Here is a 115343-nt window from a genome sequence, read left to right as displayed (position 1 = left end):
GCCCCGTTTTTAACCTTTGTACTCATCCACTCCATATATTGGGGATCCTGAGTGTCATATTTCGCCCCAATTACCAGAGTGGGGACTTTAATTAGATGCAAATCTCCGGATCTGTCCCAGTTAATCAGCGTACCTCCGGTTTTAAATTCACTGGGTCCCTGCATGGATACATATATCTTGTCATTCAAATGAGCAAGCATTTGCATGATCGGCTCCGGCCATACTGCCAGGCGGCAAAGGTGCTGTTTATAAAATTCATTGATCAGCAAGGACTGATAGGTACTGTCCTGGTAAAGGCCTTTATCTTCGTAAGCCGTGAGGGAGTCCACGAGCGACTTGCGCATTTGCGACCTAAGTACTGCATTGTACTTAGCATAGGCAGGAACACTGGCCATCATGTTGGAAATAATGAGGCCTTTCAGATTTTGCTGGTATTTTAAGGCATATTCTATGGCGAGGATACCTCCCCAGCTGTGCCCGAGAAGATAAAAATTATCGTGAGTAAGGTTTAATGCCTTTCTTACCTGTTCTACTTCTTCAACAAAATGTTTTGTATTCCACAAGGTGCTGTCATTGGGTTTATCACTGTAATAGGACTCCAGTTGATCATATTCGATAAATTCAATGTTTGTCTGTGGAAAAAAATGTTCGAAAGATTCAAAGATCTCATGAGTGCCGCCCGGGCCGCCATGTAACAGCAATACTTTTATTTTAGGGTTATTGCCAAAACGTTTGGTCCAAACATGGAACTGCCCTTTAGGAGTTTGTATTTCTACCATTTTAACTATTCCTCTCACATGAGCGGTATCCTGATAAGTGATTTTGTGTCGTACCGGTTTCCCGTAGCTTTGACTGAAAAACACGGTTAAGGGTAATAAGAGAATGATCAATAATAATTTCATTGATTAATTTTTAAAAACGTGCGTTAAACTAAAGTCATTACGATGTCAAACCGGTAATGGTTGTTTACTAACAGACTGCCCGGTATTATTTGACATGGCAAATGTACCCTGGTTAAAAAAGGGGCAATTGTAAATATCAAAGCGTTACTTGCGAAATTCAAACCAATATGAATGCGATTCTTTCCGGAAGCCGAAGAGCAATTGCGCAAATCACGGTCCTTGTTTATTCTGGCCAATATTGAAATTGAGCTGCGGAACAAAACATCTTTGAGCTGCCAGCCAAACTACAATATTCATTTCCTGCTGACCTTTGATTTAAATAAAATCAACTAAAATGAAAAAGCCAGTACAATTGATCCTATCAGCGCTTGTGTTAATAATATTAGCCAGTTGCTCAAGTAAATTATCTATCAGTAAGGGGCAGGAAGCCACTTTGACTCCACAGGCGGTGGCGCTTCTGCAAACGTTCAAGGTAGTAAGATTACCATTTATCAATCCCTCAGATAAAATGTTAATCAATGCCAGGAACCAGTTTGCGGTAATTGAAAAAGCACAACTGGAAGAAATGAAGGCAAGGTTCCATCCGCTTATCCAGGATACAACGATTGAAAATGTAAAAGTTGCTATAATCATACCTAAAAATATCAAACCGGGAAACGAAGACAAAATCATGCTTTATATCCATGGTGGTGGTTATATCATGGGGTCGGCTACAGACAGGACAGGTGTGCTGATGGCTAATGAGCTCGGCATAAAAACTTATTCGGTTGACTATCATTTAGCACCGGAAGCTAAATACCCGGTTGCATTAAACGAATGCCTGGCCGTATATAAATACCTGGTGGGCAAATACGATCCCCGGAAAATAATTGGCCTGAGTACTTCTGCGGGAAGCGGCCATATGCTCGGTGCGCTGTTAAAAGCGCAGGAATTGAATTTACCAATGATCAAAGCCATCGCCTTATTATCTCCAGGTGTCGACCTCACTAACAGCGGAGACGCGATTACTGCAAATGACGGCAGGGATCTGATCGGCGCTAAAAACCAGGCAGATAAATTTTTCGCAGCACCGTATGCAGGAAAGGCAAGTCTGACGGATCCGTTTGTTTCACCGATATATGGAAAATACACCAGTGCGTTTCCGCCTACAGTAATCGTTACGGGAACAAGGGATTTGTTTTTGAGCGGGTCTGTACGTTTAAGCTGGAAGCTCAAAGATGCTCATGTACCTACAGAACTGCTGGTATCTGAGGGGATGTGGCACGCGTTTACCAATTACCCCGACCTGCCCGAAGCCATACAATCACGCAATGCCGTGGAGCATTTTCTGACAGCACAATTAAAAAAAGAAAATGTTATTGCGGTAACTGCTGCCGGACTTAAAAATGATACAACAAAAAACATCGCTATTGTCAAAAAATTCATCAATGAGGTTGTCAATGGCGGACACCTGGAGCAGGTAGATCAATTGTGGGCTCCGGATATGACCTGGAAAGGCGGAAGTTTAGGCGAGATTGACGGAATAGACAATTATAAAAAGTTTTTGGCAGCTAATGTGGGCAAGGCGTTTACCCAAATGCACCTGGACGTCAAGGAAGTGATTGCATCCGGAGATAAAGTGATGCTTCGTTTTACCAACAGCGGGCATAATACAGGTTCATTCATGGGAATGAAACCTACCGGCAAAAAAGCGGAATGGACGGGTATGGGTGTTTACCGGATCAGGAATGGAAAAATTGCTGAAGGATGGTTTTCTGAAGACATCTTACAGATGTATCAGCAACTTGGCGTAAGTACGTTAACTAAACAAGGATAATTCAATCAAAAGTCCAAAGTATCATTCAATGTATTTTCATGCGACTTAAGAAGTGAAGGCGATCACCTTCGCTTTTTCCATTAAATTAATCAATATGCCAAATGCTTGCTATTTTCCGCATTACGCAGGCTAAAAACGCTTTAATACCCGCTTTCATTATATTTACGTCCAATAACATGACAAAAGATCAGCAAAACTATAACATACAGGAAATATTTTTTTCCTGTACTGAAACCAAAGCGGCAGTAAGGGAACATTTTATCCCTGTGCATGGGCTGTCACATATCTACTCCGGTGAGATCACCGTGATTGAAGGCGACAACAGGTATACTTTCAGGGAAGGCGAAACCATTTTATTCCGCCGCAATCACCTGGCCAAATTCATGAAACAACCTGTGGGGACCGTGCCCTTTAAATCGGTCAGTATATTCTTCACACAGGAATTTTTACAAAACTATTATACCAAGCTGCCTGATCCATCCGCTTTAGTAAAATCGCATTACAAAGGGCCGCTAAAAACAATCCGCTTTGGGAAGAATCCTTTATTGGAAAGCCTGTTCAGTTCGGTATTACCGTATTATGAATTTTCCGGCCCGTTACCGCAAACATTGATCGATATTAAATTAGCAGAATCGATGACGATCTTAAGGACAATCGACAAAGAAATCGATCAGATCTTATCGGATTTTGCAGAACCGGGTAAAATTGACCTGGCTGACTTTATGCAGAAAAACTATTCGTTCAATGTTTCGATGGAGCGTTTCGGCTATCTGACCGGCAGGAGCCTGGCCTCATTTAAAAGGGATTTTCAGAAAGCATTTAACAGCCCGCCCCAGAAGTGGTTATTAGAAAAGCGTTTAACGCAGGCGCATTACCTGATCACAGAAAAGAAGCAAAAAACATCGGAAGTTTATCTTGAGGTAGGCTTTGAGAACCTCTCCCATTTTTCCGTTTCTTTTAAAAAAATGTTTGGCTATAATCCTTCAAGCCTGTGATTGTCTTTAAAAGCACAAAGCGTTTATCACAGGGCGTTATGCCATTTAAGAAAGTTTGCTCTCCTTATTTAAATGTTCGCAGCAAATTACATCAACCATTGTAAAAGCTTTGCTACCAGAAAATTCCACTGATAAATCCACGTTATGAAGCTTATAATTTAAAAAGCAGCCGGCACTAAATTATCAGATTTTTTATATTTATAACGATGAGCATGGATCAGATCACTAACTACCGGACCATACAGGAAATACTTTATTCGTGTAATGAAAAAAGCTACATGGCCAGTGAATACCTGGTCCCTGAACACGCCCTGACCTATGTCATTTCCGGCGAGTTTGGCATCAACAAGTTTGGCAAAAAATACACATACGGCGCCGGAGAAAGTGTGTTGTTTAAAAGAAATGAATTAGCAAGGTTCACTAAGGATCCCTTAGGCGAAACGCCTTTTAGTTGTGTAACTATTTTTTTCATGCAGCCCTTTCTCCAAAAATACTATACAACAAACGCCCCTGCGCAGGCTTTTTTAAAAGAGGAGCATGAAAGTTACTTGAAAATGATACCTTTCTGTACCGATCCGCTGTTCGAAAGTTTGTTCAATTCCGTATTGCCTTATTATAAATACTCAAATCCGCTTCCACAGGAATTAATTTCCATGAAGCTAATGGAGGCGATGACCATCCTCCGGACAATTAATAAAAAAGGTACTGACAGCATTTTATCTGATTTTGCAGAACCAGGCAAGATCGACCTTGGAGATTTCATGGAAAAGAATTTCACTTATAATGTCAATCTGGAACGCTTCGGTTACCTTACCGGCCGTAGCCTGGCGACTTTCAAAAGAGATTTTCAAAAGACTTTTAATACTACACCACAAAAATGGCTGTTGCAGAAACGGCTGGAGCAGGCACATTTCCTGCTTACCACCAATAAAAAAAAACCATCAGAGGTTTACCTGGAGGTTGGCTTTGAAAATCTTTCTCATTTTTCCGCTTCATTTAAGCAAATGTTCGGCTATAATGCCTCGAGCCTATGATGAGCTGCTGACCAAAATCTATTTGAGCCGCTAACCAAAATCTATTTTTATAATCATCACGATCTTTATATCAACACAATTGAGTATTGATATAAATTTAATGGTCTTTATGGAATTTCTTAAAATAATCGCCTGGTATTATCACAGTGAGGCAAAGCACGGATATATCGGGGCGGCAATAGGTATATTGTTATTGATTGCAGCCTCGCTACTTCTAAAATATGCCAGCCCATTATCCTTACTTAAAGGTCTGGCCCTTCCTCTTTTTTTCGGCGGCCTGATCTTCGGACTTGGCGGTGGGATTGACGGGCACATGACGGAGAAAGCCCGGCCGCAAAAGCTTAGTTTATACCAACAAAACTCCCAGGCCTTTTTTAAAGAAGAGGTAAGTAAGGTTGAAAAAACACATCGGTCCTGGTTTGGCATCCGGTTGTTTTGGAGTGCAATAACGTTAACCGGGATAGCACTGCTTTTTACATTAAAGAAAGATTTCTGGATTGGTGTAGGCCTGGGAACGTTATTTCTTGGCCTCTTAGGGCATGTGGAAGAAGCTATCTCCATGAAGCGAAATGAAAGGTACTGGAAAGAGGTCTTAAAATCAGCTCAGCGGTATCCCCCGGCGGTGACTGTATGCGGCGGCGGAAGTAGAATTGATACTGGTAAAGATCAGGAACCAGGGGTTAATCCACCTCAAAAAAAGCAATCTTCAGCAAATATCTTACCGAATGGCCTTAAGCATAAATCTAATCTTGTTATTGACACTTTAGGCTCAGTAGCCGGGTTAGCAAAACAGGATTCCATACCAAAAGCAAAGGACTTTTCCATATCCGTATCAGCCGATACACTGCTGCCTGAGCCATTAGCACCACAGAAGCAACAAAGTATAGTGATCAGGCCAGATACCATTGTCCAAACTGAATTTATTGAAAAAAGTGATGAATTTAAGCTTAGAAAAAAAAAGAAACTGGTTGATTATTATCATTCTGATCTGATAGGAAAAGACGGCATGTCCCAAAAACATTGTTGGTTCAACAAGAAATATATAAACTGATCAAAGGGCTTGGGTGGTTATTAAAGAATATTCATCCGTTATGGTAAGACGGATCTAATTGCCAGCTTTATACCGGCCCTGCTATTATGATCACTTGATATAAACATACCGGGAAGCCTGAAAAGTAACACGTGAATGTAGCGGATGCCTTAAACTGTAAATGATCTATTCTTTCTCATGAATTATTACTTTTCAAATACGCTCATTTTAAGGATGCCAGTCAAAACGTCAAAAGCGTACCATAGCAATGCCGTTACAGCGATGCTGGCAGACCCGTTTTTTCGGGCCGCCCTGTACATTGCAAGCCCGGTGCTTTACTATAGTCTAAGCCAAAGCGGGTTTAACGGAAATGATCTAAACGAAAAAGAAAAATTCACGATTCTTAAATATTTCAATCGTCTTTGTTTCCGTCCCACACCTTTCGGCCTGTTTTGCAGCGTATCGCTGATCAAATGGGGCAACGAAACAAAACTCGAATTCGATCCGACAAAACAGTTTAATATAGCGATAAAACCCGATCAGGCTTATGCAGCCCGGCTTGGCACGGCATTGTTAGCCACATTACCGGAACAGCGGAATTTTCTTGTGGCCAACCCGACCATTTACCGGGCTATGGATGAATATCGTTTTATCAGAACAGTGGTTGATCAGGATTACATTAACCGGGAGTACCTGCTACAGTCCACAGACTTCAGCCGGTTACTGAAGGATATCCTCTTCTTTTGCCAAACGGGAAAAACGATACAGGAAATTATTGCCATAATCATCAATGGCGCCGGTTGTTCAATTGAAGAGGCGCGGGATTATGTTGAATTCCTGAAAGATTCCCAATTGCTGCTCCAGGTCCAAAGGGCGAATATTGCGGGAAAGGATCACCTGAAAAACCTGATAGCGGCACTGAAAACTTCCGGCCCCGCCCCTTCCGGCACTTCCGCATTGACCGGCGCGCTCAAAATTCCAGACAACTTACCGGAGATCAGCGAAGTACCTTTTAAAGAAATGAATCGAGGTCTGAGGGCATTACTCCCCCGGAATGCCGGTTTAACAAAACAACAGCACTTAAATGTTATTTTGACCCGGCCTGTTAAAAGAGGGAAACTGACTATGGATTTGCAGGCCGGGATTGCCGACGGCCTTTTTGCGCTTGACGCGTTATGCCCGGTCGAAAGAATTCCGGAAATGGAACGTTTCATCAAAGAATTTAAATATCATTTCGAGGGCAGGGAAATCCCCCTGATGACCGCGCTTGACCCTGAACTGGGTATAGGGTATCAACAGGAATCTGAAAAAGGCAACCCTTTACTGGAGACGCTTCACATCCATCCCAGATCCACTGACGAACAAATGATCTCCTGGTCCCCGGCCCATGAATCCTTTTTCAGCTGGCTGTAATCCTGCACTGCCAGGGTGGTGGCTACCTTGTTTGACCGTGCTGTAGCAATAAGACTGTCCATATTATTGAAGTAAATGGTAGGGAACTCATCAAAGATCAGGTTGCATTTCAGCTTATTTTTTTGGTTGACGAGTTTGATCGTCCGGGAGATGTAAAGACTCAACACCGCGCCGTAGACCTGCTGCTTCAAGGGATTGTTACCCATACAAATAATCTTCGGTGCATCCGGGTTATTCAGATCTAATGTAAAATCATTACCGGACAATACATAATATAACGATGGTGAAACCAGGCGCGCCATACTGATCTTGGCGCTGGCAACCTGCCCCTCCAACTGGTCGTAGGCTTCGTTCTGCCAGGCAGAAATAAAGGGATTGATCAGTACCTCTATTTCCGGCTCTGTTTTCAAAAGCGCAAATAGGTATTTATAGTCCACCTGGGCCAGCTCAATGACATGCGGTAAAGTGCAATATCTCCCGCCTTCGTATTTTCGCAGGAACCAGATCAGGGCTGTTACAAAATTGATAGGCGATTCTACAAAGAAATCGCCCTGTTTTTTGATCCATTCACGGTTGAGGCCGAGCATAAATGTCCTGGAAGATTCCATAGCATCGGTAATGTCGTCCATGCAGCCGGGATCAAGCGGATTGCAACGGTGCTTGATACTATCAAAGTCGATAAACCAGATAGTTGGTTTGGTTTTGTAGTTGCCCGCATATTTCAGAAGGGCATTATAGGCAATCACAGAAAGGTCATCGAATTTAAAATCATAAATCAGCATGCCGAACCCTTTCTTAATATGCTGTGTAATGATGTGGCGGATTACGAAATATGATTTCCCACCACCTGGCCGCGAAATTACCAGCGTCGAGGCGAACGGTTGGATCAGGTTGACCCAGCTGCTTCTCGTCTTCCCTTTCAGATTATACTGCGCAGGGAGGTTAATAGAGTATTCGCTTTCCAGCAGCCTTTCTTCCTGCGGGAACGTTTCGTTTTCCTTATTAAAGATATCACCGGCTAAGTTTACATTGAGCAACCTCGACAATAAAGAGCCACCGATGAGCAGGAAACCGTAACCTAATGATGACAAGCCCATATACATGACTGCTATGATCATCGCCGGGCCCGAAAAATCAAATAACCAGTTGCTGGCAAAATAAAGCAGGAGGCCAATCAGCCCATAACCCATAATGGTCTGCCTTCGAATCCGCTCATCTTTTTTGCCTTTACTGCCGATCAGTGAAACGAACAGCAGCACGATCGCACTGACTTTTGCCATGAGCAATGTTTTAAAAACACCCATCCTGGAAATAGGCAACAATACTTTATTAACCACAGGCCAGGTTAAATGCCATTGCATGAATGCAGGATAGCAGCACAGATAAAAGTGGATGGTTAATATAGCAATACTTAACAGCCTTGTGAAATCAATGATCTTTCGCAAAGCCTGTTCATTTTCTCCTGTTTGCATGACGTCATATTTTATAGGTTTAGCCTCTTTCGTTTTTTTCTTTTCTTCTTTTGCATCAGCTGGTCAGGCCCACCAGCTTCTTGTTGTTCCGTATGAAATAAGATCTCGAGCAGTGACGTTACGGTTGAAAGCCCAGAACCATTGTCGGTAGTTTGAATATTGTCGGCGCTTAACGATATCGCTGGTACCATATTTTCAGGCCCTTCGCTGCCAGAGCTGATATTCAGCCGGTTTAAAACGCTTGCCGCACTGTAATTTTTACCGAGGTCACTTCCGTTAAAAACCGCCTTAAGCTGATGATCCACGAAAGTGATCCCGTAAATTCTTCCTTCTTCATTTTGACGGATCACCGCATGCATTCCGGCCTTCACAAGCTGTTTTTGAAATGCAGAACTGGAACCGCTGACAGCGCAAGCACGATCAATCTTTTCACGAAACCGATCTTTGAATGGTCGTCGCAATGCCTCATTCAGTACAAAGCTATTTTCCAATCGCCTTAGTGTAGGTTTACTATAGATGGTACTTGCCTTGATCGGCACACCGGTTTTCTCACCATCACTGCCCAATACGTAATAATTCAACCCCTTCTTCCCGTTTATTACAGAAGCTTTGGTGCCTCTATCTGCCGTTATATTAAATTGATTAAGAACAGCATTGAGTTCTGGTAAGCTGGTGAACTTGTAATTTCGGACCACCTCGTTAACGATATTGGTAATTGCCCGTTTAGTTTCCGTCTTTCCATATTGAACGGAATTGAGCATGATCTTTTCCGGTTTCAAATCTTTGCTTTTTGAACTCGCTTTTACTAAACCGAAGCGTTCTTCTATTTCCTGCCTTGCCCTTTCCGATTGATTTCTTCCGAGATTGTGCAAACTGATCCGGTCTCCATTAGATTCGATATTGGTGGACACGATATGGATGTGCGCATGCCCTGCATCAGTATGCTGGTAAATCAGGTAGGGCTGATCTGCAAAGCCGATCCCTTTCATATAGGCGTCCGCGATAGCTACTAATTTTTCTTTGTCAGGATTTTCAGCGGGGTCAAAGTTCAGCGAAATGTGTACCGTATTGGTTTTTACACGCTGGTTTTTCCCCGCCTGATCCTTCAGTCTGTACAACTTATCATAGAATGAAAGATCCCGGTGATCTTTGAGATAGCCACTGGCCTCCAGCAATGTCGCTTTTCCCTGTTCGATCTTGTGCTCATTATAGTTCAGCGCACCGATCAGGCTTTTTCCGCTTTTAATTTTTGCAACCATAAATTCGCATAATTTGTCATTCTGTCCCTGATCTCGCAGATGGCCGGCTCCAGCTTTCCGTTGATAATTTCGAGTAATGTTATCCAGAGACGGATATCCGGAAACCCATGCGCAGCATTGATGTTCCGGACCGCCTGATTCAAATTATTACCAATTGGATTTAACGCTTTCCGGAGCAGGATCAGTTCCTGCAGTACTTCATCCATAGACTGGTCGCGATTCAAAACGGTTACCGGTTTACCCATCAAAAGCGCTCTATGGTATTCGCTCATCGTTTGAAAAGTCGTGTTACTGAAGCGTGCCTCCAGTACTTTATATTCACCAGGCTTTAACCGTATGTTCAGCCAGCGGCACCTGTTTTCTGATTTTTCCTCCATATCAATCAATCGTTATCAAACCGACTCCGGAGTGTTTGATACTATCCCCGGACTGACTTCGGAAGGAAGGGCAAGATCCGTTTGTGACACAAACGTACATCTTGCTAACCGCAAAAAGACAGCGGTTTAAAAGCCCTCTCCATGTCTGTCGATTATGTTAAAACCATCATTTCGCTATCTGGAATTGGACAAATGCTTCCATTAGAAGAACACCTTTAACCTTCATTCTCCGGCGATTTTGCATCAAGAAAATATGTCAGGGCGAGTATATTAATATCCTTTAAAGACAGGTCCTGATCAACTCCGTACGTTCTCATCCGTTTCAGGAGACGCTTAGGTATCCAGGTGTTGAGTTGCGCTTCTTCTTTATCAACCGGCAGTTCCTTTACCGGATGAACTTCCTGAATAGGGGTTTTAGCCGGTTCATTTCTTAATTTATCAGCGAGGCTGCCCAACTTGTTTTTATAATTTTCCATGCTTCCAATCCGGTGGTATGTAATTGCATAAAGCATGAACCTATGCTGTAATTACATAATTGTATATCCTGTAAATGCATCATTCTATAATTACATAAATGCAAATCCATACAGATGCATATATCTATAATTGCATAAATGCACAAAGCTATATTTACATAATTGTAGACTTATGTACTGATCAGGTTGATTATTTCCTCGGCCAGTAAAATGATCTCTTCTTTGGCTTTAGCATCAGTGCCATGCAACACACCTCCCGTTATTGAAGATCTGGTAATGCTGACCCGGTCATGTACCATAGTGCTCAGTAATGGAGTACCAAGGCTTTTTAACAACGCTGTTACGTCCTTCGTTACGCCGGAGCGCGGCTTGATCATATTTAAAACGATTCCGGCTTTCAACGCTGTGTTTTTAGCCTGCGCAAATTTGATCAATGCCACCGTAGCACGAATCGCCATGACATCAAAGAAGCCCGCTTTAGTTGGAACAAGCACAAAATCCGAAATTGAAAAAAGATCAGCCAGCTTATTGGATAAATAAGGGGGAGTGTCGATAATAACGAGATCATAATTCAGCTCAGGTACAACGCTGACCTGCTCGGCCGACAGAATTTCCAATCCCGGAAAATCGTCCTTAACATGATATATACTGCCTTGTAAATCTGAATCGACCAAAGCAACCTTTAACTGATCCTGAAAACATAAAGCCAGGTTTATGGCCATCGTACTTTTTCCTACTCCACCCTTTTGGTGAGCAATCGTGATAATCTTTCCCATGTTACATAATTCTAAATTGCTGTAAAAACATATTGATGTAATTCTGTATTTGGAGAATTACATAACAAAGGTGAGGGCTCCGAACGTCAGAAAACTCCGAGATGATCCGAGGCGGATAAGGAAATTTTTATTCCATAACTCGCCCCTGAACGGAAGGATATTTTATCCCTGTTTTACCAATCCTGATAAATAAAAATAAAACACGCGGTTTCTAAACTATGGCAATAGAAAATAGCTAAAAAAAAGCATATCCCTTTAATTTAAGCAACAAAACATTAGCGTAGCTCACATATTATATAATACAACTATGATGTTGACTGATTCAAAGCGAATATTTCAGCTTTTTAGCCGGCGTCAATACTTTTACTTGCCTTAATTTAACAATTATCAAATAATTAAGTAATATTGAAGGCTATTACGATTAAATTCAGGATAGTAATAGAAAATAAGGCAAAAGTTATCAATGGCGAACACCATTTACAAACTGATAAATGAGACGGCGCTCTTTGCAGAATTGGCAAAGGGCAACGAATCTGCGTTTGAAACGATTTATCACCATTATAACAAACGGCTTTCCCCATTTGTCGACAAAATGGTTCGCTCACCGGAATTGGCTGAAGAAATCATTCAGGATATTTTTGTCCAGCTTTGGATGAACAGGCACTTGCTGGAAGAGGTCAAACACCCTACATCTTATCTGTTCAATATCGCTACCAACAAAACCTTAGACTATCTAAAAAAGATAGCTAACAATGCGAAGCTGATGGACAAGATTGCCTATCGTTCAACAGAATTAACCAACGATACTGAAGAACGGGTTATTTTCAGGGAAAGCGCAGCCATTATAGAAATGGCAGTTTCTGCCTTACCTGAACAACGCAAACTAATCTATCACCTCAGCAGGAACGAGGGGCTGACCCATGAGCAGATCGCCGAACGACTGAATATTTCCCGCAATACGGTAAAGAATCAATTAGTCACAGCATTAAAATCTATTCGCATGTTTACAGAAAAACGCGCCAGTGTATTTTCGGTTGCAGTTTTTGTGCTTTTGACAAGCAAATAAAAACACAATTCAATTTTTTTCAAAAATCTTTTTTTTCGGATAGTCCACTATTGTCCGGTGATCGTCTCATCTGTATAAACGGAAAACGTACAGGAAAATAACCTATAAAGTTATGAGTAACAATTCTACGCTTATTAAAATATTATTCGAAAAATACACTGGTGGTACTGCTTCACCGGAGGAAGTAAAGCAGTTATTTAAAATGGTTGCAGAGGGAGAACATGATGATGAAATGAAAAACGCCCTGCTTGAAAATTTACAAGCTACAGAGTTACAGGATGACTATGACAATGAACGCTGGGATAAGGTTTTTAATAAAGTAAAGACGGAAAGTGCTATTTGGGAAAAGGAAGAACTACCTCATAAAAACAATTGGTTAAAAAGAATTAGTGTTGCCGCATCAATTGCAGCCACCCTTGGTGTTGGGTTTTATTTTTACCAGCAAGTTAATAAACCAATTGTAAATAATAAGATCGCTCAAAATGATGTGGCTCCCGGAAAAAATACAGCCATGCTGACATTAGCAAACGGGCGCAAGATCTTCTTATCCGACGCGATCAAAGGAGTGCTCGCCAAAGAAGCAGGGGTAAAGATTAGTAAGACGGCCAATGGGCAGATCGTTTATGAGGTACAGGATAATACTGAAAATAGCAATATGATCAATATTTTAACCACCGCAAGGGGGGAAACTTATCAGGTACGGTTGCCGGATGGTACAGATGTTTGGTTAAATGCCGCATCATCACTGAAATATCCGGCATCGTTTGCCTCGGCTTCACAACGCAGGGTAACTTTAACCGGCGAAGCTTATTTTCAGGTGGCGAAAGACAAAACACATCCTTTCATCGTCAAAACAGCTCAACAGGAGGTGCAGGTTTTGGGCACACATTTCAATATTAATTCCTATGCTGATGAACCTACAACAAAAACCACTTTGCTTGAAGGGAGCGTTCAGGTAAAGGGATTGCATAACGAACATAAGATATTGAAACCCGGCGACCAATCGGTGTTAACAGCTACCGGTATTGAAATCCGCAATGCCGATACCGAGGAAGTGGTAGCCTGGAAGAATAATGAGTTCATGTTCGGCAATGATGACTTCCGCACGATTATGCGCAAGATTGCCCGCTGGTATAATATTGAAGTGATTTATGAACCTTCGGCACCTGTTAATTTACAGCTGGGTGGTTTCTCATCAAGATCGAGAAATATCTCGACAGTTCTGAAAATGATGGCAAAAACAGGTGAAGTTCGTTTTAAAGTGGAGGGTCAGAAGGTTTATGTTAGCAAATAGCACATACGCATATCCTAATAACAGAGTGATTAACCTTTTAACAAGAAAAAATGGAAAGACATTTACGACAACAAAGCTAAGGTTTTAAACGAACAAGCCAGAAGTGCGCGAACACTCCTGGCAATCGTATGGCATCAGTTAATAAAATATCAACAAGAACCGCAGTGGCCTGAGCTTCGAAACATAAGGCTTACTGCTAAACCAAACTTAACAAATGTATAAATTTTATACCAGGAAACCGGGTATACCTCACGGCTATATCCATAAAATATGGCTGATTATGCGTTTAACTACCGTTATACTCATCGCTACATTAATGCATGTAAGTGCAGCGGGATTTGCTCAGCATGTGACGCTGAATCAAAAGAAAGTCTCACTTGAAAAGATCTTCAGAGAAATCCACACCCAAATTGGTTATGACTTCATATATAACCGTGAGCTAATCAGCAAAAAGCAACCGATTAATATTTCTGTTAAAGATGAGGCTTTAGAATCTGTTCTGCAAAAATGCCTTGAAGGGCAGTCGTTGGAGTATTCTATCGAGGATAAGATGGTGGTAATAAAGGAGAGGTCGATGATCAATAAGACAGAGGCTTTTTTTGACAAGGCCAACATTTCCGGAAGCGTAGTTGATACGACAGGTGCGCCGTTGGTGGGTGCAACTGTTACGTTGGAAGCCAGTGAACTGTCTATAAATGCGCCTAACAATTACATGAGCCAGACAGATGAATTTGGTGAATTTAAGTTCAGCAACTTGCCGTCAGGTGAATATAAACTTACTGTTACCTATATCGGCTACCGGACACAACAGACTTATGTTATCATAAAAAACAAAGATGCAAGGCAGCGTATAATCATGTCGACAGAAGAAACACGACTCAGTATGGTCACTGTGGTGAACAATGGCTACCAGCAGATTTCCGCAGAAAGGGCGACTGGATCGTTTGATCTGTTAAAGAAAAGCCAGATCGAAAAGCCCAATCAAAGTCTGGCCGAACGTTTAGTCGGTACGGTTGCAGGTATGCAGGTAAAATATGATGTAGACGGCACACCAAATATTCAAATACGCGGACAAACAACGCTTTATGCTAACAATGGCAATAATGAACCGCTGCTTGTAGTAGATGGGTTTGCCATCAGAAACACCAGCTTGAATTATTTCAACTCGATAAATCCTAATGATATAGAAAGCGTTACCGTTTTAAAAGACGCGGCTGCAGCTTCTATCTGGGGCGCCCGCGCCGCAAATGGGGTTATCGTGGTTACTACCAAAAAAGGAGGCCGTAATACAGCGCTTAAAGTAGAATTTTCTGCGTTTACGAGGTTCTCACCCAAATTTAACGTTGGTTATGCTACTGGCCTGGCATCATCTGCCGAAACAGTAGATTACGAGCGCCTATCTTTTAATAAATGGGGTGCCTATCCAAATTCAGGCTCTTTTTATGAGAATTACAGGACTTCGGAAGCTACCGTGGCTTTAAACGAAAACAGGCTTGGTTTTTTAAGTAACGACCAATTAAGTGCCAAACTTGCACAGCTTAAAACGCTGGATAACCGCGGTCAGATCTCCGATTACCTGTTGTCTAATCCCAGCACAACACAATACGACCTTACACTATCAGGTGGGACAAACCGGATGAATAATATCGTTTCCATTCTTGCCGAACAAAACCACACAAACTTTAAGGGAAGCGATAACAGGAAATATTCTGTTAACTACCGAACCACCGCCAATGTATTTAAATGGCTGGATGTGTATGCATCAACCACCTTAAATTACCAAAAAAACAATAACAATGGGATTGGCTTGTATTATCTGAAATCCCTTTCTCCTTATGAAATGCTGAAGAATCCGGATGGTAGTTTAACAGACATCCATCAGTATTATCAGCCGATACTTGACCGTACAGTACCGCTTTCAAAATTCCCCTATTCATTTTCCTATAATCCTATACAGGAGATCGCAAATCAAAGCATCACAGAAAATAATTTAACGGCACGTGTACAGGCAGGCCTCACTTTTAAAATTTTGCCCGGTCTAACGTTTGAATCAAAAGCACAGTACGAAAATTTAAGCCTCGTTGATAAAAGTTACCGAAATGACCAAACCTTTTATGTGCGTAATCTGGTAAATACCACATCTTCCTGGGATCAAACGCTAACAGGAAACGTAACGCCCAACTTACCGCTGGGAGGTATATTAGACCAAAGCCGAACTACTATTGAAACCTATAATATCCGTAACCAGGCTAATTTCACACGCATGTTTGCGGATAAGCACGAAATCAATGTAGTCGCAGGTGTTGAAGTTAACAACGCAGTAACCCAGAGTTATGCTAATCCTACCACCTATGGATATAATGAAAATACACTGAACGTGGGTAATTTTCCAAATGGTCCTACTGGTACGACAGGTTGGTATGGTTATGGTAATTACTTTAGCTATACAAACAGCTTTGGGTATTCTACCCGCCGTTTTTATTCCATGTTTGCCAATGCTTCCTATACTTATTTAAGCAAATACACTCTTTCCGGAAGTTACCGTACCGATGCATCAAATCTTATTGCCAAAGAGCCTAAATACCGCTATTCCCCTTTCTACTCTATGGGATTGGGATATGATATTACAAAGGAATCTTTTCTAAAGAATGTAAACTGGTTGAGCCGTTTAAATCTGCGAGCAACTTATGGATACACCGGTAACGTAGACAATTTTACAAGTCCTTATACGCTTCTGAGCTATAATACCAGGGCCGATAACTATACAAAAGATTACACTGCTACAATTGCTGACAATGGTAACCCTACGCTTACCTGGGAAAAGACAGGCACGTTTAACCTTGGTCTTGATTATGCTTTACTAAGCAATAAACTGTATGGTAAAATTGATTTGTATAATAAAAAGGGTAAAGATCTACTCGCCCAAATTGCGATACCATCGGTAAATGGCGTATCGGTACAGCGTTTCAATAATGCTGGTATGACCAACAAAGGTATTGAGGTTACTTTGGGTGCTGTTATTCCTTTAAGAGGCAAGGATATTGTTTGGAATAGCAGTCTTAATGCTTCTTACAATAAGACCCGTATTACCAAACTGTTTAATCCGAGCAGCCCGGCATATGCGCTTGTCTCTACTGGGCAGGGTTCATACAGAGAGGGGTACGACCCCAATGCTGTATTTGCTTTTGAATACGCAGGCCTTGACAATACCGGCAATCCTACGGTAGTTGGCCCAAATGGTACAAAACTTCAGCTATCCAATTTCCCATCAATGGATGGACTGGGCTTTCTTAAAAATGTAGGCACGCTTAACCCACCTTATATATTAGGGATGACCAACTCTTTCAAGATATATGATTTTAACGTGTCATTTATTCTGGTCGCGAAATTTGGCGGAGTATTTAAAAGCCAATATTTCAATTACCCGCAGTCTGGTTCAGTCAATTTGCCCAATAGCAAACTGTCCAGTGTACTTAATGGTGATCCGTCAAAAATACTGACACTGCCGGCAGACCCCAACACCTACAGCTATGGTAATTGGATAGGCTATTACCCTTACCTAAGTTATAATTACTTAAACGCAAATTTGGCCAGGCTGCAGGAACTAAACTTGAGCTATAATTTGCCTAAACAACTGCTGTCAAAATTAAGTGTGCACGGGGCGCAACTTATCTTGCAAGGTAATAATCTGTACACCGTTTTAGCCAATAAAACAGGTGAAGACCCAGAGTACCCAATTGGCACCATCAAACCAAGTGCACAATACACTTTTGGTATTAAAGTAGAACTATAAATCATAATCATGATGAAAATAAAAAATTCGAGTTTAACGGCTGTATGGATTGTTTTAACATCGCTGCTTGTTTCAGCTACGTCCTGTAATAAATTTCTTGACGTTAAGCCATCAAAGGGCACTACTATCGTAGCAAGCACAACTGATGACCTGAATGCCCTCCTTAACAATTATCAAACCTATAGCAAGGAGAGTGATAATGTAGTGATTTACGGAACAGACGACAACGGTCTATCAACCACTTTATTTGATGCTCAGCCTTTCATTTTTTCTCAGTCCGCAGTTCAGTTTTCGGTTTGGGACACCAATTTCCTGCCTCAAACTGATCAATCCAGCTTTTCAGGGCCTAATTTCTGGAGTAATGAATATGTTAAGGTTTTTAACGCCAATTTTGTTTTGGCTAACGTAGATAAAGTAACCGGCTCAGCAGCGGATAAGGCGGCGCTAACCGCCGATGCACATTTTATCCGTGCATATAGTTATTGGGAACTGGCTAACACGTATTGCCTTCCGTATACCGATGCCAACAAGAATGAGCCTGGTTTACCCATCAAAACGTTACCAGATTATAATCCTGTATCCCGCCATACGCTTGCGGACACCTATCAGCAAATAGAAGCTGATTTAAACGAAGCATTAAAAACGACTGTTCCGTTGGTGCAAAACGGCACAGCCAGGCATTGGCGTGCTAATACTGCAGCTGTAAATGCTTTCGCAGCCAGATATTACCTTAACCGCAACGATTATGTTAACGCAATTAAATATGCCAATGCTTCGCTGGCATTATACAATGTACTGATCGATTATAATTCTGGCATGCATAATGGTACGCCCGCTACGGTTACCATAAACGGAGGAACGAATGTAGTACTTAATTTCCCTTACACGCATGATCGGAATTCCGAATTTGATCCGACTGACGAACTGGATTGGAAAGAGTTTTTATATTATCGCGTATTAAATAACAGCGACAAATGGTATATACCAAGCCAATCGTTAATGAATTTGTATGATAAGAACAATGATTTGCGATATAAATACCACTTTGTACAAAATTATTCTTACAAAAAGGGCTTGAACAATCCCGCGCTAAGTTATCCCGGCTACGTGTTCTTTTATGAGGACAACATGCCCGAAGGACCTACAGTTGCCGAAATGGTTCTGATTAAAGCGGAATGCCAGGCCCGGATTGGCGACATAGGCAGCGCAATGACTACTGTTAATCAATTATACAGTAAACGTACACTTACCGGCACCCCGGCGCTTGCAGCGGCTACACAAGATAAAGCTATTTCGGTAATACTTCAGGAACGTCGTAGGGAAATGCCTTTCAGCGAGCGATGGTTCGATATCCGCAGGTATAACAACAATAATTATCCCGGTGATGATGTTCCGTTGCTTACACGTACATTTTATCCTTACACATTGAATGGCGTTTCCAGCAATGAGCCCGTGAAAATATATTCGTTGCCTTCTAATTCCAGGCGTTATGCTTCTCCACTGCCGCAAAGCGATATTACAAACAGCAACGGAGCCATTATTCAAAACACTTATTGACAGTAACCGCCGTGAGTTGACCTGCCTGCGTTTAAGGAGGCAGGTTTAACCCGGCTTAAAAAAAATAAAATGCAACTCATCAAATTTTCAACAGGCCTGATTTTCTGTTTGTTTTCTATAACAGGCCTGGCGCAGGTCGATAGCACCTACACCTTGCAGGGTAAAGCTGAAAAGCCTGCAACTGTTACCCTTCAATACAGTATAGATGGTAATACTATACAAAATAAGGGCGAGGTAAAAAATGGCGAAATAAAACTAACCGGAACAATCGATACCAAAGTGGAAGCCAGTTTACTGGTTAGCCCGTTAACAAAAGAAAGCGACGGTTCAGGGGCTATGGCAACTATAGTGCACTTATGGCTGGAGCCGGGGCACATTCGGATTAATAGTTTGGATTCGGTACAAAAGGGGAATGCCTTGTTTTCGGGAACTCCTCTTAACGATGAAAGCAACTCGTTAGCCAAAGAAAAACAAAGTGTAACCGGCTTGCCCGATAAGGAACATGACGAAGCAGTAATGGCGATAGTAATTAAATTTATTAAAGCGCACCCTGCATCCTTGGTTAGTCTTACCGAATTGAACATTAGTCTGTCCCGGGGTATCCCTGATCTGCAAGTGGTTGAACCGTTATTTAGCGGACTATCTGCGGATGTGAAGGGTTCACCTCTGGGCCTGGAATATCAAAAAAAACTGATAAAATGGCGTACGGTTGATATAGGCACAATTGCCCCCGATTTTACACAGCCTGACCAGAACGGTAAACTTATTAAACTGTCTGATTATAAAGGCAAATATATATTAGTTGATTTTTGGGCTTCCTGGTGTCATCCCTGCAGGGATGAAAACCCGAATCTTGTGAGACAATATGAGCTTTATAAAGGTAAGAACTTTACTATTCTGAGCATTTCTTTAGATGAAAGACGACAGGACTGGTTGAAAGCGATCAAAGAAGACAGATTACCCTGGAAGCAGGTCTCAGATCTTAAAAAGAACAATCAGGCCCGTGCAAAATATGGCGTTCAATCCATTCCCGACAACTTTTTGATCAGCCCCGAAGGGGAGATTATCGGTAAAAGTCTCCGCGGGGAAAACCTGAATAAAAAATTAAAGGAAGTTATAGAAAAATAATTTTCCGTATCACTATTAACGGCCGGCTTTACGCCGCTCAAAATTAAATCATTTATAAGTTATGCAATTTAAAATATCCATTAAAGGATGTTCTGTGACAGCTATTGTTTTTGCTCTTAGCGTATTATGTTCGTTTGCACAGAATAAAAAAGCCACCACGTTTACAAAAGTATCACCTGCAAGTATGCACCCTGAACACGGTCAACTGCCCCTTGATCCGGCTGTACGTACAGGGAAGCTTGCTAACGGTTTTACCTATTTTATTAAACGGAATATCAATCCAAAAAACAGGGTTATCTTTTACCTCGCCAATAAAATTGGCTCATTGGTGGAAACTGATGATCAGCAAGGTTTAGCCCATTTTATGGAGCACATGAACTTTAACGGAACCACGCATTTCCCCAAAAATGATTTGGTTGACTATTTACAAAAAGTAGGTGTAAGGTTTGGTGCGGATATCAACGCTTATACCAGTTTTGATGAAACTGTCTATCAGCTTCCGTTGCCCACCGATAAGCCTGAAGTACTAAGTAGCGGCCTGCAGATCATGCGCGACTGGGCGCAGGGAGCTTTACTGGATTCGGCGGAGATCGAAAAAGAGCGAGGCGTGGTTTTGGAGGAAAAAAGATTAGGTAAGGGAGCTGCCCAAAGAATGCAGCAAAAATATTTCCCGGTATTGTTCAGCAATTCACGTTATGGGCAGCGATTGCCGATAGGTCTTGACACAATATTGAATAATTTTAAGCCGATGACCCTTAGCCGGTTCTACCACGATTGGTATCGCCCAAACCTGCAAGCATTAATTGTGGTAGGCGATATTAACGTGAACGAGATAGAACAGGCGATAAAACAAAAGTTTGCCGATCTCAAAAACCCGGTCCACGAAAAAATCAGGACGAAATACATTTTCACCCTTACGGGCAGTAATAATTTTGTAAAAGCAACAGATCCCGAGGAAACATCAACACAAGTTCAAGTATTAATAAAGCGCCAGGCTCATCCTGTCAAAAATGCCGGTGACTATCGTGCATTTATCGTCAGAAAATTATTTAATCACATGCTAAGCAATCGCTATCTGGAATTGGCACAGCAAAAACAACCTCCCTTTATTTATGGAGGTGCGAATTTGGGTGGCTTTTTAGGGAATATTGACGCGCTTAACATGCAGGTGGTGGCAAATCCCGGTGAAGTGGAAAAAGGGTTTAAAGCAGTTTGGCGCGAAATGGAAAGGCTTAAGCGATATGGCTTTACTGCGAGCGAATTTGAAAAAGCAAAAAGCGATTATTTAAAAAACAACGAAAATACGTATAAGCAAAGGCATACAGCCTATTCTGAGCAATTTGTTGGTGAATATTTAAGTTATTTCCTAACAGGTACCGCCGCCCCGGGTATTGAAAAAGAGTATTCCTTAACAAAGGCAATAGTGCCGCTCTTGTCATTAAAAGATGTAGATACTATCGCCAGCTATTTCAGCAGCGATAGCAACCGGGATATAATTATTACGGGCCCGGAGCATGCAAAAGCTGACCTGCCGGATGAGGCATCCATTAACAAATGGATAACATCAATTAAGCAGGAAAATATTTCGCGTTATAAGAATAGCTTCACCCAAAAAGCACTTTTAGATACTCAGCCAATTCCTGGTAAAATTATTAAGCAGGTTGACCTAGATGGGATCAACGCTACCGAGCTAATACTAAGTAACGGAGCAAAAGCGATATTAAAGCCGACCAAATTCAGTGATAACGATATTTTAGTTAAAGCGATTGCCCCTGGCGGATCATCGCTTTTCAGCGATGCTGACTATGAATCAGCAAACGTGGCAGCATACCTGGTAACAACATCCGGCTTAGGGGGCTATAGTTATAATAATCTGAACAAATTTCTTGCAGGAACGACTATTGCCTCCGGTGTTTTCCTGGCCGATTATAGCCAGGGGATACAAGCCGCTGCGTCGCCGGGCGAACTGGAAACTTTGTTGCAGATGTTTTATTTATACTTCACAGCTCCAAGGAAAGATTCAGTCGCGTTTGAAAGATACAAAGCTGAAACAAAAGCAAGTTTAACTGATAGAAAAAACAGCCCGGAAAACCGTTTTTATGATACGATTAGCGCAGTGTCGGGCAATTACAGTATCCGCAGGACACCGCCGAGCATAGAAAAATTAAATCAGCTTGATTTTAACAAAAGTTATCAAATTTTCAGAAAGCAATTTTCTGATGCAGCTAATTTTACCTTCACTTTTGTAGGTGACTTTGATATCAACAAAGTAAAACCCTTGATTGAAAAATATCTGGGTTCGTTACCAGCAACCTTCCTGCATGAAAAAGCGAAAGACTTGGGTATCCAGCCGCCTGCAGGTAAAATTACCAAAATTGTAAGGGCCGGCATAGAACCTAAAGCCACCGTATCATTAAAATTCAGCGGTGATTATGATTACTCCTATGCAAATAATTTAGAGATGGATGCCCTGGCGGAAGTGCTGCAAATCAGGCTCATTGAACGCTTAAGGGAAGAAGAGAGCGGCGTGTATTCTCCTGGTGTAAATGCGCGTTATAATAAGATCCCTTCGTCAAGGTATGTTTTCAGCATCTCTTTTGGCTGCGCACCAATCAACGTCGAAAAACTAATTGCTTCGGCCTTGGATGAGGTGGATAAAATGAAGCGCTCCGGTCCAAGCCCAATTAATACCGAAAAATTTAAGGCTGAGAAGTCGAGAACTCATGAAACACAATTACGGGCTAATGATTTTTGGTCTGAGTATCTTAATGATAATGCTTTAAATGAAGGCGACATTTACGCGGTTAATGATTTTAATACCGTTCTGGAAAAAATCACGCCGGAAAGTATTAAGAGAAAGGCAAATAAATATTTAAGTGGCAACAACTTAATACAGATAATTTTGATGCCGCAGAACAGTAACAGTATAAAATAAAGGCGCGGAAAACCTTTTAGAAATCAGCTTAACGTAATTTATTTATTGTTATTGAAGTAATGAGCCATTAGACAACTCGATAAAATAATACTCCGTTCTTTAAGATTAGTAATAGTAATTAAAGTGAAGCGCCGCTTCCCGGGAGCGGGAACGGCGCTTTTTACTACGTAAGCAAGTTGTTGGTTTTCATAATGCAATAGCATGCACGTAATCGGGTAATCGAAGCTTTTAATAAAAGGCGAATAAAATTCATGAGCAATCAGGGAAAACTATTGTTTTTAAACAACAAAAAAGTTGGTTAAACCCAAGATTTAACCGCCTTTTTTACACTAATTGTTATCTAAACCCGCTGCATTGTGCACCTCAGCCGTAAAAGAGCTCGAGTGATCAAGATCGAAGATATTAATGACTAAAGGAGGAGTTGTTAGAATTTATATCCCATCACCCACATCGCAACACGTGACTTGATTTCAACTTGTTAATCTTTTAAAAACAGTTAGGGCATTTACGACACCATAAATTTTATCGACATCCGAGTCGGATTAAATCGGAGAGTACAAAGAAGTCAAGGTTGATCTTTGTGTGAAAATTATCGAATTACTGAACGACAAATTAGCCGGATATCTACAATGTATTTGCCACCGCTATCATACTTTTTTGAAATTGCCGCAAAGGATCCCCGAATATCTGTGACACACGGCGGTCTCTACGCTGCCATCATATATTACTGGCAAAAGCAGGATTGTCCCGGCTCATTTCACGTGTTTGCAAAAGAATTGATGCAACTGGCTAAAATCTCCTCTTGCACGACCTATCATAAGTGCATCAGGGATTTGAACGCCTATGGTTATCTCTGTTACGAAGCTTCCTTTGACCGTCGAATTGGAAGCCTGATCAGTTTTCCATCTATCACCCAAAACCAACGCGATGAATAAGATTACTTTTGAAGAACTTCCGGAAATGGTAGGCAGGCTGTTTGCTAAGTTAGAAAAGATCGAAGCCTTATTAAAGCAGCATAAGGCAGACGACCAAGACGAGGACGAAATGCTAACTGTTGATCAGGCTGCTACCTTTCTTAACCTGGCGGTACCAACGATTTACAGCAAGGTTAGCCGTCGCGAAATTCCGGTATCCAAGCCGGGCAAACGTCTTTATTTCAGCAAATCGGAACTGAATGAATATAAAAAAAGCGGCCACCATCAAACAATATCCCGGATGCTCGATGATTATCAGGCTATACCGAAAGTATTGAAACGACGTTCCAAACGGTTCTCAGGGGGTTACGGACGCTAACTTTTCGTTGATTGCTTTTAGCTCCTTCATCAACAGATCCATGATATTGACTTCGCTCAGCGTCTTATTGCTTAAACTGATCTTGCCGCTCGCTTCCTTTTTAACCTTATCTATCAGATGCAGATAGCGTTGTGTGCTTTTCAGGCTTTTCTGTCCAAGCATTCTCATCACCGTATGAACATCCGTCCCCATGATCAATTGCAAAGTGGCAAAGGTATGCCTCAGGCAATGAAAGGTAAAATTCGTTTTCTGTATCCCGGCACGCGTCAGCCATAAAGTAAGAAAGGGTTTAATTCGTGAATATCTGATCCCCCGGAAGACCCGGCTGTCGGATTCCCCTCTTATCCCTAATTGTTTGTATGCTTCATTAGAAATCGGTAAAGTTTCCGCTCCCTCCGTTTTTTCCTGTCTGAACTGTATATAATAATTGTCTTCGTTACCCCGTACCTCAGACCATAACAACGTCTCAATATCAGAATAACGCAATCCTGTCATAGCGGAAAAAAGTGCAGCTCTGGCCATCTGATCATCGTCATTAGGCGTGGCAGCAAGCTGCTGTAATTCCTCCAGTGTCAGGAACTCCCTGAACACCTCCCGCTCTTTGATTGGCTTCACCTGCTCGTAAAGATTTTCGGTTATTAACTTAGCCTTATAAATAGCTTTAAGCATAGACCTGAATTTCCCGAAATAGGCTACCGCCGTATTTACGGAAATCCCCTTTCCATTTCTTCCGACCGAAGGTCCTGAAAGAATATAGTCGCGGTATTCCTCGCAATAAGCTTCCGTAAGATCACAGAAGCGTATCTGCTTGCCTGCATAGCCTTCAAAATATCGCCAGCCCATTTCCCATCCCCACGCATTTGTCCCTGACTTCTTTGCAGCAACATTTTTAAAATACTCGAGAAATTTGCCTTCTCTTTGTGCTTTTCCCAGAAAACCATAGGATGCGTTCTGTACTTCCAAAGTGCGTTTCGCACAAATGTTTTCCGCCAATAACAAAGTTTCCTTATTGTGCAATTGCTCCAGGTCTGTTTGCGGTCGTGCAAAAATATAAAGGCTCAAAAATTCCCTTCTGGTGAATTGCCTCGTATCGGGGTGTGGAATAGCCGGATAGAAATCAAGGTATAATGACTTCCTTCCCTTTCCTATTGTTTTTTTTCTCAGCGTCACACTCATAACGTTATTTGTTAAATAGTTTATGAATTTCCTTTTTAGGCACATAGACGAACTTACCTTGTTTCATCTTTGGGACATTGTGTTTTTTGATAAGGTCGTAAAATGCCTTGCTTGACATGCCACTTATGTATTCGGCTTCAGCGATCGTATAACAGTCGCTGATCCGCAGCGGCTTTACGGGGATGCTTTCCACCATGGGTCTTACTTTCGGCGGATTGAACAGCTTATCAATATCCGCGCGCAATATGCGGGTCTTCCTGACTCCCAGGTTGGTCGCCGCCAATCTTCCGGAATTGATCATATCATAAACCGCCTGCTCGCTGCTTTGCAGCAAGGCTGCAACATCACCAACGGTCAAGTAAGATTTAGCTTGAATGTCCTTCAAAGGTTTACTTTTGATGACTTTAACCTCTTCTTCGCTTTTCGAGATCTTACCTTTCCGAATTCTTTCTTTATATCCACGCTTTGCACAGTTATCCGAGCAAAATTTGGTAACTGTAGTCTTCGCTTCAAAGTCCTTTCCGCAATATTGACAAACCCGTTGAACCCTAATGTTGGATGCCATCTTCTCTAACATTTATAAATACAAATAAACCAATTTAGGTTTAAATAAGTTTAAATAAGCCAAGTTATTTCTCCTTTAAAATATGACGAGGTACAAATTTCAAAATGAGGTACAACTGAGGTACAAAAATAAACAAAACAACGCAAAAGAAACAAATGATAACGCAAAGAAAAAACCGCTTTAATCATTGATTAAAAGCGGTTTATCATGTTTTATTATGTAATGCTTTGTGGGCTTAAATATGTGTCATTTGCCGATACAAAACTTACTAAATATATTTTCCAGCAAATCATCCGTAGTAACCACGCCGGTAATCTCGCCAAGATAATGAAGCGCCTGTTTAATATCCATCGATAAAAAATCGGATGTTATACTCCCGTCTATCCCGCCAAGTACGCGTACAAGGGCCTCCTCGGTTTTTTGGAGTGCCTCCAGGTGCCGGATGTTGGTTACCATGGTTTCATCGCCGCTTAGCTGATCCTTAATGGATGAGGAATAGATACGTTGTTTCAACTCATCGATATGTTGTTTTTCTTTAGCTGATATGATGGTCAGCTTATCGCCATGCGGCAGGGCTGTTAGCTGGGCATCGGTGAGCAAATCGGCTTTATTGGCTACCAGCAGCATGGAAATCCCTGGCTTTTGCAGGCTTTCAATGTCGCTGTTAAGTTCCTCAGTTGTAATTTCGGCAGCATCAAACACGTAAACCAGCAATGCCGATTGGCTGATTTTTTCCATGGTACGCTGCACCCCTATCTGCTCAATAGCATCGGTGGCCTCGCGGATACCGGCGGTGTCTATCAGCCGGAAATTGATTCCCTGGATATTCAATACTTCTTCAATAGTATCACGGGTGGTGCCCGGGATATGGCTTACGATGGCCCGTTCCTCGTTCAGGAGCGCATTCAACAAGGTCGACTTGCCCGCGTTAGGCCGTCCGGCTATAACAGTATTTACGCCATTTTTAATGGCATTACCCAACTCGAAGGATTGGATGAGCCTGCCTACTATTTTGGTGATTTCATGTATGAGGTTCTTCAGCTGATCGCGGTTGGCAAACTCTACATCCTCTTCGGCAAAGTCAAGTTCCAGTTCAATCAGCGATGCAAAATTTACCAGTTGTTCGCGCAATGCTTGCAGCTGGGTGCTAAAACCGCCCCGCAATTGCTGTAAAGCTACCTGCTGCGACGCTTTAGAATTGGAGGCTATCAAATCGGCAACCGCCTCAGCCTGCGATAAATCGAGCTGCCCGTTCAGGAAAGCCCTAAGGGTAAACTCGCCCGGCTTGGCTGATCGTGCTCCCTTTTTGATGAATAGCTTTATGATTGATTCGATGATATAACCCGAGGCATGGCAACTGATCTCGACTACATTCTCGCGCGTATATGACCGCGGTGCTACAAACAACGACGCCAGTACCTCGTCCAGCACCAGGTCGACGTCAACAATATGGCCGAAGTGGATGGTATGCGAAGCCTGCCTGGTTAAATCCTTGCCCTTCCACACGCTGTTGGCAATAGCGATGGCATCCAGCCCCGAAAGGCGGATAACCGCAATGGCGCCAATCCCGTTTGGGGTGGCAAGGGCAACGATGGTATCTTCTTGGTGAGTAGAGAGTGGTGAGTGGTGAGTGTTCATAATTTTATCTGAACCGGAATTTGTGGAATTAAGCAATTTACAGAATTTTTAAAATTCGATGAATTCCGGTTCAGACACAAAAGTAAAACAAAATCCCTTCAACTATGAACCAAAGGCCATGAACTACTTTTCAATGACTTAATGACGCGCAGCAAATGACCCAATGACTAAAAACCTTAACTTCGCCGTAATTATGGTAACTTTTTTTGAAGCTTCGCTCGATACTATTTCGGTACATCATGTTGGTAATCCTTTGCAGGATGAGTTGTACGCCTTGTCGGATAGTCCGCTGGAATTGAAGGATGAGATTATTCCTAACCTGCTGATGCAGTATTTTTTAAAGCCATTTGAAAAAGTTAACGAAGTTTATCACCTGACACACAGCAGCGGCGACCTGGCGCTTAACGAACTGCATAACTTTGCCACCCAGGTGTTTGAGGATAGGGAGAAATTTCACGAAGCGTCAGAAAAAATTGCAAAACACCTGTTTAAGGTTACCACCCACCCCAACATTAAAGGTGGCGAGCTGTACGTGGTTTATTTTAACAGCGTACAAATTGAGGGCAACCCATTGGATACTATTGGCATTTTTAAATCAGAAAATAAAGAAACCTACCTGAAAGTTTACCCGGATAAAGGCGGTTTCCAGGTTGATTACGAGCAGGACGCTATTAATATTAACAAACTTGATAAAGGTGTGCTTATCTTCAACATCGAGAAAGAAAACGGTTATAAAGTAGTGGTGGTTGATAAAACCAACGGCGGCCAGGATGCAGCCGTGTACTGGAAAGACGATTTTTTACAGCTCAAGATCCGTAATGATAGCTTTAACCAAACCAACAATACCCTGGGCATCTATAAAAATTTTGTTACCCAAAAGCTCGACGACCAGTTTGAAATGAGCAAGGCAGATAAAATAGACCTGCTTAACCGGTCGATGAAGTATTTTAAAGAAAAAGAAACTTTTGATATGGACGAATTTGGCAACGAGGTAATAGGTAACCCTGAAGCCATCGAATCGTTCAAAACCTTCAAAAATCAGTACGAACAGGAATTTGACAGCCCAATTGGGAACTCCTTTGAAATATCAGGCAATGCCGTCAAAAAACAAGCCCGTGATTATAAAAGCGTATTAAAGCTGGATAAAAACTTCCACATTTACATCCACGGCGATAAACAACTTATCGAAAAAGGTTTTGACGATGATAAGGCGATGAACTTTTATAAGGTTTATTTTAAGGAGGAAGCGTAGGTTGGTTGATTAAGTGAGTAATTGATTGGGTGAGTGGTTGACCCATTTAACCTATTCAACCACTCACCCAATCAACTTAATCAACCACTCACCTACACCGGCTCCACCCTTTTCAAATGCAAATTACTTACCGGCTTAACCACCAACGGTATTTTTTCTATCCGGGTTTCGCTGGTATCCAGGCCGAAAGCTTTGGCTTCTGACTGGGCCAGTTTTTTAATGGCGAAGTAGCTGTTCAATATAAATCCTTCGCTCACGCTGAACAGGTTGTTATAGCTCAGGAATTTTTCCATAATTACAAACCTGAAATCGGCAGGGATATTGTATTCTTTAAGCGATGCGTATTTACTGGTAATATCAATTTCCTTACGTTTCACCATATCTTCTACCACGTTACGGAACAGCACATTTACCCGCGGTTGGATCCTGAACCCTAAGCGATACTCGATGCGGATAACCTTGCCCGGTTCAATATGGTCAACACTATACTCCATGGTATAAGGCTCGTCTGTACGCTCAATATGCACAAACCAATAGATATCGGCACGTTTAGGGCGGCGGCTCATGATGGAGTAGATGATCTTTTCTTCTATCTGTTTGCTGTTGTTGGCTTTGGTTAAATAGATCAGATGCGTAGCGTATTTATTTACGGTAGTATCGGCACTAAGTGCGTTTAACAGGGGTAATTTTTCTTTAATATCTACAAAATGCAGGAAACGGTTATTGATCTTCCTCGCCCTGAACCAAACGTACATGGTAAATATCAGGCCAACTTCAAAACCTACAAAGAATAAACGTTTTAATATTTTAACTGCATTAGTTAAGAAAAATGAGAACTCAACCGTTAAAAATACGCACAGGATGATGGTTACCAACCACACCGGCCAATGTTTCACATAGCGCATAAAGTAATACATTAAAATAGTAGTACTAAGCATAGCTATGGTAATACTAAAGCCATAGGCATTGGTCATAGCGGCCGATGTGCGAAAGTAAAGTGACACCAGGATACACCCAACGCAAAGTATCCAGTTAACACTCGGTATATAAATTTGCCCCCTAATGTTTGATGGATATTTGATAGTTATGCGCGGCCAAAAGTTCATGCTTACGGCCTCGCTAATCAATGTAAACGAACCGCTGATGAGGGCCTGACTGGCAATGATGGTAGCAAGTGTAGCCAATGCAATGCTTGGGATAAGGAACTGGTGAGGAACAATCTCAAAGAAAGGGTTTACCCCTGTAAAGTCTTTTCCAGGAGCTTGAGATAATACCCAGGCACCCTGACCAAGATAGTTAAGTACCAATGTAGTTTTTACAAAAATCCAACTGATCTGGATGTTTTTGCGACCGCAATGGCCCAGGTCTGAATATAAGGCTTCGGCACCTGTAGTACACAAAAATACGGCACCTAACAACCAGAAGCCTTTAGGATGGGTCATCAACAAATGCGCGCCATAATACGGGCTCAACGCTTTAAATATGCTGGGGTAGTGCATTACCTGCATAGTACCCAATAAACCCAGCATCATGAACCACATGAGCATCACCGGACCAAATGCTGCGCCAACAACCTTAGTTCCAAACTGCTGAAAAAAGAAAAGCAGTACCATGATCAATATTACAATCAACAAAATAAGGTTATTACCGGGAACAATAATATTTGAAAAATAGGGAACCAGGTTTAATCCTTCGATAGCCGACGTAACCGAGATAGGCGGCGTAATAATACCATCTGCAAGTAATGTTCCGGCGCCAATAATGGCGGGAATTGCCAGCCATTTACCGTAGCGCCTAACCAACGCGTAAAGGGAAAAAATACCACCTTCGCCCTTGTTATCGGCCTGCAGGGTTATGATAATGTATTTGAAAGTTGTTTGCAGGGTTAGTGTCCAAAAAATACAGGAGATGGCGCCTAAAACAAGTTCCTGGTTTACCTTGCCGCCTTCGACCAGTAAGGTTTGAAATACATACAACGGGGAAGTACCGATATCGCCAAAAATGATACCGAGCGTAACAATCATGCCCGCAAATGTGAGGTGCTTAACGTGTGAGTTCATTTAATAAATAAAAAAATTAGGGGATTGAAAAGGTGACAATACTGTTGCCAGGGATTTTTTTGCAGCCACATTGAATGTTGACCGCTGCAACAAGGAAATATTATCACCATAAACTGTTTTTAATAACGAAGCCTCGTAGTCAAAACATATGCCTACAGGGCAATTATTATAATTAAAAATATGATTTACAGATAATTAACTATAAAATACAGCGTTTTATAAACATCTAAAAACCTATCAAAATGATAGGTTTTATCAGAATGATAGCAAGAAATTAAATTCTTTAAAATCAATAAAATCGCACTCCGTAAACCATTGATGTATTTAACTTTGTATTTTTAGAACAAAAAAGCATGAATAACATTCGTAAAAAGGTCATATTTAAGCACCTGCTTAAAACAATCGTTACCATTGGTCTTTTAACTAACATAACAACGGCTTTTGCTCAAACAAATTCAACAGATACTTCTGCAACTATTACTGCCGACGTTAAAAACAAAATTTTAGCCGAATCAAAAGATGGTGGCAGGTTTGATTTTTGGACACCTATAAAAGGGCATGAATATGATGGCCAAAGGATTCAGACGGGTGCAAGTACAAAAGATAACATTTATGCTACCAACCGGGAAATTGCAGTTATAAAATGGGCATATGCGCTCAGTAAATCAGGTATCAAAAAAAGCGACATCATCGGTTTTTATGAGGAGTTGAAAGGCAGAAAGATAAGAAGCGACGAGATAACCTTAATAGATTTTGGGATCAAAAAGGCGGCAAATTAAATGGGTGCCTAAAACTGCACGCCCCAGCGCTCCTCAATCCCCAAACCAAACAAGGCAAAATCATATTTCACCGGGTCAAGCGGATCAAACTTCCTCAATCGCGCTGTAAGTTCAAGGGCAGTTTGCCAATCAGTTTGTTTCCTGGTGATGAGCAACAATTTGCGGGAGACTCTGTCTACATGCAGATCAAGCGGACAGATCAGGTCGGCAGGTTTGATGCGGTTCCAGATACCAAAATCGACGCCACTATTATCCTGCCGTACCATCCAACGTAAAAACATATTCAATCGTTTGCAGGTCGACTTTTGCGATGGCGAGGACACATGTTTTTTAGTGCGGCTCGGATAATCGGGCAGGGAGAAAAAATACGAACGAAAGTAATTGAGATGATCCTCGGCCCCCCAACCCCCTAAAGGGGGAGCTTTTTGATTTGCCACCTGTGGTTCCCCCTTCAGGGGGTTAGGGGGCATAAATGCATCCTCCAGCGAATCAAAGTTTTCATAATGATATCTAAAAAAGCTGATGAAGTACAATGTATCGATATCATTAAAAGTGCGGTGCTTAAAGCTTAATAGCTTCTTAAGATCGGGCTCTTCGTGGTTGATGATAAAGTCATAGGGCGCCCCATCCATCAACGTAATAAGTTCCTTACACTTCTTGATAATGGTAACCCGCTGCCCCCAGGCCAGGGTAGCCGCCCAAAAACCCATAATCTCGATATCCTGTTTTTTGCTGAACAGGTGCGGTATTACTATAGGGTCGTTCTCAATAAACTCCGGGCGATTGTATTGGGCAACTTTAGCGTCGAGGAAGGATTGGAGGTTTTCGATCATAATACAAAAGAGTCAAGAATCAAGAGTTAAGACTTTTTTTCTCTCTTGATTCTTGACTCTTGGTTCTTGATTCTAATTCAGTGCTTGTTTCAAATCTTCCAGCAAATCTTCAATATCCTCTACGCCTACGCTTAAACGCAGCAGGTTATCTACCACACCGGCTTTTTCGCGTTCGGCTTTGGGGATAGATCCGTGGGTCATGCTTACGGGGTGGTTAATCAGTGATTCTACACCGCCTAATGATTCGGCAAGGGCAAATACTTTAAATGATGATGCAATGCGGAATGTTTCCTGCAGGTCGGCATCTTTCAGTACGATAGATATCATGCCACCAAAATCTCGCATTTGTTTTTTGGCAACTTCGTGATTTGGATGATCGGTAAAGCCCGGCCAATATATCTTTTCAACTTTAGGATGTGTTTTCAGGAACTCGGCTACCTGGCGACCGTTTTCGCAATGGGCTTTCATGCGCAGGTGCAAGGTTTTAATGCCCCTAAGCACCAAAAAGCTATCCATTGGGCCCGGCGTGGCACCACAGGCGTTGTAAATAAACCAAAGCCTTTTGTACAGGTCCTCGTCATTCGTCATCAGCGCGCCCATTACTACATCGCTATGGCCACCAATGTATTTAGTTACAGAGTGCATTACCAGGTCGGCACCAAGATCGATAGGGTTTTGCAGGTATGGCGATGCAAAAGTATTATCTACCACAAACAGCAGATTTTTCTCTTTAGTTATTTTGCCTATGGCCTCAATATCCACGATCTGCATGGTTGGGTTGGTAGGTGTTTCTATCCAAACCAATTTGGTGTATGAGTTGGTGTACTCGGCAACAATCTCGGGATCAGACAGATCCAAAAAATGAAACTTAATGCCATAGTGAGCATATATTTTGGTAAAAATACGGTACGAGCCTCCATACAGGTCATTCCCGGTAATCACCTCGTCGCCTGGCTGTAATAATTTCATCACGGCGTCTGTGGCGCCCATTCCGCTTGAAAAAGCCAGGCCAAACTCGGCATTTTCCAATGCGGCCAAACAGCCCTCAAGCGCTTTGCGGGTTGGGTTGGTACCACGCGAGTATTCATATCCCTTATTATCTCCCGGCGATTTTTGCCAATAGGTAGATGTCTGGTATATCGGCGTCATGATAGCGCCGGTAGTTGGATCGGGCTCCTGCCCTGCGTGTATTGCTTTAGTTGCGAATTTCATAAGCCCCCTACCCCCCTGAAGGGGGAATTTTTTGATGAGCTTCCTTCCCTAAGAGGAAGCAGGTTTGGTATTTTATCCTTTAGGGAAGGATTATTTCATCTTGGATAACAGAAACATTATTTAACAAAAGATCAATACCGTTTTGCATTACATCTGCTAACATGTCAACCTCGGCAGTATTAAAAATCGGGCTGGGTTCATCGGCCCAAAAACCGTCACTCGCGTTAAACAATTTATCATATACAGCGTTGCTGACATCCTCTTTCGCATCTCCTGTAAATTGAAGCTTTGTCGACTCTGCAACGTCTGTGAACAGGTTCCAGAAGTTCAAAAACTCATTACAATCAAACTTAGGATAAGGATTTATTATCCATTGCTGAACCTTATAAACGTCGTAACCGGTCACTTCGGTATTTGAACCATTTATATATTCGTTCCAGTACTTCAACAAGCCAGCTTCTGTTTTAAATGCAATTACCTTAAAGTCATCATTAATCAACACCCCATCTACTTCATCACCAATCCATATAATGTAAAGCTGATAAAACTTAAAGTCGAGGCGAATAATGTAATAATTATCTCCGGCCAAATGCATCTAATTTTAACCTAATAAGCGCGAGCGAATAACACTCGTTGTTTTGATGGAGCGCCCGTCAAAATACACTTACCCTCTTCCTGCTTATTATCCAAAGGTATGCAACGGATTGTCGCTTTAGTTTCCTCTTTTATCTTTTGCTCGGTCTCCGGGGTTCCGTCCCAATGGGCGCTTATAAAGCCTGGTTGCTCATCCAGCATGCGTTTAAACTCCTCGTAGGTATCAACTTCGGTCATGTTTTCGGCACGGAAATCGAAAGCTTTTTTATAGATATTGTTCTGAATTTCTTCTAACAAAGCTTCAATATGCTGGGCCAACCCTTCCTGGTTAACGGTATTCTTGGTTTTGGTATCGCGGCGGGCCAGTTCAACTGTTCCGTTCGTCATATCGCGGCTACCAATAGCTACGCGCAATGGAACGCCCTTCAACTCGTACTCGGCAAATTTTGCTCCCGGACGGTGGGTATCGCGGTTATCAAATTTTACAGAAATACCTTTGGCCTTCAGTTCTTTCTTTAAAGAATCTACATAAGCCGATATATTGTCCAGCTCTTCCTGGTGCTTGTAAATAGGCACAACTACTACCTGTATAGGCGCCAGTTTTGGAGGCAATACTAGTCCCGCATCGTCGCTATGGGCCATAATTAACGCACCTATCAAGCGCGTTGATACCCCCCATGAGGTTGCCCAAACATGCTCTATCTTATTTTCTTTATTGGTAAACTTTACATCAAAGGCCTTGGCAAAATTCTGCCCCAAAAAGTGCGATGTACCTGCCTGTAAGGCTTTACCATCCTGCATTAAAGCCTCAATACAATAGGTATCCAATGCCCCTGCAAAACGCTCGTTAGCTGTTTTACGGCCTTTTACTACCGGCAGTGCCATCCAGTTTTCAGCAAAATCGGCATATACATTCAGCATTTGCTCGGTTTCGGCTATGGCTTCCTCGGCGGTAGCATGGGCGGTGTGGCCTTCCTGCCATAAAAACTCGCTGGTGCGCAAAAACAAGCGCGTACGCATTTCCCAACGCATTACGTTGGCCCATTGGTTAACCAGGATTGGTAAATCGCGGTATGACTGGATCCAGCCTTTGTAAGTATTCCAGATAATGGTTTCTGACGTAGGGCGGATGATTAGCTCTTCTTCCAGTTTGGCATCTTCATCAACTATAATATTGCCATTACCATCGTTTTTAAGGCGATAGTGGGTAACAACAGCACATTCCTTGGCAAAACCATCAACGTGGCTGGCCTCTTTGCTGAAAAACGATTTGGGTATTAGCAGCGGGAAATAGGCATTGCTATGCCCGGTATCTTTAAACATGCCGTCAAGCACGGCCTGTATTTTTTCCCATATAGAATAGCCGTACGGTTTAATGATCATGCAGCCCCTAACCGGCGAATATTCGGCCATGTCAGATTTAATTACTAAGTCGTTAAACCATTGCGAATAATCTTCGTCTTTACTGATAACACCTTTGCTCATATTGATTGGAATAGAATTTTTGACTTTGCAATTATTGTATATTGCGCCCAAATTTATAAATTTAAAACTTATTCGAACCCGAACTTTTACAAACCTGCATATGAAACGGAATATTGCAATAGGAATTTTTCTCATCAGCGCCCTGGCACTGAGTTCCTGCTCCACCCAAAAACTCGCTACCACTGTAAGTAACGACGATGTATACTTTTCGAATGCGAAGGCAGGAGATGAGCCTATTTATGCCGTGCAGCCTGTTTACAATCAAACTGATGCTGATAACCAACAAGTGCAGCAGGAAGATGACGACGATTATTTTTACTACGATGATTATGCATCACGTATAAACCGTTTCAGTTATTACTCTCCATTTAGTTATTATGATAATTTGTATTACGGCTACAGCAACCCTTATTATAACGGCGGCTTTAGCTTAGGCTTTAATTATGGCCCCTATGGTTATGGCTATTCGCCATACGCCTATGGCGGCTGGGGGCTTGGATATGGTTACGGATATGGCAGCGGCTGGGGCCTTGGTTTAGGTTATGGCTACCCGTATGGTTATGGATACGGCGGTTTTGGTGGCGGTTTTGGATACGGTGGCCTTTATGGCGGCGGTTACGGATACAGCGGCGGGTATGGCCGTGGAGGGTATGCTTCATCTGGTACGCCGCGGCCTGTGCGTGGTACCGGCAGTCCGTTTAGCGGCCGTGGTTACACGCCAAGTTCATTTACACGTACTGCCCGCCCGGTTGGTGCCGGCTCGCCTACGCGTACCGGTATTGGTTATATACCAGGCGGCCGTGCAAACAGAACAACCGACGGTACAATTACCCGCGGCAATTCAAACAACAGCAATACCAGTTACTCGCGCGATTCGCGCCCTGTAAGGCAACAAGATACCCGGCCGCAAACCCAAAGTGTTGAACGTTCTTCACCCTCTCCTGCCCCATCGTCATCATCTTCAAGTTCAGGTGGCGGCGGCGGTAACAGCGGCGGCGGCGGTGGTGGCGGCAGACCAGTTAGACCATAATTTTATCAGCTTAAATCTATGAAGATTAAATATTTACTTAGTGTGATTGCTATAGTAGCAATTACCAAAGATAGTTTTGCGCAATATTCGCAAGATGCTATTCGCTTCAGCACCTTTCAAACCGGTTCAACATCGCGTATCAAAGGTATAGGAAACGCAGGTACAGCCATTGGGGGCGATTTAAGTTCGATAAGCGGTAACCCAGCCGGGCTTGGCTTTTTTACACACTCCGAGGCAAGCATTACACCGGAGTTTGATGGGTCGAAAGTAAATTCAACCTACCTTGGCCAGTTTAATACCGATAGCAAAAGCAACCTGAATTTCAGCAACGCCTCTGTTGTAATTTACCAGCGCCTGAGCACGCCGAAAGGCCGCGACAAAACCAAAGGGTGGCTAAGCATCAACTACGGTGCAGCTTATAGCCGCACCAACAATTTTTATGAAAACATTACTTATGGCGGTAAAAACCCCACCAACTCCATAGGCGACTATTACGCAGGCATTGCCAACGCCAATGGACAGGTAAGCGATGGCGGGCTGGATGACTGGGCCTATCAGCAAAACCTGATAGATAGCTACGCCACCACCGGCGGCGGCAGCGAATACCGCAGAAATGCGTTTGGCACCGTAAATCAATTAAGCAACACCATCCGCACAGGCGGGCAATCGGAAGTTAACCTGGCATTTGGCGCAAACTACAGCAACAAGTTATATTTTGGATTAGGGGTTTCTTTTTCCGATATCCGCTACAACTCTTATAACGTGTTTAATGAAACAGGTACAGCCAATATACTGGTTAATAACGTGGGCACAGATGTTGGCTTTAACTCCAATTTTATACAAGACCAGGTTACAAAAGGGTCTGGCGCTAATGTTAAGCTGGGAGTAATTTACAAACCCGTTAACGCCCTGCGCTTAGGCTTTACCTTTACCTCGCCTACCTATTATACCATTGACGACTCTTACTCCGAAGGCCTGAATACCAATTTTGCCAATAACAGCGGCTTTAAAAACGGCCCGGTAGAGTATCCATTATCGTACAACATGCGTACCCCTTTAAAATTAACAGGCGGCGCAGCCATTTTTATAGGTAAATATGGTTTCATATCCGGCGATGTAGATTATATTGACTACACAACAACCCACATCAGCAGTACCGATAGTTATAGCGCCGATTTTGACAACGGTAACATAAAAGCGCTATACCGCTCAACAATTAACGCCCATATAGGCGCCGAAGCGCGCCTTAACAGCATGTTTTACCTGCGCGGCGGTTATGGCATACAGGGTAGCCCGCTAAAAACTAACGGCAGCGATATTAAAACTATAAGCGGCGGTGTTGGTGTACGCTTTGGTAACTACTATGTTGATGCTACCTACGCGCACTTAAGCGGTAACCAAACAGTTTACCCGTACGAAATAGGTACAGGCAGCCCCGGAGCCGATTTGAAAAAGACTAACAATAACGCTTTCCTGACGTTGGGATACGCGTTTTAAAAAGTTGATATTTTAACAAAAACGCCGCCTCATTTATCAATGCAGGCGGCGTTTTCTTTTACAGAATTTGTTTATAAATAAAAAAACTGTCATTGGTTTATGCCCCCATCACGTTTTGGGATTTATATAATCATCGGGTTGAACGCCGGCTACGACTCACCCGGTCGAGGCTACGCCCGACCACCCTCTCTCCGGCTTGCGCCGCAAAGAGGGTTTGGGAAACCATTCCGATGTAAATACCTGATTATAACCATTTTTAAATAACAAACCCTCTTTGCGGCGCAGCCGGAAAGAGGGTCGGCCAGCGCAGCGTAGCCGGGGTGAGTAGTAGCCGCCATCCTATGTACGGCATTGACACTTCAATTACACGTATCAAAAACATTAGCAAACCGAGTTTAGATAGCCTCCAAGCTTTCGTTTACTGTTATTTCTGAACAAAGAAATTATATGTTCCCGAATCGGAGATATTGCCGTTGGCATCTATAGTAACTACGCGCCAGTAATAAGTGGTATTTGCACCTACCGTTATATCGTTAACAAAAGTATCTGTAATGTGATTCCTGAACAAATCGGGGTTGCCCGATGGACCAAAATACACATCGTAAGCTACAATATTTGAACTTACCGAGCTTCCTTTCCAGGTTAGGTTTACTTTGGTTGTACCAGCGCTTAAAACAGCGCCAAATGCAGGTGCCGTAATTTCGGCAGGGAAGGGTGCATAAGTTACAACTCCTGGCCCGGCGTTATAAAATTTCCAGGTATCACTTTTGGTTACAACCGATGATTTATTTGATTTAGAACCGATGTACCAGGAATAAGGAGTGTTACGGAGCAGTTTTACCGTTGCACTTGTTGCAGATGTGGTTTGCGTTGTTGCCGTTTTGGTTAACAGGTTTGTTATCGTTAAATCGTACTGGTTTGTGTTCGAGGACGCGTTCCATGAAAAAGAAACCGAGCTTTCTGTGGCAGATACTACTGTACCTGTAAGGCAGGGCTGATCTTTTAGCGGTGCGGATAAAGTTGCTATACCCGGCGCAGGTGCAGGCGCTTTTTTTCCGCACGATACGATAACCAATATTGCTACTACACTTAAAATACGCTTCATCATTTTTTTACAATTTTATAGCCTGACTTATTGTTATCCAGGTTTAAAGTAAGGTAATACACCCCATTTGGCAGGGCCGACATATCAAGCTGCATTACACCCGATTGATTGGTGTATTTGCTATTCAACACGGTTTTACCGCTCATGGTATTAATCACGTTAACACCCACGTTATTGATGGTTTGGTTGCCGATATTAACATTAAGTACGTTTTGAAACGGATTGGGGAACGGTACAACCTTATCGGCAACTATAATAACTTTTTCAATTACGCCCTGGCATAGGTTATCTGTTGTTATGCTGAGTTTATTGTAACCGGCAGATAGCGGAAGGCTAATTTCATTTTGTGTAGTATTATACGTTACGCTATTTAATACTATCCTGAAAGATGTTCCGCCATCCAATTGTAAGTTCAAATTATTAAGCTTCGGATCGACGGTTGAGTAAACCGATAGGTCTTTAGGTTCGGTAACTTTTACCTGGAAGCATTGGCTGAAAATTTCGCCGTCAACCGAAAAACAGATACTGTATTCGCCTGGCGACAGGTTGTTCACCGTTAATGAATCGGTAAAGGGGTAAGATTTGTTCAGCCCGTTTCCTGTTAATGCAGCGGTATATTTAAGCTTTTGCAATGCCGCTATGTGGATGAGCCCATTGTTACTTCCCTTACAGGTTGCACTTACAACGCTGATGTTGAAATTATTGGCCGGTAGCTGCAACTGCGTTAAAACGCTGATATATAAGGAATAAGTAGTGTAATTATTTGCAGTGATGGCAACCGTATAAGCCCCTGTTTTGGTAGCGACATAGGAATTAGTTGTTGCGCCTGTTATTTCCTTCCCGTCAACCGCCCATTGGTAAGTATAACCGGTTGATGGCGAAGCCGACAGCGTAACACTGCCCCCCTTAACAATAGTTGTTGACCCTGTAGCTGTAATTACCGGCACAGGTGCTACAATCAGCTTACCGGCCACATAATTGAATGCGTAATTTTTTGCACTGGCGCCTGTGGCGGTTATGGGGTAAGTACCCGCTGCCGAATTTGTGGTTGCTGTGGTACTGATTGAAGGCCTTGTAAGTATTACTGTTGTATCCTGCCCATAAACAAACCCCTTATAACTAACCGTTAAAGCCGGATTGTCTTTCAATATGGTTTTTATTTTATCATCGGCAGCAACCGTTAAAACCGCTTTATTAATAGTTAACGGCTGACTAACAGGCACAGCGGCCGTATAGTTAACATTCCCATCCTGGTTGGCCGTTATAGTAGTTGTACCCGCAGCTTTAATGTGTATTTTATCTTTAACAATGCTTGCCACTGTTGTATCGCTGCTGCTGTAACGTATCCTGATCACGGTATCGGTACTTGTGGCAAGGGGGCTATAATCAACAGCACCGTAGGTAACAGCAGGCAGCTTATTAAACGTAATAGTTTGCGAGCCGATGCCTACCCCAATGCTCACCTTTGCACTTGACGAACCTGAGCTGTTATATGCTGTAACCGTATAATCTTTAGCAGGCGATACAGATAAAGGTATACCACTAATTACACCCGCGCTGTCTATACTTAGCCCCAATGGCAAACGCGGGTTTACGGTATAACCGTTAACGGCTACTTTTCTGATCCTGTCATTGCCCTGGTCGGCAATCAACAGGTTATTTTTACCGTCGAAGGTTAAACCCATGCTGCCCCTGTAGCTACTTAAAGTATCGGTAGCATCATTAAATGTTTTGTATGATCCCCCCGAAAATGGAAGCGGCCCGATTTGTTTGCCGGCCTGATCGAACTGTATGATACCGTAAGCCTCGACAGTTGAAAGATATACCCGGTTCAAATTATCAACGGTGATGCCATATGGCGATATATAAGTGGTATCAGTAAAGGTATTCACAAAACCAGGGCCGTTTGCTGCTGTATACACCTGCCTGATGCAATTATTTCCCTGATCGGCCACGTAGGCTATCCCATTTTTATCTACCGCAACGCTATAGGGTATTTTAAATGTTGCTTTTGATCCAAAGCCATCAGTACGTCCCGGTGCTCCTGTACCTGCAATTGTGCTCACATCGCCCGATGGTGTTATCCACCTGATCATGTTATTATAAGTATCAGCAACAATTATATTGCCCGATTTACCGTCGTAAACAAGGCTGTACGGGTGGTTAAAGCTTGCAGCAGTTCCGTTGCCGTTTTTATTACCATCGTTCACATTGCCGGCAAATGTACTTACCAAACCGGCCGGCGTTATCTTCCTGATCATGTTATTGCTGAAATCAGCAACGTATACGTTGTCATTTTTATCTACGGTTACCCCTGTAGGATAATTAAATCGCGCAGCGGTATCCTGCCCATTTTTCGCACCTTTTTTTGGGTTGCCCGCAAATGTACTTACCAGCCCTTTCGCCGAGATCTTCCTGATCATGTTTAAGTTGGCGTCGGCAACATACATATTTCCTTTGCTATCAAGGGCAACGCTAACCGGGTTTTCAAAACGCGCATATTTGGCCAGGGTATCTTTGTAGCCATAGTATCCGCTGCCGGCCACCGTACTAACTTTCGAGTAAATTTCTGCAGGTATGGCGCCACCGGTATTTTTGGGAGCAGCAAGGGTTGCTTTTGCCCCTACCGTAAATTTAACAGCACCACTGTAACTAATGGCCGGGGCTTGCGCGAAGCTATTTTGGACAATAAATAAAATAAGGCAGGTTATGACAAGGTAAAATTTCCTCATATTATCGGTTTAGGAATTTTAAAGCAAGTTTGAGTTAAAAAATTTATGGAAAAGTATCAAAATTGCCGCAAATATCAAAATAGTTATGAAATGTTTATTTAAAATACATACAATCTTTACGTTTTATTCGGGGCAGATTATTAAAAGGTTATGCTTAAATTAATTCCAGTTTAACATATTATTACCTGCATCATCAGGCACTTCAACTAAGCTAAAAACAGGAAAGGCCCTATCATTGCTGATAAAGCCTTTTCTAACTTATAAAATCGACTGTTAAATTCCCGACAAATCTCCAATCTGCTCGGTTTTTACCAGTTGGCGAATATCAAAACCTTTGTTTGCGGCCCGCACCAGCAGTTGGTTATAGGTTTGATCGTCAAGCGTAGGCCTGCGGCTCAAAATCCATAAAAATTTACGGTTGGGGTGGCCAACTACGGCATAACTATAATCTTTTGCTAAATCGATTATCCAGTACTTGCCTTTAAAAGGCCAGAAAAATTGAACCGACAGCTTGGAGTTAACTCCTTTATCAGTTACGGTTGCGCGGCCCTCTGTCACTTTAAGCTCGGTGCCCTTAATACACCTGTTTTTAACAATGATACTGCCATCTTTGGCCAGGCCATAGGTTGCCGATGTACATGAACATCCTTTTTCAAACGGATGCGGAAATGCCGCTATCTCGAACCATGTACCAAGGTATTTTTTCAGGTCGACGTAATTTACAGTTTCCAAAGGTTTTTCGTGGGCATGCAGCACCAGGGCCGAAGCAGCTAAACCCAAACCTAATACTACAGAAGTTGCCAAAATTTCTTTCTTCATACTCCAATAACGATTAGCCCCGGCAAAAAGTTTAAAGCGATTGCAGATATTTATGTTGTTAAACACCCTGAAATATTTAATTACCTTTGCCACAAAGCATTAAAATTGGAGAGTACAGCTGCATTTCAGCACAAAAACACCATCAGTATATTAGGCTGCGGCTGGTTTGGCCTGGCATTAGCCAAAGCGCTTATCAGCGATGGGATAAGGGTAAAAGGTTCAACAACATCGGAGCAAAAAATAGCTTTACTGGCTAATGAAGGAATTGCGCCATACCTGGTCAATTTCTCTGCAGATGAGGAAACATATAATGCTGATTTCTTTGATTGTGACGTGCTCTTCATCGCGATACCGCCAAAAGCCCGGTCGGGTGCCGGTGCCGAATTTATCCCTAAAATACAGCGTATCCTAAGTGCAATCAGGCTTCATCATGTAAAAAAGGTGATATTCATAAGTTCAACAACGGTATATGCCGATTTAAACTGCGAAGTAGATGAGCACACCCCTCCCCTGCCGGATACCGAATCGGGCAAAATTCTGCTGGAAGCCGAAAACCTCTTCAAAAACGCCCCGGCATTTCAAACAACCATTATCCGCTTTGCGGGATTAATTGGCCCCGGCCGAAATCCAGGACGCTTTTTTGCCGGCAAAAAAAATATCCCCAATGGTAACGCGCCGGTTAATTTAATCCATTTGGACGACTGTATTGGGATAAGTAAAGCTATTATAATACAGGACGCATTTGGCTGCGTGTTTAATGGATGCTTGCCTCAACACCCGCTAAAATCAGCATTTTATGCACAGGCTGCCGTAGATGCCGGGTTGGAAAAGCCGGAGTTTATTGATGAGTTAAAGGAGTGGAAAATTGTGAAGAGTGTGAATGTTGAAGAAATACTCGGTTATCAATTCAGGCATACCTTATAACAATGGAGATAAAGATGGTTTATCCCCCATCACAAAAACCAGCCTTCCCCCTTTCAAAATATCTTTATGGCTGATGTAGTTCTTCAGGTAGGGCTTCCCATTCAGGCTGATACTCCGCACGTATTTATTGCTCACCGACAGGCCCAGGGCTTCAATAACAAAACTTTTATTACCCGGCAATGCCAGGCTAACCTTGCTCAATTGTGGAGCACCGAAAACATACCGGCCATCGGCCGGGTTAACCGGGTAAAAGCCCATGGCTGTAAAAATATACCATGCCGACATTTGCCCGCAATCATCATTCCCGGATAAACCGCCGGGTTTGTTTTGGTAAAACTGATCGGCAATTTGCCTCACCAGCCTTTGCGTTTTAGCAGCGTCGCCGGCAAGCGTATATAAATAAGCAATATGGTGGTTGGGCTCGTTGCCATGAGCGTACTGTCCTATCAAACCGGTAACATCCAGTGTTGAGCCCTTGCCAAACACTTTGGAATCCATACTAAACAGCGAATCGAGTTTAGTTAGGAAAGCTCGCTTACCTCCCATCAATTTTATTAATTCCGGAATGTCCTGTTGCACCTGCCAGGTGTATTGCCATGCGTTGCCTTCGGTATAGTCGCCGCCAATGGCCAACTGCCCGCTATCCAGCTTGGCAAAGGGCTGTACCCAGTTACCATTGGCCAGTTTGCCCCGCATCAGGTTTGTCGATTTATCAAACAGGTTTTTATAAAATGCAGATCGTTTAATAAAATAGTTATAATCTGCCGTTTTGTTAAGCAATCTGGCCAACCGGGCGGCACACCAGTCGTCATAAGCTGCCTCTAAGGTACGCGATACTGCCTCGCGCCTTACTGAGTCTGATGGCAGGTAGCCATACTTTATGTACAAGTCCCAATTGTATTTGGGGTTTTTATTAGTAGTTAGAGTAGCTTTTATGGCCGCAAATGCTTGTTCTTTATCAAACACTTTAATCCCTTTCAGGCTGGCATCCACAATAACCGGGATGGCGTGGTTGCCTATCATGGCGTAGCTTTCTTTGCCAAACAAGGTCCATACCGGCAATAATTTGGTTATGCTGAAGTGTTGCAGCATCGTCTCAACCATTTGCCCGTCTTTATCAGGACAAATGAGGGTATACAGCGGATGAGCTGCCCGGTAGGTATCCCATAACGATAGCGTAGAATAATAAGCCTTATCGGCAGATTGATGCACCAAACCATCAGCTCCGCGGTATTTACCATCTACATCGGCAATATTATTGGGTTGGATAAGCGCATGATAAATACTGGTATAAAAGGCTGTTTTTTGTTCGCTTCCTCCCTCGGCCTTCAACCGGGAAAAATAGTTTTCCCAAACTTTAGCTGCCCCGGCTTTAACCTGTGCAAAGGTTTTATTGGTGGTTTCGGCAGTAAGATTTTTCCGGGCTCCATCAATACTCACTGTGGATATGGCAACCCTGGCTTCAATGGTTTCGCCGGGGTAGGTATCAAAATCGACAACCAGGCGGCGATGGGCGTCGCCATCAATAAAATGATAACCAGTAAAAGCTTTGCCGAACGTAGCGGCAAAAAAAACCTTCTTCTCAACCCATTGGCTGGTATAAGCGTAACCGCTGATGTTGGTTTTACTATTGATGGTAATGCTGCCTTCAGATACATGTTCTTTTAATTGTTCGGCATCCTCAACCAGGCCGCTTTGCATATCAATAAGCAAATGCGATTTACCGGGTTTGCTAAACGTATAACGATGCAAACCCGTGTGAGCCGCAGCTGTAAGCCGTACTTTGATTTCATGATCGCTTAAAACAACCTCATAGTACCCCGGGGACGCTTTTTCTGTCTGGTGCGAGAATTTGCTCACGAATTTTAATGGGACATTTCCCTGGAATGGAAAGAACAGCACATCGCCCAAATCAACACCGCCGGTGCCGCTTAAATGGGTATGGGCAAACCCGGTTATCACGCTATCTTCATAACGGTAACCCGAGCAGTAATTCCAGCCGAAGTTACCTGTCTCGGGGCTTAGCTGCACCAACCCGAAGGGAACGGTAGCACCCGGGAATGTATGCCCGGTTGCCGATGTGCCAATAAAAGGGTTTACGTATTTACTATATGTTTGGGAATAAGCTATACGACCCGAAACAAAGCAAAATAGCAACAAAACAACTTTCGGGCACCAGGATAACCTCATATCAAACGCTTATTGATGAAACATATAAACCTGGGGGTCTATCACCTTACCATCGGCAGCTTTGATAATCAGCAAATCCTCGTTACGGTTGGTATTATCGGCAATATAGTGGCCGCTAATAGCATAGGCTCCTTTTTTAAGGTGCAGCATCCCCTTTTGCGGCTGCGCGTACTTATCCTTACCCCGGTAAATGATCTGTTCGCCATTGATAAACAGCGCCGGGCTAACCAAAAAGCCCGAAGTAAGCTGGTAATCACCGTCGGCATTAATCCGGATAAAGCCGTTTACTTTTACCCAGGTAAGGTTTCCGTCTGTTACCGGCAGCACCATAGGCGTGGAAGAATTGATGATAGCCGTTGTTACTACCTGTGTGGTATCTACTTTATCAATATTGTATTCCTTACTCTTAATCAGCCGGTAGCTGAAGCCTGGGGTAAACGCAGCCTGGTCGATAACCACGGGTTTAATATCCACATGCCTGATCATGGCCTCCTGTAAAATATGCTGCTTATTTAGTGTCCAGGTGGTGTAGGTTTTAATGCTGAAGGTATCCTGCAGCATGGTATTGATTTTTACCGGGAACAATTGTGGTTTAGCGGTGCTATCGGGCATTTTACCGTTAAGCGAATAACGTACCTGCGCACCTAACAGCGGGTATTTGAGCACCAGGCCAAACTGGTTGCTGTTGGTTACTATGTTATCCATGCCCACAATATCGGGCAGGCGGGCATTCCAGTTCCAGAGTTTGAAGTAGCCGTATTGCTGCTTCATTTTGTAGGCAAATCTATCTATGTCTTTATTTTCCGCTGCCGACCAGGTGAGTTCGGCTACGGCTAAAGCACGCGGGTAAACCATGTATTGCAGGTGTGCGGCAGTGGGCACTTTCTCGGCCCAGATATTGCCCTGGGCGCCTAAAATGTATTTGGCCTCTTCGGTGTTAAGCTCTTTAGACATGGGTTCGTAGTTGTACACCATTTGCCACGTTACTGTTGGGTTCCATCCCACCGGTTCCAAATCCTCGGCAGCCTGCGGGGCATCAAAATACATATAGGGCAGCGGTGTCATTACCACATGGTGGTGCATTTTTGCTGCGGCTATACCGCCCGCCTCGCCCTGCCAGCTCATTACCGTGGCTGATTCGGCCAGGCCGCCCTGCAATATCTCGTCCCAGCCAATGAGTCTTTTATTTTTGGAGAGCAGGAATTTTTCTATTCGTTTAATAAAATAGCTTTGTACTTCCTTCTCGCTTTTCAGGCCCTCTTTTTTCATCAGCGCTACGGCTGTAGGGCTTTTCAGCCAGTCCACCATTTCGGCTTCATCACCACCGATGTGAATGTATTGGTTAGGAAAAAGCGCCATCACTTCGGTAAGCACATTTTCCATAAAGGTAAAAGTATACTCGCCCGGATCCAGCATGCGCACGCGGTGTTTGGCGCCGGTTGAGTCCTGGCAGCCTAATTCGGGATAAGCAAATATAGCGGCCTCGCTGTGGCCGGGCATTTCAATTTCGGGCAGGATGGTTACAAACCTGTCCTGCGCATATTTTACCACCTCTTTAATTTCAGCCTGGGTATAAAATCCATCCTTGCCTCCTCCATCTATCAAATTATCCAGCTTGCGAAATTTCCCCTGTTTTTCATAATAGGTGATCCTGGCACCAACTTCGGTCAGTTTTGGATATTTATTAATCTGGATGCGCCAGCCTTCATCATCGGTTAAATGCCAGTGAAAAACATTTAGCTTGTAATGGGCCATCACATCTATGTATTTTTTAACCTCATCAACGGTAAAAAAATGGCGGCTTACATCCAGGCTTAAACCACGCCACTGAAAACGGGGCGCATCGGCTATACTACATGCTGCTAATTTTAAAGGAGCAACGGCACGCCCCGGTAATAACTGAATTAATGATTGTACCCCGTAAAACACACCGGCACCATTCCCCGATATTTTCACAATGCCAGGTTTTACCTCCAGGTTATAAGCGCCTTCTTTATTGGTTACCGTGGTTACCAATTGGATAGCTATAGCAGCCGGAACTTTAGGATAAACTTTAACCTTCAAATTCAGCTTATAATACGTAGCAAGATAGGTTTGCAGGTATTTACCCACAGCCTCGTTTTCTTTATCAACCCCGATAACTGCTTTACGGCTTAAAACAAAGTTGCCTTTTTGTTCGGTTAAGCGCAAAGGCTGCGGTATAATGTGCAGTTGCGCTTTTACCTGCAAACAGATGCAGGTGCTTATAAAAATCGCGGTTAAATACTTTATGCTGATGTTACTCATGTAAGGGGTGACTTAAATTTTTACGGTGATTTTTTTGACGTACAATATCCAAACAGGGATAAATATAATGATAACCGTAAGCATGGCCGATATCAGCGACGCATTCTCTGGCGAAAAACTGGGCGTAAGCAGGTGAAAGTACATGTACGACCAGATATTTGTTTTATGCCCGTTATCGGTAACCGTGATGATGGATAATATCTCCGGGATTACATCGGCTAAAACATAAGCGGCTATGGCATTGCGGCCAAAGGCAAGAAATGGCGGCAGGATTTTTTTATAGCCTTTTACATCGATAAGCCAATACGATAACGACAGAATAATGATAGCCAACCCGGACGTAAACAGCACAAATGAGCTTGTCCACAATTGTTTATTGATGGGGAAAAACGTGTTCCATATTAAGCCGAGTATTACCAACAGCGCTCCCGCACCGGTAAGTTTAAAAATTTCGTTGCCGTTTTTAATCTGGTCGCTTTTAAGCCAGGTGCCTGTAAACACACCTAACAAGCAAGTAGCAATAGCGGGTATAGTACCCAATAGCCCTTCGGGGTCCCAGGTTTTGGAGGCCTGCCAAAGGTGATTGGTGGTAAAAACCATCCTATCAATATAAGCGCCTAAATTAGTTTCCTTTTCCAGGTTGGGATGAGCTACACCGGGAACCGGCACAAAGGTCATGATTAAATAATAACCAATTAAACAACTCACCGCTACAATAATTTGCGTCCGGGTATTCGTTTTCAGATACGTAATGGCAGTAATACCAAATACCACCCCAATGCGCTGCAACACGCCGGGGAAACGAAGATGAGCAAACTGAAAATCGCTAATCAGGGGCAGGCAAACACCTAATGCAATGATGATTAAAGTACGGCGCAAAATAGAAAGGACAACCTTGCCATGGTTTGCTTCATCTGCCTTTTTACCCTGCATGGCATAAACGATAGATACTCCCACCATAAAAAGGAAGAAAGGAAACACCAGGTCGGTTGGGGTGCAGCCATTCCATTTAGAGTGTTCCAGCGGCCAGTAAATATGCCCCCAATCGCCGGGATCATTTACCAGGATCATAGCCGCGACAGTAAAACCACGAAAAAAATCGAGCGAAAGTAGTCGTGGCCTGCCCGTACTGGTGGCCTTATCGCCAACTATTGTATTTGCCATGTTTTGTTATTTACATAAATCGTCCGGCCGTCAGATCTTTTTTCCAGGGGCCTTAAGCGTATACACAAAATGATAACTGCCCGAAACCACATTCATCTGTTCATCATTACCTACTTTTTTAATATCGGTAATTTCCTGTTCGGTGTTAAAATCCAGGCCGCTTTCGGTGATCTGATCTGTTACCGATGGCAAAACTACCCGTGCTGTAGTATTTGGCGGCACTACAATATCCAGGGTAAATATGCCATTATTAATACTCCATGCCGACTTTATTTTGCCATACAGGGTTTCCAGTTCGCCCTGCGCGCTGGTTAATTTACCGCCCGGCTTTGGCGCTATAATAATTTTGTGAAAACCCGGATCAGCCTCATCTGTATTGATGCCGGCAATTACCCGGTACATCCAATCGCCTATGGCGCCATAAGCATAATGGTTAAAAGAGTTCATTTCGGGGTCTTCAAAAGTACCATCGGGCTTAATGCCATCCCAGCGCTCCCAAATGGTGGTGGCGCCGTTTTTTACCGGGTATAACCACGATGGGTATGATTCTTTCATCAGCAGGTCATAAGCAATATCAGTAAACCCAAAACGGCTTAACACATGGCAAATGTACGGCGTACCCAAAAAGCCGGTGGTGATGTGCTCATCATAATCATCAATGTTTTTTACCAGCCTTTTTGCTGCCGATACCCTCAGGTTCTCGGGCAGTAAATCAAAATTTAATGCCAGCACGTATGATGTTTGTGTACCAGATATCATGCGCCCGTTGGGTGTTACGTACTCGCTGTTAAACGCTTTTTTGATATTATACAACAGCTGCGAATATTTTTGCACATCATCACTTTTGCCTAATATTTTGGCTGCATTGATGAGCAGTTGGGTTGAGTGGGCGTAAAATGCCTGCGCTATCAGGTTTTTGTCGGTTAGCGCGGCACCATCTTCGTAATTGGTGCCGGCGTAAAACAGCCAGTCGCCAAAGTGGTTGCCCGTATCCCACAGGTAATTGCGGCTATGCAGCTGAATGTAGCCCACCCACGCCTTCATACTTTCGTACTGCTGCTGCAATACCTGTTTATCGTTATAAGCCAGGTAAATATTCCAGGGGGCTATGGTGGCCACATCGCTCCAGCCGGATGCGGCCGACGATGCGCTATCCAGCATATTGGGTATTACGTAAGGCACAGCACCGTCTTTATGCTGATCGGCGGTTAAATCTTTTAGCCATTTGGTGTAAAAGCCTGCCACATCCATATTAAAAGTGGCTGTACGGCAAAAGGCTTGTGCGTCGCCGGTCCAACCCATGCGTTCATCGCGCTGCGGGCAATCTGTAGGCACATCAATAAAGTTTCCTTTTTGGCCCCATTGTATATTATGCTGTAACTGGTTAACCAAAGGGTTTGAGGTAGAAAACTTGCCTGTTTGAGCCATATCAGAGTAGACGGCGTAGGCAGCTAAATTTGTTGAATCCAGCGGACCGGTATAACCCACCACCTTTAAAAACCTGAACCCCTGGAAAGTGAAATGAGGTTCGAAAGTAGCAAGGCTGTCATCCTTAAAAACATAGGTAATTTCCTGTTTGGCAGTGCGCAGGTTTTTGGTGTAAAAGTTCCCTTTTTGATCCAGTACTTCGGCATGGTAAAGTTTTATGGTATCGCCAGCCTTTGCTTTCAGTTTAAACTGTACCCAGCCTACCAGGTTCTGACCAAAATCAACAACCTGCTCGCCTGCCGGTGTGGTAAATACTTTCAGGGGCAAAAACTTTTCATGTTTTTTTACGGTGGGGCCTGCTGTGGCAATCAGGTTATCTTTAATAGTCGAATCGGTTTTAACCGTATCCCAGGTCATATCTTTATAACCTGGATTTGTCCATCCGATTTTTTCTTTTCGGGCATCATAAACCTCACCATCAAAAAATGAGGACGAGCGTATCGGGCCGTAAGCCACTTTCCAGCTTTTATCCGAATTAATTATCTCGCGTTTACCGTTAGTGTATACCAGTTCCAACTGGCAAAGCAGGGCCAGCTTTTTGCCGTATACATTTTTTTTACGGTTATAGGTATAGCCCCTGTACCAGCCATCGCCTATGGTTACACCAATAGCATTATCGCCTTTTTGGATACTGGAGGTAACGTCATATACATTGTATTGGATGCGTTTGTTATAGCTCGTCCAGCCGGGTGCAAAATAATCGCTGCCCACACGTTTTCCGTTTATTTGTGCTTCAAAAACGCCGTGCGCCGTAATGTATAAATGTGCGGCACGCACTTTTTTATCTAACTTAAAACTTTTACGGAACATTGGTGCGGGGCCGCCGGTGGTATCGGACACATAAGTATCCTGGATCCATTTGGCCGACCAGTCGGCACGATTTAGCAAACCCATTTTCCAAAAGTTAACCATGCTCCAGGGAGTTACCCTGTTTTTGTTATCCCAAACCCTAACCTGCCAATAAACTTTTTGGCGCGAAGCAAGCATAGGCCCGCCATAGTAAATCTGGATGGATTGATCGGAATAAATGCGGCCCGTACCCCAGATGAAATCCTTGCCTTTGGTTAACGATACCGCATTGCTTCCAACTCTTATTTCGTAGGATGTTTGCTGAATGCCACGCTCGGGGCATACCAGTTTCCAACTCAAACGCGGATTAGCAACAGCAACCGATATGGGATTGGTTTTATACTCACAAATAAGGTTATCAACCGTGATGGGTGGTGGTAATAGCTTAACCTGGCAGAAACAGCTTAGGGAAACAGAAAATAATAAAACGATACTGAAGCATACCTTTTTGAGCACGCTTACCTGTTGAATATAATTCATGCATTAAATATAGCTTTAGAACGATTTTTGTTTTAAGTACCGTACATATTTAGCTATAAAACAAGTAAAAATGATGTGGTAATTGCAATATCTATCAGTAAACGAAAATGGCCCCGCAAAAGTTTCGTGGAGCCGGTAAGCCCCCGCGGGCTAATGCTCCAGGGTGCCTTCGGTTAATGGGTATTGAAAAAGCAGGCGGATATTTGAGTATGCAGCCGAGTTAACATTCCAGTAAGGTTTTTTAAAGGCCTTTTCGCGGGCGCCGTGGGCGGTCATCACGGCAACCGCCTTACCTGTACGCAAAAGATCAAACCAGCGGTGGTTTTCAAATGCAAGTTCAACCTGCCTTTCATGCGCTATAGCATCCCGAAAACCATCCTGCCCCGAAATATTTAACGCGGCATCGTCATTCCCTACAGATTTAGCTGCCAGCCCGGCTCGTTCGCGTACCAGGTTTAAATATTTAAAGGCATCGCCGCCACCCACAAATCCCTGCTCGTTAAGGCATTCGGCCAGCATCAGGTAAACGTCTGCATAACGGTAAACCGGGAAATTTTTGCCGGTTACACCCTGCACGGCACTTGTGGTTGCAAACTTTTTAATAAACGGCAAATCAACCCCGTATTCATCAGATGTAAATTCAATTAACGAAGCATCTTTCCGGTTATCGCCATCTTCATATGCATTAACCAAATCCTGTGTTGGTATATTCCATCCGTTTTGCGCGCCATTGGCTATCTCAAAACCGGTTACGTCAGAGTCATAATAATCCCATGGTATAAACGTATCTACAAAATCGCTGCCCAGTCCGTTTGAACCCTCAATGTATTGTATTTCGAAAATAGATTCCGGGCCGTTCTCTTTGGTGATATCAAAATTATCGGCATAGTCGGTGTTCAAACTGTAGGCATTTGATGCAATAATATTGCGCAAAAGCGGTATGGCCAGGTCAAACTTTTTCTGGGTCATGTAAACCTCGGCAAGCATGGTTTCGGCGGTACCTTTGGTTACCCGGCCTTTATTGGCTGCGCCGGCATAAGCTACAGGTAGTTTGGCAACTGCAACTTGCGCATCGGCAATAATAGCCGCATAAACAGCGGCAACTTCGGCCTTGGTTGCTACCTTGTAAGCCTCGCTTACTGATGCTACCTCGTTAAGTACCAGCGGCACCCGGCCAAACATGCGCACCAGGTTAAAATAGTTGAATGCGCGTAAAAAGCTGGCCTGCCCGGCTATGGTATCGGCAACTGCCGCATCAAGTTTGGCAGCAGGCAGCCGAGCCAAAATAGCATTGCAACGGCCAATGCCTGTATAGCTGGCATCAAAAAAAGCGCCTACCATATCGTTATTGTTCAACTCCCTAAACTCATCTATTTCCTCTTTATTGGTACCGGAGCGGTCATAAGGATCAAACTCGTATGATGTATTGTCAGACCGCATTTCGCCCATTGCCCAAAAACTGCCGTTATAAAGGCCTTGTAACGGTGCATAAGCTCCGTTAACCGCCTGTATAAACTGTGCCTTTGTCTTGAAAAAATTGGTTGTATTTTGAGTATCAGCAGGCTGAAGGTTAAGATAATCTTTTTTACAGCTCCACGTACCACATGCAATAAGTACCAGGAAAACATATATGTATTTTTTCATGATTTCTGTTGTTATGGTTTCACCATCGTTAGTTTGAATACTCGTTTTCAATTAAAATGTCACGTTACATCCCAACGTGTAAACTGCCGAAACAGGGTAGCCCGTAAAATTTACGTTGGGCGACAGCGACCTGTTACCCTGCTGTCCTTCTATCCCTACCTCGGGGTTACCGCCTTTATAACCGGTTAAGAGGATGGCGTTTTGGGCACTGAAATACACCCTGAAATTCCGGGTGAACTTTGTTTTAAAATTGTAACCAAAATCAATGTTCTTAACCGCCAGGTACGAGTTACTTTCGACCCAGTAGGACGGGTAATAATCGCGCGCAAGATTGGTGTTTGAAACAGTGGTAGGCAATATGCCAGCGCCGGGATTACTTGCAGAGCGCCAGCGGTGAATAACCGACTCCTCGACATTAAAAACCCCATCTAAATTGGTTGTAAACTGCTTGTACATATCAAATACGTGCCCGCCAACTGATCCAGCTGTAATAATATTCAGATCGAATTTTTTGTATGAAAAATGATTGCTGAAACCAAATGTAAATTTGGGCCAGGGGTTGCCTATATTGGTTTGGTCGTTACCGTCAATTACGCCATCGCCATTAACATCCTTATACCTGATATTGCCAACCTGTTCGCCGTCAAAATGAGGGTATTTATCAAGCTCGGCCTGGTTTTGAAATATACCTTCAAAAATATAACCGTAAAACTGGCCTAAGGGCAGGCCCACTTTGGTAATACTTGTGGGGTTGTCGTTTTTAGGTGCATCGTATATATACGGTGTAGGGCCCAAATCAAGCACCTTATTGCGGTTAAATGATATGTTAAAATCTGTTGACCAGTTAAAGTTGCGCGCTACTATGTTTTTTGTAGTTAACGTAAACTCCCATCCGCGATTACGTACATTACCCACATTTGATAAAGCGTAACCATAGCCAGATACAATGGGAATTGGGATATACTGCAGCATCCGCTGAGTATAACGGTTATAATATTCGGCAATTAAATAAATGCGGCCTTTTAGCAACGATACATCCATGCCTATATCCAGTTGTTTGGTAGTTTCCCAGCCAAGCTCGGTATTGCCAATCTGGTCGGTTATTGAAGCTCCCGGGGCAAGGCCACCACCAAATGTATAATTGGCCACATCAACAACGGGAATATAATCATAATTCCCTACATCGTTATTACCGGCAAGACCGTAGCTTGCGGTAAACTTCACCTGTTCAACGGCAGCTATTTTAGGAAAAAAAGATTCGTCGGAAATGCGCCACCCGCCTGATACCGAAGGGAAGGTACCCCAGCGGTGCCCGGGCGCAAACCTTGATGAACCATCGCGACGGATGGACCCGCTTAAAAGGTATTTATCTTTGTATGCATAATTTACCCGCCCAATTAACGATTGTAAGCGCCACTCGGCATCACCGGCATCGGCTGTAATGATGGTGGCGTTGGCAACAGACCGTATGGCATCGTCAGGGAAACCTGTACCGAAGGTAAAACGATCATGTGAGTTTTCCTGCTGTATGGAGTAATCGGCCAATACGGTTAATGTATGGCTGCCCCAGGTTTTTTTATAGTTAATGCTGTTTTCGTTAAGCCAGTTAAAAACATTTTGCGAAGTGAATGATGCTACCGCTTTTTGTTGATTACCATCGCGGTTTGGAACATTAAAGCCGCCCAGGTATGATGGCCTGTAATAATCCTGTGATTTGGTTTGATAGTCGACACCGAATGTTGATTTTATGTTCAGGCCTTTAATAACTTCATAATCAATATAAGTGTTGGCAAGGGCCCTAAATTCGTTGCGCTTGTTGGTTGTATTTACAAGCGAGCTTACCGGGTTATTATTTTGAAAAGTACCAGGAGAGCCGATAACGTTGGTATATGAACCATCGGGCTGTTTAACCGGCACAAGCGGGCTTTCCAGGTAAGCCTGGCTTAACGCAGCCGAAAGAAAGTGCCCATCCGTTTCCTGTAAATTCCTGAAGCTGTAAGTTGGTGCTATATTTAACCCTACGGTTAAGCCTTTAGCTATATCTGCATCAATTGTAGCTTTTAACGAATAGCGCTTAAAAGCCGTATTAAGCACGGTACCCTGCTGATCAAAGTATCCTAATGAAAACAACGACCGTACTTTTTCGGTGCCGTTAGCTATGGTAACATCATAATTTTGCATTGGTGCAACCCGGGTTACAGCATCAAACCAATCGGTGCCTTTGCCAAGCGACTGAGGATTTTTATACGCATCGGGAATGGGGTTATTTGTACCATTAACCGCGTTTGCATCCTGGATAGCTTCAGTGCGCCATTGCGCAAATTCGGCCGCCGTCATCATTTTAAGTTTGCTTTTGGGCAATACTGATTGCAGGCCGGTTGAAGTATTTACCGTAACAGACGATTCTCCCTTTTTTGCCCGTTTGGTAGTTATCAGGATAACCCCGTTTGCACCGCGCGAACCGTATATGGCGGTTGAAGCAGCATCTTTAAGCACGCTTATATTTTCAATATCATCCGGATTGATAGTACTTAGCGGATTTGAATACTGATCGAAACCGGGCGAGAGTGGAAACCCATCTACTACGTACAACGGGTTATCGCCGGCACCAACCGAACCGGCACCGCGAATGTTAACCGCCACACCGCCACCCGGCGTGCCCGTAACCTGGTTTACCGTAACACCAGCCAGTTGCCCTGCCAGTTTCAGATCAAGGCTGGCAGCTTTTATCTCTTTAATATTGGCCATTTTTACGGTTCCTACGGCGCCGGTAACGTTTTTACGTTCCTGGTTACCGTATCCCACCACTACCACCTCGCTCATTTGCTGGTTATCTTCATCAAGAGATACGTTGATAACCGCACGCTTGTTAACGGGCTCTTCTTTGGTTTTAAATCCTACAAACCTGAAAACCAACACCGCGTTATCATCAACCTGGATGCTGTATTTACCATCGCCCCCGCTTATTACGCCGGTATTTGAGCCTTTAATGGTAATGCTTACACCGGGCAATGGCTGTTTGGTATTGTCAAGAACCTGCCCGCTAACGGTTATTTTATCGGGTATAACTAACTGCTCTTCCTTCTTATTTACAATAATGGTTTTGTTGTCAATGGTGTAAGTAAAAGGTTCGTCTTTAAAACACTCGCGTAAGGCTTGTTCAAGCGTGGCATTTTTTAAAGAAATTGTAACGGGTTTGGCCTGCTTAATTTCGTTGTATTTATAAAAGAAATAAAAGCCGCTTTGCTTTTCAATAGCGGTAAATACTTTATCAATAGCAGTGTTGTTTGCGCTTAACGTTATAGTTTGCGAGTAGCTTTTGGCGTTAAGCTGTAAACAGCCAATCATAATCAGGATAACCGTTAACTTCATTATCAAAAACAGTTTGGAGGTTGATGTTTGGGGCACATAAAATACTTTACCCCTAAAGTTTAATTGCATAACTTCGTCGTGTTTTGGGTGAACGTGTCTGTTAAGGAAACTCAGTAAAAGCTTAGCCCATACATTTTAGCCGGGAGTATTGCAGTACTCCCGGCATTTTTGATGGGTAAGGTAGTTGTAGGGCGTTAATGGAGATGTATGTTTTTTTTCATAGGTAAATGTTTTTTAAGGTTAAAACGGATATGGTTAAGGTGATACTGTTATCTTTTTATCTTCAACTTTAAAATGCACACGGCTAAGCTCCAAAACGTGCAATACCTGCGATAGCTTCACGCTTCGTTCAATTCTGCCCATAAATTCATCGTCGGATACTTTGCCTTTGTAAACAACCTCGATGTTGTACCAGCGCGACAGCTGTTTCATGATATCCCGGATGGTGGCCCGGTTAAAATCAAAAAAGCCATTTTTCCAGGCTACTGCCCTTTGGGCATCTACCTCAACAACCTGGATATTATCGCCTTTAACAATACCCTGTTCGTCTGGTTTTAGCAAGCTATGGCTATTGCCGCTGGTTAATTGAACCAATCCTTCCAGTAAAGTTGTTTTGATGTTATCTTCGTCGGTGTAAGCATTAATATTAAAATGGGTACCCAATACTTTTACATTAAGCGCACCAACATTTACCGCGAATGGCTTCGAGGGATTTTTGGCCACTTCAAAATAAGCCTCGCCGGTTAATTCAACGTGGCGTTGGTTGCCGGTAAATGCTGTGGGAAATTTGAGCGATGACGCCGCGTTGAGCCAAACTATGCTGCCATCGGGCAATATAACCTGGTATTGGCCTCCACGTGGTGTGCTGATGGTATTATAAGTTACAGGGCCATTTGCCGGCGAATCGCTACCCCTGCTGGCCTGGTAAACCAGTTGCCCATCTTTAGTTTTTGTAATGCTGACATTGCGTTTTTGGGCAATGGTGCCGATTCTTGCGGAATCGAGCACCACTTTTTCGCCGTTATCTAAGGTTAGGACTGCTTGATTTTTACCGGGGTCGGCATCGTGCTTAACCACCGCTTTGTTTGCTACTGCTTTATCTGTTGCCTTACGCTGCATGCTGTAATACGCCCCGGCGCTAATAACCATAAGGCCAATAACCGCCGCCGCTACATTCCTGAAAGCCAATAACCTGAATATTTTAGGCTGATGCTCTGCCTGCGATTGCTGAACAGCCGATTGCAAACGTTGCAGCATTTTATCTTCCAGCTCGTGCTTTACGCCAAGGGTTTGCTCGTCCCAATCATTATTAGTTTGGGCATTGTCAAACAATTCCATTAACAGCTGCACCTCATCGGCAGTAGCCTGCCCGTTAAGGTATTTATCTATCAATTGTTGAAATTCCTGCTTTTGCACAACATGGTTTTTATAAGGAGAGTATAAAAACGGGGGTATCCCCTACGCGGGGTGAAAATAAAATTTGAGAAAAGTGCGGCCTGATAAGGAAATTTGTGTTACAGCCAAAAAAGGGCCATCGGCCCGAAACATATTGTAGCCATGGGTTTCAACCCATGGATGATTGGCCAGAGGACAACAAGAGTGCCATAGGCACGGCCCATATTAGTGTAATCCAAGCATTTTCTATTTGTTCAACCGATATATAAGCATTGAAAATATGTCCCGAACCTACGGTTCTCAATCGTTCTCTTCATTTTTTTCCACTGGTTAAAACCCGTGGCTACAAGATTGGCCGAGGCTACGCCTTTAAATTGGTGTTGAAGAAGTACAGATCTGTCAAGAAAAGACATGTAACCCCATCTACAACAAAAACAAAGTCCCCAGCGAAGTACGTAATTGCTTAAGCGCTTTGGTTAAATGATTTTCGACTGTTTTGGTAGATATATTGAGCCTTGATGCAATTTGCTTATGGGTTAGGTACTCTTCGCGGCTAAGTTTGTAAACTTCGCGGCATTTTTCGGGTAACGTTTCAACTACCGAATTTACCTGTGAAACCAGCTCTTTGTATTCTAAATTTTCATGAGTGGCAGGGCTTTGCAAACTGTTGGTGAGCACATCAAACACATCGCTTGTTACAACCCCGGCACGAATTTGCCTATAAACTTCATACCGGATGGATGCATACAGGTATGCTTTTAATGATACGGCTATTTGGATACTATTCCTGCTATTCCAAAGCTTGATGAACAGTTCCTGTATAACATCTTCACAGGCCTGCTTATCTTTTAAAACATTGTAGGCCGATAGGAACAATTGCTGCCAGTATTTTTTGTAGATAGCGGTCAACGCACTTTCATCGCCCGATTTTAACCGGTCGATCAATTGCACATCGCTTATAGCTACCTTTTCTGCCATCCTGAAACGGGGTTAACATAGAATTGCGATAAATTTAGCAAAAATTAACTATTGATGTAAATTATGGCATAAATCAATCGCAATCGCAGGAGTTTTAAAGCATTATTTCACCTCAAATTCCGGCTTGCAACTGTTATTTTGCATCATGAAAAATAATACCCATGCTGTGTCGCCGGCCATTGGTAATCTCGGCTATGCCGTGTTTCATATTTACCCGGTGGTAGCCTTTGCTGCCTTTGGCGGGGCGGTAACTGGTGGTAAATAATACCATATCGCCCTTGCCGGGCTTTAACACCATAGCCCTTGATTGTTCGCGCGGTTTTTGCTCCAGCAAAATAAATTCACCGCCCTCATAGTCTACCCCGGGCTCATCTAAAATAAAAACGGATTGTATAGGGAAGAATACTTCGCCATACAAATCCTGGTGCATGGCGTTATAACCGCCTTTGGCGTATTGTAAAATCAACGGAGTTGGGCGCAATTGTTCATGCTGATGGCAATGCTGCAGCAATTCATCTAAAGTATCGGCAAAACGAGTGGGCTTGTTTAGTAGTTCCATCCATTTATTGGCTATGGGCGCCAATTGAGGGTAAACACTTTCCCGCAATTGCTGAATAATTAACGGCAATGGGTATTTGAAATATTTATACTCGCCCCTGCCATAATGGTGGCGCTCCATCACAACCGTTTTACGGTAAAGTTCGTCATCAGTATATTGACTAACCAAGCCGGCGCATTCATCGGCAGTTAATACATTTTTCGCTACTGCATACCCACGGGCATCCATATCTGTCTTGATATCATCCCAGTTTAAACGGGCAATTCGTTCTTTAATTTCCATCACCTTTTATATTGATACCTGTTGATTAACAACTGCTGCCTCCCAGCCTATAATTGCCGATTTACGGATTGCTCCCCAATGATATTGACCAGATTCGCCCGTTGACCGGATGACCCTGTGGCAAGGGATTAAAAACGCAACCGGGTTGGCCCCTATAGCGCTGCCCACTGCCCGGCTGGCATTTGGCAATTGTATTTTTTGCGAAATATCGCCATAGCTGCATAGCGCACCCATTGGTATTTTGAGCAAGGCATCCCACACCTTTAATTGAAAACTGCTGCCCTTTAAGTGCAATTTTATTGCCGGCAATTGCGACCAGTCTTTTTTAAAGATATGCAAAATATCCTGCTGCATCATATCAACCACTTGTGTATAGGCCGCGTTCGGAAAGTGCTGTGTTAGCTGATCCAAAGCGTCGGCATGATCGTCGGCAAAAGCCATGTAGCAAATGCCTTTAGGGGTTGATGCCACAATGATATTACCAAACGGACTCTCGGCAAAACTGTAGTTAATGTTTAATTCCTTGCCGCCATTTTTGTACTCGGCAGGGGTCATACCTTCAATGTTGATAAACAGATCATGCAAACGCCCCGTACCCGACAGGCCTGTTTCATATGCTGTATCAAACAAAGTTGCCTGCTTATCTTTTAAAACACCTTTGGCATATTCCAGGCTTAAGTACTGCAAAAACTTTTTAGGGCTGATGCCCACCCAATCTGTAAACAAACGCTGAAAGTGGAACGGGCTGAGGTTAACCTTTTCGGCAACTTCATCTAAATTTGGCTGGGTTTTAAAGTTGAGCTTTATATAGTTTATCGCTTCAGCTATACGATTGTAATTGATATTTTCCTGCGTGTTCATAATCATATTTGTTATTTATAAACAAATGTAGGCCTATGGCGGATGGGGTAAAACCCGGAACTTGCTAAAGTCTGAATCAGAATTTACAGAATTTTTAAATGAACAGAATGTATGTGTAGTTTATTCTGTCAATTCTTTAATCCTGTAAATTCTGATTCAGATTTCTCCTCGTCGCAAATAACCCCAAACTCAGTATCAAACTGGTACCCAATACTACAATAAACAACAGCCCCGTACCAACCTGCGGTATCTTCAAATTATCCGGCAGGTTATAATACAGCAGTACGCTGATTAGCCCCCGGGGTACTATTACCAACTCGGGCATCAGGTCGGTTTTGGATACGAATTTGATGTATAAAAAGCGGACCAGGTAAATAGATACCAGTATTGCACCGCCGGTTAACAGCAAGGTAACATCCTGCAATTCATAAATATCCATGGTATAGCCAAACACTATGAAAAAAAACGTGCGCATCAAAAAAGCACTCTCGGCAGATAGCTGAAAAAGTTGTTTGATATCGTGCTGAAAGGTTGGATAGATAAACAGTTTCCTGAACCACGGAAAACTGATTTGGTTGGCATTGTTCAGGAACAGGCCCAGCGCCAGTACAATTATCAATGCCGATAAATGGAACGATTGCCCTACCGAATAAACCAATATGAGCAAGGCAATAATAAGGAACGATTTGATGTGATGCGTTAACCGGCCAATAAGGTAAAGCAACAGCAGGCAGGATATGATGGCTGCTATAATAATGCCTGTAAGTTCGGCGCCAAGTTTTATAAACGATACCACATCAATTTGCTGATTACGTACTATGAAGTTGAACAGCACCACGGTAAGTATATCCGAGAAAGAAGACTCGTAAATAATAAACTCCTTTTTGTTTTTACCAAGGTTGGATGCCGATGGAATAGCCACTGCCGAACTGACCACGCAATAAGGTATGGCATTTACAAAGCACAGGTAAAAGCTTTGCCCTGTTAAATACCTGATGATAAATGTAATGGCAAATGCGCTAACCAATAAAATGGTAAATGCCGAAAAGAACGCTTTTTTGATGATGGCATTTTTATCGTTGTTGTACCGCAGTTCCAGCGCTCCCTCAAATACAATAAGGATAAGCCCCAACGTGCCAAGTGTAGGCAGGATCACCTTAAAATTGATCATTTTCACTCCAAAATAGTCAACGGCAAAATGTATAGCGATGCCAAGCATCAGCAATAAGATAACCGAAGGGATTTTGGTTTTGCCGGCTATCAAATCGAACAGGTACGAGAAAATCACCAGTCCACTTAAGATAATCAGGGTTGTATATGTAGTCAAATTACCAATTGTTTAACAGGATGAGTAGATAAATCAGCCTTAACATTTCAAACTTAAGCATTGTTTCCCATTATTTTTTACCGCGTACGGTGCATCCCTTGTTTGAAAGCCGATATCTTTTATATTTACTTCTTTAACAATAATAGCCTATGGATCCGGCGCAATTTTACAGTTTTAAGGTGTGGCTAACTATGGTGATCATTGCACCCGTGCTACAAATCCTTGTAAGCCAGTTTTTCTTTCACTCCGGGAGTATCCTATCCATCGCCTTTATTAAAGAATATCCATTATCGGTTGGGGTATTAATTGTGCTTACCTGCCCGCTGGGCGCGCTGCTTACCTTTATTATCCCCCGAATGACCAGGAATTCAACCGCCATTGCTGTTAAGCAACGGGTATCGCTTGCATTGGGTATTGTTATTATTTTGGTATTTATTGGCGCATCGGCAGCTAAAAACGCTTATTCGCCCTTCGAGCTATCGGCCATGCTGCTGCCATTTTTACTCCCTTTGTTATTAGGGGTTTGGATTTGCCGGCTGGATTTGGAAGATGAAAACTACGAGGATGAAGAAGAAACTGCATCCTGAACAACCCGCTATTTTAAGCCCCGCCCAAAAAAGCCATAACTAAGGCCCAGGCCTCTTTGGATGCTGCTTCGTGATAACTTGACCGCTCGTCGCAGTTAAAGCCGTGGTCGGCATAAGATATTTTTACGTTGATGTAATCCTTGTCGGCAGCTTCAACTGCACCTATTAGAGCATTGATATTGTCATCCTTGATATGCGCATCCTTCCCACCCCAAATAAACAAGTGTTTGCCATGCAGGTCGGCCGCCAGGTACGCAACTTTGTCAAGCCCGCCGCCATAATAGGATACAGCTGCTTTTAGAGGCAATAAAGTATTGGCTATAAAAGCTACCCTACCGCCCATGCAATAACCAATGGCATATACCCGGCTTATATCAACATTGGTTTGGGTATTTAGCCATTCCCAAACAGCTTCCAGGTCGGCTTTAAAACCATCGTTAGTTAGTTTTGATGTGTGTGGTGTTACCGTACTAAAATCCGCATAATCACCTGCAAAACCATTTGGCGCCGTACGATGAAAAAGCTCAGGAGCAACCGCAACGTAGCCCGCGGCCGCAAATCTACCGGCAACATGCCGGATATGGTTATTAACGCCGAAAGCTTCCTGCAATACAATAATAGCGGGCGACCCAGCCGTATTAACTTCAGGAAAAGCTGTGTAAGCGGCCATTATACTTCCGTCGGCAACTTTTAGTTCGATATAATTTTTGTTATTCATAACTGATTGAACAAATTGCGATGATTTTCAAAGCTAAAGAATTTACATCCGACCGAAAAGCATAAAACCAAGTTCGGATGCTAAAAGCTTTTTTCCGGCAATTAGCTTTCTGCTTTAGGCCTTCCGGCTTTCAGCTTATATCTATTTTACAAAACAGTGTGGTTACAATCAATGTTACTTACCATATTTGTACCAAACAAAAACATATGCCCCATCTATTCTCACCCCTTAAAATAAAGAACATCGAACTTAAAAACCGCATCGTGGTATCGCCCATGTGCGAATATTCCAGCGAAGACGGTTTCGCTAACGACTGGCACCTGGTACACCTTGGCGGCATGGCTGTTGGTGGTGCAGCTTTAATTATTACCGAAGCCACCGCAGTATCTCCCGAAGGCCGCATTTCTTCTGCCGACCTGGGCCTTTATAAAGATGAACACATCACCAAACTAAAACAGATTACCGATTTTTTACACGCCCATGGCGCTTATGCAGGCACACAACTGGCACATGCAGGCCGTAAAGCCAGTCACCTGCAGCCGTGGCTGGGGGGCAAACAAGTGCCATCAAATGAGCCTAACGGATGGAAGGCATACGCACCAAGCGCCATTGCGTTTGTTGACAGCGAGGAAGCACCTTTAGCATTGGACAAAGCCGGCATCGAAAAAATTAAAGCTGATTTTAAAGCCGCTGCTGCAAGGGCTGTGGCCGCAGGTTTCGACGTAATTGAACTGCATGGCGCACACGGCTATTTACTGCACGAGTTTTTATCGCCGGCAAGTAATAAACGTACGGATGAATACGGAGGCCCGTTTGAGAACCGGATCCGTTTTTTATTGGAAGTTATTGAAAGCGTACAGGAAGTTTGGCCGGCAGAAAACCCGCTGTTTGTGCGCATATCGGCAACTGAATGGACCGAAGGCGCCTGGACAGCCGATGATTCGGTAGCGCTTGCCAAAATATTAAAAGATAAAGGTATCGACCTTATTGACTGCTCGACAGGCGGCAACATCGCCGGTGTTAAAATACCGTTAAAACCAGGTTACCAGGTTGAATTTGCCGAGAAAGTTAAAAAAGAAAGTGGTATACTTACCGGGGCGGTAGGCTTAATAACCAAACCACACCAGGCCGACGAAATTATACAGGAAGGCGAAGCCGACGTGATATTTATAGCCCGCGAAATGCTGCGCGACCCGCATTTTGCTTTACGTGCCGCTCATGAGCTCGGTCACGAAGTAGAGTGGCCAGCCCAATACGTGCGGGCGAAATGGTAGTTTGAAGAAGAATCAAGAGACAAGAATCAAGAGTTAAGACGCAATCAACACACAACCACAAACAATAAAAAACACAAACTATGAAACGTACAGCAAATGCCCATTGGAACGGCACCTTACAGACCGGCAGCGGAGAAATTACCACTCAAAGCACCGTGCTTAACAAAACTCAATACTCTTTTAAAACCCGCTTTGCCGATGGTATTGGCACCAACCCCGAAGAGCTGATTGCCGCCGCTCATGCAGGCTGCTTTACTATGGCTGTTGGCGCTGCTTTAACCCAGGTCGGTTTTACCCCGGGCGACCTTACCACTGATGCCATTCTTGACCTTGATATGCAGGCACTAAGCATAACAGGGATTCATTTAGAGTTAAAAGCCACGGCAATTGATGGCGTAGATGAAGCTAAATTTAAAGCCATTGCCGAAGATGCAAAAGCAAATTGCATTATATCAAAAGCATTGAGCGTGCCATTTACTTTAAATGTTACTTACGCGTAAGCAGATATAATTTTACAACAAAGCCCTTGGTAACATATGTTACCAAAGGCTTTGTTGTTTAAAAAGCGGCATCTTGATTACAATTTTCCTATCATCCTGAGGTACGAAAGATCTATCAGCTGTGCACGACCGATATAAAAGTTCGCAAACAGATCCTTCGTCCCTCAGGATGACAGTCTTTTATTTTAACCTCATCTCTCTTTGTTGTTCCGGCCCTTACCAGTCACAATAACTTTTATTTCTGTATCAACACCAATAACTCCTGGGGTGTTTCGTAAGTAGTCCCCTTATAGTCCAAAGCTTTTACGCCTACGCAGAGCGTATCTACCGCTTTGCCGGCGTGCGTGATATAAATCTTTCCCCTTACATCGGGCTGAATGCCTTCTCCGGCCAGCTTTAAGCCGGTAAGCAAGTTCATCACACTATCAATCCCTGTTGCGCTGGTAAAATTCTTAACCTTACCCTCCGGAAAATAGTAATCAAATTTATCGCAGGTGATCCTGAACTGGGTTTCGCGCCCAAGCTCTGTAAATTTAAATTTGATGCTTTTTACGGCGTCGGCGGGGTTAGCTTTTGGTTTGCAGGCTGAAAAGGCAAAAATTGTCAAAAGGATTGCTGCGGTGCTTAATTTTTTCATGATATATCGATTTGTAAATCACTTATAATGAACGGCATAATATTGATTTCAAAATTTTCGTTTGGGAACTGTTAAATTCTCATTGTTTAGCTATCATTAATGACAATATTTTCTTTTCAACCCGGTAGCTGCAGTATAATCCAACGCTTCAGATTTTAGCATATCGCTACAGGCCTCTTCTATATTGCCAAGCATAATCTGGCATAAAGCCATTTTATAATAAATATCGCCTTCGGCATAATTCTTTAACGCTTTATCAAAATTAAACAATGCAAGGTTAAAATCACCTTGATACATTGCATCAGTTCCTAATTGTGCATACCGTTGATAAACCGGGTATTTTGAATAGTTTGTAAAACGAATTTCCGTTTTCATTTGTACGTTAACAGCGTTGCCTTTAAAAGTCGCCGGAATCCATTTCTTTTTATTTTTTTCAAATACCTTATTAAACTGTCTGTCAAATTCACGGTTAATTCCATTTATAATTTGCAAACCTACTGCCTCGCCTGCTTTATTAATTGTAAAAGTTGCCAAAAAGTGATCGTTTATCGGGGTTTGCTGCTGTAATCCTTTAACCGCATCTGACACTAATTGCCTAAACCCGTCATCTTCTTTAAACCCAGCGTAAATTTTTTCGCTCGCCCTATAAAGCGTATCTGTTTGGCTTACCGAAACTACGTCATTGGCCGTTAATGGAATTGCTTTTTGATACTCCGCCTCAGCTGCAAAATAATATTTTAAACAATTTGGATTGTCAAATTTGTTGTTAATCCATTGCGTAAAAATCAGTGAATCTTTAGTTAGTTTATCTATATGTACAAGGTTAGCCCCATATTGTAAAGTATCTCCGTTTAAAACAAAGGGAAAACTACCGCCCTTATAATCGTAATTGTATGCCAATGCAAATTTGCCGTCCTGGCTAAAGCTGAATTTTAGGTATTCGAATTTCCTGGTATCATCGTCATTTAGCTCTTTACCGTTTTGATAGGTTAACCTGGTTTTTATCCAATTGCCATACAGCAGGTTTTTAGTCTGCGCAATTGATGTTAAACATGTAAATAGGAGAGTAAACGTAAAAGCGTATTTCATGGATTAAATCGTGATAAAAGTTAGGATAATATATCGGTGCAAAATAAAGCTAAATCCTGATTATTAAATATGGTAGCTGAAAATTACTAAGTTTGGTATTCAGTTTAGCCAAAAGGAAATATTAGTTTCATGAACCTAAAACACTATTCATATTTAAACAGCAATGATTATCACGATTATGAATTTTACAGTGAAGGGCCAAAAGGCCGAATTAGAAAACTGATCTCGTTTACGAAAATCCCAAACCAGGAGCCACCTGTTTACAATTTAGCTTTTGGTGATTCTCACCCAGATACCGGAGAGTTAGATGATAGCGTAGTTAGCAATAATGAAGATAGAGATACCGTATTAGCAACAGTTGCCAATGCTATTATTGATTTCAGCCAGCACAACGGCAATCATTATATTTATGCAGAAGGAAGTACCGCATCGCGGACAAGGTTATATCAAATAAGCATAACGAATTTGTGGTTGCACATTAGTATGGATTTTGAAGTGTATGGGCTAAAAAATAATGAATGGTGTGAATTCATACCAAACAGCATCAATTACGAAACTTTTTTGGTACGCAAAAAGTAATTGATTATATTTGATTATCAAATTTCAGAAAGGAACGAATATGCCTGCTATTGTAAAAAACACATCAAAAGAAAAAACACCAGGCCATGTTGTTAACAGCGAAGTTAAAAGCCATGCTAACGATCCTTTTGTTTTAAAAAAGGTGGAAAAAGCAAAAGAAACATTAAAAAACGCCGGCCTTCCCGGTCAAAATAAATAATACGACTCATTCACTCCCCTTCAGGGGGTTAGGGGGCTACTTCAACACATCCAACACCCTGAACATCTTTTCCTTAATTCCCCTGCTTGACCCGCTGAAGTTATTGACCATGATAGAAAAGCAGAGTTCGCGGCCGTTGTGGGTTTGGTAACCGGCATAGCAAAGCACGCTGTTGATGGTGCCGCTTTTCATTTTCATATCGTTGTAAACGGGCAGGCTTTCATAAAAATCAGGAAACCAGCTTTCTTTTTTGGCCGATTGCAAAATGCGGGCCATGGTATTGGTACTTACCCTATCGCCGGGCGAGAGGCCACTGCCATCGTAGGTGTTTATACTATTCGCGTCGATACCGCGGGCCTGCCAAAATTTCTGTACTTCTTCTACCCCGTTTGCGGTGCTGGGTTTACGGCCCTGTTTCCAGGCTATGGTTTTAAGCAGCTGCTCGGCATACAGGTTAATACTTTTTTGATTGAGCCAGTAAATGATCCGGCTGAGCGGCGGCGATGGAATAGCAGCCAGGTTTTTGGTGATCAAAGGTGCTTTTAATCCTTTTGCCGTTAATGTGGCAACAGACTCGGGATCGAACCCGACCGCAATGCCTAATTTCTTCAACGTATCCGACAAGCGCAACGCAGCATCATAAGCGGCATCGGGCGTAGCTGCCGAGATGTTTTTTTTATCTTTATCAATAGCGTAGCTGCCGCGCAGGTACATCACTTTACTGCCAACGGGCAAAAAGGCATAGGCATTGTCGCCGCTGCCTGCCGGGCCATTAACCAATTCGCTTTTAAAAGTAAGGTACGATACATTGGGCACAGTGTACGAAACGCCAATAGGATTGCCCACAGCGCTGGTACGCAACTTAATATCAAATTGGTTTTCGCGCCAGCAAAGGCCCGAGGTTCCGGCGCCATAGTAATTGCCAATATCCTGCCAGATCCAGCCTTCGGGGATAGATTGTGTGCCGAAGATGCTATCATCGCCAATCATACGGCCATTTATTTTTTTGATGCCGGCAGTTTTAAGCGCATCAACCATTAAGGCAAGTACATGAGCTTCTTTAGTTTGCTCGTACCGCCAGCTGCCCAGGGTGGGGTCGCCTGATCCTTTAATGATGATATCACCATTGAGTGTGCCGTCGGCAGTAATTTCGCCGTTATAGCCCAATTGGGTTTGGTACCTGAAATCGGCACCCAAAACATTAAACGCTGTAATACTGGTAATAGTTTTTAGGGTTGATGCCGTAGCCAGCCCCATATTAGGGCTGGCGGCAAATACCTGTTCGCCGGTTTTCGCGTCTAAAACAGTGAGCGAAAGCGATGCAAAACGGCACTGGCTATCGGCCTGTAACCTGTTAAATGCAGCTGATAATTTCGATTGCAGATCCTGGGCATAAACCTGCCCGCTTAAAATAAATAAACTAACTATCAATAACCGTTTCATCCTGCTCTTTAACGTTCCCCTTGGTGATAAAATATATCGGGATACCAATTAACACAATACCCAGGCCAAATACCGAATAGGTACTTTTGTAAATGAGCAACAGAATACAAAACGCAATCCCCATCAAAATATAGATGGCAGGCAACACCGGATAGCCAAAAGCTTTATAGGGCCGGTCTAATCCTGGTTTTTTTATGCGTAAAATGTAAATACCAATAATGGTAAGCACATAAAATATTACCACCACTAATGATATCATATCCAGCAAGTCGCCATAGCGCCCGCTTAAACAAAGTACCGATGCAAGCAAAGCCTGTATCCACAAACCAAATTCAGGCACCGCAAATTTATTTAACTCGCTTGTCTTCTTAAAAAACAGCCCGTCCTTTGCCATGGTATAATATACTCTTGCACCTGCCATAATTAAACCGTTGTTACAGCCAAAAGTTGATATCATGATCATCACAGCAATCAGTTTAGTACCAATATCTCCAAAAATAACATGCGATGCGGTTACAGCAACCCTGTCCTTTTCGGCTGTAGCAATTTCATGCAGCGGTAATACACCCGTGTAAACCACGTTTGCTGCCACATAAATAACAGTTACTATCATGGTGCCTAAAAACAAGCTCAATGCTACATCACGCTTGGGATTGCGCATTTCGCCTGCTATAAAAGTGACGTTGTTCCACGAATCGCTGCTGAATATTGAACCTACCATAGCCGATGCAACAGCTCCTAATGCAGCACCAAGCCCCAATTTTGTAAAAGTGCCATCTTTATTCAGGTTGTGTAAATCCCAGGCGTTGCTCCAGTTGGCGTGCCATACCTCAGGTTTTAAGGCTACGAAACCAAAAATAATCAGCCCGAATAAACTTAACAGTTTGGTTAAGGTAAAAGTGGTTTGTATCAGCTTGCCGCTTTTAACGCCGCGGGTATTTATAAATGTTAATATTAAAATAACACCGATAGAGACAAGCTGTGCCGCGCTTATTTTTATAAAGCCTTGCTGAAACAGAATATTATCCTCACTTACCGCCGGGATCAAATACGCCGTAAATTTTGAAAAAGCCACACCAACCGCAGCTATGGTACCGGTTTGTATCACCGCGAAAAAACTCCAGCCGTATAAAAAAGCAACAAGTTTATTGTAGGCTTCTTTCAGGTAAACGTACTGTCCGCCTGCTTTGGGGTACATGCCGCTCAGCTCGCCGTAGCTTAATGCTGCTGTCAATGTCATGAAACCGGTTATTAGCCAAATGGCTATGAGCCAACCTGCTGAGCCTACATTACGTACAATGTCGGCAGCAACTATAAATATACCTGAGCCTATCATGGAGCCTGCTACCAGCATGGTGCCATCAAGCAGCCCAAGCTCATGTTTCATTTTTGGTTGTCCGGAATCTTTTGCCATAAATTAAAAAAGGGTTTAAAGCCCTAAACTATTCAAAAAACTTTAATATTGACAGGCTATTGTAAAGAAAATAAATTTACTATTTTGCAACCACCAATTATACCCTGCTGTAGCCGGAGTAGTATTAAGTCGTTAGTCTTAAGTCAGTAGTCTTAAGAATTAAAGAAAAAAGAAAAAAAAGACTTTTGACTTGCGACTTTAGACTTCAGACTTAGCAAAACTTACTTTAATAAACCAAATTTGTTACTATGGATTTTTTGAACACTTACTTAATTTACTTAATTCCGGTGTTTGGGCTCATCGGCATTGCCGTTATGGCTGTTAAAGCCGCCTGGGTTACCAAACAAGATGCCGGCGATGGCGACATGGTTACGCTGGCCGGCTACATTGCCGATGGCGCAATGGCCTTTTTACGTGCCGAGTGGAAAGTGCTTGGCGGCTTTGTTGCCGTAGCTGCCCTGTTGCTGGCCTGGAGCGGTACCACCGTGGCTACATCAAGCCCGGTTATTGCCGTATCATTCATCATCGGAGCATTTTTATCGGCCTTTGCCGGTTACCTGGGCATGCGTATTGCAACCAAAGCCAACGTGCGTACCACACAGGCCGCACGCACCAGTTTAGCGCAGGCCTTAAAAGTATCGTTTACCGGCGGTACCGTAATGGGCCTTGGCGTTGCCGGTTTGGCCATTATTGGTTTAGGATCGCTGTTTATATTATTTTACCAGGTTTATGTAGTTAAAGTTACGGGCAGCACCGTAAACGGCGAGGCTATGGCCAAGGCGCTTGATGTATTGGCGGGCTTCTCGTTAGGTGCCGAATCAATAGCGCTGTTTGCCCGTGTGGGCGGTGGTATTTACACCAAAGCTGCCGACGTAGGTGCCGACCTTGTGGGTAAGGTAGAAGCCGGTATCCCCGAAGACGACGTACGTAACCCTGCCACTATCGCCGATAACGTAGGCGATAACGTAGGCGACGTTGCAGGTATGGGTGCCGATTTATTTGGCTCATACGTGGCAACCATGCTGGCCACCATGGTGCTGGGCCGAGAAATTGTGTCACATGATGCGTTTGGAGGTATAGCCCCTATCTTGTTGCCTATGGTTATAGCAGGTTTAGGTTTAATATTTTCGATAGTGGGTGCAGCTATGGTGAAAATCAAAAGCGAAACAGACAGTGTGCAAAAAGCGTTGAACATAGGTAACTGGGCATCTATTATATTAACCGCTGTAGCCACTTATTTTGTAGTACAATGGATGCTGCCCGAGGGCGAGTTTCACATGGTACGCGACGAAGTTAACGGAGCAGTTAAGGCTGGCATAATTCCATTTACCAAAAACGGTGTATTCATGTCGATAGTGGTAGGCCTGGTGGTAGGTACTTTAATGTCGATCATAACCGAGTATTACACCGCTATGGGCAAACGCCCGGTATTAAGCATCATCCGGCAATCATCAACAGGGCATGCAACCAACATTATTGGAGGTTTGTCCATCGGCATGGAATCAACCGTATTGCCTATCCTTGTTTTGGCGTCAGGCATCTATGGTTCGTACCATTTTGCGGGTTTATACGGGGTGGCTATAGCGGCCGCAGGTATGATGGCCACTACAGCTATGCAGTTGGCTATTGACGCTTTCGGACCAATTGCCGATAACGCCGGTGGTATTGCCGAAATGAGCCGCCTGCCCGAAGAAGTACGTCACCGTACAGACAATCTGGATGCCGTAGGTAACACTACCGCAGCTACCGGCAAGGGTTTTGCCATTGCCTCGGCCGCGTTAACCTCGTTAGCTTTATTTGCAGCCTTTGTGGGTGTTGCCGGTATCGAGCATATCGACATTTACAAGGCCGATGTTTTAGCCGGCCTGTTTGTGGGAGGTATGATCCCTTTCATCTTCTCGGCATTGTGTATTTCGGCAGTAGGCCGTGCTGCCATGGCCATGGTTGAAGAGGTTCGTCGCCAGTTTCGCGAAATTCCGGGTATCATGACCTATGAAGGTAAGCCCGAATACGAAAAATGCGTAGCTATATCTACCAAAGCATCTATCCGCGAGATGGTTGCCCCTGGCTTAATCGCCCTGATCACCCCTATCATCATCGGTTTCGCCTTTGGCCCCGAAGTATTGGGTGGGTTATTGGCAGGTGTAACCGTATCTGGTGTATTGATGGGTATTTTCCAGAGCAACGCCGGTGGCGCATGGGATAACGCCAAAAAATCGTTCGAGAAAGGCTGCCTTATCAATGGCGAGATGTACTACAAAAAATCAGAACCACATAAAGCATCAGTAACCGGCGATACCGTGGGCGATCCGTTTAAGGATACTTCGGGCCCTTCGATGAACATCCTGATCAAACTGATGTCGATAGTTTCGCTGGTAATTGCGCCGCATTTAAATGCGAACCATGCAGCACCAACCGCTATGAAACACGAGGTTAAAAAACAAATTGTTGTTCAGGCTTATACATCGCCTGTAACTAAAGTTGATAAAAAAGGATAATTGCTTTTAGGATATTTATGGAAAGCCACCTGTTGAGGGTGGCTTTTTTGTTGTCTGAATCAGGATTTACAGAAATAAAGAATGAACAGAATAATTGTCTGAACCAGGATTAAACAGTTTTTTTTGAATTTGATATTCTCAAATTTTCAAATACTCAAATAATTCTTTCATCTATACATCTGAACGGCGAAGCACTCAACGGAGTTAATCTGCACGCCTGTACATCAAAAAAGTTTGATAATTGCTGCTAACTACTTGATACTATTTTTCTCTTGATTTCTTTAAAAAAATTTATCTTAGCTAACAATGACAGATAATATATCAGCATATAAATTTGACTGGCCGCCTATTACCGTTGAAGGCTATAAAAAAGCGGAGAATAAAGTGATTATGGTTTTCAACCTCGATGTGAGGACCCCGGCCAAAGTTGATCATGTTATTCAGTATGTTGTAGGTCGTACTGTATGGTGTTCATTAAACTCACCTGTAAACGTTAATATTTTGTTGTCATTTGATTTCAGGGGTCAGGGTATTATTGTTACCAAAACCCAAAGCCTTAAAAGCGAATTATTGCGATTATTGAATAAAGCCAATATAAACAATCAGGTATCTATCGACTTTTTAATTTAATATGGCGATAATAAATATATTAGCTAAAAGCAAAAAGGCCGACTGGGGCAAAATAGCCAGTGAGGTTAGCGACATGGCCCTCAGCATTGTCCAGGTTTTCCCAATACCGAAAGAGTTAGGCTTTGATGACGATGCCCTGGCAGTTAATGTTCATCGCGGGTTTTCAGATAAGAAAACGGCACTTGCCGAACTGGATTTATTGATCCAATATCTTACACGCCATAACTTTACAATTATAGAATTATATGATGGTATAGAAATTACCAGTAATAATATATCACAAATAATTGAGCCATTATTAGCCTGAGCAATAACCTGACGATGAAAAGGCTATTTAAACTTATCCCGGCATTTTTATTACTCGCCTCCTGCAAAAACGGCAAAAGCCCAAACAGACTCAAATATACCATCGCCAAAGACAGCAACTTATACATCCAGATTTACCGCACCGGGTTGTTTGAAACCAATACTACTGCCTACCTTACCGACTCGGCAAGTTTCAGCATCAACTTAGGCACTTATGACGACGAGACCTGTTATATTGATTGCCTATTAAAAGGGGACACCATATTTGCTAAAGAAAAAAAATACCTTTATGATAATAACATGCTGATAGATACCATGCAAACAGCCGAAACAAAAATGTATAGCTTAAAAGCGTTGAAAAAGCTGCATAATTTTGAGTAAAGCGCTTATGATAATATAATGCCGCGTTTGTTTCCGGACAATATTGTAACAATACTGCCGGTTGCTGCTTTAAGTTTAGTTGTAAACACTTCATTTTCAAACTATAATTTGGAATATTAATTCGCTCCCATTGTTACATTCTGCCCTTTAACTTTTCAATAAATTTAAGTACGTTTGGGGAAATGTGAATTTTTAATTTTTTTACGACTGATCTTACTAATTTAAACATGAAGTTATTTATTAAAAAACCTATTGCGCAATTGATGGCTGCCTCGGCGGCAACCGAGAAAACGCTGAAAAGAACGTTAGGCGTTGGCTCGCTTATCGCCCTGGGTATTGGCGCAATTATTGGCGCCGGTATTTTTGTGCGAACGGCGGCGGCAGCAGGCGAACACGCCGGTCCGGCTGTTACAATATCATTCCTTATTGCAGCCTCGGGTTGCGCGCTGGCCGGTTTGTGCTATGCGGAGTTTGCCAGTATGATCCCTATCGCAGGCTCGGCATACACCTATTCTTACGCCACCATGGGCGAGTTCATCGCCTGGATTATTGGCTGGGATTTGGTATTGGAGTACGCTTTGGGAGCTGCAACGGTATCCATCGGCTGGTCGCAGTACTTTAACGAGTTTTTACATACCTTTTTCGATATACACATCCCCTATCAATGGGCGCACTCGTTCTTCGAAACCTCTAATACTACTACCGGCATGTATGCCGCAGAATTGGGCACACGTGGTATTGTTAACCTCCCGGCTATCCTTATCCTGTTCCTGTTAACTTTATTGTTAATTAAGGGCACGGCAGAATCAGCTGTAGTAAACAACATCATCGTTGTAATTAAAGTTGCCATTGTACTGATGATCATCGGCTTAGGCTGGCACTACATTAACCCTGCATTACACACGCCATATATGATCCCTGCTGATGCCGGAACCGTTAAAGTGAGTACTGGCGTAATTAATTACGGCGATACGTTTAACCACGGCTGGCTTGGTGTATTACGTGGTGCAAGTGTTGTATTCTTTGCCTTTATCGGTTTTGATGCCGTATCTACCGCGGCCCAGGAAGCTAAAAACCCACAAAAAGATATGCCAAAAGGTATCCTGATATCATTGGTTATCTGTACCGCGCTTTATATCCTGTTCTCGCACGTATTAACCGGTTTGGTATCTTACAAAGAATTCCTGATACAAGGTAAAGAAGCTTCTGTTACTTACGCAATTAAAGCGGCAATGGGGCCAGGCTATCACTGGTTGGCCAATTTGGTAACTGTATCTATCCTTGCAGGCTTCTCATCGGTTATCCTTGTGATGTTAATGGGGCAGACTCGTGTATTCTACACCATGAGTACAGATGGTTTAATCCCTAAAATATTTTCTAAACTACACCCTAAATTCCAAACACCATACAAATCGCAGTGGTTGTTTTTTGGTTTTGTATCCCTTTTTGCAGGTTTTATTCCTGACAGAATTGTAGGCGACATGGTAAGCATAGGTACATTATTTGCGTTTGTGCTGGTTTGTTTTGGTATTATGATTTTACGTAATACCGATCCTCACCTGGTTCGTCCGTTTAAAACACCTATTTATTATATTGTTTGTCCGCTTGGCGCTTTAATTTGTTTAGGTATGATTGCTTCTGAAGGTTGGGAAAACTGGGCAAGGCTAATTGTTTGGTTACTCATCGGTTTCATTATTTACTTTGGTTACAGCATCAAACGCTCGCATGTAAGGCACGGAAAAGTTGAAGGAGCAACTGACCCCATCAACCCTAAATTTGTTGAATAACTTATAACAATATCAATACAAACAAAAAAGGTTCTGAAATTTCAGAACCTTTTTTGTTACCTTATCTTTTTATACCAAAAGGATATAATCGAAGTGAATTAATGAAGCAGGATAAAAACCTTTGGGTATTAGTTTTAGTTTGCATTATCAACTCGTTAGGCTTCGGCATCATTGTGCCGGTGCTGTACTCTTATGGTAAGCAATACGGCGTTACCGGCGAAATATTGGGTATACTTACCGCTTCATTTTCGGTAGCTCAATTTTTTGCCACCCCTGTTTTAGGTTCGCTGTCTGATAAATATGGCCGCAAACCTTTACTCATTATCAGCCTGGCGGGTACCTGTCTGTCGTTCATGATGTTTGCCTGGGCCAGCAGTATTTTTATGCTGTTTGCGGCACGCGTGCTTGATGGTTTAACCGGCGGCAATGTATCGGTGGCACAAGCTATGGTATCTGATACCGCAACGCCACAAAACAGGGCAAAAAAATTCGGCATTCTTGGCTCGGCATTTGGGTTTGGCTTCGTAATAGGGCCGGCCATAGGCGGTTTGCTTAATAAATTCGGCCCACAGGTACCTTTCTTTTTCGCAGCAGGTATTTCATTAATAGGTACGCTATGTACCATTTTTTTGTTAAAAGAAACCAACCTGCCCGAAACACGAAATACAACCGCCGAATCCGGTTTCAATTTTTCGGCTTTGATAACCACGTTAAAGCGACCGGTTATTGGCACTGCGGTATTTACAGGCTTTATGCTCACCATGGCGCAGTTTACCATGATCATTGGCTTTCAAACTTTCAGCGTTGATGTGTTGAAAATAACACCAACCCAAATTGGTATCCTTTATGCAGGCTTTGGCATCAGTGGCATTATCATGCAGCTATCAGTACCGTTGCTTACTAAATGGATCTCGTCAAAAGCTACCATACTTGTACTCTCAACCACCCTATGTATGGCAGCCATGTTTGTAACCGGACTAACCAACAATTTCATACCTTTTGTTACTGGCATTTGCATCTACGGCCTGTTCAATGGCTTGCGAAACCCCATGATCAATGCCATCATTGCCGATCATATCAAGCATAATGAACAGGGGAAGATCCTGGGCATCAACCAATCGTACAACTCAATCGGGCAAACCCTGGGGCCGGTTACCGCAGGCTTCGCGGCGTTAATAACGGCACATAGCATTTTCTTTTTATCGTCATGCTATATTTTATTCGCACTTTTGTTGAGTTTCCGGTTAAAACACAAAAGCATAAAACCCTAAAGCCATGCGTCCACTAATATTCAGAGAAATATTGTCCGTTACGATGATCCTGTTTGCCATTATTGATATACTGGGCGCCATACCTGTAATTATCCAGGTACGCCAGCGCGTAGGGCATATCGAATCGGAAAAGGCAAGTATAGCAGTGCTGGTATTAATGGTGGTATTTTTATTTGTGGGCGATGAACTGCTGGCCATCATCGGGCTGGATATCTCGTCATTCGCGATAGCAGGCTCGCTGGTAATCTTTATCATCGCCATGGAAATGGTATTAGGGGTCGACTTTTTTAAAGAGGAGGTGCCGCTATCGGCATCCATAGTACCCATCGCATTCCCGCTGATAGCCGGCGCAGGCACCATGACTACATTACTTTCCCTAAAATCACAATATCAAACCCAAAACATTATTGTAGGCATTGTGCTAAACACCATTGTGGTTTACCTGGTGCTTAAAAATGTAAAATGGCTCGAAAAGCTTTTAGGCCCGGTTGGGTTGAGTATACTGCGTAAATCGTTTGGGATTATTTTGCTGGCGATAGCTATCAAGTTGTTTAGGGCAAATACGCATCTGTAGGCGAAGCCGCCCAGCCCCCTAAAGGGGGAGTTTTTGATTTGCATATTTCACGCACTTCATGTTTATCAAACAACATATTGAACGTTTACCATGAGCGAAGAATTAAAAAAGAAGGCCTATCTATTAGCATCAAGACTCATTAACCAGGGCTATGACTATGAAGTAATTCGTGCCCGGATGGATAAAGAGGGCATACCCGAGGACATGATTAAACAGGTAATCAAAAATCTGACAATGCAACAAATAGTAGAAGTAGCCAAAGAAAACAAGCCTTTCTTTAACGTCGCCTTAATAAAAATAGGAATTGGGATTTTGCTTGCTATTATATCTGCCATTTTGATACCAGGGCAGGTCTATTTGCCCATTGGGTTGATTGGTACTGGTATTGCCTCCGCGTTTTTATTTAAACCCAAATAGCCAAATTTCTCAACTCCCACGCGGTTAGCGAAGCGTAACTCGTGGGCAAACTGGGGTAAGCTTATAGCTTACCCCAGTTCAGCTAAAAGCTGAAACCAACTTTTGTCACGAGTTTAAACCTCGCGAGGGTTGGCCTCGCGGTTTTCACTCCCCCTTCAGGGGGCCGGGGGGCTCAATCTCGCCACAAACATCGTATCCGCCTTATGCTCATAGCCCTTTAACACTTTGCTTTCTTCCAGCTTCAAACCCAACTCTTTCACCAGGTAGTCAACCACGTCCTCATTCTCGCCTTTAAAGGCCGAGCAGGTGATATAAATAATCGGTTTGCCGGGCTTAAGGTATTTGACAACATTTTGGGCGATGCCTTTTTGCAGGCGCTGAAAAAAATCGATTTTGGCGGGCATAAACTGGGCTATCATCTCGGGCGTGCGGCCCCAGGTGCCCGAGCCACTGCAGGGGGCATCAAGGATGATGCCGTCAAACTCGTAATCGTGCAGGGTTTGATCAATGTTGGTGGTTAAATCGAGTACCTTTTTCTGGTACTTGGTTAGGCCTGCTAACTGGAAGCGTTCATCCAGGTTGGCTAATACCGATTCGCGGATATCTGATACTACCAATTTAATATTGGGTTCGTCCTCGTGCAGTAATAACGACTTACCGCCCGATGCTGCACAGGCATCCCACCAGTTATCCCAGCGCTGGGGCCTGAAAAAATAGCCGGTTTGCTGCGAGGAAATATCCTGCACCTCGAACCAGTTTTGTTTTGCGAAGATGGTTTCGAGCCTCGTGCCGTTAGGCAAAGCGTAACAGCCGTTGCCTTCATCTTTAAACACAACTCCGGCTTTATTCAGTTCGGCTTTAACCAGGTGGTCGTAGCCATTGCGTACCCGGATAAACAAATCGGGCTGGCAAAAAAATGATTTCAGGAATGCATCTTTATCAATCCCGGCCGAGATCTGCGATGTCCATGGGAAAACATCTTCCAGTTTAAATGCAGGGTATGCTGTTTTTATTAGCGCAAGCTTATCGTCAATAGTAAAATTAATGCAAGCCGCCCAGTCGGGTTTAAAATGCAGTAAAAATGAATTACTTTGGGTGTTACACAAAAATTCGGCAACTATTAACCGTTCGTCAGTAGCTAAATTGGGGAGTGCCTGCCCCAGCCGAAAATAGCTGTATACCAACCGACTGGCTACCCGCCTGTCGGTTGACCCCATTTGCTTGTTTTGCCTGTAAAAGCCGGGTAAAAATTTACTTAAGGGCGTATCAACCGGGTACTCCCCTATTATGCGCTGAAACGTTTTAAGCTGGTTTATAGCCTTCATTCTACCTGTTTAAGCTCAAAGTTAGCATACATTAACACATTTACATGCGTATTTACCCATCCTAATCCATTTTTCTTAATAAAACGGAAGCGATTGTGCAGGCCGGTATAATCGGCTTGGTCCAAGGCTGCAAAATTATTATCAATCAATTGGCGGCCAAAGTACATACCCTCGTCAAAGCCTTTAATGGCAAAATCGGTGGGCTCAACATGGTAAACACGATGATAAACCCGCACAAATTCCATATTAGCGTCTGATTTATAATCAATCTGATCGGCAGATGTGATGTGGGTTTTTAAGCGCTGCAAAATATCTATCTTTAAAAAACTAAACTTCTCCCAGCTTGGGTGCCCAAACAGGGTTACCGGGTAATGCCTGTTTAAAGTATCCAGCGATTTTAAGGTAACTGCTAAAAATGCCTGGTCGGTAGCGGCTACCACAAATATGTTTTGTTCTTTTTTTGATAGCTGCGGTATCAATCCGCCCAACTGTCCTTTTGAAATGGTAACAATAACAACCTTAACCTTTTTGTTGCTCAGGCTATCTGTGGCGTTTTTAAAGCCCCGCACATAATCCTGCTCCTGGCTAAAGCCCGACCGCAGGATAAAAATCTTTTTAGGCTTTAATTTATCGTTGATGTACTGTGCGGCACCCCAACCGTGGTACTCCAGGGGCGGCATTACCGTAATTAAATTATTGCTGTTGATAGTTGCCGGAGACGCAGGCGAAAGCGGCGATACAACCGGCGACTTTGTATTAAGCACAGCGGTAAAAACCTTCATCCCATCCGGAAAAACCGGGCCCACAATCAGGTCGCTGTTTTTGATGAGGGGATTAAAGCCAAGGCTATGCGCCTGCGCGGCCTCGTCTTTTGAATCGTATAGCCGGAGTTTAAAATTAGTGCCGCCGGCTGCAAGCGAATCAAGGGCAAGTTTAAAGCCCTGGTAATACTCCACGCTCATGTTGGCCTTGGTTAAGCCTGGCGAAGTATACCTGGCGCCGGGCTTCAGATGATCTAAACCCAGCGGCAATACCATCGCTATGGTTAAAGGTTTGGAAGCCGCCGGTTTTACGGGCGGCTTTTCGGCAATCTTTGGTTTTTCGGCTTCTGTGTCAGTTGGTTTTTTAACAGGCGCTACCGGCTGCAATTTTGGCGAACATGCAGCCAGTACCAATGCCGTTATAAAAAACAGTAACCATTTATTCCCACTCAATTGTAGCAGGTGGTTTCGAACTGATGTCATATACTACCCGGTTAATTCCTTTTACGTTGTTAATGATCTCGTTACTGATCTTAGCCAGCAAATCGTACGGTAAATGGCACCAATCGGCGGTCATTCCATCCAACGACTCAACAGCGCGAAGGCAAATTACGTTCTCGTAAGTACGCTCATCGCCCATTACTCCTACCGATTGTACCGGTAAAAATATAGCGCCTGCCTGCCAAACCTTATCGTAAACACCGTAACTGCGTAAATTGTTGATATAAATCGCATCGGCCTCCTGTAATATAGCAACTTTTTCTGGCGTAACATCGCCCAATATCCTGATAGCCAGGCCCGGACCAGGAAAAGGGTGCCTGCCTAAAATATTAGGATCGATGCCCAATGCCTTGCCAACACGCCTAACTTCGTCTTTAAACAGGGTGTTTAAAGGTTCAACCACTTTCAGCTTCATAAAATCGGGCAATCCGCCAACGTTATGGTGCGATTTAATGGTAGCCGATGGCCCTTTAACAGAAACCGATTCGATAACGTCCGGGTAAATGGTACCCTGTCCCAGCCATTTTACATCCTGAACCTCGTGCGCGGCATCATCAAAAACTTCAATAAATACACGGCCAATGGCTTTACGTTTCTTTTCGGGGTCATTTAAGCCGGCCAGTGCATCGTAAAAGCGTTGTTTGGCATCAATGCCTTTTATGTTTAAGCCCATGTGTTTGTACGAATCGAGCACCTGCTCATACTCGCCCTTACGCAACAGGCCGTTATCAACAAAAATACAATGCAAATTGGTACCAATGGCATGGTGCAACAATACAGCCGCAACAGACGAATCAACACCGCCTGATAAGCCTAAAACTACTTTATCATCGCCCAGTTTTTCTTTTAAAGCGGCAATGGTAGTTTCAATGAACGAGTCTGGTGTCCAGTCCTGGTGGCAGCCGCAAATATCAACCAAAAAGTTTTGCAGCAACTGCTTACCATCAATGCTATGGGTTACTTCGGGGTGAAACTGTATGCCATAAGTTTGGGTACCGGTTACCTGGTAAGCCGCAACCTTTACGGTATCGGTGCTGGCAATAACTTCAAAATTATCGGCAATGCGCGCGATGGTATCAGCATGCGACATCCACACCTGCGAATTCTCGGGAATATTTTTAAACAGCGGATTTTCGCGGTTAACGTAATCTAAGTTAGCACGGCCATATTCGCGGGTGCTTGATGCCAATACCTCGCCACCGTGAAAATGCGCCACATACTGCGCCCCGTAACAAACCCCTAAAATGGGGCGGGTGTTATGAAACTGCTCAAAATCAAAACGTGGCGCATCGTCCTGCCGTACAGAATACGGGCTGCCCGAAAGGATAATACCTTTTACGCTGCTGTCAATTTCGGGATAATGATTAAAGGGGTGGATCTCACAGTAAATATTGAGCTCCCTGACACGGCGCGCTATAAGTTGGGTGAATTGCGAGCCAAAGTCAAGAATGAGGATTTTTTCTTGCATGGGCAAAGATAGGATTTTGATTTCGGATTTCGGAATTGGGATTTCGGATTTTTTTAATTGATGATTTTGCCTGAACCGTGCGTTTGTCTGAATCAGAATTTTCAGAATTAGAGAATGAACAGAATTAATAAAGCGATATTCTGATAATTTCAAAATTCTGTCAATTCTGATTCAGACAAAATCATCTGCACATCAACTCTCCTCCCTTTTCACCAACAAAACCTCGTCCCCATCCAGCAGCAAATATCCATACTCATAGCAAAACATATAGGTCGACCCGGTTTTGGTTTGGTAGATGCTGGTGATATGGTCAAAATCGAAACCTTTAGCGGCCATTTTTTTGCGGGTGGTTTTGGTTTTGCCGGTTGGGTTTAGTTCTTCCAATACCCGGCGGTTGCGGCGTAATATGTTGTTGATGTTGCGCACCAGGTTATAGCTGTTGCTGTTCAGCTGGTTATTGTAATTGTTTCGGCATAGGTCGTTACAGAATTTTTTATCGGCCCGGCCGTGCAGTGGTTCGCCGCAATCCAAACAGTTTCTTTCCTGGTTCATGATATAAAGTTAGCTAATTGTTTATCCGTTTGCAAACGCTTACAAATGGATACTATCGACTGTAAACGGTTATTATCCGGTTAAATTTTCTGGGGGCTGCACCTTTGTATCGTTATCAAAACAAACAGTAACATTAAAAAATAAAACGATGAACACATTAAGAAACAGTGTACGCCTTGTAGGCAACTTAGGTATGGACCCCGAAGTAAAAACTTTCGACAGCAACAAAAAAATGGTGCGGGTATCACTGGCTACCAACGAAAGTTATAAAAATGACAAAGGCGAGAAAATAACCGATACCACCTGGCACAACCTGGTGTTTTGGAACACAACCGCCAAACTTGCCGAAGATTTACTAAAAAAAGGCGATGAAGTAGCCATTGAAGGCAAACTGGCCAACCGCAACTATGTAGACAAAGAGGGTGTTAAACGCTACGTATCTGAAATTGTGGTAAACGACTTTTTAAAAGTTGGTGCAAAGGGCTGAAGAGCAAAAATGGCAAACCAAGCCCAGGCGGCCGAAGAACCCAAAGCCCCGGATGCAAGTATTGATGAAGAGAAAGCAAAGGAAGTAAAAAAGGTTTCGGGCCGCTGGTTTGTAGCGCCGGTAAATAAAGACGATGAAAAGTAAGCGGGCTTGATTTTAGCTACGTTTACACATTGTTTAAGTAGACTTACGAAGCAAAATAACAACGGGTGTTTTTCTACAAATAGGTAGCGTTTAAGGCGCACGCACATCATTTACGGGTAATTTATAGCTACACTAAATGCATTGTGGTAAGCGCCTGCTGGCAACGGGATAATTGATATACAGGAAATTGAGAAAACACGCCTGGTAGAGGCTACCCGTTTGTAGAACAAGTTGTCAAATATGTTTTATGCTCCGTAGGGGTTACTTCCCTTTTTAGATGATTGCGGGTATTTTGCGCCGGCATATAAGCGGCTTTGTGTTTTGAATAGTATATTTGAGTCCAATTATATCTACCCATATGGATCCCGGACAAGCCTACATGTTTGAAACTGTATTTAATCAGATTGGTTTCCCCATGACTATTATTGAGCCCAACATACCGCGGTTTACAATAATAGCCATGAATGAGGCGCGGATAAAGGCAACATCTATGACCGCAGATGAAATGATTGGCAAGGATACGTTTGATGTTTTTAAACCCTGGGACAAAAACAGCGAAGAACAACTAAACCTGTTAAAAAACGGGCTCATTGAAGCTGTAGAACAAAAAAAACACGTTAAGCTCCCACTGCTCTATTTCGAAATTCCTGTTCCCGGGGGCACTACAGTTCAGGGTTGGGCGCAAACCGAACTTACGCCAATTTTTGATAGCGAAGGTAAGGTAGTATACCTGCTAAGTATTGCCAAAAACGTAACCGAACAAGAGTTGAACAAACTGGCCCTTGCAGAATCAAGGAAAAAAGAGTTGGCGATGACCGAAGAACTTGCCAACGCTAATGATGATTTGCAACACTTTAATGAGGAATTGCGTGCGGTAAACGAAGAATTGGCCTGTACCAACGAAGAGCTTGCCGTTACAAACGAACAGCTGTACACATCCAATGAACTGCTGGAACAATCGCGCGAAAGCCTACAACTGCTCAATACCGAATTGGAAGACCGTATTTTAAAGCGAACTAAAGCTTTGGCCGATAGTGAAACCCGGTTTAGAACCATGTTTGAAACTATATCGCAAATGGCATGGACCGTTGATAATAACGCAGAGGCAACTTTTTTTAACAAAAGATGGTACGATTATACCGGATTTGATTTTGCCGCCAGTAAGGGATTCGGCTGGAAAGATGCGATGCACCCCGACGATGTAGAACCAGCCCTGAACAAATTCAGGGATTTACAGCTGGGCCTGAGCATTGATGGGAGTATCGAAAACCGGATTAAAGGTGCAGATGGCGTGTATCGCTGGCATTTAACCAGGTTGGTGCCGGTAAAAAATGAAGAAGGCGAAACAGAAATGTGGATTGGTACTGCTACCGAGATAAACCAGCTTAAAGAACTGCAACAACAAAAAGACGACTTTATTAGCATTGCCAGTCATGAGCTTAAAACACCCATGACCAGCCTGAAAGGTTCTTTGCAATTATTGGAGCGGTTGGTTAATGACCTCACTTCGCCCATGCTGCCTAAACTGATAGCGCAATCAAGCAGGAGCATGCATAAAATAACAGCCCTGGTTGAAGATCTGTTGAACCTAAGCAGGATAAACCAGGACCGCCTGCAATTAAACAAATCAACGTTTGTACTTTCAAAAATAGTAAGTGCAGGCAGCAGCGAAATAAGGCTGGCAGAAGAATATAAGATCATAGCAACCGGCGATCTTGATCTGGAGGTATTTGCCGACGAGCACCAGATAGACCAGGTGTTGGTAAACTTTATAAATAACGCTGTGAAATACGCTCCCCGGTCGAAGGATATTATTGTTTCAATTAAAAAAATAAACGATATGGCCAGGGTTAGTGTAACAGATAAAGGGCCTGGCATACAGCCCGACGAAGTAAAACGCATTTTTGAACGCTATTACCGGGTTGAAACAGCTGGCTTTCAAACGGGCGGATTAGGCTTAGGATTATACATCAGCGCCGAAATTATTAAAAAACATGAAGGGCAAATTGGGGTTGACAGCGAACCGGGGAAAGGAAGTACTTTTTGGTTTACAATTCCGATAGGGATTTAATTCCATTTTATGCTTTCCCTAAACCCGTCTCTTCTTATTAGTTCGTTCGTGCGATATTTTAATCTCCACCAAAATATATTCAACCGATTCGAGATAGTATTATTTTGCCAATTAATGTCAAATTTTCGTTTTTTGTCATGGGTTCGATAAGGAGGAATAACTACATAGGAGTGGCACATCGGAGGATCGTTTACAACCGTTGCCCTATAGTTATCATCTAAATCATCTTTTGTGCGATATTCGATTTCGATCACCGTCAGTCTCTTTGAAGCCCTATATAAATACAAAACAATGTCGTACAAATCTGGATAACAATCCAATAATTCGGGCATTACTGTCTTTAACGGTTGCGGTTCTTTAACGTCATTTATTCGTTTCCTGACGGCATATCTTTCAAAGCAATTTTTTTTGTCTGTACCATTATATGGCGATAAAATATATAAATAGTTATCTGATATTTTATTCCACGCCATATCACGAGCCGTATAAATTAGCCCTGCCGTCACCTTAATTAAATATTGTTCTAAGGTTTCTTTTGTGATTTCGTTTTGATTGTACATATCCGCTTACCTTCCACCCTTTACTTCCTCGCCATATATCTCTGCCTCATTAACCCGCATGTAAAGGGTTTTTTCTACAATGCTATGAATCACATCGTCAAGTTCGCGGGCGGAGGTATCAAGGTGGGCAATAATCTCTTTATTCAAAGGATTTAATATATCATCCTTATCAAACAAGTTTACCAGGCCAAGGATGGTAGCTACCGGTCGCCTGAGTTCGTGCGAGCTGATGTTGGCTATGGATTGCAGCCTGTTGTTCTGGTCAAGTATATTTTCTTCGTTTCTCTTACTTTCTATCAAAACCCGCAAAATATTTACGGTGCGCCCAATCAATTGAAGTTCACTGTCGTTGGGCTCGCGCACGCAGTTATAATAAATACCAAACACCGCCAAAACTTTTGATCCTTTTGAACTAATAACCGGGGTAGACCAACATGCTTTTAACCCAAACTGCTTAGCCAGGCCAGCATAGTCGGCCCAAAGAAAATCATTTTCAATATCGCTTACTATAACCTGCCTCCTATGAAACACCGCCGTACCACATGAACCCACATGTGGCCCCACCGACAGATTTTCAATTGCATCACAATAATTTTTTGGTAGTTGCGGGGCAGCAAGGTTGTGTAATTTTTCCTGCGCATCGTCAACCTCCAAAACCGAGCAGATCATTTCAGGAAAAATACCCTCAATTCCCATTAATAATTCGTTGGTTGTTTGCGCAAGGGTATATCTTGATGTGGCATTTAACTCTAACACCTTCTTTTCCAGGGCTAAAACCCATTGCTGGAGCATAATTTCGGTAATATCCCTGATAAAAACGGCTAACCTGTTGTGGTACGGATATACATTCATACGTAACCACGAGTTACAAAACGTATTTAAATACTGTACCTGTAATGCTTGCTTGTTAGTTAATGACCGCTCCAATTCATCCATTACACGGGGCGTTAAACCCAAGCTTTCGATAGATGTAAACCGGGATAATCTTATCTGGCTTTCATCCAGATTGGCCATCGCCTGGAAGGCAGGATTGAAGGCCAAAACATTCCACCCGGTGTCAAGTACTATAAAACCTTCGGTAAGGCTTTGAATGGTATGTTGCACAATATCGTCACTTGCCGGGCCAGATTTGGCAGGAACGCCAACAACCGGGTTACCGGTTGAATAAATAAGACCATCATCATTCAACAAGATAGACCAGGTAACGCTATAGTAACATCCATCCTTAGCTTTAACACGGCTCTGATACCCAATCAACTGTTTATCTGCAACTAACCTGCCAACCGATTCATCTCTGCGTTCCTTATCGGCCGGGTGACAAATATCGGCAATATTTATTCCGAGCAGTTCGGCCTCGGTATAGTTAAATAATTGCCGGAAGGATGGGTTGGTATGTAATATTACACCGCTCATATCCATCACAAAAAATATATCTTTTGAGTGTGTAAAAAAGGATATGAATCTTTTATCCATAGCTGGCTATTATGGCATATTTTACTATATCTAAGTTATAAAATATTTACAATAACCAAATATTAATTTAAGGGGTACTTACCGCAACGGGCAAAACCTTACCGTTAAAAAAACGATGCCCGGTAAGCGCAAAATCGGCCACGTATTTTCCCATTTCAAATGCCAGTACAGGCGATTCATACCCGGGAAAAGCCTTTTCCAGCATCTCGGTTTGTGCCGATCCTAATGCCAGGCAATTCACCTTAATATCCTGCCCGGCCAATTCCTGGGCCAAACACTCTGTTAAGGTATGCAATGCCGCTTTACTTGCCGAATATGCCGCCAAACCCGGAAACTTAGCGCTGCCCTGGTAACCGCCCATACTGCCAATATTTACAATATGCCCGCCGCCCGGCACCAATGGCAATAAAGCCTGGATAATGCGCACATGCCCTATAAAATTACTTTGCAGCATTTCTACAAAGTCGGTTTCCTGCAGTTCGGCAAACGGCTTATTAATAAGTACTCCTGCGTTGTTAATTAAAATATCAACCCGGTTATCAAAATTGGCTTCAATAAACTCAAGCAGGCCTTCGTAATCATCGTGTACAATATCAAATGTAAGTGCATACAAATGGCAATCGGGATTAAGGCCATTGGCAATTTCCAGCAAACGCTCCAGCTTATCCTGCGACCGCGCAAGGGCTATTACTTTATGATTACCGGATAGTATCAATTCAATTACAGCTTCAAATCCTACGCCGCTGCTGGCGCCTGTTATAATGATGTTCATATAGCCCCCTAACCCCCTGAAGGGGGAATTTATTATTTATACTGTTGCGACGTTTTGGTATATAACGACTTGCTGAGCCAGACTTACAAAGTTTTAAAAACTTCGTAAGTCTTTGATCAACTTGTTTCCACTCCTGCAATTAGCAATTTACCAGTTGCGATGATGGGGATCAAGTTATCGTCGGCCTAAAATAGCACTTTTTGTTAAACCGGGTAAGTTAAGTTATAACGCGAAAGGATTAATTAATTCCACATTGCCGCCAAGAGATTTAAAATCGGCAATATTGTTAGTAAGCAGTGGAGCCCTTTGTACTAAAGCGGTAGCATAAATTATCGCGTCAGGCAATTTAACCTTATAACGGGCTCTTAATTTGATCGTTTCCTCTGAAATAGTGTCTGTTAAAGGGATAACCTCCAATTCGCTGCAAATAGTTTTGAGCAGATTATGTTCATCAATATTAGCGAAAGCATAACCTAAAGCTTCTATTTTGGTAATCACAGATATGGCAGCCTTTTCCTGGAGTATTTTTTGGGGATCTAATTTGTATTTGGACAGGTAAATCAAAACGTTGGTATCAAATATCACGATCCCATTCCTTCCTTAGTTCCCGCTGCCATTCCACCGGGTCCTCAATATCGGCAAACAAATTTTTGCCCTTTGCCTCATCCAAAGCCTTTTTTATGCGTTCATATTGGCTTAATGGTTCAGTTAATAGGGCCGATTGCGTATCAACAACAACATTTCGTACATAAGGAATTTCACTCAATATCTTCTTTATAGATTCTGTTCTTTCGTCATCAACCTTTATAATCAGCGTTGTCATACATTAAAGTTAGGCATATTCTGTCAAAATACCAATTTTTGCTCAACCGGGTGTGCTATCAGGTAAAAACCATCGTCAATCAGCTTTTTTAGTTCGGGCTGGTCTTTTGCTTTTTGCTGCAGGAAACTGCGGATGTCGGATGCCAGCAAAGGCTCAATATCCTCATGTTCCAGAAGTTCCAGTATTTCCAGGGCGCAAAGCCAGTCGTCATGATGGTCTTTTTGTAGTTTGAGCCAAACGTTACCTAAAAAGCCATAATCGCCTTGTTTTTGGCGGCAATCGCGAACTTGTTTGTATAGCTTGTGCAGCTCCTTGTTTTTAAAATCATATTCCACGTGATGGGTTGCCGTTTTTGATTTGTAAACAGCATCCTCAAAAGCTTCTTTATCGGCAGCACCGCAAAACACCGAGCTCACCTGTTGGCCAACAGCCATATCATAAACACCCCATGATGGGTCGAACAGTACCGTATCGTCGTGACCGGTTACCGTACAATTTGTAAAAGTAATGAGGCACGTTTTGCCTTCATTTTCCAGGATGCTTTTTACTTTCCCTTTCACCGTAATACCGCTTTCAAAATTCAACACCGCGTTTTGGTTTATACTGATGCCGATACTTTCCAATTCGGCAACATCCAAGTCTTCAATCGGGCCAAGGTTTTTCAGCTTTCCAACCGGCGAGCTAAAGCCGTTATGATGGTAGTTTTTGCCATGCCCCTTAAGCTGCCTGTTATTGACAGATAAAGCAGTAGGCCCGGTGGTTTTAATAAAACATGGCCGGCCCTCTTTATCTACCTTAAATTCGGCAATCGTGCCGGAAACCTGCAGGCCCGAGCTATAAACTACGGTACAGGTATTTTTGCTTTCCGCGGCCTTACCCAGGCCGTAAGCGCCCCCTCTGCGGAAGGCCATGGTATTGGCAAATTCCTCCAGCACATCTATCAGGTTTTGAAAAGTTGGCGTTACAAAAAGCTGCGGCTGTGTTTTGGTAATATCATAGCTATAATTCACGGCATCAATGGTATACCAAAGCTTTTTCACTTCGGCCATCATACAACTGGCACTTTCGCCTATTGACGATAACAGGCCCGCCCCATATATCTTCGGGTTTTCAAGCGTACCTATCAGGCCGTACTCTACCGTCCACCAATGCAGGCGGCTTAGCAGTGCCATTTCTGATGGTTCGCCCATATTTTCCTGCCTGTGGACCAACAACTCTTCAGCCTTCCTGATCTGTTCGGGGTCGGCGTCGGGCATTTCTTTTAATATCGATAAGGCCCTTATGGCTTCATAAAGCTCAAAATCCTGTGCCGAAAACATTGCTTTCGCTCCTATCGATCCAAAATAGCTCAAGTACTCGTGGTAGTCCTTATCAGCAATAATTGGCGCATGCCCCGCCGACTCGTGTATAATATCCGGTGCCGGTGTATATTCAATATGTCGCGACTGCCTTATATCGGCAGCAATAACCAGCACCCTGCAGGCCTGGTATTCCATGAAAGCGGCGGGCGGTATAAAACCATCAACGGTAACAGCGCCCCAACCAATCTTTGCCAGGGCATCGTTCATTTCCTGCAAGTTGGGTATGCGTTCAATAGTTAGCCCGGCTTTGGTTAAACCGGGAATGTAAGGATAATAGGCTACATCTTTAAGATAGCTATAATTTTGTCGCATTACGTAGCGCCAAACGGCGTGGTCAATAGGCGTATAATGCTCGTAGTGTTGGTCGACTATAAATTGTTTTAAATGACCGGGCAATGCCGCAACCTGCGGATTATTAAAATCATTAAAGTTCATTTACGTTTATTTGGTTTAAAACAGAACGTAAAATTAGCCAATTAGGTTTACCTGCAAACTTTAATTTTCGGCAGCAGATTTATTCTCATCAACGGGCTCGCCCTCAAAAATTGATTTATCAAGCCCTTTTTCCAAACGCGCCGGGCGGATTACGTAATAAATTCCGAACAAGGCTACTAACAGCGAGATAAGGTAAAATGAGGATGGCAAGAATACTGCAAGCCCTTTATCCATAGGGAAAATATCAGACAATTTGGTGAATATGGCTTCGCGGGCGCCGGCACCCCCAACAGTAATTGGCAGAATAGATGCCAGTGCCGATATCAAAAATGACAATAGATAAGGCGAGTATTTGCCCGTAAAATCCTGCCCTATCATTACGCAAATAATTGCCAACAATTGCATTCCCTGTACTATTAGCGCTTTTAAATGCGCCTGGAAAAAGAAGGTGGTGTATTCCCTGAAAAACCTGTAGGCCACAAAATAATAAATAGCCGATGCAAGCAGGAAGATACTGCCCGGGACAGCAACGTGAATATCAATTTGGGGAATTAAAAAAATAAGCCCCACTGTTATTAAACCTATTGCCCACAAGCCGCTTAACCTATCAAACATAATAGCCAAAAACAGCTTTTTGCCCGGAACTTTATGGGCCTTGTTTAATATAAATATTTTGTAGCCATCGCCACCGATACCACCGGGTAACAACATGTTATAAAACAGGCCAAGGAAGTATAGGCGCAAATTATACCATGGGTTTAACTTTAATTTTATCGATTTAAAAAAGCTAAGCAAACGCCATGATGATGCCAGCATAGAACAGAAGTAACAAATAACAGCAACCAGCATCCACCAGTAATTGGCATGCAGCAGCCTGCCTTTTACCTTGCTAAAATCTACTTTGGTAAAAACCCAGTAAAGTAATCCCGATGTAACTGCAATTTTAAGCACCAATTTAGCAACATTCCACAGTTGCTGCTTAAAGGTTTTGGGAGCGGGTATTTCTTGTTCGTTTAATGCCATGCACCGCAAAGCTATGCGTATTTTTTTATTTGGAAATAACCGGCACGTTATTTAACGGTAAAATTGCTTTTAATACAACCGCACCAACCAATTCCATCAAATCCGGTTTCGTTCAATGTAATTTTCCCATAAAGTTCTCCAACGAAATTTTAAAAGCAATTGTACTGTCAGCATTGTATTTATTGGATTATTTGGCCGTTTTTTTGTATCTTTGAATATAACCGGCGGGGCAGCTATCAGATCAAAGATAGCTGCCCTCGTTTGTAAAAAAACAAAACCGCAAACCACCCATATAACACATAAGACTCTCTATATAAACAATTTAACAAAAAACAAAAGATATCAGAGGTTGTTGAAATGTATCAAAAAAGTACACAAAAGTGTTAAAAAGTATAGTAAAAGTATACCAAAAGTGTATCAATTGTATGAGGAAGGTACAAAATCAACATCAGCTAACTTATTTTAACAGTAGTGAATATAATGCGGATGTAATCAGAGTTTCAAATAAGTGTAATCAATAACATAAATCGGCACAATCCTGATTTCAATTGTTATTTTTGCGCAAATTTTTATAGGTATGAACAAAGTAAAAGTTGGCATTGTGCAAATGAGCTGCACTGCAGATAAACAGCAGAACCTGCAAAAAGCTATTGTTAAAGTAAGGGAAGCTGCTGCCAAAGGCGCGCAGATTGTTTGTTTACAGGAACTGTTTACCTCGCTTTATTTTTGCGATGTAGAGGATTACGACAACTTTAAACTGGCCGAGGCTATCCCCGGCCCATCAACTGATGAGCTGTCAAAAGTTGCTGCTGAGTTAAATGTGGTGATCATTGCATCGCTTTTTGAGAAACGTGCACAAGGTGTGTATCACAATACAACAGCTGTATTAGATGCCGATGGCAGTTACCTTGGCAAATACCGAAAAATGCATATCCCCGATGATCCGGGTTTTTACGAAAAATTTTACTTTACCCCCGGCGATCTGGGTTACAAAGTTTTCAATACCAAATACGGCCGTTTAGGTGTATTGATCTGCTGGGATCAATGGTACCCTGAAGCAGCACGCATTACCGCGTTGATGGGTGCCGATATCCTGTTTTATCCAACCGCTATTGGCTGGGCCACCACTCAGGACGAGGCTACAAATATTGAACAATACAACGCATGGCAAACCATCCAGCGTTCGCACGCTGTTGCCAATGGTATACACGTTGTAAGCATAAACCGCGTAGGTGAAGAGGCCGGCGTAAAATTCTGGGGCGGATCATTTTTTGCCAATCCCTTTGGAGCCATTATTCATCAAACATCACATGACCAGGAAGAGGTTGTAGTGCAGGAGTTAGATTTAGATAAATCTGATTACTATAGAAGCCACTGGCCGTTTTTAAGGGACAGAAGGATTGACAGCTATCAGCCGATAACTAAACGACTATTAGACGAGGATTAATCAATGTCTCACCACGCGTCATTGCGAGGTACGAAGCAATCCCCGACAATGCAGGGCTAACTTGCAAATTTGAGATTGCTTCGTACCTCGCAATGACGCGTGGGCTATACCAATTGCTATTACCAATTATGAGTCAAAACATTTCCACAACCATATTCCCTGCTTCGCAGGGCTTTTCCTTCCCAGCCGAGTGGGCGCCACATACTGCCACCTGGTTAAGCTGGCCGCACAAGGAAGCCTCGTGGCCAGGTAAAATTGATTTAGTTTATCCAGCATACATTGAATTCATCAAAGTGCTAACCAAAGGCGAACTGGTGCGCATTAACGTGGTTGATGAAAACATGAAAGCTTCGGTAGCCTTTCAACTGCAAAATGCCGGGGTGGATATGAGCAAAATTGAGCTATTTGAATTTGCTACTAACGATGCCTGGTGTCGCGATCACGGACCGGCATTTTTGATAAACCCCGATACCAATCAAAAAGCTATTGTCGACTGGGGCTATAACGCCTGGGGCGGCAAATACCCACCGTTTGATCTGGATGATGTAATCCCTACAAAAATTGGCCAGCATTTTGGTTTGCCGGTATTTAACCCGGGAATTGTAATGGAAGGGGGCTCTGTCGATTTTAATGGCAAGGGCACCATACTAACCACTACCGCCTGCCTGCTTAACAAAAACCGTAATCCACACCTTAACCAGGACCAAATTGAAGGCTTCCTGCGTAATTTTTACGGCGCCGAACAAATTTTATGGCTGGGCGACGGCATTGTTGGCGATGATACCGATGGCCATATTGACGATATAACCCGTTTTGTAAATGAAGACACCGTAGTGACCGTTGTTGAAGAAAACAAAAACGACGATAACTACCACCTGTTGCAGGAGAACCTTGAAAACCTTAAAACCATGCGCCTGCTTAACGGCAAACAACTTAATGTGGTTGAATTACCAATGCCCGACGAAGTGATTTACGAAGACACCCGCTTGCCGGCATCGTACGCCAATTTTTATATTGCTAATTCGGCGGTGGTAGTTCCTACATACCGTTCGGCAAATGATGATAAAGCGTTGCAAATAATCCAGCAATGCTTCCCCGACCGCGAGGTTGTAGGCATCGATTCGACAGATATTATCTGGGGATTGGGCAGCTTCCATTGCTTGAGCCAGCAGGAACCAAGCCCCCCAGCCCCCTGAAGGGGGAGTTTTTGATTTGCGGGTTTACAAACGATATAAAAACAAAACCACCTTACTTTTTGAGCCAGGCGGTTTTGTTTAAGCGACATTTGTATTATTTTGAGGCCAGGGCAATAGTTTGCTTATCTAAATTCCAGCCTTCGAGTAATATGGTTGGGGTTACGTTGCCTAATTTGGCAGCCGGGGCAGTTACCGACAGGGTTATGCTTTCATGCGGGGCCAGGGTAAAATAGTTACCTGTCCAGTAGCTTGGCATAATTTCTTCGCCGTTTTTCATGAGTTGCGGGCGAACAAAGAATGCCAGTTTATTCGAGGTATTGGTAAATTGAACAGTCCACTTGCTTTCTACAGCGCCTTTCTCTGTTTTAACAACTTTGACGCTTACCTGTGCATGTTTCATGTCGTTAAGCGTTTTAAATTCGTCTGTTGCAGATAGCCAGTAGGCATTGTGCGATACCGCTTTGCCGGTTGAAGTTTTCAGGTTAAGTATTACAAAACTTACACCTTGTGTACCCGCCAAAACATCCTTAAGCTGAATAATTTCCTGCACACCGTTTGTAGCCAAACCAACATGATCTAACTTAATAGATTTAATGAGCTTGCTAAAGATATCAAAAACGTCGGCAGTTGCGGTTAAACTACCTGTTGCATGGTGCGTGCGGTTGATAATAGCCACGCTCGAATTATCGTAGTTATACTGGATATGCACCGGCTCGCAGGCGTTTTGCATGCTGTAGTAGCCCGCGTTTGGCTCCAGGTACCAGTCATAAATTTGCCAGATAACACTTGGGAGCGCCGCATTGAGTTTCCAAAGCATTACGCCGCCCGTTTCGTTTAGTTTGTGGCCATCGGCTTCAAAAATACCCTGGTAGCCAATATAATTCAGGAACTGCATCTTATCCGAAAAGTTGACGATGCTGCTGGGCGCGCCATAGCGTTTTACCATTTCGTCGTAGTACTTATCGTACTGACCTGCGCCTGTGGCAGCATCATGATATCCCCAGGTATTATTTAAGGGGAAAGGTAAAGTTTTATCCCACGTTAAATTAGGGATTATCTTAGGCAGCGTGGTGTAAGGTGGTTGCGATGGTAAACCTGTTTCGTCCTTAAATACCCAGTCATGAGCAAGGTTGGCCAGTTTGTAATAGTCTTTAGGATCTTTCCAGGCATAAGGGCCGCCGCTGTATACACCTGATGGCATATCATCGGGCCATGAGCCTTTCCAGCCTTCGGGCAGTTTGGCAAAACCCGATGAGCTTGGTATAAACGGGCGGGTGCCATCCAACTCAATAATGTCGTTACGCATTTTGTCGTACAATTCCTTACGGGCGTGCCCTTCGTTGCCACCAGTCCAAACCAGGAGGCTTGGGTGGTTGCGGATACGATAGATTGTACTCTGAACGTTTTTTGTAAATATGTTGCCTTCCAAAGGCCAATCCGGTGAGCCTTTAAACTCGCCCTGGGTATCGCCTGTGATCCAAAAATCCGACCATACCATCTGACCATATTTGTCGGCTGCGTTCCAAAACGCATCCGGCTCGGTTACGCCCCCGCCCCAAATACGTACCAGGTTCACGTTGGCATTGCGGCACAGGTGCATCTCGTAATCATACCGGGCCGAATCGCGGTTCACCATCATATCGGGTACCCAGGCGCCGCCTACCAAATGAACCAGCTTGCCATTTACATAAAATTGGCGGCGTACAAAGCCGTTCACTTTCTCGGCTTTTGACGATACAGTGCGCACCCCAAAGACAAAAGTAGTATCGTCGCTTATGCCTTTTGCGTCGGCATATTGCAGGCGAATGCGGTACAAGTTGGCTTTGCCGTAACCGTTTGGCCACCATAATTTAGGCTGATGAATTACCAGCTGACTAATCTGGTCTGCGTTCAGATCAACAACTTTTCCCGTATTTGCAGCAACGGAAACCGCCTGCGTAAACTGCACAGGTAAACCCGCAAAATTTTCGGGTTTTATGCTGATGGTTAGCTTACCTGCATTAGCAACCGATGTGTTATTTGATAAAGTAAGTTTTAAAGATAGTTTAGCAATACCTGTATCGGGCAGGTTTGGCAAATTGGTTACCAACTTTGGCCTGCCTATGGTTACCGCGCCCGTAGTACGTAAAAAAACCGGCTGCCAGATACCCATGTTGCGATCCCGAACCGAGGGAATCCAATCCCAACCGGCCGAGCAAAGCATGGTTACATTTTTGCCAATATCGCCGGTAGGGCCGCCGTTTTCATAAAATGGGCCAAGGGCTTTTAACTGTTCTTTTGCGGGATAACCTGCATAATCCAATGGGTAAATTTTTACAGCCAGCGCGTTTTCGCCGCCTGCGTTTATGGCTTTACTTACATCCAGATTGTGTTCGGCAAACATGCCGGCCATTTGGGTACTATCGGCAATCTGTTTGCCGTTTAAATACACCGCAGCGCGGTAGTTGATGCCCTTGAATATCAGCTGAAACTGTTTTCCCTTATCTGCAGCGGCTACTTTAAATGTGGTGCGGTACCAGTACGGTTTCTTCCATGGATTAGGGTCATTGGGTAAATGACTATACTGCTCCAGGTTGTACTCTTTATTAAACTGATCTGATGCATCCGGTATCAGCATATTATTTAACCCCAGGTAAGGATCGGGATAAATTTTATTGGCTACAAGTCCCGTTAACACGGTTGAAGGCACTTTAACCGGGAACCAGTATATGGGCGAATGGTATTGGGTACTTGATAGCTCGACACCGCTGGCGTTAATCAACGCCGAAGATTGCAAATCAAAGTTAACCAGTTTAACCTGCTTTACAGGGGCCGTTTGCGCCGACAAAAAGACGGGCAAAACGCAGGCTGCAACAACACCAAATACCGCATTAATAGTTTTTTTCATCATAATGATTTTTTAACAGGGATGCCTACCGCCCATTCAATGAATAGCATGGAAACACCCGTTGGGCAATAATTAACAACGGTAAAACTAATTAACAATCGGCAGGATGATATTGTACTTATTTATCATTTTATCATACAAATGATACAAATACAACTCTCAGTGCTTCTTTTTGATGGTATTGTGTAACACAGTGATGGGCGAATACATGTCCCAGTTAGGATTGTAATCTTTTTGGTTGATAAGACCTTTTGCCCCTACCGAAAAATTACCCAAAACAATATCCATGTTACCGTCACCATCAATATCGTTAACGTCCATTGCAAGCCAGCGGCCATAAGGGTTAACCGGTATCTCGTGTACTTTAAATTTGCCCGGGCTTGTTTGTTCATGATAGGTAAAACCTTCGGTAGGATGGTATTTAAAATCGGGGAAGAAAGCTATTACAGCCAGGTCAAGATCACCGTCATGGTCAAAATCTGTAGCTATGGCCTTTGAGCAGCCATTGATATGGTAAAAATAAGTTTGCTTAAATTTCCAATTGCCCTGGTTGGTAAAAATATATACCCCATGGTAGGGTTTAAATATAGGCGAGTAATCATTGTTATCGCCACAGGTATACAAAATATCGGGTTTTCCATCGTTATTAAAATCAATGAACTGGAAACTGCTTGATCCATACACGGATGGAAAATGCACCAGGTTTTGCGTGGTAAACCCTCCTTTTTTGTCATTCAAGAACAACCACACCCCCTCATCAGCCTGGGCAAACAGGCATACAATATCGGGCCAGCCATCGTGGTTATAATCATCAATATACAGCTGGCTTGGCCCCGGCATTGCCCTGATGATTTTTTTTGTGAATTGATGTGCCGGTTGCTGCTGCACCAGGAATAAGCCACCTTTATTGTGGCCAAATCCGCAGGATACATAATCCATTAAACCATCTTTATTAAAATCAACATAAGCGCTCTTCGCGGGTCGTGGCAAACTATCAGTAATTAAAACCGAATCTTTACCTTTCAATTTACTGCTTAGGTTAATGCTTATTAGTTTCCCTTTAAGCTGATCATTGGGGGGCAATACCCCAATACAAGTAATAATAGCGCCATTTGGATTTGCATCCGTTTTAAAAAAATCGGCGTCAACTACCGGCGACTGGAATTTTTTTACGACTGTGGCGTTGAGATTGCTATCCCATTTATATAGCTTATCGCCGGCTCCGCCGGTATAAAAACTTTTATCATTGGGGTTAAAAGCAACCATGGTGGTCATGGCCATACCATCGGTAGTATCTACTTTTGCCGGTCGTTTTAAGCTAAAAATAGCCCAATCTTTTACCGCATTGGGTTTGGGGATAAGCAATTTATCGGGCGCTGCACCCTTGTAATACATTACAATCTTATGCCAATCGGCGTTTGAAATGGCCGAGGATGAGTATACCAGGTAGTCGCCCATAAAGGGCCTTATACCAAACTTAGCCGCCATGGCGGGTAAAACACCTTTATCCCATGTTGCTTTATCAAGCAAAGATGCATCTGGTGCCTGGTGACATGTTGAACAATGCTTTTGAGCCAGTTGCTTGCCCTCCTCAATGTACCTTTCATCGTCTGCCTGTCCATTATCCCTATTGCAGCTGCCACACATTGTGAGTGTAGCAAATAGCCCTATGAATAATGAATAGAAAAAAAACTTTTGTTTATTAATCATTTACACTTATCCCGTTTTCCGAAGCAGTTTTCAAAGCTTTGAAGATAGACGCTTATCTAATCTATTATAGTAAAATCTATTTTTTTGTATGATTTTCAAGCACAATCAACGGCAAATTTCTATCCCATTGCGGTTGCAGGCCATGGATAAATTTAAACCCGTCGGCATAATTACCCAATATAATATCAAGCTTGCCATCGTTGTTCAAATCGGCTGTTTCCATACACATCCAGCGGCCATATTTACTTACAGGTACGGCGTGCGGTTTAAAATCAAACGGTTTATTTTGTTCAAAGTAGATAAACTCTTCCTGTGGTGTGTTCTGCATATCGGCAAAAAAAGCTATCGTGGCAATATCCACGTCACCGTCGCCGTCAAAATCAGCCGCAATTGCTTTGGTACAGCCATTTATAGGGTAAAAATATTTTTGTTTAAAGCTCCAATTACCCGCGTTGGTAAAAATATACAGGCCATGGTATGGTTTTAAAATGCGCGAGTCATGGTAATTATAACCGCAGGTATAAACCAGGTCAAGGTTGCCGTCGTGATCCATATCAACCAACTGAAAACTGGTTGAACTGTTTGTTGGCGGGAAAGTAAGCAATTTTCTCGTTGTAAATCCGCCTTTCTGATCATTTAGTAACAACCACAGGCCTTCGTCGCCTGTACCTGTTAACACCATCAAATCAAGCCATCCATCTTTATTAAAATCGCCTTTTAAAGCCTGCACCGATCCCGCTTTATTCAAAATAGATTGTTGGGTATAAGTTTTGTCCTTATTTTGAACCAACAGGTACACTCCACCCTTTTTATCGCCCTGCCCGCATACTACAATGTCGTTCAGGCCGTCTTTATTAAAATCGCCCACAATGGTTTGAACCGGCCGGGGCAAATCTGATGCTATATAAGTTTCGGAAGCGTTAACGTCCTTAGCATCAAGGTCAAGCTTAACAATTTTACCGTTAGGGAAATCAACCGGCGCCATACGACCAATGGCCGATACAAAACCAATGTTACTACCAGCTTCTTTATCAAAGCTGATATCAACGCCCGCCGAAGGCAGCGACGCCAGCGAATCGGCTTTTAAATTGCTATCCCAGCTATATAATTTTTCGTTAACCGCATCGGCACTATACAACTTCCTGGTAGCCGGGTTATAGTTTATGGCCGTGGTAAAACTGGTTGAATTAAAAGGCAAAGGCTTTTTTAACGTAAACCCGGTCCAGTCTTCAACCAACGGAGCAGGTTTCCTGACGGGCAACAGCGTATCGGGCGCAAACTTTTTGTAATAATTAACAATAGCCAACCACTCAACTATACTTGCGCCAGTAGTGTCTTTAGCATCCTGCTTAAAAAACTGACCTCCGTAGGTGGAAATTTTTAGCATAGGCGCCATGCTCACCAATACGTGATTTATCCAAACATTTTTTGGCAAAGCATTTATGGGGGTTAATGCATGGCACCTTGTACACTTTAATTGTACCAGGTTTTCGCCATCTAACTTTACATTACCGGTTAACTTATAGTACTGACCTGTTTTAGGTTTACAGCCATAAATCAACGTAGCAAATGATAATAAAACTATAAATAAAAGCAGGTAAGTAGTAGCCAGGTATTTGGGTTTGAAGTGCATATAGAGCGTTAAGTACCGTTATTTTTTTAGTTTAAGTTTCTTCCAGATATATTCGCCAACCTGCCTGCCTTGCACAGCCCCCTGGTCAACACTGTTCCGATAGTGAATACCACCATAAAAACGACTTATAGATGTTTCATCGGACGCCTTTAAAAACGAATCAAAATGGCGTTGCATCCCAATATATTTTAAATCGCTGGTATCCTGGTAAGCAAAATTATCGCCAAACAAGTGGGTAAGCATTACGGCGGATGCTGCGCTGATATCGCTATGCCCGCTTGGATACTCTGGGAATGGTGGCGTTTGTAGCATAGGCAGCCAGTCGTGGTCAATTTTATCATTAATAACCGTAACCGGCCTAATGTAGTTGGTTTGGTATTTAACCTGCCATCCGCTTATAAAAGCATCAAATAAGGCAATAGAAGTAAGCGCGTAAGCCTGTGCCGTTTTTATACCATCAGCATGAGTTTGTTTACAGGCAATGGCCGTAATGCCAATCCAGTGGCCACCGGGGGTTATTTTTTTATTGGCAAACATCATGTGCCCGTTGTGCTGAATTACAAAAGGGTTATCATCCCAAAAGCGGGCAATGGTAGTTTGCTCGGGGGTTATGTGTTTGCTTAACTCGTATACTTCCACAACCTGCTTAAAGTAGGGGCTGTTTTTGTCGTCGCTAAACGCTGGCGGAGGCGGCAATTTAAATTGTGTTGAAGTATCAACAGCAAACGTATGCATGGTACCCCAGCAAAACTCAACGCCATCAAGATAATCGGGGGCTGTTGGGCGCCATTGACCAGGGCCGTCGTTACCCAAAAAACGAGGTTTGCCACGGGTTTGCGGATAATTATCAACAGATGCGCGTTTAAGGATAAATTTACCTACCTGGGTACCAAACGCCATTGAACGCGAATAAGTAGAGTCATCAAGATTATCCTTATACATAGCATAAACCTTATCCTCATATTTCTGCAAGGTATCTACCGAGAAAGTGATCTTGTGGGCCACCGTAAAAAAAGCTTTGGTTGCGGCCAGTGTAAAATTGTATTTCAAATCTTTGTTGGGCTTAGGCGGTTTGCCAAAGCCTTTTAACTGGGCTGCTATTGAATTATAACTGGTATCTGCGTAACGCTCAGCTTCGTAAGCCGCCAGTGTAGTATAACCGTAAATACGGCTTGCAACCGGAGGCGTAAACACATCATAAATGATAACCTGTGTTAACTGGTCAACGTTGTTATGCAGCACATCCGCATCTTTTAACAAGGGCGTTGTTTTTTTTTGCCCGCAACTATAAATCAAAAATAAGCATGTAACGGCTAAAAATATTTTAAAACATCTCATAAACAAGTAATTAATTAAGCTGTACGGTTCGTTGGTGGCCATAGCTATCAGTTATGGTTACTGATGCCATATTGCTTTCAATATTAAAGAATCTGCCTGATTGCGACAAGAAAGAACTTCCATTATAAAACTCCTCCCTGGTAGTTTTTCCATTTTTATATTTAATGGTTGCAAAAGCGTCTAATGGCTGTAAAGCAACTGTTTTAACACTGCGGTTAAGCTCAAATAACTTCAGCGCGTCGCGGTTTTGGGTTGCCGCCAGCAGGTAGCCCCCTTTTGCGCTTCTTAACTTAACAAGGCCTTTGCCATCGCCTGGGATAAACAAGCCGCTTTGTAAAATACTTAAAGGCTTAAAGCCTCCTTTCCCATCCCCTTTAAGCAATAGTCCATTAAATGCATCGTACCGGCCCGTTGCAACCTCGGTACCGTAATCATTGCCGCTCAGGGCTACATCAAGGTTACCGTCTCCGTCAAAATCATCAACAGTGATGCCGCAAAGCTCGGATTGCTGGGCCTCAATTGGTAGTGGAATAATAGTAAACTTACCACCGCCATCGTTGCGCAAATAACACGATTGCAGGTAGTTTACTTTAAGCCGGATTGCTCCTTCACGCATTTTTGGAGTGATTACAGAATCCATAGGTGCCACAGCAAGCGAGTGGTAATTTTGGAATTTTATACGCATGCTAATCATTTGCTTCACAATATCATCGCGCCCAAATGCCGGGAACTCCCGTTTTACGCCGTCCTGATCTTTTAAAAACACCGATGGAAAAGCATCGTAACTATCATTATTATCAAAGTCTTTAGCTGTTATATAAATAGGGTATTGGTCTGATGCTTTGTAAAAAGTATTCAGTCCCGTATTACCTACAATGTAGTCGATATCGCCATCATGATCAAAATCGCCTGCGGCAATGGTATTCCACCAGCCTAATTTATCCGCTATGCCTGTGTTGCCTGTAACATTTTTAAATACGCCTTTGTCATTCTTCAAAAAGGTAATAGGCATCCATTCGCCGGTAAGTATTAAATCGGGCCAACCATCATTATTAAAATCCGTAAAGGTTGCATCGCATACCAGCCCGATATTTTTTAACGCAGGTGCTACTGTTGCAGATACATCTGTAAATTTGATAACACCATTTTTACTGTCGTTACGCAAAATAAAACTGGATACCGGTTTAGGATAGTTCCATGGGTCAACTCGGCCAGATACAAAAAGATCGAGCTTGCCATCATGGTCAAAATCAACCGCCTTTACGCACAATTTACTGGTGAGGTTTTTGGGCAATGCATCTGGCTGTAATATAAAATTCCCTTTGCCGTCATTCAGGTAAAACCTGTCCTGGTAATTGGCCGACCCGGGCTGGGTTTCAAACCCGCCACTGGCAATATATAAATCAGGGTGGCCATCGCCATTGGCATCGAACAATAGTATACCTTCATCCTTATTACCCGCTACCTGAGACAAATATGAACCCATATCCATTGGGTTTAAAGCAGGGACCTTTGTTTTTGCTTGCGGCAGCAAATTGCGCTGATTAAACTTACCATTGGCTTGTTGCAATAATAATTGTGCCGGGTATAAAGTTGTACCGCCAATTACCATATCGTCAAAGCCATTGCCATCTACATCGCCAACTGCCACTGCAGGGGTATATTGCGATAACTTATGGGGGATTAATTTTTGAACATTAAAATCGATGTAGTCTTTTTCCTGGTGCTTATAAGTAATGCCTGCCGATTTTGTTATCTCGCGGAAAAGCGCACCTGTGTTTTGAACCGGGAGTTTAAATGAATAAGGTTCCCTTGCGTCGGCAATACTTACTTTAAGGGTTTGGTTGGCCTTTACATTTTTCAGCACCTGTTTTTTTCCATTATCCCACCTGATTACGACCGAATCTAACTGGGATACTTTACCCAGGCCAAAATGGGCTATATTTTGTATGGTTGACAGATAGCCGCGGTACGGCGTGTTTTCATATACCTGTTGCTGGCCGTGGTTGTAATAAATATTGGCAAATGCACCAATACCGCCCAGGTTTTGCGGGCCACCTTTAAATTGTATGTGTAAATAGTTGCTGCCTGTTTTATTTTTGTCGCGGGCTGTATTCCTGTAAACAAAGGCTTCATCATCAATATTATTGATAATCATGTCCATAGCGCCATCATTATCCAGGTCGGCATAAGCCGCCCCGTTTGAAAATGACGGTGTGCCAAGGCCCCATTCTTTTGTTACATCGGCAAATTGCAGCCCATCGGTATTTTTAAATGCATAATTGGGTATTTTTACAATCGGGATCTGGTCAAGAATCTGTTTGTTTGACGCGATTGCAAAAGCGGTATTCCTGAAGGTGATAAAATCGTGATCAGTAACATCGCGCGGATATCCGTTGGTAACGATAAGATCGCGTAAGCCATCATTATCAAAATCGGTAAGCATTGGGCCCCAACTCCAATCGGTTTGGCCAACGCCGCTTAAAAAAGCTACTTCGCTGAAAATCGGCGCGCCTATTGAATCATTTTGCCCCAGGCGCGGGCCCTTATTTATTTGTAAGGTATTGCGTGTGTATTGGTATTGTTGGTTATATCTATCAAAATTTTGAAATACCTGGTAATTATTGCCGGGCATAAACATCTTTTTACGATAATTATCCTCGGGATTCATATCAACTTCAAAAGCATCAACCAGCCCGTCATTGTTTACATCTTCAAAATCCTGCCCCATGGCACTAAATGAAGTATGCTTAAAATATTCCTTCGATCTGTCTGTAAAAGTACCATCCCCATTATTGATGTACAGTATATTATCGGGTAAAAAATCGTTTGTTACATATATATCTTTCCACCCATCTTTATTTATATCAACAATCGTTGTAGCATGCCCATAGCCTTCAATCGTTATGCCCGCCTGCTTTGATACATTGGTAAATACCGGATGTTTAAGTGCAGCATTCCAATCGTTACGGTAAAGCCTGCCTGTACTTTTGTGGCTGCCATCCTTGATTGTAGGCCTAAAGGTACTTTGATTATCGCTGGCTAAAGCTTCGTTTACGGTAACGTACATATCAAGGTCGCCATCGTTGTCATAATCAAAAAACGACGCCATGGTTGAGTGTACTTTAATATCCAGCCCGTACTCTTTGCCCATTTCTTTAAAAACCGGCACACCATCTTTGCCTACGCCCTGGTTTACATATAGCAGGTTAGTCCGCTTAACCGAATCGTCGAGCAACGTATTACAAACATATATATCGGCAAGGCCATCGTTGTTAATATCAACAACAGCAACTCCCCTGCCCCAGCCTCCTTTGCCGCCAACACCTGCCTTTGCAGTTACATCCTCAAACTTCATATCCCCTTTGTTAAGGTACAGCCTGTTTGATAGTGTATTGGCAACAAAATAAATATCCTGCAAACCATCGTTGTTAAAATCGCCTATACCTACCCCACCGCCATTGTAAAGATTAAGCTTTGTAAGTGGGTTTATTTTATCATCTTCAACAATGGTATTGCTAAAAGTAATACCCGATTCCGATGAGGGTATTTGCTGAAAAAGCGTCGACTTTTTACAAGCAGATAAAGACACAATCAGGCTAATAAATATGTAGGTGTACTTCATGAACTTTGGACAGTAGGCTATAAAAAAAGGTGGAGAAAATTATCTCCACCTAAATTAGAATAATCAAACGGGTTATCAAAAATTAATAGCCAGGATTTTGCTTTAATACGATTGGCCCTTTTGAGTTGGCAATATCTATTTGTGCCTGAGGAATAGGGCGATATTCGCTCTTGTTTTGAGTGAAATGAGCATCCTTCAAGGTAATGTCAATAGATTTATCGCTTGCAAAGAAGGCATTGATCTCGGCAGCCTGGTAAGCGCTACCCCAACGTTGTAAGTCGAAGAAACGATGACCTTCCATAGCTAACTCAATTTTACGTTCAAAACGTACCGCTTTACGTGCATAAGCCTGGTCTGGAAATACAGTATAAAGACCTACTTTGTAATTAGCAGCCGGTGTAGTTTGATTAGTATAAATTGATTTTGAAGCATCGTAAGGAGAGTTTAAATAAACCCATCCACTTGTGATGCCTGCACGGGTACGTACCTGGTTAACCAGTGACATTGCAGTTGCAAGGCTACCTGTTTCTACTTCGCATTCTGCTGCCCATAAAATGATATCAGAATAACGAATAAGATTTACGTTGTTTGAAGTACTTAAAGCAGAGGTCCAGGTATTTTCTGTACTTGTGTTGGTACCAACTTCGCTTTTTGAATATACGTTCTTTTTAGGGCTAAAGTGACCGTCAGACCCAGGGTTACGAATCCATGCATCACCAGGGTGTGGTCCCCAATCAAGGTAAGGAATGCCTTTACGGCCCATAGTAACATCAATACGTGGATCTAATGTTCCGGTGTAAGTTACGTCTGTGACAGGAGAACCCGAGTTAAAGTCATCCAATAACGGTAAACCGGTAACAGCATCTGTTTTGTATGAATTTGCTAACCACTGTGATGGATTAAAGAACCCGCAGCAACCGCCAGGACCACCATTGTATGGGAAGTTAAGGTTATCGCCCTGGTTACTATTGTTACCCAAAGAACCGTCATTAACAGAGGCTTGAACAGCGAACACCGACTCAGCACTGTTTTTCTGACCTGCTTCTGGACTGAAGTTTTGCTGAAAGTGATCGTTCAGCGCATATTTTTGTCCGCCTGCTGTTTCGCCTGAGGTCATCAGTGTTGTTAAAAGCGCTTTAGTTTCTGTGCCATATTTTGCCTGCGCCATGTAAACTTTTGCAAGGTACGCCATCGCAGCATATTTATTGGCACGGCCACGTTGTGGCTGTGTTTCAGGAAGATTATCCATAGCAAACTTGAAGTCTGCTTCAATCATTGGATATATATCCTTATCATTTTTAACAGAACCTGCGTCTTTAAGTTCAATGGTTTCATCAACATAAGGAACCATAAAGAAATTACGACGCAACTCAAAGAAGAAATAGGCTCTTAAAAACCTTGCTTCGCCGCTTATCCTTTTAATATCATCTGCTGTTAAATCTTTTGCATTCGGGATACCGCGCAAAACATCGTTTGCACGTTGTACGCCGTCATACAGGGAAGCATATTTACCAACGATAAAGCTATTTGATGCAGGCAGGTTAAAAGTAGCTACCGGCGTTTGATCATTTGCGCCATCAGAAGGATCAGAACCTTTATAGGCATCACCGCCAGTAATACTTCCAAACATCCAGTTTGAAGGTGCAGCCGACTGACCAGAACCATTACCTCCATAACCATCCAACTCGGAATATGCACCTATTAGCAAACTTTCAACACCTGCTTTATTTGATAACAGCGCAGGATCTATTTGACCCAGTGCCGGCTTATCCAAAAAGCTTTTCTTACACGCATAAACTGCACAAATAAGCAGCAAACACAGTGGAATGATTAATTTAAATTGAATTCTTTTCATGACTTTTATCTATTTAAAATAGTTGTTAAAATGTAGCCTGTATACCTATTAGGTAAGTTTTTTGATTGGCCGGATAGTTACCAAAATCAATACCAAAGTTAGTATTATTATTTAGGTCAGATGGCTGAATTTCAGGATCTAAGCCTTTATATTTGGTAATAGTAAACAGATTTGATCCTTGCAGATATACCCGAACTTTAGATACACCAATTTTCTTAACTTGTGAATTCGGAATGCTATAACCAAGAGTTAAATTTTTCAACCTCAGATAAGAACCGTCTTCCATGTAGTATGAATTAAATACCGCTGTATTACTGAAGTTAGCAGCAGCAGTTAATTTCGGAATTGATGCACCCTGATTAGTTGGAGTCCAGGAGTTAGCTAAGATACCTTTGATAACACCGCCTTTAAACACTTGTGGAAAATCAGTCCAGTATTTTACGTAGTTGATGTCTTTATTACCTTGTGAACCATAGAAAAATGCATTCAAATCAAAATTTTTGTAAGTTGCATTTAGGGTAAGACCATAAGTAAAATTAGGATTTGGATTACCAAAGAAGGTACGGTCGGCATCTGTAATTTTTCCGTCGCCATTTACATCTTTGTATTTGAACAAGCCTGGTGCGGCACTTTCCTGTGTCGGAGAGCTTGATACATCAGCAGCATCCCTAAATAGTCCTTGAACTACGTAACCAAAGAACTCGCCCATTGGTTGACCTGGCTGAAACCTGGTGAATGACCCAATACGGGTTGAACCGGCACTATTAAAATCATAATATTTTTTACCTTCAGGTACGCTGATAACTTTACTCTTGTAACTGGTGATATTGCCGGTAACGTCGAATTTAAAATCATTTGCTATAGTACCGTGGTATGTAAGGCTAAAGTCAACACCTTTGTTGCTGATATTACCGCCGTTTACGAAGGCTGGGTTGGCACCGCCACCTGCGTTAGAAACACTTGGTTGGAAAAGCAATCCGGAAATGTCTTTTTTGTACAATTCAAAACCAATCTCTAATTTATTGTTAAGTATTGTTGCGTCAAAACCAACGTTGGTAACCTTATCTGTTTCCCACGAGGTAAGGGCATTACCAATTTGTGAGCGGTAAATACCTAACAAAGCACTATTACCTGAGCCGTTAAGGTCATAATAAGAGTTTTGAGGATTTGCAGCAAACAAGTTAGTTGCGTTAAGTTTGTTAATGTTACTAATTGAACCTAACTCACCGTAACCACCACGAAGTTTTAAGTCATTAAGCCAGCTTACATCTTTCAGGAACGATTCCTGAGAAATTCTCCAACCACCTGTTACAGAAAAGAATGTTCCATAGCGATGGTCAGGCGAGAATACAGATGCACCGTCACGACGTACAGTTCCGCTCAATAAATACCTGTCATTATAGGCATAATCTAACTTTGCAAAATAAGAATAAAGCCTTAAGTAGTTAATATCGATATTCTGGTTGCTTTCTCCCTGTGGAGAACCTGTATCGAGGTCGACATAGATAGGACTGGTAGAAACTGAGTAATTTGAACGACCAGCACGCAAACCTCTTTGATTGTAATTTTTAGCCTCTTCGCCTAAAAACAATTTAACATCGTGTTTACCAAATTTCTGATTGTAAGTAACTGAGTTTGTCCAGATCCAGGTGCTGCTGTAGCCAGCGCTTTCAGAAAATGTATTGGGGTTAGTATTACCCTCAGCATTTTCAACTGATGTAGGATTAAAGCTCCAGTAATAATAGTTTGTAAATTCACCACCGATGCTTGTACGGGCAGTGAAGTGCTTTAGAAAATCAACTTCGGCAAATATATTTCCTTGCATCGTCCAGTTATAACCTTTGTTATTTCCGGCCCTGGTTTGAATAGCCACAGGATTTGAAGAGTTACTTAAACCCTGCGATTTTGTACCTGCAAAATTACCAGCGATGTCATAAACCGGGATAACAGGAGGCTGACGATAAGTATAAGATATTGCGTTGCCTTCGTTTTGGTTACCTATTGTAGGATTATCTTTGTGATACAAATAAGCATTCTCACCTACACGCACATGATCACCCACTGCGAAGTTGGTGTTTACACGCATTGCATAACGCTTAAGGTAAGTATTAAGCAATGTACCTTGTTCGTTAAGGTAGTTAACTGACATTAAATAATTCGACTTATCGCTACCACCGCTTGCGGTAATATTATGGAAAGTTCTGGGCGCAGATTTGAATACTTCATGAAACCAATCTGTACCTACTTTATTAGTTTTGGTAATTTGGTTGCTGTTGATATTATAGGTTGCTGGATCTGTTCCCGGATCGCCTGCGTTAGCAGCAGTCGGAGTTATATAATCCTTTAAAACTGCGCCTGTAGTACCAGGATATTGCACGCTACCTACTGAACGTTGTATTGCATCAGCATATTCCTGACTGCCCGCCATATGAAAACCATCTTTTAACGGTTTCTGACTTCCATAATACGCATCGTATGAAATAGTTGCACGACCAGATTTTCCTTTTTTGGTAGTAATTACAACCACACCATTTGAACCCTGAACACCGTAAATAGCGGCAGAACCAGCATCTTTCAATACTTGGATAGATTCGATGTCATTGGCATTCACATCGTTAAAATTACCTTGCACACCATCAATTACGTACAATGGACTTGAGTTACCCGTTGACGTAATACCACGTACACGTACAGCACTACCACCACCTGGCTGGCCGTTGTTGATTACGGTAACACCCGCTGCCTGGCCTTGCAATAATGCTGCTGCCTGGCCGCCTGGTACAGTTTTTAAGTTGGCAACGTTAACAACAGCTACCGAACCGGTGATGTCTTTTTTACGTTGCGAACCGTAACCTGTTACTACCACCTCGTTTAGTGCATTGCTGCCTGCAACAAGGGTAACTGTGATGCTGGTGCTTGCACCAATTTTAACTTCCTGGCTTTGATAGCCAATGTACGAAACCACAAGCGTTTGGCCCGGGCTTAATGTAAGGGTGAATTCACCGTTAACATCAGTTACTGCGCCTGTAGTAGATCCCTGGATGCGTACTGACGCTCCGATGATCGGTAATTTGTCATCGCTGCCGATAACTTTACCTTTGTACTTTGTTTGGGCTGTAACTACCAATGAAGATACGAGGCAGCATAGTAGCACGCCAAGGAATCTTCCCTTTAGGAGTAAACTTTTAAACATGAGATTGAGATTTAGTTGATTAATATATTTGATTTAAGATCTTGGGCGGTTTTGGTGTTATTTAAGTTTGCAGTTGAACCATAACATGCCTCGTTACAATTTTTTTGGTGAGAACAAAAAAATCATGAGGCTTGGCAGCATAATGCTGACCGGTAAAATTTGAAGATTTTAAAATGTTGGAATGTAAAAGTTTTATCATAAATGAACTTCCTGTAACAAATTTAATTTATCCCCGTTACCTTGGTTTCACGCGACTTAAAAACTAAGTGTACGTGAACTATGTTATAATACTATCAGAATTTGTATGGTTTCTGGCGTTCCAGAAATTTATATTGGCTATGCAACTAATGTAAAGAGAGTGTATTGTTTACACAAGTGAAAAATGCAGATTTACAAATTAATTATTTATAGAACCAAAAAGGCGTTAAAATTACAAATTGTGAATATTTTATTAATAAATCATTAATAAACTGAGGGCTTGTTTATAAATTTTGCAAAGTCAAAATTGCAGCAGCAATGGTAAAATGCAATCGATACAATACTTTATGGGTACATGTTTATTGTTACAGGGGCTAAACCTCAATTTTTTTTATCTTATTGATGCTATAGGAATGTTACAAAGGTAAAGCTGGCTTAGTGTTAAAATATCATCATGATTTTGTAATAATGTCACTACAACATTTATTATTTTGCCGATTTACAACTGTAATACAAACATTTATAAATAATATAATAAATGTTTCACCAACATTTATCGGGTTACAAAACACCGGAAAATTTAACCGAAAACTCGTTCCTTAAGCAAAAAAGCACTGTGCATTTAAAAATGCGCAGTGCTTTTTACCGTGTTCAAGTAATTTTCTAAACTACCTTTAGTTCAATTTTATATATTATTTATTATAATTTATTTAAAAATCTTTGGCTACTACTTATTCCACCACACTGATGCCGAATGGGTATCGCTTGAGTTGGTACCTACTTCAATTACAAATTTGCCTGGCTCCCAATCGTACTTAAGCTGGCTGTTGTAAAACTTTAATTGCTCTGGTGTAATAGAAAAACTTACCTCTTTGGCTTCGCCTGGCTGCAGGTTAATCTTTTTAAAATTTTTCAGTTCTTTAACCGAACGGCTGATACTTGCAACAGGGTCGCCGACGTACAACTGTACAACTTCTTCGCCCGCATATTTGCCGGTATTGGTAACTGTAACAGTTGCGGTTAGCACTTCGTTGCCTTTAAGCGTGGTTTTACTTAACTTAACGTCGCTGTAGCCAAAAGTTGTGTAACTTAAGCCGTACCCAAAAGGATAAAGCGGATCATTAGAAATATCCAGGTAGTTTGATTTAAACTTTGTTGGTCCGCTGCTGTAAGGGCGCCCAGTGTTTTTGTGGTTATAATATATAGGTATCTGGCCCACGCTGCGCGGAAAAGTTGCTGTTATTTTTCCTGAAGGATTATACTGGCCGAATAAAACATCGGCAATTGCATTACCAGCTTCGGTACCGGGTGCCCAAACATCCAATATAGCGCTGGCGTGCTCATTTTCCCAAGTTAAGGTAAGCGGGCGGCCGTTAAACAACACAACAACCATTGGCTTACCCAATTTGGATAAAGCCTTCAACATGTTTTTTTGCGGCTCAGGAATATCAATATCCGACCGGCTGGATGATTCGCCCGACATACTTTGCGACTCCCCCACCACCGCCACAATCACATCTGATTTATTGGCGGCATCAATAGCTTCTTTCAAAAGTTCATCGGCAGGTTTGGGATCAACGGTAACCATTCCGGGGCCAAAGTTCAGGCGTTTTATAAATTCAGCATCCTCGGTGATGTTTGATCCTTTGGCATAATTGATGGTAACGCCATCGCCGACAACGTTTTTAATACCTTGCATCACGCTGACGGATTTTTGCCATTCGCCGGCCAAAATCCAGGTGCCAAGCATATCGCGCTGGTTATTTGCCAACGGGCCAACAAGCGCTATACTACCCGTTTTTTTAAGCGGAAGCGTTTGATTATCGTTTTTTAGCAATACAAATGAACGTTTGGTAATTTCCCTGGCAGCAGAAAGATTCGCCTCAGACATTACATCCGTTTTTTCGCGCGCGGCATCCATCGATTTGTAAGGATTATCAAACAAACCCAATTTATACTTGGCCTCCAAAACCCGGCGGCAAGCCTGGTCAATTTCAAACTGGGTTATCTTTTTTTCTATTAATGATTTTTTTAACGTAGTTAAAAAGCCTTCGCCAACCATATCCATATCCAACCCGGCTTTTAATGCCAGGGCCGATACCATTTGCAAATCGCCAAGGCCGTGTGCTTCCATTTCGTTAACGGCGGTGTAATCAGATACAACAAAACCCTTAAAACCCCACTGTTTGCGCAGCAAGTCGGTAAGTAACCATTGGTTACCTGTTGCAGGTACACCGTCAACTGTATTAAAAGAGCTCATGAAACTGCCTGCACCCGCATCAACGGCCGCTTTGTAAGGCGGCAGGTAATCCTGGTACATTTTAATACGACTCATATCAACAGTATTGTATTCGCGGCCAGCTTCAGCACCACCATATAAAGCAAAGTGTTTTACGCAGGCCATAACCGCATCGGCATTTTTCAGGCTGGCGCCCTGGTAACCTTGTACCATAGCTTTTGCCACCTGCCCGCCATACCACGGGTCTTCGCCGGCACCTTCCGAAATACGGCCCCAGCGTGCATCGCGCGCTATATCAACCATAGGCGAAAATACCCAGCTTAAGCCTTCGGCGGTTGCTTCTTTTGCTGCAATATGTGCCGATTGTTTGATCAGATCCAGGTCCCACGTTGCCGACATCCCCAAAGGAATTGGGAAAATAGTACGATGGCCGTGTATAACATCCAATCCAAAAATTAACGGAATATGTAAACGGGAATTTTTAACAGCCGCTTCCTGCACTTCTTTAGTATGATCGACACCCCAAATGCCAAACACGCCACCAATAGCGCCTTTTTTTATTTTATCCTCCACGCCTTTATTAACCACCGATCCTGTGGTTGGGGCACCAATAGTTACCAGGTTTAACTGGCCGATTTTTTCGTCGAGGGTCATTTTTTTCATTAAACCGCTCACAAAAACATCCATTTTGGCGTCCTCGGTTTTGTTTTGAGCCGACACCTTGTTAAAAGGCAATAACGCTACGCAAAGCGGAATAACCCTGGCTATAA

General features: G+C 42.9%; 86 protein-coding genes and 2 pseudogenes (2 of these 88 running past the window's edge). 36 read left to right on the top strand and 52 right to left on the bottom strand.

Features of this window, described 5'->3' with window-relative positions:
• A protein-coding gene (locus FSB76_RS22215; protein ID WP_147057256.1) for a proline iminopeptidase-family hydrolase crosses the window boundary here: on the bottom strand, nucleotides 1-902 show its 5' portion. The gene continues 124 nt to the left of window position 1, outside the view; the window shows 902 of its 1026 coding nt (coding positions 1-902); it begins with the start codon at nucleotides 900-902; its stop codon lies beyond the left edge, outside the window.
• A 334-nt stretch (nucleotides 903-1236) separates the two neighbouring features.
• On the opposite strand from FSB76_RS22215, the gene FSB76_RS22210 reads away from it, so the two are divergent.
• The 5 genes from FSB76_RS22210 to FSB76_RS22190 all read left to right on the top strand — a co-directional run bounded on the left by FSB76_RS22210 (nucleotide 1237) and on the right by FSB76_RS22190 (nucleotide 7190).
• Nucleotides 1237-2718, top strand: a complete 1482-nt coding sequence (locus tag FSB76_RS22210) for an alpha/beta hydrolase fold domain-containing protein (RefSeq protein ID WP_147057254.1) — start codon at nucleotides 1237-1239, stop codon at nucleotides 2716-2718.
• A gap of 101 nt (nucleotides 2719-2819) precedes the next feature.
• Complete coding sequence (locus FSB76_RS22205) at nucleotides 2820-3713, top strand: helix-turn-helix domain-containing protein (RefSeq protein WP_147057252.1); 894 nt, start codon at nucleotides 2820-2822, stop codon at nucleotides 3711-3713.
• A 212-nt stretch (nucleotides 3714-3925) separates the two neighbouring features.
• Entirely contained in the window at nucleotides 3926-4747 is an 822-nt protein-coding gene (locus FSB76_RS22200; protein ID WP_225976272.1) for a helix-turn-helix domain-containing protein, read from the top strand.
• Nucleotides 4748-4826: 79 nt separating this feature from the next.
• Nucleotides 4827-5798, top strand: a complete 972-nt coding sequence (locus FSB76_RS22195) for a hypothetical protein (RefSeq protein WP_147057250.1) — start codon at nucleotides 4827-4829, stop codon at nucleotides 5796-5798.
• 177 nt (nucleotides 5799-5975) lie between these two features.
• Nucleotides 5976-7190 (top strand): lantibiotic dehydratase, encoded by a 1215-nt coding sequence (locus FSB76_RS22190; RefSeq protein WP_147057248.1) that lies wholly within the window; start codon nucleotides 5976-5978, stop codon nucleotides 7188-7190.
• Here FSB76_RS22190 and FSB76_RS22185 read toward each other — a convergent pair.
• The 5 genes and pseudogenes from FSB76_RS22185 to FSB76_RS22165 all read right to left on the bottom strand — a co-directional run.
• A pseudogene (locus tag FSB76_RS22185) lies at nucleotides 7130-8662 on the bottom strand (YWFCY domain-containing protein); the annotation flags it as partial. The gene FSB76_RS22190 and the pseudogene FSB76_RS22185 sit on opposite strands and share 61 nt — an antisense overlap.
• 11 nt (nucleotides 8663-8673) lie before the next feature.
• Complete coding sequence (locus tag FSB76_RS22180) at nucleotides 8674-9921, bottom strand: relaxase/mobilization nuclease domain-containing protein (RefSeq protein WP_147057243.1); 1248 nt, start codon at nucleotides 9919-9921, stop codon at nucleotides 8674-8676.
• Nucleotides 9888-10298 (bottom strand): plasmid mobilization protein, encoded by a 411-nt coding sequence (locus tag FSB76_RS22175; RefSeq protein ID WP_147057240.1) that lies wholly within the window; start codon nucleotides 10296-10298, stop codon nucleotides 9888-9890. Before FSB76_RS22175 ends, FSB76_RS22180 begins: the two co-directional genes overlap by 34 nt.
• Nucleotides 10299-10513: 215 nt before the next feature.
• Nucleotides 10514-10774 (bottom strand): hypothetical protein, encoded by a 261-nt coding sequence (locus FSB76_RS22170; protein ID WP_147057238.1) that lies wholly within the window; start codon nucleotides 10772-10774, stop codon nucleotides 10514-10516.
• A 170-nt stretch (nucleotides 10775-10944) separates the two neighbouring features.
• A complete protein-coding gene (locus tag FSB76_RS22165) occupies nucleotides 10945-11550 on the bottom strand; it encodes a ParA family protein (RefSeq protein ID WP_147057236.1) in 606 nt (201 codons plus the stop codon).
• 463 nt (nucleotides 11551-12013) lie between these two features.
• Here FSB76_RS22165 and FSB76_RS22160 point away from each other — a divergent pair, with 463 nt between their 5' ends.
• From FSB76_RS22160 to FSB76_RS22125, 7 genes are all read left to right on the top strand, one after another.
• Complete coding sequence (locus FSB76_RS22160; protein WP_147057234.1) at nucleotides 12014-12616, top strand: RNA polymerase sigma-70 factor; 603 nt, start codon at nucleotides 12014-12016, stop codon at nucleotides 12614-12616.
• A gap of 112 nt (nucleotides 12617-12728) precedes the next feature.
• Nucleotides 12729-13910 (top strand): FecR family protein, encoded by a 1182-nt coding sequence (locus FSB76_RS22155; RefSeq protein WP_147057232.1) that lies wholly within the window; start codon nucleotides 12729-12731, stop codon nucleotides 13908-13910.
• Nucleotides 13911-14124: 214 nt separating this feature from the next.
• On the top strand, nucleotides 14125-17703 hold the full coding sequence (locus FSB76_RS22150) for a SusC/RagA family TonB-linked outer membrane protein (RefSeq protein WP_147057230.1): 3579 nt from the start codon (nucleotides 14125-14127) through the stop codon (nucleotides 17701-17703).
• A 9-nt stretch (nucleotides 17704-17712) separates the two neighbouring features.
• Entirely contained in the window at nucleotides 17713-19260 is a 1548-nt protein-coding gene (locus FSB76_RS22145) for a RagB/SusD family nutrient uptake outer membrane protein (protein ID WP_225976271.1), read from the top strand.
• Between the two features lie 69 nt (nucleotides 19261-19329).
• Nucleotides 19330-20388: a TlpA disulfide reductase family protein gene (locus FSB76_RS22140; RefSeq protein ID WP_147057228.1), complete on the top strand. Its 1059-nt coding sequence runs from the start codon at nucleotides 19330-19332 to the stop codon at nucleotides 20386-20388.
• Nucleotides 20389-20449: 61 nt separating this feature from the next.
• Complete coding sequence (locus tag FSB76_RS22135) at nucleotides 20450-23323, top strand: M16 family metallopeptidase (RefSeq protein ID WP_225976270.1); 2874 nt, start codon at nucleotides 20450-20452, stop codon at nucleotides 23321-23323.
• A 927-nt stretch (nucleotides 23324-24250) separates the two neighbouring features.
• The gene (locus FSB76_RS22125) at nucleotides 24251-24616 is read left to right on the top strand and encodes a helix-turn-helix domain-containing protein (protein ID WP_147057224.1); all 366 of its coding nucleotides are present in this window, start codon (nucleotides 24251-24253) and stop codon (nucleotides 24614-24616) included.
• On the opposite strand, the gene FSB76_RS22120 is transcribed toward FSB76_RS22125, so the two are convergent.
• The 3 genes from FSB76_RS22120 to mnmE form a co-directional block, all read right to left on the bottom strand.
• Nucleotides 24596-25792, bottom strand: coding sequence for a tyrosine-type recombinase/integrase (locus FSB76_RS22120; protein WP_225976269.1), 1197 nt, complete (start codon nucleotides 25790-25792; stop codon nucleotides 24596-24598). The genes FSB76_RS22125 and FSB76_RS22120 overlap by 21 nt on opposite strands.
• A gap of 4 nt (nucleotides 25793-25796) precedes the next feature.
• Complete coding sequence (locus tag FSB76_RS22115; RefSeq protein ID WP_147057220.1) at nucleotides 25797-26357, bottom strand: helix-turn-helix domain-containing protein; 561 nt, start codon at nucleotides 26355-26357, stop codon at nucleotides 25797-25799.
• Nucleotides 26358-26603: 246 nt separating this feature from the next.
• Nucleotides 26604-27995, bottom strand: a complete 1392-nt coding sequence (mnmE, locus tag FSB76_RS22110; RefSeq protein ID WP_147057218.1) for a tRNA uridine-5-carboxymethylaminomethyl(34) synthesis GTPase MnmE — start codon at nucleotides 27993-27995, stop codon at nucleotides 26604-26606.
• 193 nt (nucleotides 27996-28188) lie between these two features.
• On the opposite strand from mnmE, the gene FSB76_RS22105 reads away from it, so the two are divergent.
• Nucleotides 28189-29247, top strand: a complete 1059-nt coding sequence (locus FSB76_RS22105) for a nucleoid-associated protein (RefSeq protein ID WP_147061054.1) — start codon at nucleotides 28189-28191, stop codon at nucleotides 29245-29247.
• A 92-nt stretch (nucleotides 29248-29339) separates the two neighbouring features.
• Here FSB76_RS22105 and FSB76_RS22100 read toward each other — a convergent pair whose 3' ends face one another.
• Nucleotides 29340-31307: a KUP/HAK/KT family potassium transporter gene (locus FSB76_RS22100; RefSeq protein ID WP_147057216.1), complete on the bottom strand. Its 1968-nt coding sequence runs from the start codon at nucleotides 31305-31307 to the stop codon at nucleotides 29340-29342.
• A gap of 353 nt (nucleotides 31308-31660) precedes the next feature.
• Here FSB76_RS22100 and FSB76_RS22095 point away from each other — a divergent pair, with 353 nt between their 5' ends.
• Entirely contained in the window at nucleotides 31661-32086 is a 426-nt protein-coding gene (locus tag FSB76_RS22095; RefSeq protein ID WP_147057214.1) for a hypothetical protein, read from the top strand.
• A gap of 8 nt (nucleotides 32087-32094) precedes the next feature.
• On the opposite strand, the gene FSB76_RS22090 is transcribed toward FSB76_RS22095, so the two are convergent.
• The 4 genes from FSB76_RS22090 to proS form a co-directional block, all read right to left on the bottom strand.
• A complete protein-coding gene (locus FSB76_RS22090) occupies nucleotides 32095-32919 on the bottom strand; it encodes a TIGR02757 family protein (RefSeq protein ID WP_147057212.1) in 825 nt (274 codons plus the stop codon).
• Between the two features lie 72 nt (nucleotides 32920-32991).
• On the bottom strand, nucleotides 32992-34131 hold the full coding sequence (locus FSB76_RS22085) for a cystathionine gamma-synthase (RefSeq protein ID WP_147057210.1): 1140 nt from the start codon (nucleotides 34129-34131) through the stop codon (nucleotides 32992-32994).
• Nucleotides 34132-34210: 79 nt separating this feature from the next.
• Nucleotides 34211-34720, bottom strand: a complete 510-nt coding sequence (locus FSB76_RS22080) for a hypothetical protein (RefSeq protein WP_147057208.1) — start codon at nucleotides 34718-34720, stop codon at nucleotides 34211-34213.
• Nucleotides 34721-34737: 17 nt separating this feature from the next.
• Nucleotides 34738-36210, bottom strand: a complete 1473-nt coding sequence (proS, locus tag FSB76_RS22075; protein ID WP_147057206.1) for a proline--tRNA ligase — start codon at nucleotides 36208-36210, stop codon at nucleotides 34738-34740.
• 100 nt (nucleotides 36211-36310) lie between these two features.
• Here proS and FSB76_RS22070 point away from each other — a divergent pair, with 100 nt between their 5' ends.
• Entirely contained in the window at nucleotides 36311-37240 is a 930-nt protein-coding gene (locus tag FSB76_RS22070; RefSeq protein WP_147057204.1) for a hypothetical protein, read from the top strand.
• A gap of 18 nt (nucleotides 37241-37258) precedes the next feature.
• Complete coding sequence (locus FSB76_RS22065) at nucleotides 37259-38737, top strand: OmpP1/FadL family transporter (RefSeq protein WP_147057202.1); 1479 nt, start codon at nucleotides 37259-37261, stop codon at nucleotides 38735-38737.
• A gap of 424 nt (nucleotides 38738-39161) precedes the next feature.
• Here FSB76_RS22065 and FSB76_RS22060 read toward each other — a convergent pair whose 3' ends face one another.
• The 3 genes from FSB76_RS22060 to FSB76_RS22050 all read right to left on the bottom strand — a co-directional run bounded on the left by FSB76_RS22060 (nucleotide 39162) and on the right by FSB76_RS22050 (nucleotide 43393).
• Nucleotides 39162-39845: a hypothetical protein gene (locus tag FSB76_RS22060; RefSeq protein ID WP_147057199.1), complete on the bottom strand. Its 684-nt coding sequence runs from the start codon at nucleotides 39843-39845 to the stop codon at nucleotides 39162-39164.
• Nucleotides 39842-42574, bottom strand: coding sequence for an MBG domain-containing protein (locus FSB76_RS22055; RefSeq protein ID WP_147057197.1), 2733 nt, complete (start codon nucleotides 42572-42574; stop codon nucleotides 39842-39844). The genes FSB76_RS22060 and FSB76_RS22055 overlap by 4 nt, the downstream gene beginning before the upstream one ends.
• A gap of 273 nt (nucleotides 42575-42847) precedes the next feature.
• Nucleotides 42848-43393 (bottom strand): lipocalin family protein, encoded by a 546-nt coding sequence (locus tag FSB76_RS22050; RefSeq protein ID WP_147057195.1) that lies wholly within the window; start codon nucleotides 43391-43393, stop codon nucleotides 42848-42850.
• A 105-nt stretch (nucleotides 43394-43498) separates the two neighbouring features.
• Between FSB76_RS22050 and FSB76_RS22045 the strand changes: the two genes are divergently transcribed.
• Nucleotides 43499-44317, top strand: coding sequence for an SDR family oxidoreductase (locus FSB76_RS22045; RefSeq protein ID WP_147057192.1), 819 nt, complete (start codon nucleotides 43499-43501; stop codon nucleotides 44315-44317).
• Here FSB76_RS22045 and FSB76_RS22040 read toward each other — a convergent pair.
• The 11 genes from FSB76_RS22040 to FSB76_RS21990 form a co-directional block, all read right to left on the bottom strand.
• A complete protein-coding gene (locus FSB76_RS22040) occupies nucleotides 44312-46507 on the bottom strand; it encodes a GH92 family glycosyl hydrolase (protein WP_147057190.1) in 2196 nt (731 codons plus the stop codon). The genes FSB76_RS22045 and FSB76_RS22040 overlap by 6 nt on opposite strands.
• A 9-nt stretch (nucleotides 46508-46516) precedes the next feature.
• Nucleotides 46517-48793 (bottom strand): beta-N-acetylhexosaminidase, encoded by a 2277-nt coding sequence (locus FSB76_RS22035; protein ID WP_147057188.1) that lies wholly within the window; start codon nucleotides 48791-48793, stop codon nucleotides 46517-46519.
• Between the two features lie 12 nt (nucleotides 48794-48805).
• Entirely contained in the window at nucleotides 48806-49957 is a 1152-nt protein-coding gene (locus FSB76_RS22030) for an acyltransferase family protein (protein WP_147057186.1), read from the bottom strand.
• Nucleotides 49958-49987: 30 nt separating this feature from the next.
• Nucleotides 49988-52774, bottom strand: coding sequence for a glycoside hydrolase family 78 protein (locus tag FSB76_RS22025; RefSeq protein ID WP_147057184.1), 2787 nt, complete (start codon nucleotides 52772-52774; stop codon nucleotides 49988-49990).
• 150 nt (nucleotides 52775-52924) lie between these two features.
• Nucleotides 52925-54418, bottom strand: coding sequence for a RagB/SusD family nutrient uptake outer membrane protein (locus FSB76_RS22020; RefSeq protein ID WP_147057182.1), 1494 nt, complete (start codon nucleotides 54416-54418; stop codon nucleotides 52925-52927).
• Nucleotides 54419-54469: 51 nt separating this feature from the next.
• A complete protein-coding gene (locus FSB76_RS22015) occupies nucleotides 54470-57859 on the bottom strand; it encodes a TonB-dependent receptor (RefSeq protein WP_147057180.1) in 3390 nt (1129 codons plus the stop codon).
• A gap of 186 nt (nucleotides 57860-58045) precedes the next feature.
• Nucleotides 58046-59206, bottom strand: coding sequence for a FecR family protein (locus FSB76_RS22010; RefSeq protein ID WP_147057178.1), 1161 nt, complete (start codon nucleotides 59204-59206; stop codon nucleotides 58046-58048).
• 402 nt (nucleotides 59207-59608) lie between these two features.
• Nucleotides 59609-60163, bottom strand: a complete 555-nt coding sequence (locus FSB76_RS22005) for an RNA polymerase sigma factor (protein ID WP_147057176.1) — start codon at nucleotides 60161-60163, stop codon at nucleotides 59609-59611.
• 133 nt (nucleotides 60164-60296) lie between these two features.
• A complete protein-coding gene (locus FSB76_RS22000) occupies nucleotides 60297-61004 on the bottom strand; it encodes a 2OG-Fe(II) oxygenase (RefSeq protein ID WP_147057174.1) in 708 nt (235 codons plus the stop codon).
• A gap of 6 nt (nucleotides 61005-61010) precedes the next feature.
• Complete coding sequence (locus tag FSB76_RS21995) at nucleotides 61011-61865, bottom strand: bifunctional helix-turn-helix domain-containing protein/methylated-DNA--[protein]-cysteine S-methyltransferase (protein WP_147057172.1); 855 nt, start codon at nucleotides 61863-61865, stop codon at nucleotides 61011-61013.
• A gap of 136 nt (nucleotides 61866-62001) precedes the next feature.
• On the bottom strand, nucleotides 62002-63192 hold the full coding sequence (locus tag FSB76_RS21990; protein ID WP_147057170.1) for a cation:proton antiporter domain-containing protein: 1191 nt from the start codon (nucleotides 63190-63192) through the stop codon (nucleotides 62002-62004).
• Between the two features lie 149 nt (nucleotides 63193-63341).
• On the opposite strand from FSB76_RS21990, the gene FSB76_RS21985 reads away from it, so the two are divergent.
• Nucleotides 63342-63779, top strand: coding sequence for a hypothetical protein (locus FSB76_RS21985; RefSeq protein WP_147057168.1), 438 nt, complete (start codon nucleotides 63342-63344; stop codon nucleotides 63777-63779).
• Nucleotides 63780-63792: 13 nt separating this feature from the next.
• Here the strand turns inward: FSB76_RS21985 and FSB76_RS21980 are convergent, their stop codons facing one another.
• Nucleotides 63793-64497, bottom strand: a complete 705-nt coding sequence (locus tag FSB76_RS21980; protein ID WP_147057166.1) for a dienelactone hydrolase family protein — start codon at nucleotides 64495-64497, stop codon at nucleotides 63793-63795.
• A 206-nt stretch (nucleotides 64498-64703) separates the two neighbouring features.
• Between FSB76_RS21980 and namA the strand changes: the two genes are divergently transcribed.
• Nucleotides 64704-65771, top strand: a complete 1068-nt coding sequence (gene namA, locus FSB76_RS21975) for an NADPH dehydrogenase NamA (protein WP_147057164.1) — start codon at nucleotides 64704-64706, stop codon at nucleotides 65769-65771.
• Nucleotides 65772-65851: 80 nt separating this feature from the next.
• Nucleotides 65852-66271: an OsmC family protein gene (locus FSB76_RS21970; RefSeq protein WP_147057162.1), complete on the top strand. Its 420-nt coding sequence runs from the start codon at nucleotides 65852-65854 to the stop codon at nucleotides 66269-66271.
• Nucleotides 66272-66506: 235 nt separating this feature from the next.
• Here FSB76_RS21970 and FSB76_RS21965 read toward each other — a convergent pair whose 3' ends face one another.
• Together FSB76_RS21965 and FSB76_RS21960 are read right to left on the bottom strand one after the other, a co-directional pair.
• Nucleotides 66507-66908 (bottom strand): hypothetical protein, encoded by a 402-nt coding sequence (locus FSB76_RS21965; protein ID WP_147057161.1) that lies wholly within the window; start codon nucleotides 66906-66908, stop codon nucleotides 66507-66509.
• 96 nt (nucleotides 66909-67004) lie between these two features.
• Nucleotides 67005-67997, bottom strand: a complete 993-nt coding sequence (locus FSB76_RS21960; protein WP_147057159.1) for a tetratricopeptide repeat protein — start codon at nucleotides 67995-67997, stop codon at nucleotides 67005-67007.
• Nucleotides 67998-68126: 129 nt separating this feature from the next.
• Here FSB76_RS21960 and FSB76_RS21955 point away from each other — a divergent pair, with 129 nt between their 5' ends.
• Together FSB76_RS21955 and FSB76_RS32365 are read left to right on the top strand one after the other, a co-directional pair.
• A complete protein-coding gene (locus FSB76_RS21955) occupies nucleotides 68127-68576 on the top strand; it encodes a DUF6934 family protein (protein WP_147057157.1) in 450 nt (149 codons plus the stop codon).
• Nucleotides 68577-68616: 40 nt separating this feature from the next.
• Nucleotides 68617-68775, top strand: a complete 159-nt coding sequence (locus tag FSB76_RS32365) for a hypothetical protein (protein ID WP_192910094.1) — start codon at nucleotides 68617-68619, stop codon at nucleotides 68773-68775.
• Between the two features lie 36 nt (nucleotides 68776-68811).
• Here FSB76_RS32365 and dacB read toward each other — a convergent pair whose 3' ends face one another.
• A complete protein-coding gene (gene dacB, locus FSB76_RS21950) occupies nucleotides 68812-70218 on the bottom strand; it encodes a D-alanyl-D-alanine carboxypeptidase/D-alanyl-D-alanine endopeptidase (protein ID WP_147057155.1) in 1407 nt (468 codons plus the stop codon).
• Nucleotides 70196-71632, bottom strand: coding sequence for an APC family permease (locus FSB76_RS21945; RefSeq protein ID WP_147057153.1), 1437 nt, complete (start codon nucleotides 71630-71632; stop codon nucleotides 70196-70198). Before FSB76_RS21945 ends, dacB begins: the two co-directional genes overlap by 23 nt.
• Before the next feature lie 248 nt (nucleotides 71633-71880).
• Between FSB76_RS21945 and FSB76_RS21940 the strand changes: the two genes are divergently transcribed.
• The 8 genes from FSB76_RS21940 (at nucleotide 71881) to FSB76_RS21905 (ending at nucleotide 79496) form a co-directional block, all read left to right on the top strand.
• Nucleotides 71881-74130, top strand: a complete 2250-nt coding sequence (locus tag FSB76_RS21940) for a sodium-translocating pyrophosphatase (protein ID WP_147057151.1) — start codon at nucleotides 71881-71883, stop codon at nucleotides 74128-74130.
• A gap of 306 nt (nucleotides 74131-74436) precedes the next feature.
• On the top strand, nucleotides 74437-74760 hold the full coding sequence (locus tag FSB76_RS21935; protein ID WP_147057150.1) for a hypothetical protein: 324 nt from the start codon (nucleotides 74437-74439) through the stop codon (nucleotides 74758-74760).
• Between the two features lies 1 nt (nucleotide 74761).
• Nucleotides 74762-75067: a hypothetical protein gene (locus FSB76_RS21930; protein WP_147057148.1), complete on the top strand. Its 306-nt coding sequence runs from the start codon at nucleotides 74762-74764 to the stop codon at nucleotides 75065-75067.
• A 14-nt stretch (nucleotides 75068-75081) separates the two neighbouring features.
• Nucleotides 75082-75447, top strand: coding sequence for a hypothetical protein (locus FSB76_RS21925; protein WP_147057146.1), 366 nt, complete (start codon nucleotides 75082-75084; stop codon nucleotides 75445-75447).
• 227 nt (nucleotides 75448-75674) lie between these two features.
• Nucleotides 75675-77234: an amino acid permease gene (locus tag FSB76_RS21920; protein ID WP_147057144.1), complete on the top strand. Its 1560-nt coding sequence runs from the start codon at nucleotides 75675-75677 to the stop codon at nucleotides 77232-77234.
• Nucleotides 77235-77335: 101 nt separating this feature from the next.
• Nucleotides 77336-78505, top strand: a complete 1170-nt coding sequence (locus FSB76_RS21915) for an MFS transporter (RefSeq protein WP_147057142.1) — start codon at nucleotides 77336-77338, stop codon at nucleotides 78503-78505.
• 4 nt (nucleotides 78506-78509) lie between these two features.
• On the top strand, nucleotides 78510-79079 hold the full coding sequence (locus tag FSB76_RS21910; RefSeq protein ID WP_147057140.1) for a MarC family protein: 570 nt from the start codon (nucleotides 78510-78512) through the stop codon (nucleotides 79077-79079).
• 90 nt (nucleotides 79080-79169) lie between these two features.
• Nucleotides 79170-79496 carry a hypothetical protein gene (locus tag FSB76_RS21905; protein ID WP_147057138.1) on the top strand — a complete coding sequence of 109 codons (327 nt, stop codon included), beginning with the start codon at nucleotides 79170-79172 and terminating at the stop codon, nucleotides 79494-79496.
• A gap of 155 nt (nucleotides 79497-79651) precedes the next feature.
• Here the strand turns inward: FSB76_RS21905 and FSB76_RS21900 are convergent, their stop codons facing one another.
• The 4 genes from FSB76_RS21900 to FSB76_RS21885 form a co-directional block, all read right to left on the bottom strand.
• Nucleotides 79652-80821, bottom strand: a complete 1170-nt coding sequence (locus tag FSB76_RS21900) for an RsmB/NOP family class I SAM-dependent RNA methyltransferase (protein WP_147057136.1) — start codon at nucleotides 80819-80821, stop codon at nucleotides 79652-79654.
• A complete protein-coding gene (locus FSB76_RS21895) occupies nucleotides 80818-82065 on the bottom strand; it encodes an ABC transporter substrate-binding protein (protein WP_147057134.1) in 1248 nt (415 codons plus the stop codon). Before FSB76_RS21895 ends, FSB76_RS21900 begins: the two co-directional genes overlap by 4 nt.
• Entirely contained in the window at nucleotides 82022-83551 is a 1530-nt protein-coding gene (guaA, locus tag FSB76_RS21890; RefSeq protein ID WP_147057132.1) for a glutamine-hydrolyzing GMP synthase, read from the bottom strand. The genes FSB76_RS21895 and guaA overlap by 44 nt, the downstream gene beginning before the upstream one ends.
• Before the next feature lie 192 nt (nucleotides 83552-83743).
• The gene (locus FSB76_RS21885) at nucleotides 83744-84103 is read right to left on the bottom strand and encodes a hypothetical protein (protein WP_147057130.1); all 360 of its coding nucleotides are present in this window, start codon (nucleotides 84101-84103) and stop codon (nucleotides 83744-83746) included.
• A gap of 148 nt (nucleotides 84104-84251) precedes the next feature.
• Between FSB76_RS21885 and FSB76_RS21880 the strand changes: the two genes are divergently transcribed.
• From FSB76_RS21880 to FSB76_RS32985, 4 genes and pseudogenes are all read left to right on the top strand, one after another.
• A complete protein-coding gene (locus FSB76_RS21880) occupies nucleotides 84252-84590 on the top strand; it encodes a single-stranded DNA-binding protein (RefSeq protein ID WP_147057128.1) in 339 nt (112 codons plus the stop codon).
• A 9-nt stretch (nucleotides 84591-84599) separates the two neighbouring features.
• Complete coding sequence (locus FSB76_RS32735) at nucleotides 84600-84734, top strand: hypothetical protein (RefSeq protein ID WP_262713486.1); 135 nt, start codon at nucleotides 84600-84602, stop codon at nucleotides 84732-84734.
• 358 nt (nucleotides 84735-85092) lie between these two features.
• A pseudogene (locus FSB76_RS32990) lies at nucleotides 85093-86127 on the top strand (PAS domain S-box protein); the annotation flags it as partial.
• 57 nt (nucleotides 86128-86184) lie between these two features.
• The gene (locus tag FSB76_RS32985; protein ID WP_394349438.1) at nucleotides 86185-86805 is read left to right on the top strand and encodes a sensor histidine kinase; all 621 of its coding nucleotides are present in this window, start codon (nucleotides 86185-86187) and stop codon (nucleotides 86803-86805) included.
• Here the strand turns inward: FSB76_RS32985 and FSB76_RS21870 are convergent.
• From FSB76_RS21870 to FSB76_RS21840, 7 genes are all read right to left on the bottom strand, one after another.
• The gene (locus FSB76_RS21870; protein WP_147057124.1) at nucleotides 86802-87365 is read right to left on the bottom strand and encodes a hypothetical protein; all 564 of its coding nucleotides are present in this window, start codon (nucleotides 87363-87365) and stop codon (nucleotides 86802-86804) included. The genes FSB76_RS32985 and FSB76_RS21870 overlap by 4 nt on opposite strands.
• A 6-nt stretch (nucleotides 87366-87371) precedes the next feature.
• A complete protein-coding gene (locus FSB76_RS21865; protein ID WP_147057122.1) occupies nucleotides 87372-88838 on the bottom strand; it encodes a PAS domain S-box protein in 1467 nt (488 codons plus the stop codon).
• Nucleotides 88839-88905: 67 nt separating this feature from the next.
• Nucleotides 88906-89610, bottom strand: coding sequence for an SDR family NAD(P)-dependent oxidoreductase (locus tag FSB76_RS21860; protein ID WP_147057120.1), 705 nt, complete (start codon nucleotides 89608-89610; stop codon nucleotides 88906-88908).
• 222 nt (nucleotides 89611-89832) lie between these two features.
• Nucleotides 89833-90195 (bottom strand): type II toxin-antitoxin system VapC family toxin, encoded by a 363-nt coding sequence (locus FSB76_RS21855; RefSeq protein WP_158642949.1) that lies wholly within the window; start codon nucleotides 90193-90195, stop codon nucleotides 89833-89835.
• Entirely contained in the window at nucleotides 90185-90433 is a 249-nt protein-coding gene (locus FSB76_RS21850) for a hypothetical protein (protein WP_147057116.1), read from the bottom strand. Before FSB76_RS21850 ends, FSB76_RS21855 begins: the two co-directional genes overlap by 11 nt.
• Nucleotides 90434-90456: 23 nt before the next feature.
• A complete protein-coding gene (locus FSB76_RS21845) occupies nucleotides 90457-92229 on the bottom strand; it encodes an aromatic amino acid hydroxylase (RefSeq protein ID WP_147057114.1) in 1773 nt (590 codons plus the stop codon).
• Between the two features lie 60 nt (nucleotides 92230-92289).
• Nucleotides 92290-93252 (bottom strand): lysylphosphatidylglycerol synthase transmembrane domain-containing protein, encoded by a 963-nt coding sequence (locus FSB76_RS21840; protein ID WP_147057112.1) that lies wholly within the window; start codon nucleotides 93250-93252, stop codon nucleotides 92290-92292.
• 577 nt (nucleotides 93253-93829) lie between these two features.
• Here FSB76_RS21840 and FSB76_RS21835 point away from each other — a divergent pair.
• Both FSB76_RS21835 and FSB76_RS21830 read left to right on the top strand, forming a co-directional pair.
• A complete protein-coding gene (locus FSB76_RS21835; RefSeq protein WP_147057110.1) occupies nucleotides 93830-94699 on the top strand; it encodes a carbon-nitrogen hydrolase in 870 nt (289 codons plus the stop codon).
• Between the two features lie 128 nt (nucleotides 94700-94827).
• Complete coding sequence (locus FSB76_RS21830; RefSeq protein ID WP_147057108.1) at nucleotides 94828-95895, top strand: agmatine deiminase family protein; 1068 nt, start codon at nucleotides 94828-94830, stop codon at nucleotides 95893-95895.
• 94 nt (nucleotides 95896-95989) lie between these two features.
• On the opposite strand, the gene FSB76_RS21825 is transcribed toward FSB76_RS21830, so the two are convergent.
• The 8 genes from FSB76_RS21825 to bglX all read right to left on the bottom strand — a co-directional run.
• Nucleotides 95990-98785, bottom strand: coding sequence for a glycoside hydrolase family 2 protein (locus FSB76_RS21825; protein WP_147057106.1), 2796 nt, complete (start codon nucleotides 98783-98785; stop codon nucleotides 95990-95992).
• Nucleotides 98786-98941: 156 nt separating this feature from the next.
• Entirely contained in the window at nucleotides 98942-100429 is a 1488-nt protein-coding gene (locus tag FSB76_RS21820) for an FG-GAP repeat domain-containing protein (protein WP_158642948.1), read from the bottom strand.
• Between the two features lie 139 nt (nucleotides 100430-100568).
• The gene (locus tag FSB76_RS21815; RefSeq protein ID WP_147057102.1) at nucleotides 100569-102125 is read right to left on the bottom strand and encodes an FG-GAP repeat domain-containing protein; all 1557 of its coding nucleotides are present in this window, start codon (nucleotides 102123-102125) and stop codon (nucleotides 100569-100571) included.
• 18 nt (nucleotides 102126-102143) lie between these two features.
• Nucleotides 102144-103385 carry a vanadium-dependent haloperoxidase gene (locus FSB76_RS21810; RefSeq protein WP_225976268.1) on the bottom strand — a complete coding sequence of 414 codons (1242 nt, stop codon included), beginning with the start codon at nucleotides 103383-103385 and terminating at the stop codon, nucleotides 102144-102146.
• A gap of 88 nt (nucleotides 103386-103473) precedes the next feature.
• Nucleotides 103474-107088 carry a VCBS repeat-containing protein gene (locus FSB76_RS21805; RefSeq protein WP_147057098.1) on the bottom strand — a complete coding sequence of 1205 codons (3615 nt, stop codon included), beginning with the start codon at nucleotides 107086-107088 and terminating at the stop codon, nucleotides 103474-103476.
• Nucleotides 107089-107170: 82 nt separating this feature from the next.
• On the bottom strand, nucleotides 107171-108943 hold the full coding sequence (locus FSB76_RS21800) for a RagB/SusD family nutrient uptake outer membrane protein (RefSeq protein ID WP_147057096.1): 1773 nt from the start codon (nucleotides 108941-108943) through the stop codon (nucleotides 107171-107173).
• 25 nt (nucleotides 108944-108968) lie between these two features.
• Nucleotides 108969-112136 (bottom strand): SusC/RagA family TonB-linked outer membrane protein, encoded by a 3168-nt coding sequence (locus tag FSB76_RS21795; RefSeq protein ID WP_147057094.1) that lies wholly within the window; start codon nucleotides 112134-112136, stop codon nucleotides 108969-108971.
• Between the two features lie 925 nt (nucleotides 112137-113061).
• Nucleotides 113062-115343, bottom strand: the 3' portion of a protein-coding gene (gene bglX / locus FSB76_RS21790; protein ID WP_147057092.1) for a beta-glucosidase BglX. The gene runs 25 nt beyond the window's last position; the window shows 2282 of its 2307 coding nt (coding positions 26-2307); the start codon falls outside the window, past its right edge — the gene reads right to left on this strand; its stop codon occupies nucleotides 113062-113064.

This window comes from Mucilaginibacter ginsenosidivorax (assembly GCF_007971525.1).
Taxonomy (GTDB): domain Bacteria; phylum Bacteroidota; class Bacteroidia; order Sphingobacteriales; family Sphingobacteriaceae; genus Mucilaginibacter; species Mucilaginibacter ginsenosidivorax.
The sequence above is the reverse complement of the archived record's forward strand: the minus strand, read 5'-3'. Positions and strand labels throughout refer to the sequence as shown.

Bases quoted from the DNA above. Each gene is read 5' to 3' on its own strand.
- FSB76_RS22000 (WP_147057174.1), bottom strand. From the start codon at position 61,004: ATGGAAATTAAAGAACGAATTGCCCGTTTAAACTGGGATGATATCAAG.
- FSB76_RS21980 (WP_147057166.1), bottom strand. From the start codon at position 64,497: ATGAATAACAAAAATTATATCGAACTAAAAGTTGCCGACGGAAGTATA.
- FSB76_RS21920 (WP_147057144.1), top strand. From the start codon at position 75,675: ATGAAGTTATTTATTAAAAAACCTATTGCGCAATTGATGGCTGCCTCG.
- mnmE (WP_147057218.1), bottom strand. From the start codon at position 27,995: ATGAACACTCACCACTCACCACTCTCTACTCACCAAGAAGATACCATC.
- FSB76_RS21865 (WP_147057122.1), bottom strand. From the start codon at position 88,838: ATGGATAAAAGATTCATATCCTTTTTTACACACTCAAAAGATATATTT.
- FSB76_RS21840 (WP_147057112.1), bottom strand. From the start codon at position 93,252: ATGGCATTAAACGAACAAGAAATACCCGCTCCCAAAACCTTTAAGCAG.
- FSB76_RS21830 (WP_147057108.1), top strand. From the start codon at position 94,828: ATGAGTCAAAACATTTCCACAACCATATTCCCTGCTTCGCAGGGCTTT.
- FSB76_RS32985 (WP_394349438.1), top strand. From the start codon at position 86,185: ATGACCAGCCTGAAAGGTTCTTTGCAATTATTGGAGCGGTTGGTTAAT.
- FSB76_RS22170 (WP_147057238.1), bottom strand. From the start codon at position 10,774: ATGGAAAATTATAAAAACAAGTTGGGCAGCCTCGCTGATAAATTAAGA.
- FSB76_RS21965 (WP_147057161.1), bottom strand. From the start codon at position 66,908: ATGAAAAAATTAAGCACCGCAGCAATCCTTTTGACAATTTTTGCCTTT.
- FSB76_RS21825 (WP_147057106.1), bottom strand. From the start codon at position 98,785: ATGATGAAAAAAACTATTAATGCGGTATTTGGTGTTGTTGCAGCCTGC.
- dacB (WP_147057155.1), bottom strand. From the start codon at position 70,218: ATGAAACGGTTATTGATAGTTAGTTTATTTATTTTAAGCGGGCAGGTT.
- FSB76_RS22005 (WP_147057176.1), bottom strand. From the start codon at position 60,163: ATGGCAGAAAAGGTAGCTATAAGCGATGTGCAATTGATCGACCGGTTA.
- FSB76_RS22200 (WP_225976272.1), top strand. From the start codon at position 3,926: ATGGATCAGATCACTAACTACCGGACCATACAGGAAATACTTTATTCG.
- FSB76_RS22190 (WP_147057248.1), top strand. From the start codon at position 5,976: ATGAATTATTACTTTTCAAATACGCTCATTTTAAGGATGCCAGTCAAA.
- FSB76_RS22160 (WP_147057234.1), top strand. From the start codon at position 12,014: ATGGCGAACACCATTTACAAACTGATAAATGAGACGGCGCTCTTTGCA.
- FSB76_RS22205 (WP_147057252.1), top strand. From the start codon at position 2,820: ATGCTTGCTATTTTCCGCATTACGCAGGCTAAAAACGCTTTAATACCC.
- guaA (WP_147057132.1), bottom strand. From the start codon at position 83,551: ATGCAAGAAAAAATCCTCATTCTTGACTTTGGCTCGCAATTCACCCAA.
- FSB76_RS22030 (WP_147057186.1), bottom strand. From the start codon at position 49,957: ATGGCAAATACAATAGTTGGCGATAAGGCCACCAGTACGGGCAGGCCA.
- FSB76_RS22150 (WP_147057230.1), top strand. From the start codon at position 14,125: ATGTATAAATTTTATACCAGGAAACCGGGTATACCTCACGGCTATATC.
- FSB76_RS22070 (WP_147057204.1), top strand. From the start codon at position 36,311: ATGAAACGGAATATTGCAATAGGAATTTTTCTCATCAGCGCCCTGGCA.
- FSB76_RS22115 (WP_147057220.1), bottom strand. From the start codon at position 26,357: ATGGCATCCAACATTAGGGTTCAACGGGTTTGTCAATATTGCGGAAAG.
- FSB76_RS21960 (WP_147057159.1), bottom strand. From the start codon at position 67,997: ATGAAATACGCTTTTACGTTTACTCTCCTATTTACATGTTTAACATCA.
- FSB76_RS22035 (WP_147057188.1), bottom strand. From the start codon at position 48,793: ATGAGTAACATCAGCATAAAGTATTTAACCGCGATTTTTATAAGCACC.
- proS (WP_147057206.1), bottom strand. From the start codon at position 36,210: ATGAGCAAAGGTGTTATCAGTAAAGACGAAGATTATTCGCAATGGTTT.
- FSB76_RS22175 (WP_147057240.1), bottom strand. From the start codon at position 10,298: ATGGAGGAAAAATCAGAAAACAGGTGCCGCTGGCTGAACATACGGTTA.
- FSB76_RS21955 (WP_147057157.1), top strand. From the start codon at position 68,127: ATGAACCTAAAACACTATTCATATTTAAACAGCAATGATTATCACGAT.
- FSB76_RS22105 (WP_147061054.1), top strand. From the start codon at position 28,189: ATGGTAACTTTTTTTGAAGCTTCGCTCGATACTATTTCGGTACATCAT.
- FSB76_RS21885 (WP_147057130.1), bottom strand. From the start codon at position 84,103: ATGAACCAGGAAAGAAACTGTTTGGATTGCGGCGAACCACTGCACGGC.
- FSB76_RS22140 (WP_147057228.1), top strand. From the start codon at position 19,330: ATGCAACTCATCAAATTTTCAACAGGCCTGATTTTCTGTTTGTTTTCT.
- FSB76_RS21995 (WP_147057172.1), bottom strand. From the start codon at position 61,865: ATGAACACGCAGGAAAATATCAATTACAATCGTATAGCTGAAGCGATA.
- FSB76_RS21850 (WP_147057116.1), bottom strand. From the start codon at position 90,433: ATGACAACGCTGATTATAAAGGTTGATGACGAAAGAACAGAATCTATA.
- FSB76_RS22015 (WP_147057180.1), bottom strand. From the start codon at position 57,859: ATGCAATTAAACTTTAGGGGTAAAGTATTTTATGTGCCCCAAACATCA.
- FSB76_RS22155 (WP_147057232.1), top strand. From the start codon at position 12,729: ATGAGTAACAATTCTACGCTTATTAAAATATTATTCGAAAAATACACT.
- FSB76_RS21835 (WP_147057110.1), top strand. From the start codon at position 93,830: ATGAACAAAGTAAAAGTTGGCATTGTGCAAATGAGCTGCACTGCAGAT.
- FSB76_RS21900 (WP_147057136.1), bottom strand. From the start codon at position 80,821: ATGAAGGCTATAAACCAGCTTAAAACGTTTCAGCGCATAATAGGGGAG.
- FSB76_RS21815 (WP_147057102.1), bottom strand. From the start codon at position 102,125: ATGCACTTCAAACCCAAATACCTGGCTACTACTTACCTGCTTTTATTT.
- FSB76_RS21800 (WP_147057096.1), bottom strand. From the start codon at position 108,943: ATGAAAAGAATTCAATTTAAATTAATCATTCCACTGTGTTTGCTGCTT.
- FSB76_RS22085 (WP_147057210.1), bottom strand. From the start codon at position 34,131: ATGAAATTCGCAACTAAAGCAATACACGCAGGGCAGGAGCCCGATCCA.
- FSB76_RS32365 (WP_192910094.1), top strand. From the start codon at position 68,617: ATGCCTGCTATTGTAAAAAACACATCAAAAGAAAAAACACCAGGCCAT.
- FSB76_RS22040 (WP_147057190.1), bottom strand. From the start codon at position 46,507: ATGAGGTTATCCTGGTGCCCGAAAGTTGTTTTGTTGCTATTTTGCTTT.
- FSB76_RS21845 (WP_147057114.1), bottom strand. From the start codon at position 92,229: ATGAACTTTAATGATTTTAATAATCCGCAGGTTGCGGCATTGCCCGGT.
- namA (WP_147057164.1), top strand. From the start codon at position 64,704: ATGCCCCATCTATTCTCACCCCTTAAAATAAAGAACATCGAACTTAAA.
- FSB76_RS32735 (WP_262713486.1), top strand. From the start codon at position 84,600: ATGGCAAACCAAGCCCAGGCGGCCGAAGAACCCAAAGCCCCGGATGCA.
- FSB76_RS22025 (WP_147057184.1), bottom strand. From the start codon at position 52,774: ATGAATTATATTCAACAGGTAAGCGTGCTCAAAAAGGTATGCTTCAGT.
- FSB76_RS22145 (WP_225976271.1), top strand. From the start codon at position 17,713: ATGATGAAAATAAAAAATTCGAGTTTAACGGCTGTATGGATTGTTTTA.
- FSB76_RS21940 (WP_147057151.1), top strand. From the start codon at position 71,881: ATGGATTTTTTGAACACTTACTTAATTTACTTAATTCCGGTGTTTGGG.
- FSB76_RS21805 (WP_147057098.1), bottom strand. From the start codon at position 107,088: ATGAAGTACACCTACATATTTATTAGCCTGATTGTGTCTTTATCTGCT.
- FSB76_RS22020 (WP_147057182.1), bottom strand. From the start codon at position 54,418: ATGAAAAAATACATATATGTTTTCCTGGTACTTATTGCATGTGGTACG.
- FSB76_RS22100 (WP_147057216.1), bottom strand. From the start codon at position 31,307: ATGAACTCACACGTTAAGCACCTCACATTTGCGGGCATGATTGTTACG.
- FSB76_RS22165 (WP_147057236.1), bottom strand. From the start codon at position 11,550: ATGGGAAAGATTATCACGATTGCTCACCAAAAGGGTGGAGTAGGAAAA.
- FSB76_RS22055 (WP_147057197.1), bottom strand. From the start codon at position 42,574: ATGAGGAAATTTTACCTTGTCATAACCTGCCTTATTTTATTTATTGTC.
- FSB76_RS21910 (WP_147057140.1), top strand. From the start codon at position 78,510: ATGCGTCCACTAATATTCAGAGAAATATTGTCCGTTACGATGATCCTG.
- FSB76_RS22050 (WP_147057195.1), bottom strand. From the start codon at position 43,393: ATGAAGAAAGAAATTTTGGCAACTTCTGTAGTATTAGGTTTGGGTTTA.
- FSB76_RS21860 (WP_147057120.1), bottom strand. From the start codon at position 89,610: ATGAACATCATTATAACAGGCGCCAGCAGCGGCGTAGGATTTGAAGCT.
- FSB76_RS22125 (WP_147057224.1), top strand. From the start codon at position 24,251: ATGAATAAGATTACTTTTGAAGAACTTCCGGAAATGGTAGGCAGGCTG.
- FSB76_RS21985 (WP_147057168.1), top strand. From the start codon at position 63,342: ATGGATCCGGCGCAATTTTACAGTTTTAAGGTGTGGCTAACTATGGTG.
- FSB76_RS21870 (WP_147057124.1), bottom strand. From the start codon at position 87,365: ATGTACAATCAAAACGAAATCACAAAAGAAACCTTAGAACAATATTTA.
- FSB76_RS21925 (WP_147057146.1), top strand. From the start codon at position 75,082: ATGAAAAGGCTATTTAAACTTATCCCGGCATTTTTATTACTCGCCTCC.
- FSB76_RS21795 (WP_147057094.1), bottom strand. From the start codon at position 112,136: ATGTTTAAAAGTTTACTCCTAAAGGGAAGATTCCTTGGCGTGCTACTA.
- FSB76_RS21905 (WP_147057138.1), top strand. From the start codon at position 79,170: ATGAGCGAAGAATTAAAAAAGAAGGCCTATCTATTAGCATCAAGACTC.
- FSB76_RS22095 (WP_147057214.1), top strand. From the start codon at position 31,661: ATGAATAACATTCGTAAAAAGGTCATATTTAAGCACCTGCTTAAAACA.
- FSB76_RS21935 (WP_147057150.1), top strand. From the start codon at position 74,437: ATGACAGATAATATATCAGCATATAAATTTGACTGGCCGCCTATTACC.
- FSB76_RS21945 (WP_147057153.1), bottom strand. From the start codon at position 71,632: ATGGCAAAAGATTCCGGACAACCAAAAATGAAACATGAGCTTGGGCTG.
- FSB76_RS21880 (WP_147057128.1), top strand. From the start codon at position 84,252: ATGAACACATTAAGAAACAGTGTACGCCTTGTAGGCAACTTAGGTATG.
- FSB76_RS22060 (WP_147057199.1), bottom strand. From the start codon at position 39,845: ATGATGAAGCGTATTTTAAGTGTAGTAGCAATATTGGTTATCGTATCG.
- FSB76_RS22065 (WP_147057202.1), top strand. From the start codon at position 37,259: ATGAAGATTAAATATTTACTTAGTGTGATTGCTATAGTAGCAATTACC.
- FSB76_RS22090 (WP_147057212.1), bottom strand. From the start codon at position 32,919: ATGATCGAAAACCTCCAATCCTTCCTCGACGCTAAAGTTGCCCAATAC.
- FSB76_RS22180 (WP_147057243.1), bottom strand. From the start codon at position 9,921: ATGGTTGCAAAAATTAAAAGCGGAAAAAGCCTGATCGGTGCGCTGAAC.
- FSB76_RS21915 (WP_147057142.1), top strand. From the start codon at position 77,336: ATGAAGCAGGATAAAAACCTTTGGGTATTAGTTTTAGTTTGCATTATC.
- FSB76_RS21930 (WP_147057148.1), top strand. From the start codon at position 74,762: ATGGCGATAATAAATATATTAGCTAAAAGCAAAAAGGCCGACTGGGGC.
- FSB76_RS22120 (WP_225976269.1), bottom strand. From the start codon at position 25,792: ATGAGTGTGACGCTGAGAAAAAAAACAATAGGAAAGGGAAGGAAGTCA.
- FSB76_RS21970 (WP_147057162.1), top strand. From the start codon at position 65,852: ATGAAACGTACAGCAAATGCCCATTGGAACGGCACCTTACAGACCGGC.
- FSB76_RS22135 (WP_225976270.1), top strand. From the start codon at position 20,450: ATGCAATTTAAAATATCCATTAAAGGATGTTCTGTGACAGCTATTGTT.
- FSB76_RS21820 (WP_158642948.1), bottom strand. From the start codon at position 100,429: ATGTGTGGCAGCTGCAATAGGGATAATGGACAGGCAGACGATGAAAGG.
- FSB76_RS22210 (WP_147057254.1), top strand. From the start codon at position 1,237: ATGAAAAAGCCAGTACAATTGATCCTATCAGCGCTTGTGTTAATAATA.
- FSB76_RS21895 (WP_147057134.1), bottom strand. From the start codon at position 82,065: ATGACATCAGTTCGAAACCACCTGCTACAATTGAGTGGGAATAAATGG.